This is a genomic window from Exiguobacterium undae DSM 14481 (genome assembly GCF_000620805.1).
GTDB classification, from domain to species: Bacteria; Bacillota; Bacilli; order Exiguobacteriales; family Exiguobacteriaceae; genus Exiguobacterium_A; species Exiguobacterium_A undae.
Window position 1 is genome coordinate 2481389 of sequence record NZ_KK211187.1, and the last position, 115343, is coordinate 2596731.

The window sequence follows — 115343 nt, forward strand, 5'->3', positions numbered from 1 at the left end:
CTTGCGCTTCATTCATTGTTTGTATCCGAAGATACGTTTTTTGCCTCATCGTTCAGTTTTCAAAGTTCGTCGTGTCGTTTTCAGCGACTTTAATAAGATATCACGGAATAACTTATGCGTCAATCCTTTTTTCAAATTAATTTATCGCGTCATCGGCGTGTGCCTGTCGACATGTATTAATATACTATCTCGAGATAATAACGTCAACACTTTTCCCTTAATTTTTATTGTGTTATTTTTTCCTTCTATAATATGCCGACGTTTTTTATTTTAACCAATTAAAAAAACCGGTCTATTAGACGACCGGTTCATACGTTACGAGTTCTACTCCCAAACCTTTTGTCCGTTGATAAGAAATACGAACCAATCCTTTACGGATAAAGAAATCAATCAGACTGCCTAAGTCCACTTTCAGCTCTTCCAAACGATCGTCTTCCATCAACTCATACATCGTCCACGGCCGATCGTGTTCCCGCATCACTTCAAATAAGTATTTCCCACCGGACAATACCTTGGACTGCAACAAGTGCTCGAGACCAATCAACGCTAAATGAATCCGTTGCTCCAATGTTTCTTCGCTTAATAATAATTGCTCATACAGCTTGTAGACGTCCGGATCGTCTAAACGTGCCTGTTCCCAAACGACGACTTCCGGGTGTGCCCCTTTTTCGAGAACCGACAACCGCGCCAAATGATGCAAGGCATGGTGGACATGCGTGTAGGCGTCATAGTAGTTTCCGCGACTGAACAGATTTCTTCCGTCCTGAAAACGGCGCAACAGTTTCGCGAACGACAGGGACATCTGCAAACATCGTTCCGTCTCCGGAAAATTAAGTAATTGTTTTTTTAAGTCCGTCAAATAATCATTTCGTTCAAAAATGATGGTCCCTTCTGATATCCAATGAACCGCTCGCCGATTCGCATTTAAGATCAGCCAACGCGATAAGACCTGTTCGTTTACAAGATGTAACGAAACGCGTAATGTATCCAAACGGTAATGTTTGACCGTCCATTCAATTGATGGATCACGTGTGATCACTAGAAGCAAGACATCAAATTGATCCGTCAGCGAGTCTCTTGGCTGTCTTTTTTCAACGGAGATGATTCCCTGCGTCTCCGGATAAGCTGCATATTCCGAATAAATCGTGCGTGTCACTTGTTCCATTTCCCTCTCACCCTTCTTTGCTCCGTACTCATCACTCTGATCATTCGTCCGTTACCATTTTCGACAAAAAATCAACCGTTCCTGCTTCAGACTCGATCCAACAATATGCTAGACTGACTACAGGGGGAATTCATGTGAAAAAACAACGTAAAAATAAAATAAACCGTGCCCGTAACTTGGCAATGTTCCTTGTTTTCGGCGGCATGCTTGTCATGTACGGCGGTCTTTTGTTAAAACAATTCGAAATCATCATGGTCATTTTAATGCTGGTCGGATTTGTCATGGTGCTTGCAAGTACAGCCCTTTATTTCCTCATCGGACTAACTTCGACGAAAGCCGCTGTTGTCACCTGTCCGAACTGCGGAAAGGAAACGAAGGTTCTGGGCCGGGTCGATTTATGTATGCACTGCGACGAACCGCTGACGATGGACCGAAATCTTGAAGGTAAAGAATTTGATGAAAAATACAATAAACACAGTAAACGAGCTCCCCGCTAAAGGAAGCTCGTTTTTTCATTGCACCTTCGATTGGCAGTCCGGACAAGTTCCGTATACTTCTAAACGATGACGATCCACTTTGAAACCTGTCAAGTGGGCAGCAACCGTCTCGACGTCGTCAAGAACAGGGTAATTGAAGTCCACGATTTTTCCGCAGCCTTCACAAATCATATGATAATGGCGAGTCGTGACAAAGTCGAAGCGACTCGACGCATCCCCATAATTCATCTCTTCTACGATTCCTTTTTCCCGGAAGACCCGTAAGTTATTATAAACCGTCGCCACACTCATATTTGGAAAACGATGTTCGAGCGCACGATAAATTTCATCTGCTGTCGGATGGGTATGTCCCGTCGTTAAATATTCCAAAATCGCATGACGTTGTGGTGTCATCCGAACGCCTGATTCACGTAAAGAGCGTACTGCATCATCTAGCATCTCGTTCGCCACGTCATCCCCTCATTTCTATCTTTCATTGATTATTAGATTGTAATCTTTATAATTAGTCTACCTACATTCTTTCTTTCCGTCAACGGCTCTGCTCCCCGTTTGACGGACATGATACAATCATATCGTGATATTTTTCACGTATCAATGATTGGAGGAATCATCATGTCAACTCACGCAAACCGCCCAACTTCCGAAGCATTATACGAAGTGGCACAAAAATGTATCGTCGGAGGCGTCAACAGTCCCTCCCGTTCTTATAAGGCAGTCGGAGGCGGTGCCCCCGTTTATATGGAACGCGGAGAAGGTGCTTATTTTTATGATGTCGACGGCAATCGTTATATTGATTACTTAGCAGCTTACGGACCGATCATCACAGGTCACGGTCACCCTCATATTACGGAAGCGATCACGAACGCTTCAAAAAACGGCTTATTGTACGGGACACCGCATCGTCTGGAAATCGATTTTGCCCACAAACTCCAACAAGCGATCCCGTCTTTGGAAAAGGTCCGCTTTACGAACTCTGGAACAGAGGCCGTCATGACGACGATTCGCGTCGCCCGCGCCTACACGGGACGTGAACTCGTCGTCAAGTTCAGCGGATGCTACCATGGTCACTCGGACTTGATGCTGATTGCAGCTGGTAGTGGTCCCGCGACCCTCGGTTCACCTGATTCAGCCGGTGTGACGAAAGCAACTGCCAAAGAAGTCATTACGACACCGTTCAACGATATTGAAGCATATCGTCAGATCATGCAGGAATGGGGCGACCAAGTCGCCTGTGTCCTCGTCGAACCCATCGTCGGAAACTTCGGGATTGTTGAACCACAACCCGGTTTCCTCGAAGCAATCAATGAAATCACTCACGAACATGGTGCACTCGTCATCTATGATGAAGTCATCACGGCTTTCCGTTTCATGTACGGCAGTGCCCAGGAACTGCTGAACATCCGTCCGGACATGACCGCACTCGGAAAAATCATCGGTGGCGGTTTGCCGATTGGTGCATATGGCGGTCGCCAGGACATTATGGAACACGTCGCACCACTCGGTCCGGCTTATCAGGCGGGAACGATGGCCGGTAACCCGGCTTCAATGGCTGCCGGAATCGCTTGCCTTGAGTTACTCGAACAGCCGGGTGTTTACGAAGAGTTCGATCGCCTTGGCGCAAAGCTCGAACAGGGTATTCTCGAAGCAGCAGACACACATGCTGTCACGATTACGATCAACCGCCTCAAAGGAGCCTTGACGGTCTACTTCACGGATGAGACGGTCGTTGATTATTTAGGAGCAGAGCGTGCAGACAGTGAAATGTTCGGCCGTTTCTTCAAGCTGATGCTTGAACAGGGCGTTAACCTTGCCCCTTCTAAATACGAAGCCTGGTTCTTGACGACCGCTCACACAGAAGCAGACATCGACGAGACGATTGCTGCCGTCAATCGTGCTTTCGCACAACTGTAAGCTGTTCACCTTTCATTACAAAAAAGCTATTCCGTTTTTACGGAATAGCTTTTTTTTCATTCGACGAGCTCTAGGTTTTGGATCGCATACAGTTCAAAGTAAGCACCACGTTTACGCATCAAGTCTTCATGACGTCCCATCTCCGTAATTTGACCGTTCTCGATGACAACGATTTTATCTGCATCGGTGATGGTCGAAAGACGGTGGGCGACGGTAAACGTCGTTCGTCCTTTGGCGAGACGCGCCAGTGAATCTTGAATCATCGCTTCACTTTCTAAATCCAACGCACTTGTCGCTTCATCTAAAATCAAGATTGGTGGATTTTTCAGGAAGACACGGGCAATCGCCAGACGCTGTTTTTGTCCGCCTGATAATTTAACACCTCGTTCGCCGACCGGTGTTTTGTATCCATCTTGCAGTCGTTCGATGAATTCATGGGCATTGGCGGCTTTCGCTGCAGCAATGACCTGTTCATCCGTCGCCTCCGGATTTCCCATCTTGATGTTCATCTCGACCGATTCACTGAACAGAATCGATTCTTGCATGACCATTCCGATTTGATCACGCAGACCACGCAACTTCAAATCGCGAATGTCGACGCCGTCAAGGGTAATCCGTCCGGAAGAGACGTCATAAAAACGCGGAATCAGACTGACGAGGGTTGATTTCCCTCCGCCAGACATGCCGACGAAAGCAATCCGTTCCCCGGCCTGAACGTCGAGCGTCAAACCGTTGATCGCCCGTTCGCCCCCTTCTTCATACGAGAAGCTGATATTTTCAAATTGAACGTTCCCTTTGACAGCAACCGGATTTTTAGCTGTCGCTTTCTCCGTGATGTCATACGGTTCATCCAAAAATTCGAACATCCGGTCCATCGAGGCAATCGACTGGGTCAATGTCGTCGATGAGTTGACGAGCCGTCCGAGCGGTGCGTATAGACGGTCGATATAGGCGATGAAGGCCACCATCGTCCCAAGTGATTCTTGACCGTTCAAGACAAGGAAGGCCGCAGCACCAAAAATCAAGATGGGTGCAAAATCAGTAATCGTCGAGACGACGACATATGTCCGGGCGTTCCAGTTGGTTTGGCGTAACGCAGCTGTCAAGAATCCGTCATTTTGCTTTTTAAAGGCACGGTTTTCATGGGGTTCGAGCGCAAAACTGCGGATGACGGCCATGCCATTGACCCGTTCCGTCAAGTGACCTTGCAGTTCAGCCAGTGCCGCGGACCGGTCACGTGTCAGACTGCGGAGCCGGCCGTAGAAAAATTTCACGGCAAGCGCATAAAACGGCAACGGGATGATGGCAACGAGTGTCAGCTTTGGATCAATGGTCCACATGATGGCAATCGCAATCAAAATCGTAATCATATCGAGCCACAAGTTCATCAGACCGGTCACGACAAAGTCTTTTGTTTGTTCGACGTCATTAATGATCCGTGAGATGACCTCACCTGTTTTCGAATTTGAATAAAACCGAAGTGATAATTTCTGTACATGATCAAACAGTCGATTCCGGACATCAAACAGAATTTTCGAAGCGGACCACTGGGCAAGGTATTGCCGGATGTACTCGAGCGGTGGTTTGACGACGAGGAAGACGAAGAAACCGGCTCCGATCAGATACGCCAACTCTTTACTGCGTTCCGCCAATGGCACAGTCGTCGTCTCAGATAATAAATTGTCGATAATGTATTTATAGAGTAACGGTAACCCTAACGGAATCGAGAATTTGATGATTCCGACAAACACGGTCAGGAGGATTTGTTTCTTGTATGGTTTGACGAATTCCATGTATCGCCGGATCGAACCTTTTTCTTTTAATCGTACTTGTTTTGTTCTAGCCATGTGTTTCCCTTCTTTCCACTAAAAAAAGACGATGGCGAACCATCATCTCCGATATCTTGTTTCGTATTCACGATACCACGTTTCAACGAATGCTGGATTAAACGGACCCTTCCGACTCCGAATCCATTGAATCAAAATTTGGACGTTGTCTTTTAGAATACGATCAATCGCTTTCGGATAATTCATCTCGCGGCGATGTTTTTCGTACTCGTCCTCATCCAAAATCATGTAAGACATGTCTGGATACACCTTGATGTCTAAATCATAATCAATGTACTTGACTGCTCGATCCTTTTCATCAAACGTCGAAGGTGACCCTAAGTTGCAGTAATAGTAGATTCCGTCTTCACGGATCATACAAATTACATTAAACCAGAGTTCTGTCGAAAAATAACAAATCGCGGGTTCGCGTGTCCGCCACTGACGACCATCCGATTCACTGACCATGATCCGGTCATTGAATCCAATCAATTCTTCATCCGTCGATTTAAGCACGAGCGTTTCTTCCCAAACTCTGTGTAAGCTGCCGTTATGTTTGAAACTTTGAATCTCAATCTTGCTACTTTCTTTTGGGAATCGACTCATGTGCTACTCCTTTCTGAAGCTTTTTATTCAGTTTTTTCTCTACTCTCGTGCTTATTATACCCATTTTCAGAACACATGAAAAACGAAAGGCTATTTTTTCAGGAAAATGACTGGTATTTATTTTGAAAAATGATGCAAGATGGCTTGTTTTCGTTGCTGAAACATCGGCCGAAGAATAAAGGCGTCGACAAACCATTTTGGAAAATAGGATTTATAGATTAAGTCGTCAATCATGTATAAGCCATCCTGACGTTCTTCGACACGGTGTGTATGACACCACGCAGCGAAAGGAAACGGCACCTTCACTCCGACGTCAACAAATGCATCTTTTCCGACCATCGGGATGATTGAATCCCACTGTACAAAAATCGGCGGTACCCCGACCTTCAGCTGGATCGTATTGCCGGCATATGTCCGGGTGTCACCGATGGTCTGAACTTTGGGAAAAGTCGTCATCCCGGTCAATGCTTTGGCATCACTTAAAAATAACCAAGCTTGTTCTTTTGTCGTCGGGACACGGGTTTCCGTCATAAAACGATTCATTAAAGTTCCTCCTTTAGTAGACGATCAATCTTCATCTGGGCGACTGAAATCGGTTGCTTGGCATATGTTTGTTCATCCATCAAGACGGTCCCTTCCGGTTGGGTCGTGACACGATAGACGGTAATGTCCCAAATCCGGTGGGAAAAGATATGTTTGACACTGCCGATACGCGTTCCCGGCTGCTCTTCTGACGTTTCGACCAGAGGGTATTGCCACATGCCCGCGAGGAGTCCTGTATCGGGACGTTGCATGACTGCCACTTGACCGTTTTCTTCATATACCAAGGCGTCATACTGAATCGTCTGCGTTTTCCCTTTTTTGGTTTTGACCGGAAGCTCTGCTTGAACAGACCGCTCGTAGGCGAAACAGACATCATTGACCGGACAAAGTCCACACATCGGTGATTTTGGCGTACAGACCATCGCGCCCAGTTCCATCAAGCCTTGATTGAAACTTGAAGGATCCGTGTGATCAATCAACTCATGGACAGCAGCTTCGAATACTTTTCGTGTTTTCGGAGCGGCGATGTCGTCATAAATCCCCAAGACCCGTGATAAGACACGCATGACGTTCCCGTCAACAGCCGGCTCCGGATGGCCGTAAGCGATAGAGAGCACGGCACCCGTCGTATAGGGACCGACCCCCCGCAAACTTTCGAACCGTTCCTTTTCATCCGGTACGATTCCGCCGTATTTTTCAACAACTTCCTGAACGGCGATTTGAAGGTTCTTAACACGGGAATAGTACCCTAAGCCTTCCCAGTATTTTAAGACTTCACTTTGTTCCGCCGAAGCCAAGTCGTGTGGTGTCGGAAAGCGTTCCGTGAAGCGGTGATAATAAGGAATCACCGTATCGACCCGTGTCTGTTGCAACATGATCTCACTGATCCAGATATGGTAAGGATTTTTCGTTTCACGCCATGGAAGTTGCCGTTGTTCCCGCAAGAACCATTGCACCAGTTCGGTTGTAAAATGTTGCTTATTAAAGTTTGTGAAATATTCTGTAACGAGAGTCAAAATTCTACCTCTTTTCTGTCTGATACGTTATAGTAAGTTCAATTAACCATGAAATCACTCTACGATTCTTTTTATTATCTTGAATACTTTATAGAGGAGCGAATTCGCATTGGATACTGGTACGCATATCGGAATGGGACTTTGTCTCGCCGCCATTTCAACACTTGAACCCGATGTCGCAGCAAGTGCTACACTGTTCGCTGCCGTCACCACTACAGCTTTGGTCGGTTCCCATGCTCCGGACTTTGATACTGTATTTAAATTTAAAGGCAACAGTGCCTATCTCAGACAACACCGTGGTAAATCACATGGCTTAATCGCTTTGATTGCTTGGCCGTTGTTGTTGGCGATCGTCATCGGCGCTTTATTTGGTGTTCCACCTACTTCATTATGGCTGATGGCACAGACCGCTGTCGCCCTTCATGTCTTCGTCGATCTGTTTAATGCTTACGGCACACAGGCTCTCCACCCCTTTAAAAGGACTTGGATCGGATGGGGTGTCATCAATACATTTGACCCGTATCTGTTCACGATGTATTACAGCGCGTTCGGCATCTGGCTGCTGACCCGGGCGACGATTGTCATCTTCCCGATTCTGATTGCAATCGTCATCATCTACTACGCCGTTCAGTTTAAGTTGCGAAACGACGCTTTGGCAACGGCAGCCCGTTACTATGGCGGAGCGCATAAGCTGTTTATTTCGCCCGGTATGAAATGGGATGAATGGCACGTCGCGGCCCGCTTGCGAAATGAATATGCTGTCGTCAAAATCAATGCCGGTACCGTCGTCGAATGCGGTAATTTCCGGATTAAGGACGAACCGCATGGAGACGAATTATACGAAATCGTCAAAGAAAATGCCGATTTGCAAGCTTTTCTCGAATTCTCAAAAATTCACACGTATACCGTTTCACGAAAAGACGGGATTGTCGAATACCGTTTCACAAACTTACGTTACTTTACGAAAGAAGTTTATCCGTTCGTCGCGGTTGTCCGGATCGATGCGACCTCCCGCCAGATCGTCAGCTCGTACACCGGCTGGGTCTTCAGTGAACGCACATTACAAAAAAAACTGGTTGTCCCTGCACTATGAATAAAGGACTCGTTACCCGAAACAACTTCCGGGTCAACGAGTCCTTTTTTTTGTTGCATCTGAATCACTGGGTGTCGCGCCCGATCATCAGATGTTTGAATTTCTCATTTGTCGTGTTGAAACGATGAAGCATCGCTCCATGCTGTTTGATCTGTTGCTGAACGAAACGGACGGCAACAGCCTCGCCTTGATACTTTTCGCCCGCACGTGCGAGCGTCGCCTCGAAATCCTCCCACAGCACTTCGACCCATGTCAACGCTTCAAGCGGTGTCAGCGTCTCATTGACAAGTTGCAGTTCATTTGCCAGTCCTTGTAATGCTTCTGAACGATTTTGATCCATCATCATTCCTCCTCTTCTTGAATCAATGCCAGTGGAATCGCCACTTCATTGACGGTCCCTTCGAAATGTCCCCATCCCATGACACCGTTGACGAAATGCAACTCGAATCGCGCTTCTTCCCCGTCGATCCGGTAAAAGCGTCCCGTCTCGAACCGGCTGGCATCAACAAGATAACTTTGGGCAATCGCAATCTTTCGAATGATGACTTCCACTTCACTCATATTGCCGTGTTGCTCCGCTTTTCGTTTTTGTTCATTCAATTTCGTCACGAGCATCTCTAATTCATACTTCGACAGTTGACTCATTCGTGTATCCATTAAAAAACTCCCCCTCTTCGTCATTAGTATATACGAAAAGAGGGAGGAGAATCATAGGGTTAGCTTGATTTCAGTTCGAGATTCCGTTTGCTTTGCAAGGCATACATTTTGGCGTAGATGTTTTGTTTTGCGAGCAATTCTTCGTGTGTACCACGTTCAGCAATCCGTCCTTGGTCAAGAACAATGATTTCATCCGCGTCTTTGATCGTCGACAAGCGGTGGGCGATGATGAACGTCGTCCGCCCTTTCGTCAACGTCAATAACGCTTCTTGAATCATCGCTTCCGTCTCGGAGTCGACACTCGCCGTTGCCTCATCGAGCACCAAGATGGCCGGATCAAAGGCCAATGCCCGGGCAAAACTGATTAACTGCCGTTCCCCGGCAGATAAGGTCGCCCCTTTTTCGATGACCGGTTCATCCAGTCCTTTCGGGAGCCGGTCAATGAATCGATCCGCGCCCACCGCAACGATGGCTTCGCGGATACGCTCCTCCGAAATGGCCGGATTTCCGAGCGTGATGTTCGACCGAATCGTTCCTGTGAATAAAAACGGATCTTGCAAGACGATCCCCATATGATCCCGAACCGCCTGCTTCGGGAGTTTCGTGACATCTTGTCCGTCAATCAACAACTGTCCGGAGGACGGATCATAAAAACGCATCAATAAGTTCATGATCGAACTTTTTCCGCTGCCCGTATGACCAACGAGGGCAACCGTCGCCCCCGGACGCGCATCAATTTCAATGTCTTGCAACACAGGATGACCCGGATCGTAACTAAATCCGACCTGCTTGAATTCGACACGTCCCGCAAAACGAGCAAGGCGTCCTTTTTCGACGTCTTCTCCTTGCTCATCCAGCAACTGGAACATCCGGTCCGCGGAAACGAGTGCCTGCTGCAATGGAGACAACTGGTTCATGATTTGAGTGACCGGTTCAAAGAGACGTGAGACATAGTCGATATAAGCGTATAAAATACCGAGCGATAAAAACGTCCCGTCAGTCAAACTCTTTCCGGCGACGACCCAAATCAACAAAGCGAGTGTCAGGTTTTTCAAGAAATACGACAAGTTGTGCGACATCAAGGCATCGAGCCGTAATAACTTCGAACGGGTCTGATAATTCTCTTCGTTTTTCTGTTCGAATTCTGCCAACACTTCTTTTTCCCGCGCATAGGCTTGAATGATCGGCATCGTTTGAATATTTTCATTCAACTGACCGTTCATGTCGGCGACAAGCGACCGGACCTTAAAGTTGTTTTCCGTCGCCAATTTTTGAAACAGCTGAATCCAGAAATAGACGATCGGGATGATCAGGAGCGAGACCAGTCCCAGACGAATATCGAGGAAAAACATCGCTACTAAAATTCCGGCCATCGTGATCAACCCGGAAAAGACCCGCGCCAACACCCCTAGATATAAATCACGAATCGTTTCCGTATCATTCGTCACCCGGCTGACGATTTTCCCGATCGGTGTTTGGTCAAAGTAGCGGACCGGCAACCGTTGTAAATGGGAAAAAACATCAAGACGCATCCGTTTGACGATTTTATGCGCCGACCGCTGAAGCAAGATTTGCTGAATCCAGTTCAGCCCCGCTGCAATCAACAGCAAGACGATATAAAGGAGCGACAACCAACCGACCGCTTTTAAGTCGGAGGCGTAAAAGTCATAGACTTGCCCTTGCGTCAGCTTTTCGACACCCGAATAACGGAATGTCTCGTCGCCGCGTGTGATGGTCAACGTCCCATCGGTCACGTTCCGTTCTCCGCCGCTGACGACTTGCTCCGGAACAAAATAGTATCCTTCTTTCGATTGAACGATTGAAATCGGTTGAATGATGGCAGACTCAGATACGTCTTTCGTCTTCGCGAACTCTCGTCCTGCGTATTCCACCGTTCCGCCCGACTCCACTTCGACCCAGTCCTTTTCAATCGCGACGATATGCTCGTCGATGATGACTTTTGCAATGTACGGACCGGTCAATTCTGCTCCAACCGCCAGAATCAATAAAAACAATCCCAGGAAAATGGCGCGTTTCTCATACATCGCATAGCGGACAAGCGAACGAATCGTCGTTTTCCGACGAACAGGATCCAGTAGATACAACTCTTCTTCATTCATGTTTGACACCTCCTACCTTACGTTTCTTCACTTTGACGTTCAAATTGCTCGGCATACCAGCCCTGGCGTTCCATCAACTCTTCATGCGTTCCGCGTTCCGTCACTTGACCGTCTTGGAGAACAAGGATTTCGTCCGCATGGGCAACAGCGGACAACCGGTGGGCGACGATCAACGTCGTGGACTGCTCACGATTGGTGCGGATCGCTTCGATGATATGTGATTCGGTTTTCGCATCTACAGCTGACAAGGAGTCGTCGAGCAATAACAATTTCGGTTTCTTCAACATCGCCCGAGCAATCGAGAGCCGTTGCTTTTGTCCACCGGATAACGTGACACCACGTTCGCCGACTAGCGTCTCAAGACCTTGATCGAGCATCGTGACATCTGTCGTAAACGAAGCGAGGCGAATTGCTTCTTGCAATTCCGCTTCCGTTGCCGTTCCGGCACCAAACAAGATGTTATCCCGGACAGTTTTCGAGAACAGTAAATGTTCCTGCGAGACATAACCCGTCCAGCCCCGGACCGTCTCAAGCGCCACATCTTCGTACGGCGTCCCGTTGACTTTCAACATGTCGCGTCCGACCGGATATTCGCGGAGGAACTGGCGTAGCAACGTCGTTTTCCCGGCCCCTGTCGGACCGACGATTCCAATCGTCTTCCCTTGTTCAATCGTTACGTTAACGCCGCGCAAGGCCGGTTGATCCGTTCCCGGATACGTAAATGTCAAATCCGATACTTCAATCGTTTCCGGAGTCGCTACGTCGACAGCCGGCGTTGAGGTGATCAGCGGCTTAACGCGCATCGTCGCCTGCAGACGGTCAAGACTTGCCGTTCCGCGCTGGATGACATTGATCAATTCCCCGAACGCATACATCGGCCAGATCAACATCCCGAGGTAAATATTGAAGGCAACGAGCTGTCCGAGCGTGATGTCGTTCGTAAAGACAAGGTACGTCCCGAACGATAAACCGATCAAATAACTGATGCCGACTAATAATTTAATGATGGGTTCAAACAAGACATCAATTTTGGCGACATGCATGTTTTTATCAAACACATCAGTCGTCACGTCATCAAACTTTTTGACATCGATGTCTTCTTGAACAAAGGAACGGATGACGCGCAGACCAGAAATCGATTCCACGACTTGGTCATTCATCGTGCCGAACGCATCCTGTGCCGTCATGAAACGTCCGTGAATCTGACTGCCCAGCTTGTTCATCGCATAAGCAAGAATCGGCATCGGCAACAGTGCCGCCAGTGTCAGCTTCCAATCAATGGCGACACCCATCACGACGAGCGTAATCGCCGTCATGTTCAACGAATCGACGAGTGTCAGGACACCAAATCCGGCTGTCCGTTCAACCGCCTTCAAGTCATTGGTCGCCAGCGCCATTAAATCGCCTGTTCGATTGCGCTGATAAAAGGTGGGTGTCAGTTTTAACAAGTGCGTAAAAAACTGACTGCGTAACGTGCGTTCCAGTAAAAAAGCCGTTCCGAATAATTTCGCAAGCCATAAATACGTCAAGATAAAGGACGCGATTGAAATTACGACAAGACCAACCACATACTGGATCAAGGTCGTCCGGTCCATTGAACCGGACCGTAATCCGTCAATGACTTTTCCAATCAGCCATGGTGGTGTCAGGTCGATGAAGCCGGTCACGATCAATAACAACACGGCAACTAAATACGATTTTTTATGTTCCTTCAGAAACCAACTGAGTTGGCGAAATAATCGCACGATGGTTCCCCCCTTTGTCGTTCATAATGGTGTTATCTGGTTTCCAAGCACGCAAAAAAGGCAGACTGATTTCCGGAGCAGTCCGGGAATCAATCTGCCTTTCTAAAGACGATTTGAATCGACAATATGGTCTGCGTGCTCGGGAAACGGATTCCCTGTCAATCGCACACTGAATGAGTGTTTATACGAGTTCGAGAGTCTCCGCCATATTCAACTGTTGGATGGATGTGATAACAATTGGCTGTTTCATGTGACGGTTCCTCCTTTTCTTAATCTGTGCGTAGGATAGCATAATTGTCGAACAATTGTCAATTTTGTGTCTAGTTTTAAAAAAATGGCTTACCTTTCGTCAAATCCCGTCTTCTTCTTCCTGTTTCACCTGCTCAATCGCTTCTGAGACAAGCGCATACGGGAAGCCTTTTCGGACAAGGGCCTGCTGTGTTTTTTGAACACGGGCGAACGGCTCCAGGTTCCGGTATTTCGGATAGTACTTCCGGGCTTGATACAATGCAGCCGACTCTTCCGTTTCCGCTTCGACCTCTTCAAAAACAAGTTGTAGCCCCTGTCTTGTGACTTCCGTTGAGAAGCCGCGTTGCATCAACGTTTGCTGCAATTTTTGTTTGAGTTCCCGAACCGATCTTCGCGCCAGTTCTTTTTGTTTTTGCCGCAGAAATTTCAGTACTTTTTCCAGTTCTTCTTCTTCCGTAAACTCCGCGAGTGCTTCGTCGATATACGACTTCGGAACCTTCAAGGCTTCGAGATCCCGGCGAATCTTTCCGGGACCTTGCGGCGTCGTCGCTTTTTTCGTTGCCGTATATGCCAAGGCAAACTGTTGGTCATTCAGGTATTTTTGATCGGTCAACCGTTTGATGGCATGTTTCACCGCGTGCTCCGGTGTTTCTTTTTCCATCAAGTAGGCTTCGACTTCACTCGTCGCCCGCATCCGGTAAGACAAATGATTGAGGGATAAACGATAGGCTTTTTGCTGTTCTTCCGCCGTCAGGACTTCCTTGACGAAATCATCGTCTAGCTCTTTGTCACGCTGTAGATTATATTTGATTAAAATATCGACATCGACGGCAAAGGCGTATTCTTCTTTGCCCTCCCGCTCAATGTAGATATTAAAACGTTCCGTATTTTTCTTTTGGGTGGAGATCCGTTTGATTTTCAAGTCTGTTCCTCCTTTTTCATTCTCTTTCTTCCACGATAACATGTTGAATGAGGTTTGAGTGAAATGGACAAACGGGAACATATGTACAAGTATTCATTTAGATAGAACGAGAGGATGACTTCAGCTATGAAAATCGCAATTACAGGCGGAACCGGAATGATCGGGCAGGCATTAACAAAACGTTTACTTAACGAAGGACATCAGATTAAAATTCTGACACGGTCACCGAAAGCCGCAACGGGATCCATTTCTTACGTGGAATGGTTGACCGACGGAGCAGCACCTGAACAGGAATTAAACGATGTCGATGCCTTCATCCACTTAGCCGGCGCTTCGATCAATGAAGGACGTTGGACGGAAGAGCGGAAACGCGTGATTCTTGAAAGTCGGATTGATTCGACGAAAGAACTTGTCCGGATCATTCAAGCACTCGATTCCAAACCCGCTGTCGTCTTATCGGCTTCTGCCGTCGGGATTTACGGTCAGGATCGCCACCAAACATTTTCAGAAGAAACCGTGTTACCTCCGACGGCAGACTTCCTCAGCCATGTCTGTGTCGCTTGGGAAAACCTTGCTGAACCGATTGCTGAACTCGGGATTCGTCTCGTCCATCCACGTATCGGCGTCGTCTTAAGTACGGACGGCGGTGCCTATCCGCTGATGCGACTGCCGTACAAACTGTTTGGCGGAGGAACGATGGGCGACGGTAAACAATGGGTTTCTTGGGTCCACATCGATGATCTCGTCGAACTGTTCCTGTTTGCCTTGACGACTGAATCCGTCAGCGGACCGGTGAACATCACGGCACCTCATCCGGAGACGATGCGTCGTTTTGGTCAAACGATTGGGCAGGTACTACATCGTCCCCACTGGTTACCTGCCCCACGCTTTGCGCTTGAGCTCGCTCTTGGAGAAAAAAGTGTCATCGTGCTCGAAGGTGCACGTGTCATTCCCAAAAAAGCACTCGAAAACGGCTTCAAGTTTCGGTATGCTGAATTAAAGGATGCGCTACAGAATCTTGAGCACACAAACTAATACAGGGGCTGACAAATGGTGGATGTTTTAATACGTAATGCACATATCTTCCCGATTACATCAGATAGTTTTTATGGGGATATCCGAATCAAAAACGGTAAAATTGATGAGATCAGTGAGTTGCTCGACGCTAAAGAAGATGAACGGGTCATTGAAGCTGAAGGACGGTTCTTGCTGCCTGGATTCATTGATGCCCATACACATCTTGGTTTATACGATGAGGGAACCGGGACAGTCGGAAATGATGCCAATGAAACGATTTTCGCGATGACGCCCCATTTACGGGCCATCGACGGTGTGTATCCGCTCGATGAAGGATTCAAGGAAGCGATCGAACACGGGATTACGACGGTTCAAGTCATGCCGGGCAGTATGAACATCATCGGCGGCGTGACGAGTGTCATCAAGACACACGGTCGATTCATCGACGATATGATCCTTCGGAAATATGCCGGACTGAAAGTAGCGCTCGGTGAAAATCCAAAACGTGTCCATAGTGCAGGCCGTGCCGGTGAATTGACTCGGATGGGCATCATGGGCATGTTGCGGGAAGCGTTTCTCGAAGTCAAGATGCAACGGACGGCAGATACGTTTGCCCACCGGATGATTGAACGGGTTCTCAAAAGAGAGATGCCGCTCCGTGTCCATGCACACCGTGCGGATGATATCTTATCGGCCATTCGCTTTGCGGAAGAGTTTGATCTGGATGTCCGGATCGAGCACTGTACAGAAGGTCATCTCGTCGCAGAAGAGTTGCAACAATTGCCGATCGAACATGTCACGGTTGGTCCGACGTTTACCCGAAAGTCAAAAATCGAACTGAAGAACAAAACCTGGGAAACATATCGGGTCCTTCATGAACACGGGTTGGAGATTTCGATCACGACGGATCATCCGTACACACCCGTTCAGTACTTAAACTTATGTGCAGGACTGGCAGCACGCGAGGGTTTGCCGGTCGACATCGCCCTTCGCGCCATTACAATCAATCCGGCCCGTTCCATTGGTGTCGATGATCGGGTCGGCTCAATCGAACCGGGAAAAGATGCCGACCTCGTTCTCTGGAGTCACTTCCCGCTCGATTATCTGGCGAAGCCGCTCATGACGATGATCGACGGAAAAGTCATTTTTGAACATCCACACCTGACGTCCATGTCTTAAAAAAAGCCTTTGATTTTAACGGAAATCCGTTGAAATGCAAAGGCTTTTTTCTTTGTGAAAACCGTCCCTTTTTGTTTGCAGGAAATGTCTTGTTTTTGTATGTTTTTTCACAAAAATTATTTACTTGCTTTTTTAAAAAAAGAAGGTAATATTATCTTATCCGACAACTGAAGAAGGCATACCATGCGCGGTTCAAACGAGTCAGACAGGTAGCTTTCGACAATCATTCTAGCGGTCTTAAGAAGGAGGAATGGAAGTATGCTCAAGCAACGGGAGCTGAGCGACTGCGCTGATTTGTTCGAACTGATGCAGCATCAAGACGTATATCCGTACGTCCGCCAAAAAACACGGTACTTTGATGAATTTCTGTTTACTACAAAGCAGGCAATCGAAGAGGAAGAGCGTGGAGAACTGGTCTCACGCACGATCCTAGACGAATTTGACCAACCAATCGGTACAATCAGTTTACTCGATATCGAAGGACAGTATGGGTTTCTCGGTACATGGTTAGGTAAACCGTATCATGGGAAAGGGTACAACAATCTCGCAAAGGAAGCTTTTTTTGCGGAATTATTTTTTGACCTCGAATTCGAAAGTGTCTTCATGAAAATCCGCAAGACTAACATCCGTTCTCAAAAAGCAGCGGAAAAGTTGCCGTACGCCTTTTGTGCGGATGAATTGCGCCCAACCTTACTCGAACAGTTGAACACGGGAGAAACCCAGTTCACGCTGTATGAAGTATCGAAATCAAGTTTTCAAATGTATATCCACGGACGCGAATTCGAAACCGTCTACGAACAACAACTCGAAGCATGAGAGGACCTGTCCTCTTGTGCTTTTTTACTGTTCGTTGATGCGGAACGAAACCTTCAAATGGTATGATGATAAGGAAAATTCATCTTTTGGAAGAGGATGCAACGTCTTCCTATATGAAATGGAGCGATTACTGATGCCGGAACAATCCTTTAAAATACTGGTTGTAGACGATGAAGCACAAATGCGTGACCTGCTTGTCTCAAACCTTCAAAAAGAAAACTACCACACGACGACCGCTTCAAACGGTCAAGAAGCCCTTGACCAAATGCAGCAAGATACGTTTCATCTTGTGTTACTCGATGTCATGATGCCGGAAATGGACGGATTAACCGCTTGTATGCGGATCCGTGAATTTTCGAATGTCCCGATCATCATGCTGACGGCACGTTCCGACGAGCTCGATCGGATTCACGGTTTAAAAATCGGAGCTGATGATTACATCACCAAACCGTTCAGTCCACGGGAACTATTAGCACGAATCGAAGCGACTCTGCGCCGTTCGCATCGTTTTACGGTCGATCAATCGGCCACGTTGACGATTGGAAAACTTGAGCTGGATACGGAAAGTCGGAGTGTCCATGTCAGCGGAAAACCCATCAGTTTGACACGGAAGGAATTTGATTTGCTCCACCTGTTTGTCCAAAACAACGACAAAGTTTTTTCGCGTGAACAACTGCTCGACCAAATCTGGGGTGCGGATTATATCGGAAATCTTCGGACAGTCGATACCCACATCAAAACACTCCGCCTCAAGCTCGGTGAGGCTGGTGGCTCGATTCAGACCGTCTGGGGTATCGGGTATAAGTTCGAGGAAGTATGATTAAACGGTATACCATCCGTCGCCGGATTTGGATTACGATTTGGTTTACAAGCGTGTTCTCAGCCATTTTGTTCGTGTTGCTGACATTTTACTTGTATGACCGCTTTTATTTACAAACGCAGGAAGATCTTCTGCTTAACCGCGGGGAAAAGTTGATTAACATCTATGAATCGGAAGGCTTGTCCGGCGCCTTTTACGATGGCATGACCTATACGAACGAATTGACCGAATCGAAAGTTTTTTTCATCGACTTTCTGAAGAAAAATCCGGCCGGTCTGCGCTTCTTGACGAATGCGGATATTGAACAGTTACGGAACGGCGAAACGGTCGTTTCAAGCCGGATGCACCCGATCGAAGGGTCGGACATTCTCATGACAGGTTTTCCGATCATCGAAAATAACCGTCTTGTCGGAACACTGATTCTGTACCTTGAACTGGGTCAAATCAGTGAACCGTTCCGTCCGCTCCGCTTGATGATTTTCTTCATGATTGGCTTGATTGTCCTCAATCTCGTCATCTTTGGACGCCAGATCATCGATACGATCATCCGCCCGCTGATTGATATGAAACGGGCTTCGACGGTGTATGCACAAGGTGACTTCGATTACCGGATTCCGATCCAATCCGACGATGAAATCGGCGAACTGGCGGAAACGTTAAACAAGATGGCGGAATCACTCGGTGAAGTGGATGAACAACGCAAAGAATTCTTGGCCAATGTCAGCCATGAATTACGGACCCCCCTCTCCTACATCCGGGGCTATACCGAAATGATGCAAGATCAAGCACTCGATGACAAAACGCGTGATCAGTATTATCAAATCATCGAACGGGAAACGGAACGCTTGCAACGGCTCGTCAATGATTTACTGGACCTGGCTCAACTGGAACGGGATTCTTATCCGATGACGAAACAGCCGCTCGTCTTCAGCCAAGTGCTTGAAGATGTCGTCTACCGCATGGAACCGATTGCTAAAACAAAAGGCGTATCGATCATCACGGATTTTGATCCAAGTCAGATTGTCCTCGGAGATAATGACCGACTGGAACAAGTCATCGGAAATATTTTGGATAATGCCTTACGATATACGCCGGCTTCCAAAAACATCTATCTCTCGACCAAAACGGAGGGTGAACGGACGGTCTGCACGATTCGGGACGAAGGGGAAGGCATTCCGCCCGAACATCTGGAACGGTTGACGAAACGGTTTTACCGGGTCGATAAATCACGGACCCGCAAAGACGGCGGAACCGGTCTCGGTCTCGCCATCACAAAACATATCATCGATCGGCATGACGGAACCATTTCCTTTGAATCGGCGCTCGGTGAAGGAACGACGGTCCAAATCATATTACCGTTGCTGCCGGACGAAGAAGATGGATTCGCTTGATCCACGTTGACCAAACCGGTTGATTGCCGCCGGTTTGGTTTTTTGAATTTCTCAGAAAGGACGTTTTACTATCGAAGCGACATTTCTTCATTGGCTGGAGCAAGCCGATACATTTGCTGTACCGATCAGTCTGTTGGTCAGCATACTCGTTAGTTTGTTTGGTGTGTTGCCCAGTGCATTCATCACTGCCGCCAATCTGCTTTATTTTGGCTTTTGGGAAGGGCTTCTGTTGTCCTTTCTCGGAGAGGCTCTAGGTGCCGGGATCGCGTTTTACGTTTACCGTCGGGGTTTCCGGCAGATCGAGCCGCTGATTCGGTCACCCCTTGTCTTGAAATGGCTCGATAAATTGACGAAACAGACGGGATGGGACGCCTTTTGGTCAATCCTCTTTTTACGGCTGCTGCCGTTTGCCCCGTCCGGACTGGTCACCTTCTTGAGTGCGACCAGCGGTGTCTCGGCGCTCGTGTTTTTGAGCGCCAGTACAATCGGGAAAGTACCCGCCCTCCTACTCGAGGCGTTTGCCGTCAATGAATTGATTCAGCGTGACTCGCTCATTCCTTGGCTGATTGCCGGTCTGTTCCTGATCTGCTACCTGTTCTATTGGTGGAAGAAGCGACGGCAACAATCAGGGGTTAACGATTGATGCAACCGTTTTCTTCGTTTAGTGTAGAGAAGTACACAAAGGAGGAAAGAGCATGGAATTACGTTCACTTGGTCAGACCGATATTCAAGTCTCCCCGCTCGGCTTTGGTGCCGGTCACATCGGTTCCGACGCTTTATCGGATCAGGAAGCAAGCCGGGTCTTGCACCAAGCCTTGGACTTAGGCATCCGCCTGTTTGATACGGCGCGCGGCTACGGCTTATCCGAGAAACGACTCGGTCACTTCTTAAAACAACGTCGCCATGACGTCGTCCTGTCGACGAAGGTCGGATATGATGTACCGGGTGCAAAGGATTGGACCTTTCAAGCTGTCGCCGGCGGCATCGATCAAGCACTCTTGACGATGCAGACGGACTTCATCGATATTGTCCACCTTCACTCTTGCAGCAAGGAGATACTCGCGCAAGATGACGTCATCGAGGCGCTGGAACGGGCGAAACAGGCGGGAAAAGTCCGGCTGATTGCTTATTCAGGCGATCGAGATGACTTGGATTATGCCGTCAAAACCGGACGCTTCGACAGTTTTCAAACGTCGGTCAACCTTTACGATCAACGGGTATTGGCTGATTCCGTACCGGAGATTCACCGGCAACAAAAAGGAATCATCGCCAAACGACCGATTGCCAACGCCCCTTGGCGGTTTGACACACGACCGGTCGGACAATATGTCGAGCCTTACTGGGAGCGGGCAGAGCAGCTTGACTTCCCGCTTGAGGAATCGTCCTGGCTTGAGACGGCTCTTCGTTTTACAGTCTTTGAGCCCGGAATCACGAGTGCCATCATCGGCACGGCGAACCCGGAACATTTAATCCGTAACGTCCGTTTGCTCGAACAGGGTCCCTTGTCGCCGGCACGTGTCGCGGATCTAAAACACCGTTTTCAGGAACAAGATCAAAATTGGCTCCAGCAAACCTAAAAAAATGCCTCGTTCCTTTTAAAGAGGAATGAGGCATTTTCATTAAAACTTCTTCTTTTTCTTTTTTTCCAAGACGACGATTGCTTCGACATGCGCCGTTTGGGGGAACATATCATACGGTTGAATGTAGCTGACTTTGTAGTCGGCTTTCATCAAATGATCACAATCCCGTGCCAGTGATTGTGGATTACACGAGACATAGATGATTTTTTTCGCTTTAGAAGAAATCATTGCATTTAATAACTGTGTATCACATCCGGCACGTGGTGGATCGACGATGAAGACATCAGGTACCCATCCCTCTTTTACCCAACGTGGAATCCAGGCTTCTGCTTTCCCGACCACATAATGGGCATGATTAAAACCATACTGCTTCATGTGGGCTGTCGCATCTTCAACGGCTTCTTCGACGATTTCCATTCCACGGACTTCTTTTGCTCCGCTCGCCACCCAAAGACCAATCGATCCAACACCCGCGTATGCATCAACAACACGTTCTTCACCCGTCAAGGCAGCTGCTTTTACGACTTCTCCATACATCCGCTCCGCTTGTTCCGGGTTTAACTGGAAGAACGCCCGTGGTGACAGTTGATATGTGAATTCACCCATCTGTTCCTCAATCCGTTCCACGCCGCGGAGGATTTCCGTTTGTTCTCCAAACACGCGTGATGTTAATTTATCGTTGATGTTCAAGGCGACTGAGATGACACCGGGAATGTCATAGATATCACGGGACAATCCTTCAAGATCCTTGAATCCGTCCTTGAACGCCACTAAGACCACTTGAATTTCACCTGTTTTGATTCCCGTCCGCACGACGATGTTACGGATGACACCATCTTGTTTGGATGAACTGTAAACCGGCACATTGTAGTCGTTTAACAATTGCGTGACCGCATTGTTGACACGTAACGTCTCTTTGTTTTGCACTACACACTCATCAATCGCCACTAAACGGTTTGAGTTTGCGGAGTACAGACCACTGACGATTTGGTTGCCTTCTTTTCCGACGGCGAATTGTGACTTGTTGCGGTATTCCCATTCTGTCGTACCAATCGTCTTACGGATATCCGCCTTTTCAACATTGAGTTTCGTTGATTTGGTAAAGGCGTTCCGTAACATCTCTTCTTTATACCGGAGCTGTCCTTCGTAGCTCATGTGCTGAAGCTGACATCCCCCGCATTGGCTGTAGATCGGACATAACGGCGTCACACGATCCGGTGAACGGACATCCCGCTTGAGGATTTTAGCATTGGCAAAGTTATTATGAATTTCTGTAATTTCGATTTGAGCGGTTTCGCCGACAAGCAGACCTGGTATAAAGACGATTTGTCGTTCCAGTGTTGCGATCCCTTCACCGTTAATCCCCATGCGTAAGCAAGTCACGGAACGTGTTTCGCCTACCTGTAATTTAATTTTTGTTGTCATCTGATCCATCCTTTCCATGATCCAAATCAAAAAGCGGTCTTTACGAACCGCTTTCTGATTCCTCATGTTCCTTCATATCTTTTGCATAACGAAGCACCTTGGCTTTCAACTGATCCAAGGAAGCGGCTAAACGTTCCAAATCCTCAATATCTGATGTTTCATCCAATGAATCAATCGTATGGCATAAAAGCTGCATTCTTGATTTTAGCACATTCATCTGCCCAAGTTTATCAGTTCTTGCTTTTCCCATTATTCTGACTTCCCTTCTTCTTCTTTCTTCCATCGTTCATTTAGCATACGATACATAATGGAGCACTAAAAGGAGGAATATGATCATGTCATTAAAATCACCCATCACCATCGAGAACGATCCGTGGGAAGCATACCGCGATATCGAACAGTACGGGCACTCCAGACTGACGAATATCGAAGTCACGACCACGACCCTTTGTAATATGCGCTGTGAACACTGCGCCGTCGGATACATGTTGTCGAACAGCGAAACACCTACCATTCCCGTCGAACTTCTCATCAAAAGACTGGACGAGATCGAACATCTCCGCGCCTTCTCGATTACAGGCGGGGAACCGATGCTGTCGATGAAATCGGTTAAGGAATACGTTGTCCCTCTACTTAAGTATGCCCACGAACGCGGGGCTAAAACCCAAATCAACTCAAATTTAACACTTCCCCTCTCACGATATGAGTTGATCATCCCTTATCTGGATGTTTTGCATATCTCACATAACTGGGGAACAGCCGATGACTTCATCGATGGTGGTTTCGCCATGATGGAGCGTAAACCCTCTCGTGAAGCCCGGACAAAACTGTTTGAACAGATGAAAGAAAATGCACGGATCCTGAATGCACGTGGTGTCCTCGTCTCCGCCGAAACGATGATCAACAAGCGGACGTTACCGCACCTCGAAGCCATCCATCAGGAAATCGTCGACATGGGTTGTGTCCGGCATGAAGTGCATCCGATGTACCCGGCAGACTTCGCGTCGATGATCGAAGCGGCCAGTCTCGATGAAATCCGTGACGGCATCCACCGTCTACTGGATGCCCGTGACAAAAACGTCTGGATGCTGTTTGGAACACTGCCGTTTTATGCCTGCTCCATGAAAGAAGAAGATTTAACGCTCCATCGCCGCCTTCAAAGCGAAACGAACGTCTCTGTCCGAAACGATCCCGACGGTCGTTCGCGGCTTAATGTCAACATCTTCGACGGAGAAATCATCGTCACGGACTTTGGAGACGAACTCGCCTCACTCGGAACGATTCATGAGACATCCTTTAATGATGCCTACGCGATGTGGCGCCAAACGGAACTGAATCAAAGCTTGTCCTGTCACTGTCCGGCCGTTCAATGCCTCGGTCCAAACGCTCTTGTCAAAAATGCGTATTATCCGGAAGTAGACTTCCTCAAACAATCCAGCCGCCTCTGATCAGGTTTGAGTCTCTTTGAAAACGGGAAAAGTCTGTCACAAAGTTGACACACTTTCCTTGTTCGAAGGGGGTTTCAAAAATGGAATGGCTCGTTGGGATTGTTGCGATTATTGGAATGTTCAGCATGGTACTCGGAATCATGATGATCGGCATTCGTGCGTCTCACAGTATTGAACACGACGAAGTGTTTGATCAAACGGATTGGGACGAACATCTCTTGCATATGCCACGTCCGACACGGTTCGAACAAAAAGATCAATAAAATGAACATGCCCCGGTGTACAGATGTACATCCGGGGCATGTTATGCTTAATAAAAAAGAAAGGCAGTTGTTTGTTGTGTCACGTCGTTTTGCTCTGATTCTTTCAATCGTCTTCATTTCCGGTTTTACCCAAGGACTACTCATCCCGTTGCTTTCAATTTTGCTTGAACGTCAAGGAACACCTGCTTACATAAATGGATTAAGTGCTGCTGTTCTCTACATCGGTGTCATCGTCGCCGCGCCATTGATGGAAAAGCCGTTGCGTCGTCACGGTTACGTCCCGGTCATTTCCTTCGGACTGGTGCTGGTCGCTGTCGCTGTCTTCGCCTTTCCCCTGATTCCAAGTGTCCTTGCTTGGATGGTGTTACGGTTCGTCGTTGGTTTTGGTGACCAGACGCTTCATTACGGATCACAGGTCTGGATCACTTCAATCACACCAAATGACAGACTCGGACGCACGATGTCCTTGTACGGGATGGCATTCGGACTCGGTTTCGCCCTTGGTCCGCTCGCTGCACCGTTTGTTGATGTCATCGACTGGCTTCCTTTCGTCTTGACAGGGACATTGACTGTGCTCGTTTTGATTTTCTTGCGGCAAATGCCGAATGAGAAACCATCTGATATCATGCCGGAAGAGCTCCAATCTGCCGCCTCTCGCTACCGGCTCGTCTTGACGAGTGCCTGGTTTACATTATTGCCGGGATTCACGTACGGTTTTTTGGAAGCAACGTTAAACGCAAGTTTTCCTGTTTTTGCGACACGAAACGGCTACGAACTATCCCAGACGAGTACGTTAATTACAACTTTTGTCGTCAGCTCTTTATTGATGCAGCTGCCGCTCGGTCGATTGGCGGATCACTTCGGAAAACGGAACACGCTGATCACCGTCCTCAGTATTGGGAGCGTCGCTTTTTTAATTGCCTGTTTTCTGTTTCAAAGTTACGGCGCCTTGTTCACGATTTTTGCGATTAGCGGGATGGCCCTCGGATCGACCTATTCGCTTGGCGTCGCTTATATGACGGAACAACTTCCGAATCATTTACTGCCGACCGGGAACTTGCTTGCCGGCATCTCCTTCAGTCTCGGATCGATACTTGGACCGATTTCGGGGAGTCTGTTCGTCGCGTTACCCCCAAGTTTTTATTTCAGCTTGTTTGTACTGGTTCTCGCGACACTTGCTTACCTTCTGTTTCGTTCTAAGCCGGTGTCACCTTAACTACAGACAAAGACGGTCGTTCCTTATCGTGGAACGACCGTCTTTGTCTTTTTCCGTCTACGGATCACGTTGAAACCGTACGTTTATTTTACGATTCCCACCTGCCGAAAACTATGCCAGAGCTTATCGTCGATTGCATAGGGTTGTTCTTTTGCACGCTTCAACTCTTCTGTTTCCAGCAAGACGACGACCTCTCGACCGTTGATTGACCAAACTGAATCGTACCCTCTTTCTGCCTCAACGATTTCCACATCGACGTCCCCATGTGTTTCCTTTAATTGTTGACTGACACAGGTAACGACGAACCGAGCAAACTCATCGCGTGGACGACGATTGGCAATGATCTTTCGAACGATCTCATTCCGTTCCACTTCTCTCATCTCCTCTCGTTTTTTGGTTGCACTAGCCTTTTTGGCAAGGCCGAATCGGTGGTTTATGACCGTACAGAAAAAGCCGAACAAGTCGGCTTAAGCAACAAACGATTAAAAATAACAGATTGATTGAGACTATTTTTGCACGATTCAGAATCTTCGTCAACTCCGCTTTTGAAACCAAACCGGAAGATAGGTCGAAACCAAAATACCGGCGACGACAAACAATAAACCGATAAACGCCTGGGGTGGAATCGATTCGCCGAGAATCAGCGCCGACAACGTCACACCGAAAATCGGGACAAAAAACATGAACAAAGAAACACGACTGACTGGATTATATTTCATCAGCAAGTTCCATAATGTGAAACCGGTCGCTGACAAAAATGCCAAATACAGCAGCATCCATGCCGACGTACTCGTGAAGGTAAACGGGAACCACTCCCCGTTCATTACCGCACCGACGATGAATAAGCCAATTGATCCAATGACCATCGCCCAACCGGTCATCGGCGCGACCGGATAACTCGCTGAATATTCCTTTGCAACCAAATTCCCGAAAGCACCGGAAATCATCGCTAAAATCAGTAAAATCTCTCCGACGCCAAACGTTACACCAGCTGACCCTTGCGGCCAGTTCGCCAGGATGACCCCTGTGAACCCTAAAAACAAAGCCAGGCCCTTAAATCGATTCAACCGGTCATCTTCATAACGGAAATGTGCGAGCAACATTTGAAAGAAGGAAGTAGATCCTGCGATGATCGATCCCTGCACCCCGGTCGACAATGAAAGGCCGATATAGAAGAAGACATATTGAAGAAAGGTCAGGAAGAAACCCAGACGGCTGTAAGCAAGCGTCCGATTTTTTAACGTGATGGGTTGTTTAAACACCAACACACTGACAATCAGCAATAAGACACCAGCTAAAAAGAAGCGGTAACTCGCAAACAAGAGTTGCTCCCCGTATTCTGTCGAGGCGATTGCGAGCAAATCATAACTTTTTTTGATGAAGGGAAAGGCACTTCCCCAGAGGAAGGTCGTCACTAATGCGAGGGCAACCATACCAAATCGATCGGTCAATATTTTTTTCATTTTTGCTGTTTCCTTTCCTGTTCCTTTTTGCTTGGGCATGGTATAGTTAGTCTACAGATAATAATTATTATAATCTAGCGACAATGAAACTCATTATCATTGATGAGGAAACGTTGGTAATAAACATTCTCATTGTTTTGATATAGTGATTTCATTTCTCATTTAGAACTTGAAAGGAGTTTTTATATGACTACCTCTACTACTACCGATATCCAGCAACGATCTGCTGTTCGTCATGCTTGGGAAGAACATCACGAATTGATTTTAGCACTCTTTAGCGGAATATTGATTTTAATTGCTTACACCCTCGAAAAAGTAAGTGTACCCGCTGCGGCGTATGTCACGCTTTATCTTTCTGCTTACGTCATCGGCGGATATGCGAAAGCAAAAGAGGGATTAACCGAAACCTATCAGGATAAAACGCTGAACGTCGAATTGTTGATGATTTTAGCCGCGATTGGGGCAGCCGCCATCGGTTACTGGATGGAAGGCGCAATCTTAATTTTCATCTTCGCCCTGTCCGGCGCCCTCGAGACTTACACAATGAACAAAAATGAACGTGCTCTTCAAAGTTTAATGTCATTGCAACCGGAAGAAGCAACCCGGTTAAATGCCGACGGTAAACTCGAAGTGGTTGGTCTTGAACAATTGTCGGTCGGAAATATCGTCTATGTCCGCCCGGGTGAACGCATCCCGGTCGACGGCACGATCATCCGCGGTCAAGCCGCGATTGAAGAAGCCTCGATCACCGGCGAATCCATTCCGGTGGAAAAACAAACCGGTGATACGGTCTACAATTCAACGGTCAATATGAACGGTGTCTTGACGATTGAGATGACAAAAGCGGCAGATGAATCGTTGTTCCAAAAAATCATCCATATGGTACAAAATGCACAAAGCGAACAGTCACCCTCCGCCCAGTTCATTGAACGGTTTGAAAGTCGTTACGTCAAAATTGTCTTACTCGTCGTCGCGTTGATGATGGTCGTTCCCCCCTATGTCGTCGGGTGGTCGTTTGAGACAAGCATCTACCGGGCAATGATTTTACTTGTCGTAGCTTCGCCTTGTGCCCTTGTCGCTTCCATCACTCCAGCCGCCTTATCTGCCATCGCTGCTTCTGCCCGTAACGGTGTCTTGTTCAAAGGTGGGGCGCACATCGAGACGCTTGGTCAAGTCGATACGATCGTCTTTGATAAAACGGGGACACTTACGACAGGCAAACCGATCGTGACAGAAAGCCATTACGCTGACGGAATCGATTCCGTCACTTTAAAACAAGCCGTCGCATCGATTGAAGCCCAATCCAACCATCCGTTGGCACAAGCGATCGTGACCCATTTAAAAGCCGATGTCATCGAACCTTCCGCCTTCAAGGACGTTACAGGGTTCGGGATTGAAGCGACTGTATCCGGCACCACCTACCGAATCGGTAAATATGCTTTCCACGAAGGATTACATGATCCGTTTGCTTCCATGGAACAGTCTTTAAAAGAGCAAGGCAACACGATGGTCTACGTCAGCAACGGGGAATCGATCATCGCCCTGTATGCCTTACGGGATACGATTCGTCCGGAAGCGAAGGCAGCCATCTCTTCCCTCAATTCACTCGGCATCACGACGATCATGTTGACGGGAGACAATCCGGTCACTGCTGCTGCCATCGCCAAAGAAGCCGGATTAAGCGATTACGTCGCAGAATGTCTGCCGGAAGATAAAGTCCGTTACATCAAGCAATATCAAACAGACGGAAAAACAGTCGCGATGGTTGGGGACGGCATCAATGATGCCCCTGCCTTGGCACTTGCTCACGTCGGAATTGCAATGGGTGAAGGAACAGATGCAGCACTCGAGACGGCAGACGTCGTGCTGATGAAAAACGATTTAGGTCGTTTAGCATACGCTGTCAACAAAGCACGTAAGATGAACCGTGTCGTCAAACAGAACATCACGCTTGCCATCAGTGTCATCCTGCTGTTGATCATCTCGAATTTTTCACAGTTCCTGATCATGCCGTTTGCTGTCGTAGGTCATGAAGGATCGACGATTTTAGTCATCCTCAACGGATTACGACTTTTACAAAAAGATACACCGCTTCAACACGCCCCTGCTTCGTTTTCCAAACAAGCAGCGGCTTAATACAAAAAAGCATCCGCCATCGATAAACCGATGGCGGATGCTTTTTTGTGAGCAGTCGTTGAAGCGTCTCTTAACCAAACGTATTGGTCGGAATCGAATCCAGATCCGCTTGTTCTTTTAGACGTTTTTCTTCCATCTTTTTCGGATCCGCCTTTTTCATGAAACGTTCCCACGAAGCATTCAGCTCCGAACCCAGTAAGATGATCAATCCGGTAAAGTATAACCACAATAAGACGATGACGACACTACCAAGTGATCCGTACGTCTGATTGTAATTGGAGAAGTTCGATACGTAAAAACCAAAACCGACTGATAAGAGCTGCCAGACGATAACGCCAAACACGGCACCAGGAATCGCTTGTTTAAAGGTAATCGGTCGTTTAGGTGCGACCCGGTAAAAGATTGAGAGGATAAAAATCAACAAGATGGTTGAAATCGTATACCGTAACACGGTCAACAGGATTTTCTGTCCCATATCGATCGGGAGAACAAAATTCGCCAGATAACTGATGATTGGTCCGCCCAAAACGTTTAACACGATCAGTAACAACATCCCGATTCCGAGAATGATCGTTAACACCAAAGCAATTCCTCGCGCTGCGACAAATCCACGTGGTGAAAAATCTCCGTAAGCATGGTTTGCTGTCGTAATCAGACGATCTACCCCTTTAGAAGCCGACCAGATGGCAAGGATTGCCCCGATTGACAAGAGACCTCCCTGCGGCTCTTTGATCGCTTGGAAGATGACATCCGTAAAGGTGTTGACCGATCCACCCGGTGCCAGATCACGAATTTGTGATTCAAGCGTCTGTTGATCAATGTCAAAGAAAGATAATACCGAAATAACAAAAATGATACCTGGAAAAATGGATAAGAACCAGTAGTATGCCAACGTACCTGCATAATCCGTAATGTTGTGATCAGACATGCGTTGCTTTAAATTAAGTACCAAACCTTTAGTGTCCCGCGTATGCGCCATCGTCATCTCTCCTTCATAAAAAAGAGGCAGTCCAGGACCACCTCATTGTCTTAATATACTTTTTCCCTGTTTGTTTTAACTAAAACCTCAATTATCCTCCAGCTGGATGTCGTAAAACCGTTCCGTCATAGCCGTCAATTCCCGGACGAGTGTTGCCGGTCGAACCGGTAAATCCGACAATTCCTGCCGGCTGATCCAGAGCGGTGTATAACCGGAAGAATCATCCTCAAACTCTTCACCTGTTCCGGTCCCGAATACGCCGCCTGTCATCGTCGCCCAGTAATACGGATTATCGAGTCCGTTAAACTTTACGACCGCCGCGATTCCTTCGAGTTGGACATCCACTCCCAACTCTTCATGCGCTTCCCGAATCGCGGTTTCTTCGAGCGTCGCGCCCGTCTCTACCCCGCCACCGGGAAACACGTAGTAGGTTTGACCGGGTTTATCGCGGCGAATCAAGGCGACTTCATCCGCTTCATTGATTAAGATAATGGCACTTCGTTGAATTGGCATTGCGTTGTCTCCCCTCACCTGATGATTTGAGGACTCAACGAATCGTCTCCAGCATTTCAGGAATCAATCCATTTTCCGTCGATGCAATGACTTGTGCGGCAACCTTCATACCGAGCTTTAAGGCGTCCTCTGCTTGTTTCGAGTCCGTCAGTTCGGAGAGTACAGCGGAAAAGAACGAATCCCCCGCACCTGTTGAGTCCACTACTTTCACTTTTTTTGTTCCGACATGTCCCGACGTCGCCGTGCGGCGATCGACGTAAACGGCACCGAGTTCGCTCATCGTGACGACCGTAAACGGAGCTCCTTTTTTCGCCAGTTCGTTTGCAACATGAATCGCATCCTCGACCGTCACAATCGACAAGTCAGATAAGATTTCGGCTTCTTCCCGGCTGCAGATGAATCCTGTGAATCCTTGCAGCAAATGCCGGTTTCGTTCGATGACGCTGAGGTGACCACATACGCCGTACAGCGGTAATTCCATTTTGCGACAGAGATGAATCAAACGTTCGAGGACTGTAACGGATAAGTCCAAATCGATTGCCACCGCGTCTACCCCGTCCAAGGCATAGACCGATTGACGAAGAATCGCTTCTTCCAACAACTTGGCATCTGGTTGCTTCGAAATCGATGTTTGCAGATCTCCTTCGTTATCCATTACCGCAAGCCACATGCCCATACCATGGTCTTCCAGCATTTCTACATGATCAACGTTTGCTCCGTATGATTTCAGTTCTTCGAGAACTCCTACACCAATCTGGTCGTTCGTAACCGTCGAGATAAAGCGAACATCATTTCCAAGGACAGCAAGATTCTGCGCCACATTCCGACCCGTACCACCGTTCGAAAAGCTGATGTCCCCGACGTTTTTGGCATCCTTATGCAAGGGAGCGAACGAAGTTCCTTTTATGTCGACGAATACTTTCCCGATTACCGCAATTTTATTCATTTCTGTTCCACCTCTAAAAAAATTTCATGAACCCTGATGCTACATGAACGTTTCAGGCACATTGCTTCAATTATAGTAAAATTTCAAATGCGTTACAACCAATCGAATCAGACGATGAGCACGAAAAAAACCTCTTTCCGTTTCAGGAAAAAGGTTTTCGGAGTTTTCATTATAAGTTGGAAATGGTTAAGCTGATTGCAAGCAACAGACCAAAAATCGTGTTGACCTTGCCCGTTTGCGCCATTCCCGGCATCAGTTCCTGCGGCGGTAAATCCCGCCAGAACAATTTTACGGCTTTGATCATCAACGGAATGCTTAAGAGAGCAAGCAATGCCCACCAGGTGACATTAAAGATCATCACTGCAGCCATCAAGGACAGAACCGCAGCAGCGAAAAAGCCAATCAAGACGTAAACAGCTTTTTGGTGACCGACCAGACACGCAATCGTTTTTCTTCCATTCACCTTGTCGTTATCCAAATCGCGGATGTTGTTTGCGAGTAAGATGGAACCGATCAAGATGGCGACCGGAATCGAGATGGCGACTGCTTCTGTCGGGACATAACCGATTTGCAGATAGGCGGAAATCGCAATGATGACATATCCCATAAAGAAACCGGCGACGATTTCCCCAAACGGTGTATAGGCAATCGGTAACGGTCCTCCCGTATAAATATAGCCGACGAACATCGAAATGATGCCGATCAAGAGCAACCACCACGTGGTTTCCAGACAAAGATAAATCCCGAGTAAGGCGGAGATGGCATACAGCGACAACGCGAATGCTAAAATCGTTCCCGGCTTAAATCCGTCCCGAACGATGGATCCTCCAATCCCGACTGACTCTTCCGTGTCGAGTCCACGTTTATAGTCATAATATTCATTAAATAAGTTCGTGGCAATCTGAATCAGCATCGACGCGATCAACATCGCAAAAAACAGATCCATGCGCAACGACTCGATTCGTGGTGCGACGATGGCTGTTCCGACAACGACGGGTACAAAACTCGCTGTCAGTGTATGCGGTCGTGTCATTCGCCAATATACAGCGATTGATTTATTCATATAATAAACCCCTTTCCTGTCTAAGTGTATCGGGTTTCGTTTTTTACTGTCAATGCTCAATCGGAGATAGCTTATTCCTTCTTTTTTTCGGGTAAAAAGTTTACACTTAGAATAAGTGAAACGTATCACAGTATCTATAGACTAGGGGGCAATGAGCGGTATGGCTTACGCTCAACAAGAGCTTAAACAATGTATTGAACAAGCCGTCGGTCATGCCAATGCATACCAACGAGCTATAATCGCCTCATATTCATGGCAAGTCGAGGCACAAGACGTCAGCACACTGACATTTGGGACACAAGAACGTTTTTATTTTACGACACCGGATCGGTCCATGCGTGCAATTGGTTTTGGCATCGCACAACAGTTAAAGACTTCTGGACATGATCGTTTTTTACGGATGCAATCGAAGTGGGCGACCTTGAACCGGGATCATGTCGGGAACGATTTATTTGCCTTTTGCGGATTTTCGTTCGCTGAACTGAAGCAACCGGACTATCGTTGGTCTGCTTTCGGGGAAGCGTCGATGACGATTCCGAAATTTTTATATCTGGAACAAGACGGGCATACGACCGTAACGATTTTCGCGTTTGTCGAACCGCAGTCTAACGCGGAAAAGATTCTGAATCAATTGGCCGTCGAATATGCGGAGTTGCATACACCGAAATCTAGCCAGTTTGTTACACGCATTCGTTTGACCCGTGACGGAAACGATGCGTTCGAAGCGTCTTTCCATCAAGCGACACAACTGTTAAAAACGACCTTAAAAAAGATCGTGTTAGCCCGGGAAGTCGTTTATGAATTAGATCAACCCGTCGATCTGGCCGGACTTGTTCAAGAGCTTGAATCATCACAGCCCGGCAGCTATATCTTTTTCTTTCAGCCGACACTGGAAGAAGCCTTCCTTGGAGCCACGCCGGAACGTTTGATTCTAAAAACCGGTCAGGAAATCCAAACGGCGGCTGTTGCCGGTTCAGCTCCGCGCCACGAGTTGGAACAGACGGATTACGCGCTTGGACAAACGCTCTTACAGGACGATAAAAACCGCGTCGAACATGCGATTGTCGTTGATTCCATCGAACAGACGCTGCGCGGACTTTCGACGCGATTCGAAAAACCCGAGCAACCGATGTTGTTGAAAAACCGCCATATCCAACATCTGTATACGCCGATTACTGCCACCCTTTCACCTGAAGTCAGTCTGTTTCAGCTGATTGAAAAACTTCATCCGACTCCTGCCTTGGGCGGCGAGCCGAAAGAAGCAGCTGTTGCGGCAATCCGGGACATCGAGACGTTTGAGCGCGGATGGTACGGTTCACCGGTTGGTTGGATGGACGGTGCGGAAAACGGTGAGTTCATCGTTGCGATTCGGTCGGGTCTGTTTACGGACCGCTCTGCTGTTTTGTACGCCGGTTGCGGCCTTGTCGAAGGGTCACGCCTGCAGAGTGAACTCGAAGAAACCGGAACAAAATTATCCCCAATGCTGCAAGCACTTTCGCAACTCTGTACCATAGAAAAGGATGATGTTTATGTTGACTAAATGGGTGCATACATTAATCGATAATCTAGTCCGCAGCGGAGTCCGCGATTTCGTCATCAGTCCGGGATCACGTTCGACGCCGCTTGCGATCGCTGCTTTTCTTCACCCGTCTAGCCGCACCCACGTCCTCGTTGACGAACGGTCGGCTAGTTTTTTTGCTTTGGGATTGACGCGAACTGACGACGCGTTGCGTCCTGTCGCCTTGATTTGTACGAGCGGTACCGCGGCAACCAACTATTATTCTGCCGTGACGGAAGCCAATATCTTTGAGTTGCCCTTAATCGTCCTCACGGCCGATCGCCCCCACGAATTACGCGGGGTCGGCGCTCCTCAAGCCATCGATCAGGTTGGTTTATACGGCAAACAGGTCCGTCACGCTTTTGATCTACCCTTGCCGGAAGAAACAGGACTCACGTATGTCCAACACGTCGCGCGACGCGCTGCGTTGCTTGCGATGACAGAACCGGCTGGTCCTGTTCAGATCAACGTCCCTCTTCGCGAACCGTTGATTCCGGAATTGGACCTGTTACAGACTGGTCAATCCGTCGGGCGTCCATTACGTGCTATCGCTCCGTCACTCTCAGAGGAATTGAGTGAAATTTTATCAATTCCACGTCTTTTGATTGTCATCGGACCTCAACTTTCAGCAACGGATACACAATTCATTCTGGATTACGCGGAACGTTCGCATATTCCCGTCCTCGCTGACCCGCTCAGTCAAGGTCGTCAGTCTTCGTATGCGACCGTTTTCGGGTATTATGACACGTGGTTAAAAGATGAAACCGTTCAACAGAAAGTCCGCCCGGAACATATTTTGCGTTTTGGAGCGATGCCGACGTCAAAACCATACCTGCTTTGGTCAAAGGACATCCCGACGACCGTTGTCGGGCATCCGGGAAATTGGCGTGATCCCCAGTTGCATGCTGAATTTTTAAGTGGTCACCCGAGTCAGCTTCAAGCGATGCCGGAGACGGCGCATGATGTCTCGTATCTGCACACACTGCAAGCAGCAGAACAGACTGTCGCAGTCGTCTTTGAGACACTGGATACCGAACAATTGACGGAGTACAATGTCGTGCGTGCCCTTGATGTATTGACGCAAGGCAGTCTGTTCGTCTCGAACAGCATGCCGATTCGTGATTTGGACACCTTCTTACCGACGGGCACTCCACTCCGGATTCTTGCGAATCGAGGAGCGAATGGCATTGACGGTATCGTGTCGAGTGCACTTGGTGCGACGTATGACGCCGACCATCGCTACTTATTAGTCGGGGATCTGGCGTTCATCCATGACATCAACGGCTTGATGATGGCACGGACGCGGCCGATGACGATTTTGTTGATCAACAACACAGGTGGCGGGATTTTTAACTTCCTGCCGCAGCAAACGTTGGATCCAGCCGTCTTTGAACCGCTTTTCGGAACGGCACAAGAACTGGATTTCCGTCATCTGGCTTCAGGCTATGGTGTCGACTATGAACTGATTTCCTCAATTCCGGATTTAAAGACTGCCTTGCAGACTACTCCGGTCGCGACACGCATTCTTGAAATCCGAACCGACCGTCCGAAAAACGTCCGCTTACACCGTCGCATTTGGGAGCTGACGAACCAAGCCTTGCAGGAGCGCTTCCGATGAAGCTTCGCCACCACGAGTATCATGTAGAGATCACAGGCGCAGGACCACCGCTTTTATTGCTGCACGGTTTCACGGGAAGCAGCGCGACCTGGTCCGACTTGAGCATCCGTTTGGCGTCGCACTACACGGTCTACCGAATCGATCTACTTGGACACGGTCGAACCGCACCTGCTTCTTATCAACGCATGCGTCTGACCGAGCAGGTGAAGGATTTAGACGCTTTGCTCGCTACACGGACCGAACCGTGGACCGTCTTGGGCTATTCGATGGGCGGACGAATCGCTTTGATGCTCGCCGTCACGTCACATCGTGTCCGGCAAACGATTGCCGTCAGCACGACTCCCGGTCTTCGTTCTGCCGCTGAACGCCAACTCCGGCGCCAAGGTGACCGGATGCTTGCTCAACGGTTGATGACGGATGGGCTTGTCGCCTTCATCGACTACTGGGAATCGATCCCGCTTTTTGCAAGTCAGCAGCATCTGCCGATCGAGACACGACGACGCATTCGTAACGGACGTCTGACCCAGTCCGCTGAAGGTCTGGCCGCTTCGCTTATCGCACAAGGTACCGGAAATATGCCTTCCGTCTGGCAGTGGGTCAACCATCCGTCAATTGAATGGATTGTCGGTGCGGAAGACGAAAAATTTAAAAGGATCGCGTTTGAAGCTGCTTCACCCGAAAAAATTCATGTAATTCCCGGAGCATCACACGCCCCACATATCGACCAACCGGAAAAGTTTGTTACAATGGTAGAGAAACTACTCTTAATTAATTAAATGGGGGAATTGAAATGAGATACGTTCCAGAATGGGCAGCTGCCCGTAGTTACGAAGACATCAAGTATGAAAAATGGAATGGGATCGCCAAGATCACGATCAACCGTCCTGAAGTACGGAATGCGTTCCGTCCACAAACCGTCCATGAATTAATCGACGCTTTTTCACGGGCACGCGACGATCAAAATGTCGGTGTCATCGTCTTGACTGGTGAAGGTGACCTGGCGTTCTGTTCAGGCGGCGACCAAAAGGTCCGCGGTCATGGCGGATACGTCGGCGAAGATGAAATCCCGCGTCTGAACGTTCTTGATTTACAACGTCTGATTCGTGTCATCCCGAAACCGGTCATCGCAATGGTTGCAGGATATGCCATCGGTGGCGGACATGTTCTTCACCTTGTATGTGATTTGACGATTGCAGCAGACAACGCTAAATTTGGACAAACTGGTCCTAAAGTTGGTTCGTTTGATGCTGGATACGGTTCTGGTTACCTCGCCCGCGTCGTTGGTCATAAAAAAGCGCGTGAAATCTGGTACCTCTGCCGTCAATACGATGCACAACAAGCACTCGACATGGGGCTCGTCAACACGGTCGTGCCACTCGCTGACCTCGAGCAAGAAACCATCCAATGGTGTTCTGAAATCCTTCAGCATTCACCAACGGCACTCCGTTTCTTAAAAGCGGCATTCAATGCCGATTCAGATGGTCTTGCGGGTATCCAGCAATTAGCAGGTGATGCGACATTGTTGTACTACACGACAGATGAAGCAAAAGAAGGACGCGATGCGTTTAAAGAAAAACGTGATCCTGACTTCGGACAGTTTCCACGATTCCCATAATACAAAAAAGGTTCAATGTCGAAAGACTTGAACCTTTTTCGTATCATCATCCAGAAAGGACGTGACGTTTTTTGTACCCTTGGATTTATACCCGTGCCAAAGAACAGCCGGATGATCTGGCACTGATCACCGACACCGAACGTTTGACCTGGTCCGCGCTTTACACGAAAGCCCATCAATTGGCCAGCTCCTGGGCACTTCTCCTCTCAAGAGGTGACCGGATTGCCTTGTACGGACCCTCAAGCACCGCCTATATCATCGCCATCCATGCGGCGCAGTTACTTGAATTAACAATCGTTCCGATCAACATTCGGCTCAGTCAGACGGAAGTGAATGCCCAGTTGAAACGCGCGGACGTTAAATACGTCATCTCGGATCGTCTCCTCGATTCGACGGTCAAACGTCTGCCGTTTCAAGCGACGCGTCAAGCGCCTGATATTCTGGTGCGTCACATGCCGAAACATTACATTCAATCCATGTTGTTTACGAGCGGAACGACGGGACAACCAAAAGCCGTCGAACAGACGATGCTCAATCATTTTTCGAGTGCGATGAACGCTGCCCGTCATATCGGTTCGTTGCCTGACGATCGTTTTCTCGTCGTCACGCCGCTTTTCCATATGAGCGGCTTAGCCGTCGTCTACCGGTCCGTGATTTATGGTGCTCCGCTCATCCTGGAACCCCACTTTTCACCGAACAAGACCATTCACTGGATCAAAACGGAAGCCGTCACCCACATCTCGCTTGTCTCCGTCATGTTGGACCGGTTACTCGAAGCGGGATTACGCCGTTACGATTTACGCGTCGTCTTGACCGGGGGTGGTCCTGTTCCGTTACCGATTCTGACCCGCGCACTAGACCGCGGTATTCCTGTCATGCAGACATACGGGATGACCGAAACGGCTTCACAAATCGCTACGCTTTTGCCGGAAGATGCGATTCGAAAAATCGGCTCTGCCGGTAAAGCCATTGCCCCGACAGAAATCCGCATCACCCGTTATCAGGAAATCGAAGTCAAGGGACCGACTGTCATGAACGGCTATTTCGCAAATTCAGATGCGACTGCGGCTGCCTTTACGCCTGACGGTTATCTAAAAACAGGAGACCTTGGACGGATTGATCCAGAAGGTTACTTGTATGTACTCGACAGACGGAGTGATTTAATCATTTCCGGTGGCGAAAATGTTTATCCGGCAGAAGTCGAAGCTGCGTTACTGTCGATTTCAGGCGTCACGGAAGCTGGGGTCGTCGGCCGCTTTGATCCGACATGGGGGCAGGTGCCGGTCGCCTTCATCGTCAGCACGTTGGAAGAAACATCCGTCCGGCAACAGATGGAACGCTTAGTCGCCAAATACAAATGTCCGGTCGCCTATATTTACCGTGATACATTACCGCGCAATGCGAACGGTAAGCTGATCCGCCGTCAGTTAAAGGAGTCGTTATGAAGATCGAACTCCGACGCGCTGAACTATTTGATGTCCGTTTGACGTTCCGGCAACCGATGCACACCGCGATTTCGACCTTGGCGGAACGGCAGACGACGATTCTCCGTCTGACCGACCAGGAAGGACGGATCGGCTACGGGGAAGGTGTCGCATTCGATACACCTTGGTATACAGCCGAAACACAAGCCTCATTGCGTGCTTTGTCACCGTTGCTGTATCGTCTGCTCAGCGCACAGCCTCTCTCTGCCCCGGCAGATGTCACGGAACGTTTCCGGTCCATTCAAGGCAATCAAATGGCAAAAGCAATGTTTGACGGGGCCGTCTACGAATTATTTGCGCAAGCGCAAGAACAATCACTCGCCTCCTATCTCGGCGGTGATGAGAAAACGGCGATCCCGTGTGGAAAAGCACTCGGCCGCTCTTCTGCCGTCGCAATGGTCGAAGCAGTCGGACAGGCGCTTGCAGACGGTTTCGGACGCATCAAGCTGAAGCTTGCCCCGACAGATACGCATATTTTGGAGCACGTCCGAGCGGCGTTTCCGCAGGCACCGTTGATGTTTGATGCGAATGGAAGTTTTCAATCAGCCGACCTCCCTGTCCTTCAAACATGGGACACGTTTTCGTTGGTCATGATGGAGCAACTGTTTCCGGCAAATGACTGGTTACGCCATCAACAGGCGGCTTCCTTGCTGAAGACACCCCTTTGTCTGGATGAATCGATTCAAACGACACAAGATGCTGCATTGATGCAGACCTTACAAGCAGGTCACATCGTCAACATTAAACCGGCTCGCCTCGGTGGTTTGACGACGGCACTAGAAGTCCGACAGATGTCCCCCTACTGGTTAGGCGGCATGTTCGAGAGTGGCATCGGACGACGACAAACGCTGGCATTCGCCACTTTACCCGGGCTCGCTTATCCGATTGATATGGCTGGCACGGATCAGTATTTCGTCGAGGATCTGCTTGAACACGACTACGTCGTCGAAAACGGAAGCATCCGCTATCAAGAGCATCCCGTTTCGCTCGAACGCCTCCATCGTCTGAGTCAATCCCGTCTCATTTTGTAACGAAAAAGAGCAACGGATCCGTCTTCACCGGACTCCGTTGCTCTTGTTTATCCTGATGAAAAGCTTGTACTTAATCGACTTTCGTCAAGATTTCATAGCCGTCTTTTAGAACGATGACACTATGCTCAAACTGAGACACGAGGCTTTTGTTTGGTGTATATAATGTCCATCCGTCCTTTTCATCTTCCATACAGAATTCGTCTCCTGTCGAGATGAATGTTTCGACCGCGATGACTTGCCCTTCTTTGAGCAGGTCATTTTCTTCGCGGCTGAAATAGTTCGAAATCGATTCCGGTTCCCCGTGCAAGGTTTTGCCTAATCCGTGACCTGCCAGATTACGAATGACGGTAAATCCACTTTTCCGTGTTTCTGCATAAATCGCTTTACCGATCTGGTTGACCTTTGTTCCGGCCTTGACCTTCTCCAACCCTTTTTCGAGCGCCGACAGGGAGACTTCGACTAAGCGAACGTCTTCCGGACGGCGTGCTTGCCCCGCAATGACCGTTTTTCCCGTATCGGAATAATAGCCATTCTTGACGGCTGAGACATCGACATTGACGATATCGCCTTCTTGAATGACATACGCGCCAGGGATTCCGTGCGCCGCCACTTCGTTGACGCTGATACATGTCGCACCCGGAAAGTCGTACATGACGATTGGCGCCGATTCGGCACCATGTTCTTTAAGTATGCGCGCACCAATCTCATCTAATTCTTTTGTCGTGATTCCCGGTGTGACTGCCTTTGCCATCTCATCGCGTGCAATCGCAACGATCCGTCCAATTTCGCGTAAGGCTTCATAATCATAATCTAACATCATTCATTTCCTCCTCATTCACTTAGTCGTGCTTGATATAGGTATTCGGCTGAAATATCAGCAAATAGAAACATACCGTTATTCAGCGGCATACTGAACGTCCGTGTTTGTTCGCCCGAACTAAAATCGACATATCGATCAGACAGGTAACCGGTATGACGTCGTTCCATCGCCACTGTCGTCCGGATGAAATACGGTCGGAAACTCCAGTTGTATCCTCGATAGAAGGAATACCGTTTCCAGTCCCCGCTCTTTTTACTGATATTCGACGATTGTTGGAAGCCATTGGCATCCGTAATATAAAACCGGATGAATTCAGGTTCCATTTTCTTCGCCAACATCAACAGCCAATCATCAAGTGCTTCATCTGGTTTGACCGTCTGGCAATATTCATTAAAGCGAACCGTCCAGTCTTGCTCGAGTTGAAACAACCGGTTCATCTGTTCCCGGTCATATTTGTAAAACATCGGTACCTCATGCAGAAGAATCTCCATCCCGGGACATGTCGTCACCCAGTCCGGCGTCGTTTCGCCTAACAGATTGCCCATGTAGTACCGTCCACCATGCTGCCAGGCATACCGCAATTGACCGAGGTGACTGATGTTTTTGTAAAGTAACGGTGCCCCGAGCTGATCACAGAGATGTTCCATCGTCTGTAACAGGTGGGGATAACTGGCGGAAACCGTTTTTTTCTCAATCATCGATGCTAAATCAACAATCAGCATGTCCGGTGACATCGAAAACACCCGTTCGAGACTTGTCGCTTCCGCCCGGTCGAGCGCCACTTTCAGACCGGAATTCTGATAGTAGGCGACGATTCGACCAAGACGGTCAAAATCATCCACTTGCACATCGGTTAATGTGACATACAACCGTTCTTCCGGAAAATCAATTTGCGCATCACGTAAGATACTCAAGAAATCTTCGCCACCGTTTTCAAACAACCAAGCCGGTCGGCAACGAATCAGGACAAAGGAATGCGCATCGGCCGGCACTTTTTGAAACGCGTGCCGGATGACGTGACTCATCACTTCCAATTGGTACTCAATCGGAACGTCATCTTCTTGAAAAAATGGTTTTAACGGTTCTCCACGGAAATGTGACTGAATTTCATACCCTTCTACTTTAAAAGGCGCCGCACCAACGATTGGTTGGAACCAGGCCTCAATCTGTTCGGGATGAACAATGACATCTAATGCATCCATTCTGCTCCCCCCTCTTCTCTTGTTCCATCTTATCAAAAAAAGAACCTCTCTGTAATCAGAGAGGTCCTGTCTTTAAAATAAGGTCGTATCTTTTCTGATTGCGATGTACAGATAAACACCAAATGTTGCCGTGAGATAGATGATGCTGAGGACACCGTATTGAATGCCGGTCGCCCCGCCTTTCCCAATCGCAAGGACAAGGAAAATAATCCCTCCGAATAGCAGGCTCGCCAACGGAATATAACGGAAATGCCCTTTCGTCGTCCGCTCACTAATTCGTTTCGTCGCGACGACAAGCACAATCAGACAAATGAATGCTACAGCGTAGATTGTATACACGAACGATTCCGCCCTCTCTATATCTTTCATTGCTCATTTTATCATGACAGTTCATAAAAAAGAACCGACTTGTCTGTGACAAATCGGTTCAAACTTCTTATTTTTCAAAACGTGGTTTACGTCCACCACGGTTGCGATCACTTTCACTGCGGTTACGGCCAGCGTATCCACCTTCACGACGATCTGATGACGATGAAGAAGAACTACGGTTTCCTTCAGATGGGCGACCGCCTTCACGACGTTCTCCACCACGCGGGTTGCTGCCGCGGTATCCGCCACTGCTACGGTTAGAAGAAGAACCAGAACCTGATCCACCTTTGTTGCCGTAAGGACGACGGTTTCCACCGCCACCGTTGCTACCAAAACGTTTGACACGGATTGGCTCGATTGAAGAAATTTGAACTGGCGTTGCATCCGGCTCTTTCGTCAATCCTTTAAGTGCTGCTGCGATTAATTCAACTGCTTCATACTCTTCAAGAAGTTCTTGAGCGAGTGTTGTATACTCTTGCGAGTTTTTCGCTTCTACACGTTTGATTAATTCTTGTGCAGCAAGCTTCAAGTTACCTTCCAAGATTTCGTCAAGTGTCGGTGCGTGACGACGTGACATTTTCTTGTTTGTTACACGTTCGATTGTTTTGATTTGACCAAATTCACGTGGTGTAACAAATGTGATCGCTGATCCTGTTTTACCAGCACGACCTGTACGACCGATACGGTGAACATAGCTCTCCGGATCTTGTGGTACATCGAAGTTGTAGACGTGAGTGACGCCTGAAATATCAAGTCCACGTGCCGCAACGTCTGTCGCGACAAGGATATCGATTGTTCCTTTTTTGAAACGACGGATGACTTGGTCACGTTTCGCCTGTGTTAAGTCACCGTGTAAACCGTCAGCCGTGTATCCGCGTTGGATAAGACCTTCTGTCATTTCATCAACACGTTTTTTCGTACGACCGAAGATGATCGAGAGTTCCGGAGAATCCGTATCAATCAAGCGGCAAAGGACGTCGAATTTTTGGCTTTCTTTTAATTCGATGAATGATTGGTCGATGTTTTCGACTGTCATTTCTTTTGCTTTTACTTTGATGTGAGTCGGAGTCGTCATGAAACGATCTGCGATTTTACGAATCTGTGGTGGCATTGTCGCAGAGAATAAAAGTGTTTGACGAGTTGGTGGAAGTGTACCCAAGATTTTTTCGATATCTTCCACGAAGCCCATGTTCAACATTTCATCTGCTTCATCCAAGATGACGGTTTGAACGTGATCAAGGTTTAATGTTTTGCGGTTCATGTGGTCCATTAGACGACCAGGTGTCGCGACGACGATTTGCGGGTTCTTACGAAGCGCACGAATCTGACGGTCGATTTGCTGACCACCGTATACTGGCAAGGCATGAACACGTTTCACTTCACCAATGCGGTTAAGTTCTTCTGCTACTTGAATCGCAAGTTCACGAGTTGGAGCAAGGATCAACGCTTGGATATGACGCGATTTTGCATCAAGACGCTCGATCGTTGGAATACCGAATGCCGCTGTTTTCCCTGTTCCTGTTTGTGCTTGACCGATTAAGTCAACGCCGCTAAGACCGACTGGAATTGTTTCTGCTTGGATTGGAGTTGCTTCTTCAAAGCCCATTTTTAGGACACCTTTGATAAGTGCCTCACTAAGATTTAATTCACGAAATGTTGTCAATGCTAAATACTCTCCTTTGTCATATGAAAAGCGTCTGCCACTAAACAGACGCTACCGTAACGAATACAATCGACTACCTATTATAGCAGAAGCTCATCCTTAAAGATAGAGGCTATTTCTGCATATAATAATGTTTAGGGAAGTCACCATCATAATCGTTGCCATAAGGGCGAGGGAAAGGCATGATGCCCGGACCGTTCAACGCTTGAATTCGCGCCGCTTGCCCCCACTAGTGATGGGGTTTTATTTGGAAATGGTCGCCGGTAAATACCAGCCGCAACCACCAAAATGATGAATTCCTAACTATTTATTCGAAACGTAGGTTCAATGGGCTAACTTATTTCGTTAACCGGATACCCGTTTCATGTTTTTCTATTTTTTTGTCTTTCAACAATCGACCTAAAGCACGTTTGAAGGCAGCCTTACTTAGGCCGAATACCTCATCAATCGTCTCAGGAGGTGTCTTATCACCATACGTCATCTGACCACCATGTTCAAGCAGGTGAGTCATAATTAAATCCGCATCGATGTCGATTGCCTCGTGAGCACGTGGTCTTGCTGAAAGTAATACTGTACCATCTGGCTTCACATTTGTCACCCGTAATTTCATAACTTCTCCAAGACGCGGCCACCGCTCCATCTCTTGTTCATGCAGAAAACCAATCGTTTGTTCGTTGACCCAGACGTTTACACCCGGATCACGTTGAGCGAATACAAGCCCTTCAACATCCATGTTATTCCACTCTTCCGGTGCTGGTGTCGCACGTAAGTTGAAATAAGCATAAGGAGCGGGATCTCCGAGCAAACGAAGTTTTTGATCGTGTTTCAGACGGATGTATAATTGATCTCCTTCTTCCGGCCAAAATGTCCGGCGTTGCGGTAAATCGTCAAGCGAGACTAAAACATCTTTCTGAATACCGATGTTTGCGAAGACACCTGTATTGTAACGTGTCCCGTTGATCGTCGTTTTGACATAGTCCTCAAACGATGCTTCCGGAATCGTCATCGACGAAGCGAGACGCCCTTCGTTGTCCTGATAAAGAAAGACCTCTACTTCTTCATCGAGCTCTAACTTTCTAGTTTGTTCATTATTATGAAGTAAGATGTCTTCTTCCCCGTCACTCAAGAAAACACCGAATTCTGCTTCTCGTTCTACTTTTAATGTGACAACCTGCCCTGCGCGTAATGCCATTTGTGGTCATCTCCCTTCTATGAGTTCCATTGATTTCTCCCGGTTTCTGCGTATCACCTACCATACTATACTCTTTTTTCTCCCCTCTCTGACATGAAGCAAGCCGGATCAAATATGACATTTCTGTGAACGGTTCTGATTTGAGTGATTTTTTTGACAAAAAGAGCTATGATAAAACAATAGGAAAAAGAAGGTTTAGTTTAGGTAAATATGGGGGAAAAACATGTTTCATAACATTCAATCGCGTTCTTTCGCAAGACGCTTTACAAAAACATTGGTATTTGCATTTTTTGCATTCCTTGCAACGATCGGAATTGTTTTCGCAGAAGGTTCGAACAGTACTGATCTGTCTCCGAAGACACCAGCACTCCAACATATCGATACACCCTAAAATCTACACCTTCCGTGTGGATTTTTTTATTTTTTCCGAAGTTTTACTGGGCGATACAGGAAATCGGTTGTTCATCACGAATTCTTTAAAAGGTGTCATTACCATTTAACTAAGGAGGGCAAGTCATGTGGTTTTATCTTTTTACGACGCTAACGGGTCTCATCAGTACATATTTAAGCTATACGTCCGGTTATTACACGGATTCAATCGGTGTTTTCGTCTTCACACTCGCCATTTGTTTGTCGCTCTCTTCGTTCAGACAGCTCCTTCGGACGTCTCATCAGTCCTATCATGAATATGTGCAGCATCGTCGTGTCAAAAAACAGTATGAACGCATGAAAAAGCGGGAACAATCGTACCAATTGTCTTACGATCAACGCGAATCGATTCCACCACTTGCATTATCCGCGACAGAACAGCATGATAAATAAAGAATCTGATTTAACTTCTTATTAGGAGGAACCGAGTCACTATGAATGAAATACCTTTATCAAACGGTTGGACCCTTCGTTATTCACCTGTCATTGATCTTTGGCTGAAAGAAGACGGTGTGCTGCTTGTCGATCATGAGGACAAGGTCCGCTTGACACTGATCCTTGACGAAGAGTCGATGGAGATCAAACAGATTGATAATACCAATGCTTCTTTTTCGATTGACCCAACGACACGACGCTTGACGTTTGAGCTTGGCGAAACCGAAGAGGAATCAGAACCGCGTTATTGGGAATGATGAGGAAGACTGGGTGCGATACCCGGTCTTTTTTTGTACAATAATAAGGAATGAGGAAAAGGAGTCTGATGCCACTATGTTACGCACTATCATCTGGTTCATTTTTTTTGGACTGGTTCTACCCCTTACATTACCGTTTCTTCCGGGGGCAAAACGTCGAACGCACGCTGCGCGGTATGCTTATACGCAAAAAGTTGCACAAACTTGGGCCAATTCACTGTTGCGTCTTGCGGGCGTCAAAGTTCGCATGACGGGACAAGAACACATTCCCGCTGATCAACCGGTTGTTTTCATCGCCAATCACCAAGGGAATTTTGACGTACCGATTTTACTTGGTAAGATCGACAAGCCGAAAGCCTTCATCTCAAAAATCGAAGTCAATAAGATTCCCATCGTCAATGTCTGGATGAATCTGATGGGGTGTGTCATGATTGATCGCAAAGATCGTCGGCAATCCCTCAAGGCTATCCGTGCCGGAATCGAAACGATCAAAGACGGACAATCCATGATCATCTTTCCGGAAGGGACACGTTCAAAAGGAGGACCGGTTGCCGAATTCAAAGCAGGCAGCTTTACACTTGCGACGTCAAGCGGTGCGCTCGTCATCCCGATCGCGATTTCCGGCAGCTATCGTGTCATGGAGGAAACGGGACGTATTCGCCCGGCCACTGTCGACGTGACGATTTTAAAACCCATCGATCCTGCGACGATGACTCAAAAAGAGTTAGTCCAAACGGTCGAACAACAAATCAAGGAAATTGTAGAAGGAGTCTGACATGTTACTTAAAGTCGATCAACTAAAAAAAGAATTCGCCGATAAGATTGTTTTCGAAGATGTCACGTTTTCCGTAAGTCCCGGTGATCGCATCGGAATCATCGGTGTCAACGGTACTGGAAAATCGACATTACTTCATATACTAGCCGGACAAGAAACGGCTGACTTTGGTGAACTCCATCACCCAAATGATTACCGGATCCGCCTGCTGTCGCAGTCAACGGATTATCCGGAAGATCAAACGGTCATGCAAGTCTTATTGTCCGGAAACACACCAACGATCAATGCCCTGCGCCATTATGAAATCGCCCGCCTCGCCCTTGAGCAGGATCCCGCAAATGAAACGTTATTGACGCGATTCATCAGTGCGCAAACGGAAATCGATGCTGCGAATGCATGGGACACCGAATCACGCTTGAAAATGATTTTAAATAAGCTGGGCATCACGAATCTCGAGGCAACGATCGGTTCGCTGTCCGGCGGCCAGCGCAAACGTGTCGGATTGGCGGAAGCCTTGTTAGACGAGGCCGATTTATTGTTGCTCGATGAGCCGACAAACGAATTGGACGCCGAGACCATCACTTGGCTTGAATCACAGATCAAAGAGTACCGGGGCGCCATCTTACTCATCACCCACGACCGGTATTTTTTAAACCGTGTCACGAACCATATGATGGAGATTGCCAACGGAACAGCTTATTTTTATGTCGGCAACTACGAATCGTTTCTTGAGAAACGGGCCGAACGCCGTGAACGGACTGCTTCGATGGAAGAAAAACGCCAAAACATCCTGCGCCGTGAACTGGCGTGGTTACGGCGCGGGGCAAAAGCGCGGACGACGAAACAAAAGGCACGGATTCAACGGGTCGATGCCTTGCAAGAGTTATCGTACGAGGAAGATGAAGCCGCACTCGAAGTTCAAGTCGGTTCGACACGGCTCGGCAAAAAAGTCATCGAGGCCGTCGCTGTCCATCAGCAGTTTGGTGACCGGACATTGTTCAGTGACTTTAACTGGTTGTTTGGTCGCAAAGAACGGTACGGGATCGTCGGTCGAAACGGCAGCGGGAAATCAACGTTGTTATCGATTCTTGCCAAACGTTTAGAACCGACGAGCGGCGAGATCATTCATGGTGAGACAGTGAAGGTCGGCTTTTATGGTCAGTTTGCCGAATTCAGTCACCCTGAGCGCCGTGTCATCGAGGAAGTCGAACGGATTGCCCAAGTCATCACGACGCTGGACGGGCAGGAAATCACGGCAAGTCAGATGCTCGAACAGTTTCTGTTTAAGCCGGAGGCACAGTATAAACCGATCGGCAAATTATCCGGCGGCGAAAAAAGACGTTTGAAGCTGTTGACGATTTTGATGGATGAGCCGAACGTACTGTTTCTCGATGAACCGACCAATGACTTGGATACAGAAACCCTTTCTGTTCTCGAAGACTATTTGGAATCGTTCCCGGGAACGGTCATTACCGTCAGTCACGACCGCTATTTCCTTGATCGCGTCGTCGATCGGTTACTCGCCTTTGAGAACGGAGAAGTCGTGTCTTATTACGGACAATATACCGATTACTTGGAGCAACGGGAACCCGCTCCTGCCAACGCACCGGTCACGAAAGAAGCTGTTCCTGTCGAAAAAACAGTCGTTGAAGTACCGAAAAAATTAAGTTATCAAGAGCAGCTCGACTGGAAAACGATTGAAGCTCAAATTGAAGAAGCTGAACTTCATGCTGAGTCACTTGAACAGCAACTCGCTTCGTCCGGAAGTGACCTTGGTCAGGTCAATGATATCTACCAACAGATCGAACAAGCAAAAGCGAAGATCGATCAATTGATGGAATACTGGACCTACCTCTCTGAAAAAATTGAGGCGTACGAAAATTATAAAAAGTAAGTCCCTCCTCCTTTTCTGAATCGTATCCCTTCGTCCACGAGACGTTCGGATACGATTTATTTTTTTGAATTGAATGAACTGGGAAAAAGCAGTGTATGATAGAAAAAAGACGGGAAAAGTTGGTTAATCCAGTCACGTCATCGCAGGTCATCTTTAGGAGGCGGTTTAATGCAGCAATCTCCCTATTTCATAAAATGGTTCCCACCACTGCTACTCATTTCAGTGACGTTAATGCTGATTGCGTCTACGCAGGAATCGATTTCAAACATCATCGTCGAGCAGGTGTTACAGTATCTTTCACTTTTTTTGATTGCCTTTTTTATCATCGTTGCTTATCGAAAAGAACAGCAACTGATTGTTCCACGCCGGAATTTTTGGTTGCTCGCTCTCGGATCGCTGACCTTGTCGGTTATCGGTTCCATTTTGCAGACCATTCATTTGTTCAGTTTTTCGGACAACTTTTCCGGACTTTATAGCTTAGTGTTGTTTTCGTTATCGCATTACTTATTCCTGTACGCTATTTTTTACCGCGTGGCCTCTAAAAAAAGTTTTGGTCAACATGTCCTGGCGTTTATGGATGCGATGATCCTGGTCATCTTTTTGGCCCTCGTCGCGTTTCATGGTCTTAACGAATGGGTCAATCCTGCAATCAATCCGTTTCCCTATTCGTTAGTCGTCATCATCAATACATCACTTGGTCTGTTCGTATTTTTTTACTTTTTCTTCATTCAAGAGACCCATTGGGTCTCACGGACGACTTTATTTTTACTGTTTTTATCGATTTTTATTCGAGGCATTTACGAAATTTCATCTGTCTATTTCCCGGAATTCACGGCCCAATATTTGATTTTTTCACCGATATTGATTCGTCTGGCTCAAAGCGCAGCAATCCTTTGGCACATCGACCATATTTATGAGGGTTCGGATACGTCATCGATCGTCCAAAGAGTTTGGCTTCCCTTTTTGTCATTGCCTTTATTTGTTCACTACCTGATCGAGCAAGAAGGTGAGAAACGGGACATCTTCATCATTTTATTTTTATTGATCATCCGACAGATTTTGATTACGAGACAACATACGTCGATCGTCAAACAGCTGGATACACGAAATGAACAATTGGCGACACGCATTCAACACCGGACAGAACAAATCAGGGAAAGTGAACAGCAGGTCATCCCGCTTTTTTTAGGTCACCCTGACCCGATCATCCGGTTGAATCAAACACAACAAATCATCTATGCGAATCGTTCTGCTCAACAGATCTTCAAGTTATCCGCCATGACGATTGATACGCCGACACATGAACTCCAACACTTGCAAGCGGCACTGGCTAAAGGAATTACCCGTTATCACAACGAAGCGCATCAACAATTTGAATTGATTCCGATCCCGATCAAAATCGCCACAGTACCTGTTGGTCATTTTTTGATTCTTCACGACATTACAGAGCGGATGAAACGAACACAACGGATTGAATACCATGCTTATCATGATGGATTAACGGATATCGGGAATCGCCGTTCACTCGAACGAACGTTTCATCAAAAATCGTCCTCCCTCAACTATCTGGCACTCATCGATTTGGACGGCTTTAAGCTCGTCAACGATACGCACGGCCATGAAGCCGGTGACTTCATCCTGATCGAAGTCGCACAACGCCTTTCCGCTGAACTGCACGGGGAGGAATCCGTTTATCGTCTTGGCGGAGATGAATTCGCCTTGTTGACGGCCGCTGAAGATGAGCTGTCGTTACGCCGGCGTTGTAAACACTTCTTGACGTTGCTGTGTCAACCGTACGTTTATCACGATCAGGCTTTATCTGTCACCGCTAGTATCGGCATCGCCCGTCAAGAGGACGGGGCTGATTTGGAACAATGGATCAAACAAGCTGATCTTGCCATGTATCGGGTCAAAAACCACGATAAAAACGGGATTGGCGTATACCGATCCGACGAAAAAAACGAGTAACTTCGTCTGAACGAGAATGGGGGGCCGATTTTTACATCGGCCCCCATTCTGTATAACGACCAACTTTTGCGTCAGCCTTTTCTTCTTATGCTTCCGGACGTGGTGCGATATTGCCTTCTTCGATGTCGAGCAACAAATCAATCAGCTCGGCGCAAAATTCAGGGTATTGCCGTAACAGTGCATCTTCTCCGACCTCATCCACAAAATCAGCTAACAGAATCCGGACTTCCGGAACAAGTGCTTTAGCGACTTTCATATAGGCAATCGCAAAACGCCACTTGCCCGAGATATACAGCAACTTCCCAATCAGTAAGTCTCCTGTTTCGACCTCAATCTCCGCTAAGTCAGTCTGATACGTCTGTTTTGACATGATGTCGACGACGCCTTCTTCTTCGACGAGAAACAGCGACGGAACCGGATCCGCCAATCCTCTCAGCGCCCGATACAAACTCGGTGACATGTCTTCCTTGACTTGCTCCAAGAAACGACCGTGTGATGTTTTTCCCTGTTCATCGGTTTCATAAAAAATCGCCCAATCGACAAACAGATCACGGAATAATTCAGCATCTTTTAGATACCAACGGCCTTCCGTTGCAATTTCTTCGATGAAGGCGACCCAGTCCGTACTTCGGGCAGTCGCCGCTTCTTGATACATCGTTTTAAGCGCTGTATTCATCTCTGCTTCCGATACAGTCGTCGGAAAAGGGATTATCTTTCGCTCACTTTTCATCGTGTAGGTCCTTTCCGGTGTGGGTTCGCCGGTCGTTTGATTGTTTCCGGTTCAGTGACTTCCCGTTTCGGAATCACTTCTCCCCGATAGATCTCCATCTCTTCCATCTCCACACCCATTTGTTTCGCCAATGTTTTCAGGTGTCTTAAATCGTGATCCGTGACAAGAGCTAACACCATTCCGGAAGCATTCCCACGTCCCGTACGTCCCGAACGGTGAACAAAGTCATCAAATGATTCAGGTAAATCATAATGCACGACATGTGTGACGGCTTCGATATCGAGTCCACGTGCGGCTAATCCCGTTGTCACAAGTAACGGGAACTCTCCCCGTTTGTAAGAACGCAGTGTCTCCATCCGTTCCCGCTTTCCTTTTTCAGCATCTAAAATCCGATACTTCAATGAGAACTTGCTTAATTCTCCATTGAGCGGTCCCAAGAAAGAACGGTTATTGATGAAGGTCAGTACTTTTGCTCCCTGCATGTTCGCCAACCGGCGTAAATATTCAGGCTTGAGACGGCGTGACATTTCGATATAACCAAATTTCACTTGTGTGCTGACGGCACGTTCGACGCGAATGCGTTCCGGCTCGTTCGCAAACAATGTTTTCCCCCACTCGGCCGTCCGCTCCGGTAATGTTGCCGAAACAAAAGCCAACTGCCGGTCACGGAGTGCACTGTTGGCAATCCGCGTTGCCGATGCACTCATGCCGCTCTCATAAATTTGATCCGCTTCATCTAAAACAATCAGCTTTACTTTGTGCATCTTGAGTTTTTTAGAATCAATCAATTCCACCAGACGTCCTGGTGTCCCGACAATGATTTGAGGTTTTTTCTTCAACCGTTCGTGTTGACGTTTTAATTCGACGCCACCGATGAAGGCTCCTGATTTAATCCCGCTGCCTTGTGCAAACAGTTGAATGACTTGGTGAATCTGCATGACGAGTTCACGTGTCGGTGCTGTGATGACGACTTGAATATGCGGCTCCGCTGCGTCAATCAATTCTAAGGCCGGAATGACATAAGCCAATGTTTTTCCGGTTCCGGTCGGTGCTTCGACCAACACATCTTTTCTGTCCCGTAACAACGGAATCGCCTGTTCTTGGACCGGCATCATCGTCTCGAAACGTGCACGCTCCCATGCTTCTGTAATAAAAGGTTTCATAAAGTCCATAACGTGTATTCTCCTACTCTCTTCTGCATCATTCTGTGACATATTCAAATTGATCGGTCGTTTCGTCACGCAGACCACGTAACGTTTGTGTGTATTCGTTTCCGGCGTCGATGAGCCGGATGTGATATACCACTTCCTGGTCATTCTTTATTTCTTCCGTCAAAATATCAAACCCTTGAATGACCCGGTCTTGCAGTTCATCCGCCAGTTTCGGAAACTGACCGAGCACCGGGTAATCGGATCGGACATCACTCGGGCGACGAATCAGCTTCGCCAAGTATTTTTCTTTATATCCGATGAAATCTTCAAAATCAAAATCATCTTCAAAACGAATCCAAAAGCCGTCTTCCTCAAACTCCGTAATCATTCCCGTTCGCGGTGTTCCTTCAGTCGATACTTTTAACGTCACCCAATCACCTGTTCTATAATCGGCACGGTCTTCCAACAGCAAAAAATCCATTTTATGCACCTCCACGGTCTATATTCCCTTTTTCATTGTCAACGATACTTCATAAAATTACAAGACAACCTGATGTGACTTTTATCACAACACAAACTGTCCCTGTGCTTTTCAGAAAAAAAGAATGATACAGATTCAAAATTCCTGTGTCTTTCCGCCAATCGTCTGTTTTTCCGCTGCTCGTCGTTGAATGATACAGAACACGCCGAATCCAGGCATACCAACACTTTTCACATTCACTGAGCTTTCACAGGGATGTAAAACTCTCGCATACGAATGTTTGTTACACTATTCACATAAGGGATATGTGTTGAACTGTCTACCTTACAAACGAAGGAGTGTTCATGATGTTACTCGAAAAAACGCAAGCATGGCAACAATTTGAAGCAGGACAATGGTCCAATCAAATCGATGTAGCCGACTTCATTCGACGGAATCGGACGGAATACCGCGGCGACGATCAATTCTTGGCCGGTCCGACGGTCGCGACAGAAACACTGTGGCAACAAATCATGAGTTTGACAAGCGAAGAGCGGACACGCGGTGGTGTATATGCCGTTGACGCTGCAACACCCTCAACGATCCTGTCACATGGTCCCGGATACCTCGATCGTGACTTAGAAAAAGTCGTCGGTCTCCAAACCGATGAACCGTTCAAACGCTCGATTCATCCGAACGGCGGCATCCGGATGGTTAACGATGCGCTCGAAGCCTATGGTTTTAAGGCGGACCCTGTCGTCACCCGGACGTTCAGTGAATACCGGAAAACACATAATCAAGGCGTGTTCGATGCCTATACTCCCGAAATGCGTGCCGCCCGAAAAGCAGGTATCATCACCGGACTTCCAGATGCTTACGGACGCGGTCGGATCATCGGTGATTACCGTCGCGTTGCGTTGTACGGAACAGCGTACTTGATTGAGCAACGGAAACAAGACTTACAGAACCGCGGTGGCTTTTTGTCCGAATCGATGATTCGCGACCGTGAGGAAATGAATGAGCAAATTCGCGCGTTGCAGGAACTGACCGAGCTCGGCAATCGTTATGATTGTGATCTGTCCCGTCCTGCGGAAACGGCACAAGAGGCGTTCCAGTGGGTCTACCTCGCTTACCTCGCTGCCATCAAGGAACAAAACGGTGCCGCGATGTCGCTTGGCCGCGTCTCAACGTTCCTCGATATTTATATCGAACGTGATTTGCAGACCGGACGCTTGACGGAACAAACTGCTCAGGAGCTCGTCGATCATTTTGTCATGAAACTGCGGATCGTCAAATTCCTTCGGACACCGGACTACAATGATTTGTTCTCCGGCGATCCAACCTGGGTCACGGAATCGATCGGCGGGATGAGTGAAGACGGCCGCTCAAACGTCACGAAAAGTTCGTTCCGCTTCTTACAAACACTCGTCAATCTCGGTCCGGCCCCTGAACCCAACTTGACCGTCCTTTGGTCGACGCAATTGCCGCGCGGCTTCAAGGAATTTTGTGCGAAAATGTCGATTCTGTCCAGTTCGATCCAGTATGAGAACGATGATTTGATGTTGCCGGTTTATGGCGATGATTACGGCATCGCGTGTTGTGTCTCTGCCATGAAAATCGGAAAACAGATGCAATTTTTCGGAGCACGCGCGAACTTAGCAAAAGCACTCCTCTATACGTTAAATGGCGGCATCGATGAAAAACTCAAAATCCAAGTTGCGCCGAAAACCGATTTGATTCTCGACGATGTCTTGGATTATGAAACGGTCATGGCGGCTTACGACCGTCAGCTCGACTGGTTGGCCGAACTGTACGTCAACACATTAAACGTCATCCACTTCATGCACGATAAATACAGTTACGAACGCATCGAGATGGCATTGCATGATCCGGAAATCCTCCGGACGATGGCATGCGGGATTGCCGGGCTGTCCGTCGTCGCTGACAGTCTGTCCGCCATCCGCTATGCCAAAGTCTCACCGGTTCGCGACGAGAACGGACTCGCCGTTGACTTCAAGATCGAAGGAGACTTCCCGAAATTCGGAAACAATGATGCCCGTGTCGATCAGATGGCGGTTGATCTCGTCAAACTCTTCATGGAAAAAATCCGGAAACATCCGACTTACCGCGATGCGTTACCGACTCAATCCGTCTTGACGATTACCTCAAATGTCGTCTACGGCAAAAAGACCGGGAATACACCAGACGGTCGTCGTGCCGGCGAGCCGTTCGCACCCGGGGCCAATCCGATGCACGGACGAGATACGAATGGGGCCGTTGCTGCACTGACATCCGTCGGGAAATTACCGTATGAGCATGCACTCGACGGCATCTCCTATACGTTCTCGATTGTTCCAAAAGCACTCGGTAAGGATGAACCGACACGGATTCAAAACACCGTCGGATTGCTCGACGGCTATATGGGCGGAACCACCTCGAAAGGACACCATTTAAACGTCAATGTCTTTGACCGCGAAACCCTGCTCGATGCGATGGAACATCCGGAACTCTATCCACAACTGACAATCCGTGTTTCCGGTTACGCCGTCAACTTCATCAAATTGACGCGTGAACAACAGATCGATGTCATCAACCGGACATTCCACGGAGCACTTTAACGAAGAAAGGACTGAAGGATTATGACATACGGAACGATTCATTCTGTTGAATCTTGCGGGACAGTGGACGGACCCGGTATTCGCTTCATCGTCTTTACGCAAGGTTGCCCCTTACGTTGCCAATATTGCCATAACGCGGATACGTGGGAATTCGGATGTGGTCGTTCCGTTTCCGCGACAGCGATTGTCGAAGAAGCGGAAAGTTATCGGTCCTTCTTTGATGCGACAGGCGGCGGTATCACGTTTTCCGGCGGAGAGCCGCTTGCCCAACCGGAGTTTCTTGAAGCTGCCCTGCGAGAAGCGAAACAAAAAGGATTGCACACGGTCATTGATACAGCCGGCTCGGTCGTTCCTAAAAATCTCGATCGCATCCTCGACTACACGGATCTGGTTTTACTCGATATCAAACATATCGATGACGCGACCTGCCGGCTGCTGACCGGTCGGAGTAATACCAATACGCTCGCCTTTGCGAAACGGTTAGCCGAACGAAATATTCCGGTCTGGATCCGCCACGTGCTGGTCCCGGGTTTGACGATGACGGAAACTTTCCTCCGTCAGACCGGTGAATTCATCCGAACGCTCGGCAATGTCGAACGGATCGAAGTCCTTCCCTATCATCAACTCGGCGTCTACAAGTGGGAAGCACTTGGTCTTGACTATCCGTTAAAAGACGTCCTTCCCCCAAGCATGGAAGAAGCAACGGCTGCTCAAGCATTACTCGATTCTTACTTGTCTTGCTGACCACAAGTTGCTACACTGAACACATAGTCTATGAATAGGAGGTACAATACCGAAATGAAGCATTCACTCGCTACTGTCTAATGATGAAAGAATTCATTACTTTCGCAATGAGTTGCGGATGACTGACGCTACGAGTCTGCTCATTTTCGGTATTTCCCTCATCAGGAAGATACCTTCTTTGATTTGCACTCCTGCACACCATCCGCTCGCTTTCGGATGGTGTGTTTTCATTTCATCTGTATCGAAATGAACTCCTAAGGAGCTGAGAATATGCCTACTGAAATCTTATCAATTCACGATTTACACGTTGAGCTTCCGCAACAGACGTTGTTCCAACACATCTCGTTTTCCGTTCATCCAGGTGAGCATGTCGCCTTGGTCGGTGCCAATGGCGTCGGGAAGACCACGTTATTACAAATCATCCTCCAGCAGATCAAGCCGACGTCCGGCGAGATCTTCCGTGCCTATACAAACGCCGGTCATGTCGCCCAACACCTCTCTTCTGATGAACCGGCACTCCGCCTGGTCGAACAAGCCGATCAAGTTCGTTATCAGGCACGGGAACAAACACTTCACTCGACATCCATCGAAGCGTACCAAGTCGCGCTGGATGTTGATGCTTTTTCACTCGAAGCGGACGCAGCACGTGCGTTAAAAGAAGTTCAACTGCCTGAACACGTCTGGTCTCACCACTTTGATACACTCAGCGGCGGCGAACAGACCCGGATCCAACTCGCCTGTCTGTTGGTCCAACAACCCGATTTCATTCTGCTAGACGAGCCGACCAATCACTTGGATGCCGACACATTGGATTGGTTGATTGACTGGATGCACCAGACACCCATCGCGATTCTTTACGTGTCACATGAGCGTGCCTTCATCGATGCGACGGCCGATGCCGTCATTGAGCTGACACCGAGTCTCGCAACACGTTACAAAGGCAACTACCAAACGTATCGCCAGCAAAAAGAACAGGAACGCCTGACCCAAGAACGCGAATATGAAAAACAGGAAAAAACACGCAAGGAACTGAAGCGGATGATCCATCAATACCAAAACTGGCATCAACAAGCTGTCGCCCACGCAAGCGAACGAGATCCATATGCCAAGAAAAAGGCAGCCAAACAAGCGAAAAAGTTCAAAGCAAAAGAAAAACAGCTCGAACAGGTGCTGGATCAACGGGTTGCCAAACCAGAAGCAGCACCATCCGTTCATGTCGCGTTTGAAGCCGCATCCTTTGCAGCCAAGCAGTTGCTTTCATTGGACGCCGTTTCCTTTTCTTACGCGAGTCTCCCACTATTGAAACAGCTGACCTTCTCCATCCAGCAAGGAGACCGGATTGCCGTCATCGGTCGGAACGGTTCCGGAAAAACGACGCTGCTCCGGCTGATTCAAGGTGAACTGAATCCGACTCACGGAACCATCACACGTCATCCGTCCCTGACGACCGGCTATTTTTCTCAGGCACTTTCGAATTTGCCGACTTCCGGTTCCCTGTTGGACGCTTTGATGGAAGAGACAACGATTTCCGAGACCGATGCGCGGACGCTTCTCGCTTGTTTTTTATTTCGGCGTGACCGGGTCTATCAACCCATTAACGCAGCGAGCATGGGCGAGCGATGCCGAATCGCCTTCTTACGGCTCTATTTTTCCGGTGCCCGTCTGTTGATTTTGGATGAACCGACCAACTACTTGGATTTAACGACCCGCGAACAAATCGAAGCGGCTCTCGATGTCTTTCCGGGTGAACTGTTGTTCGTTTCGCACGATCGTTACTTCAATGACCGACTCTCGAACCGGACGATCCTGTTAGATCAAGAAGCTACCGTCCATCCTGTCGGAACGAAACTACTCCGGGAACAACAACCAAGTGATATTCAAGCGATTCAGAACGATTTAAGACGTCTCGATGAATTGACGGGAACGATTCATTTTGATCAGGATTAAATCCTTTATCTATTTTTACAAAACGAACGACGCCTCTCTGTTTAATCAGAAAGGCGTCGTTCGTTTGTGATGTTAACTCACATCAGCGTTTTTGATATTTTAGTTTCGTTCGGGCCTGTGCCTGCTTGTGGATCTTCTTCCACTTCTCTTTTTCCGCTGCCTGCAAAGCGACATTTTGTTTTCGTTCCGCATATGCCACCTCGCGTTGCAGCTTCAGAAAACTTTCCCATCGTTCGTGCGACAAGCTTCCGTTCGCCAAAGCGACGTGAACCGCACAGCCTGGTTCTTCGCCGTGCTGACAGTCACGGAAACGGCACGACTCCGCCAGTGTCTCGATGTCTGAAAACGTTGATGCCAATCCCTCGGTTCCATCCCATAGTCCGAGTTCACGCATTCCCGGCGTATCGACGAGTAACAAGCCACTCGACAACCGTTTTAATTCCCGGTGTGTCGTCGTATGCCGTCCGCGCTCATCGTCCTCCCGAACGCCACCCGTTTCCATCAGCTGTTCTCCTGCCAAGGCATTCACGAGTGTTGATTTTCCAACACCGGACGATCCGACCAACACAATCGTCTCATTGGGTTGCAATACTTCCTGTAACGCACCCAGCCCGTCTCCCGTCAGCGAGTCAACGGCAAAACACGGTGTTCCGAAGGCGATGGCTTCAATCTCGGAAAGTGAATCGTCCACTGAATCGATTAAACTTTTTTTCGTTAAAACGATGAGTGGTGTGACCCCCGCCTCCCAGGCAAGCGTCAAATACCGTTCCAGGCGGCGGACGTTGAAATCATGTCCAAACGCCATGACGAGTAATGCCACATCAACGTTCGCACAAATGATTTGTTCTTCGGTCTCCGTCCCGGCTGCCTTTCGGGAAAATTGTGAGGTCCGCGGAAGGACACGTTCGATTCGTCCTTTGAAAGCTTCTCGCTCAGTCTGAATCACCCAATCGCCGACTGCCGGCAATTCGGCTTTCGTCAATGCGTCAAAACGTATCTTTCCCGACAATTCGCTTAATGTTTCCCCATCAGCCGTCATCACACGGTACTGCTTTTGGAAGACCGCCGTGACACGTCCTAGTTGTTCAGTTGTTCCGACCTTGTCTGTCGGTACTTTACCCCATTCGTTCAAATGGTTTCCTCCTCTGATTTTAAGGGAGGGAAACCCCTCCCTGTACTCCGGTAATGTGATCTGTTACGTGGCTAGTTGCACTCATCAAACACCACTCCTCTCGTTTCTGTTAGTCGAATTTTACCATATTATACGGACCGGACCTAGCGAAGCCATGGAAGTCAGACCTTCACACTCCGCCTCAAGTCGGAGACAAGTACGGTCCGAAGGGCGTCGTGCCTTCCTGCTTCTTCCCTTAAGATAAGAGTATCAAGAAAAAGGAGGCTTCATCATGAAGCAATCAAAAGGAAAACAGGTCTTGATGGCACTTGCCGGTCTCGCCCTTCTCGCTGTCGTCATCGGTACATTACCGCACATGATCGGACTCGGGCTCGGTGCGCTCCTCGCATTTTATGCCATCAGTAAGTTTGTCCAAACATCAAAAGTTTTTGCGAAAATCGGATTCGGATTACTCGCTGCACTCGGAATCGGTCTTGCCTTGTCGAACATTTGGGCTGTCGTCGGAATCGCCGCTGCACTCGGACTTTACATCGGATACATGCGCATGAAAATGCAACGCGTCGATTTAAATCAATTGTTTGCCCGCCGTCGTCCAACCACTTCGACCCACTTTGAAGCCGATTGGAAAGACCTCGATCAAAAACGCTGATACGCAGACAGTACATCACTGCCAAACAATTTGCTGACCTAACATCCAAGGAGGAATTTTTCATGAAAAATGTATTTGATCAATTAAACGAGTTTGCGAACCAAATGATGACGGAAGTTAAAAAAGCAGCCGATCAAGGGGAAGCGCCGGCTAAGAAGCTGGTCCGCCACATTCGGACGACTGAGTCGGATTTAAAAGAAATTGATCGTTTACTTGAACGTCAGCGGACGTTGCTTGTCGAACTGACGCATAAACAAGATGAAGCCAAAGAGTTAGCAGACAAACGCTTTACGCAGGTCGAAATCGCCAAAGAAGCAGGCGAACAAGAGCTTGCCGAACGGGCTGCCATCGAGTCGAAGCACTACGGCGAACAATTCCGCTTCTTCGAAGAACTGATCGAAGAGACGAAACGTGAATTAAACGAACTTGAGCGGGAAGCACTTGAATTAAAACTGAAACTCGAAGATTTACAAAACAAACGGTATGAATGGATGATGCGTGAAAACGTCTCGAATTTAAAATCGAAGATGAACCAGGTGCTAGAACGCGAACCAAATGCTACTATTAAACAAGAAGCACATCCATTCACAACAGAGGAAACTGAAACGAAGGTAGAGGAAGCTCCTATCGCAGAAGATGATATCGATGCCCGGATTGCCGATCTCGAACGTCGTTTCCAAAAATAAGTATTCGGACGAAGGAGGCATTGATGCCTCCCTTTGTCATGTCAGGAAGGAGATTGCCCGTGCGACGATTAAGTACAAAACAATTAGTCGGCTACGTGTCGATCCTGTTCGCCCTCGGACTCTTTTATGATTTGATGACAGGTGCAGGAAATGTGTTATTCGGGGTTCTGTTCCCGTTCTTGCTGTATTATGTCGGCATTCATTTCCGAAAAAGAAATCATGAAAAACTGGCTATCTTGTTTTATGTCGTGGGTACCATCATCTTAGCCGGTGTCGTCCTCAGTTCAGCAGCAATCGGATTCGTCATCGCCGGAATCCTGCTGTATCTCGGAATCATTCTCGTGACCCGCCACTCCGTCCGGGAATTTTTCTTCTCTAAGATTTCACCGAGTCTCTATGAAGAAGAAGGCATTAAGATTCAACCCGCCTATTCATTTGCGACACAACAAGAACTTCCGTATGTCTTAAAAGATTTGAGCGAACAGTTCATCGTCCGCGATTTGGAAATCGACTTGACGCACGCCTATGTCCCGGAAGGCGAAACGTTAATCGTCGTCAGTGGTGTCGTCGGAGACGTCCGGATTTTATTGCCGTCCGGCTACGACTATACACTCGATACGTCAATCGGGTTCGGCAGTGTCAAAACAGATGTCCGACGTATTCCGACGTTCTTTAACCGGCGAATCCAGTACCGGGCGCCTGAATATGATGAAGCGACCCGAAAAGTCCGGATTCACGTCATGCTTGGTATCGGAAATGTCGAGGTGACTTCCATATGAAACGTGATCAATTCCCGCTTGGTGTCATCGCGCTCCAAGTCATGACCGGTTTTTTGACTGCCGTGATGACGACGTTATTGTTTTTAAGTACACGCCAAGTGGATTGGCATGTACTTTTCGTCCGTCAACAGGACTTTCCCGTTTTTCTGCTGGTCGTCGGCTTATCGCTCTTATTGCCGCTAGCAATCGGGAGTATCCACTACTTCTTTTTGCGCCGTGATTTCAAGAAAGTCACGACTGCCATCATCGAACTAGAGCAAGGAAAAGAAGTCACGATCGTGAATGGTCCTTACTTCCATACGTTGACACGTCTGTCCCGCATCGGCAAACGGATTGACGAGCAGGTCGAAACCGTTCAAAAAATCAGCACCCGCCCGCAACACATTGAGCAAGTCCGCGTTCAGGCCATTACGGAAGAACGAAAACGGCTTGCCCGTGATTTGCACGACTCCGTCTCCCAGCAGCTGTATGCGATTTCGATGATGACGACAGCCGCGAAACAAACGATTCTGACCCAACCTGAAACTGCTGCGAAACAAATCGATTTGGTCGAAACGATGGCCCAGACCGCTCAGTCCGAAATGCGTTCCCTGTTGTTACAGTTACGCCCGGTCGAACTGGAAGGCATGACCCTCCAACAAGGATTAACGCAACTGTTAGAAGAATTATCTAGAAAGCAGTCCACTGAGTTGAGTTGGAAGCTCGAAGCCATCGAACTCCCCCGTCCGATTGAGAATGAACTGTTCCGGATCGTCCAAGAAGGGTTGACCAACGCGTTACGTCATGCGAAAGCGTCACATATGGATATCGAGCTGCGTCAATTTAATGATACGGTCATCTTAAGCATGAATGATGACGGTGTCGGCTTCATCGTCGATGAGAAAAAACTCGCTTCTTACGGAATCAATTCGATGCGGGAACGGACAGCTGAGATGGGTGGAACGATTCGCCTCGTCAGTGTTCCGGGACAAGGGACTCAAATTGAAGTAAAATTAAGAAAAGATCGGATGGTGCAAGTATGATACGTGTGTTATTAGTCGATGATCATGAGATGGTCCGTGCAGGTGTATCCGCTTTTTTATCGACGCAACCAGATATCGAGGTCGTTGCAGAAGCATCGGACGGGCAAGTCGGAGCGGAACTTGCCTTGGCACATCGCCCTGATGTGATTTTAATGGATTTAGTCATGGAACCGGTCGACGGTGTTGAGGGAACACGCTTGATCCGCAAAGAGTGGCCGGACGCAAAAATTCTTGTCGTTACAAGCTTTTTGGATGATGAGAAAGTGTATCCGGTCATCGAGGCCGGCGCAATGAGTTACGTCTTAAAAACAGCCAGCGCCTTCGAGATTGCGGAAGCCATCCGCAAAACGGCAAGTGGTCAATCCGTCATGGCTGCTCAGGTGACCGGTAAAATGATGGAACGATTACGAAAACCGACCAGCCATCTTCATGATGATCTGACAGAGCGCGAACAGGAAGTCCTGCAACTGATGGCCCGTGGTATGGCGAATCAGGAAATCGCCGATGAACTCTTCATTTCATTAAAGACGGTCAAAACACACGTTTCGAACATTTTATCGAAGCTTGATGTCGTGGACCGGACGCAGGCCGTCGTCTATGCTTTTAAACACGGGATCGTCAAATAATCTTCAGCATTTTTCTTATACTTATAATTGCTCTTATACTCAACGAAAACGACCGGATTCCCCTGTATGCCAGAGGAACCCGGTCGTTTGTCGTTTGAAGCGGCTTACCATAATTTCCATCCGGGTGCTCCCGGCGGTGCATTTTCAATCATATGCCAAATCGGAACGGTGTAAGCAAACGCAATCAAAGCAAAGGTCACAAAAATCCACAACTTCCAATTCTCAAAGAAAAGTGGCGTCTGCATCGCTGCTTCTTCTGTTTCCGCAACCGGAAACGCTTCGACACCTTTCGGGGCACGGAAAGCGAGCTGGAACATGGCGAACAGGAACAACAGAATCGAGATGAACAAAATTGTTCCGCCAATCGCCATCGCAACGTGATACGGAATCCAGTCGGCAACCAGTGAATCTTTAAAATACGCGGCCGGACCGGTCCGTCTCGGGTTACCAAGCAGACCCGAAATATGCATCGCGGTCGACATGAAGAGCATACCGATCGTCCACGTCGCCGTCTGGATCAGTCCGATGCGATTGATTCGTTTCGTCAACGTCCGTCCTCGCAGTAATGGTACGAGCCAATAGGCTGTTCCAAAAAACGTTAAAGCAACGGCCGCTCCGACCGTAATATGAAAGTGACCGGTGACCCAAAGTGTATTGTGGACGACGATGTTTAATTGATGCGACGCATTGATGACTCCCCCCGCTCCAGCCGGGATGAAAAATAACATTCCGACAAAAGGAGCCAAGAACCGGACGTCTCGGTACGGCATCTTCTTGATCCAACCGAACAGTCCGGTTGAGCCTTGACGCCGCCCTGCCAGTTCAAAAGTCGCAAACATCGAAAACGCCGTCATCAAGGACGGAATGATGACAAGAAACGTCAACACGACTTGGATGTATTTCCAAAAAGCCGATATCCCCGGTTCCAGCAATTGATGGTGAAAACCGACCGGGAAGGAAAACAGTAAAAACAGTAAAAAGGACATCCGGGCCAACGCATCTGAAAAAATCTTTCCGCCGACGATTTTGGGGATCACGGTATACCAAACGATGTACGCCGGAAGCAACCAAAAATACACAAGTGGATGTCCAAAGTACCAAAAGAGCGTCCGCGATAACTCAATCCCGACCTTATCCGTCCAACCAAGCGACAACGGCAAGAGTTGGAATAAAATCGTCGCGGCAACACCAAGCGTCGCGACCACCCACAGTAATACCGTCATGATGCTCATGTATGCCTGCAGCGGCGGATGAACACCTGTATGCTCCCGCTTATAATCCGCATACATCCGGAACATCGCTGCCGAAGAGATCCATGTTCCGACGACGAAGATGACAAGTCCGATATAAAAGACCGGATGAGCTTTTAACGGTGCATAGAACGTATACAACACGGATGCCTCACCCGCCAGCACCATCCATGTAACGAGTACGACACCAAGCATCATGAACCAAAAACCGACCCAACCGAGCCGTCTCGGAAACTCTTCAAAACGACCAAACGACTGTCCTAAAAATGAAAACAATAATCCAAAAATAAATAAGGTCGTAAACACAATCGCTAACATCAATCCGTGGGCTGTCAGTAATTCATAATACCCGACTCCTGCAATTTCCGGAATGACCCCTGTCCGGACAAGCGTTTGTAACAATCCGCATAATCCCCCGATCAGCAAGGCGACAAGAGAAAAGCTGACGTGTGCAAAGGCCAGTTTCGCTTCCTTTAGACCGATTTCTGTCGCCGGCAGTCCGCGCTCCATCTCAAATTCTTTTAGTTTTTGGGAAATGGCATTCATTTAGTCCACCACCTTAATTTTTGTCGACATCATATGGTGTGCCGTACCGCAATATTCGTTACAGACAATCAAATAATCGCCTGCCTTTTTAAAGGTGTACTCGATCGAATTGATATGACCGGGTACCACCATCATGTTGACGTTGGTCTTCACAATCTCAAACCCGTGCACGACGTCTTTTGAGGTCACCAGAAAATTAACGGTTGCCCCTTTTTTGATCACCATATCTTGCGGGGTGAATTGAAAGGCTTGCGAAACCATGACCGCTTCATATTTGTTGTCGTCAATCTTTTTCAGACCCGGTTGATCAAACGGTTTTGTTTGATCAACTTGCGTCGGATCGATCAGTGTCGCATCAGATGGCGGTTGATTTCCGGATGCGAACGCTGAAACACCGATGATGCCTAAAAAGACGGCCAACATGACGCAACCAAACCCCAGCCAAATTTTCTCTAAGCGATGAATATGCATCGTCTTTCCTCCTTATCTGGAACTGAATAATAGAAAAATGGATCCCCACATCCCGATGATGACTCCGGCGATGATAAAAACGGCGACGAGTGTCCCATGTAAGTTTGATTCTGGTTTTATGTTCATTTTGCTGTCTCCCTTCTTTTTTAACTTGATGTCGTATCTTCATTTTAGAAAAGCCACACGGTCCGAGACCGTGATAAAGATCACATCATTTGTGACAATTTCGCTGTTTCGCTTTGAAAAACACACACAAAGTTCACATACGGGATCTGTATGCACAAAAAAATCCCCTTGTCTTAAAGACAAGGGGATTGGTTGCATCTTTAGATCCGGCAAACACCGACCGGGCATCCTTCACAATGGCATAAATCTCTCAGATATTTGGCATCATGAACGATAATTTTAGTTGTCGTGGATGAAATGACCTTCTCTTTTTTCCATTGGGAAAACATCCGGTTGACGGTTTCACGCGGTGCTCCAATCAATTGACCCAGTTCACTGTCGGATGGACGTTTTGACAGGACATAGTCTTCTCCAACTTGTTTTCCGTTCATTGCAATCAACCGAAGTAAGGTCGAGGCGAGTGCCCCTTGTTTTCCGAACAGCAGCAAGTCCCGTAACTTCGTTTCGGACTGCTTGCGCATCAATGCCTGCCAACGCATGATTTCCAGCGCGAACACACCGTCCTGCTTCATTAATTCCTCCAGTTTACTCTTTTCGATCACACCGAGTACACTGTCTTCCATCGTTTCCACGCTGTAGGAGCTGGGGAATGCTTCTCCGACATCAAACTCGCCAAACAAGTCACCTTTGAAATATAAAAACATCATCAAAGGACTGCCTTTTTTCGTCAGCTTCGACAGTTTGACGCCTCCTTGCTTCACGTAAAACAGTTTATCGTTTAACTCCCCTTCCCAACAAACGATGGAATCTTTTTTGAAAGTCACTTCTGTCATGAAGTCCTCCAGTATCATCCGGGTCTCTGTCGATAAGACAAACGTGTTCGCTTCTGTCGTTCCGCAAGCAAGCATTCCGCATTCTCCTTTCCTTGATTCCTTCTGACCTTAGTATAGAACATCACACGTCAGAAAGGCGTTTTTTCAAAAGATTGTCAAACATTGTTCACCTTTTCACAATTCATTTTAAATAAAAACCGATTGAAGGTCTCAGCGAGAACACTTAAATCGGTTTGTGATAGTAGTGATGGATAATTCGACTTGTCGCCTGTCCCGGTTGTTCCGTATACCAGAGCGTCTTGAATTGTTCCATCGCCCTCCGGCTTTCCTGTAGAGCTGTATCGGAATCAATCCAGTTCAGCACACCGTCAAATTGTGTCGTAGACATGACAGGTAACGGATCCGGATACGAATCAACGATCCCCGGAATTTGCCGATACGTATCGAGATCGGGTGTATAGAGGATTGTCGGGATGCCGAGAAGGCAACTTTCAAACGGAATCGAAGAATAATCAGTGACAAGGACGTCTGTAATCAATAGATAATCATTGATGGAAAACTCATCGGTGACGAAATGAACATGTGTTTTTTGGTGTGTAAACATCGTTCGGACCGTCGGATGTAACTTCACGAGAATCGTCCACCCCCGGTCAGTCAGCTGTTCGAGCTGACGAACCGTCTGCCCTTCCATCCCGTTATACTCCCGGTAGGTCGGAGCATATAATAAAATGCGACGATTCTCTCTTGCATAGGCACTTTGGAGCTCTTCTTTAATGGATTCGTGCTGCTCATTAAACCAATAATCCGTCCGCGGGACACCAAATGATTTAAATACGCTTTTCGGTAAATCATGTGGTGCCATGAACTGCTCGGCACACGACTCTCCCGGGACGATGAAGTCCCCGTACCGCTGATAAACACGTTTAAAGCGTTGAAGAATCGGTTTGGATACGATCAAGCTCCGGGCAGACGTCAATCCGAATTTCTTCAACGTACCCGCTGCGTGCCAAAGTTGTACCCGTTGTGTTCCTTTTCGAATCGGTGCGACGCTGAACTCACCGATGTAATTATCGATGAAGACATGTTTAGACGTCGCCAGTAAATAAGCCAATCGAATGAAACGAAGTCTGCGGTACGGCAAAATCCGTTCCGTCGACCAGCTTTCTGGATACTTCACGAACTTTCTATCGTAAATCAAATAACGTTTTTCTTTCGGAAATCCCGTCAGGAGTGCATCATTAATCGGTTTTACATTATCACCGTATGTGACCCAAAAGAGCGTTACCGGCTTCACGGGTAACAAACAGAAGATACGATAGAAGATCCGAAAAAGTAGCAAATAGATTTGCACGATACTCTCTCTCACGTTAATCCCGTCCTTCCAAGAAGAAAGACCGCACATATCGTGTGGTCTTGTTGTTTCTTAACCGTTCCCTAATTCAGTTTTAATTTGGCTTGTCGAAATGCCTTCCGTCCGACTGAGATACACGACTTCACAATACTCTTTCAGGAAGTCAAATTCACCCTTCCAGTCGTCCCCCATGACAAACGTATCGATTTGGTGTTCTTGTACATCACTGATTTTTTGATCCCAATTGTTTTCAGCAATGACTTCGTCCACATACCGAATCGATTCCAAAATCAATTTACGGTTTTCAAAGCTGTGGTACGATTCCTTATGCTTTAAGCGGTTAAACTCATCCGTAGAAATCGCCACGACTAAATAATCGCCCATCTCTTTTGCCCGTTTGAGGATATTGATGTGTCCCCAGTGTAATAAATCAAATGTTCCGTACGTGATGACTTTTTTCATGATGATTCTCCTTTATGCTGATTGCTGGCGAGTTGCAGGATTCGGTTGCATGCTTGCCGAGAAGCTGTTCCGTCATCCCATTGACAAAACTTTTTATCGAATGTCGCAAAACGGACGCCGTATCGGCTGTTCCATTCGGACAACCGGTTCATTTCTTCAAATAATCGTTCTTCTTCTAATACAAGTGGTCCCGGTGCTTCTTGCTCGAAATCGAAATAAAATCCGCGCAATCGATCCCGGTAATGTTCTAGATCATACGTGTAAAAGATCATCGGACGTTTCAAGTGCGCATAATCAAACATAACAGAAGAATAATCGGTAATCATCGCATCCGCCGCGATGTATAAATCGGAAATATCCGGATAATCCGATGCATTATGGACAGACGGATAAGCTGACGTATCAACCTGATCCGCCACCAAATAATGCATCCGAATCAACAGCGTGTACTCCGCCCCAAACCGTTGTTCAAACTGTTCGAGCGAAAACGGGAGCGTAAAGGAATAGGAGCCTTGTGCCGCGTACTCATTATCCCGCCAAGTCGGCGCGTACAGAATAATTTTTTTACTCCGGTCGATTTGGTAACGGGAGTAGACACGTTCAAGGATTTCCGGATGCCGATCCGTCTGGTAAAACAGATCATTCCGCGGATAACCGATTTCAAGTAACTCTCCTGTAAAATCAAACGCCCGTCTGAAGATGTCACTTGAATACGCATTCGGCGAAATCAACAGGTCCCACTTCGCCGCCTCGCGCGCAAAGTCACGTTTGTATCGTTCTGTCGTCGTATTCGCCATCTGAACATCATCCATGTCGAGCGCCAACCTCTTCAACGGTGTGCCGTGCCACGTCTGTAAATAGATTGTCCCGCTTCGTTTATATAACCAAGATGGCAACCGACTGTTCGAAACCCAGACCCGTGATGTCGCGAGCAGATAAATCCAACGCATCGTCATCCGATCCACCGTTTGAACCGCGGGATCATCAAACGTACTCCGGCGGTCTTTACTGAACAGCAATTCGAATTCCGGATGTTCCTGTTGGAAGGCTTCATAAATCGCACGTGGGTTATCACTGTACTGTTTCCCCAAAAAACTTTCGAACAGTATTCGATTTTTCCGAACCGGCAGACAGGCAAACAACCGCATCACGAGATGCAACACCGCTTCAATTAGTTTGATTTTTCTAATCCACTGACGTAGTTGACGTTTCAAAACGCATACTCCTTATTTCAACAAAATTTACTTTTTTTAGAACTTCTTATTTAACAAACCTCAATCATCATAACAAAAAGCGCATCCATTTGGAATCAGTATTTGAACGCATGTAGCGGAAAGGTAAGTCGAACTTCGTCGTATTATGGACAAGCCCTTTGCGGTGACTGAACGTTTCAAAACTGTACTTGCCATGATAACCGCCGATCCCGCTTGCTCCGACTCCACCAAACGGTAAATTGTGCTGAGCGACATGCATCAACGTATCGTTCACACAACCTCCTCCGAAGGAGACCCGGCTCAAGACACGCTCTTTGACGAATTCATTTTCAGTGAATAAGTAAAGCGCAAGCGGCTTGTCACGTTCGGTGACGAATGTGATGACGTCTTCGATTTCTTCATAGACAAGAACCGGTAAGATTGGACCAAAAATTTCTTCCTGCATCAGTTTTGAATCGGCAGAAACATTTGTCATGACCGTCGGAGCCATCTTTCTTGTTTCCGGGTCGACTTGTCCACCAAATTGAATATCCCCTTGCTCCAAGTAACCCGTCAACCGTTCGAGGTGACTATCCGAGACGATCTTGACATACGACCCGACACCGACGCCGTTTCCGAATTGGGAGAAGGCTTCTTCTTCAATGAGACGTAAAAAAGTTTCCTGAACGTCTTGATGAACCAATACGTAGTCCGGTGCGATACACGTTTGCCCGGCGTTCAACCATTTTCCCCAAGCAATTCGTTTTGCCGCAAGGCGTAAATCCGCGTCTTTATGGACGATTGTCGGTGACTTTCCACCCAGTTCAAGGGTAACCGGTGTGAGGTGTTTGGCAGCCGCTTGGTGCACGATTTTCCCGACGCGTGTCGAACCGGTAAAGAAGATATAATCAAACTTTTCTTCCAACACGGCCGCGCTGACGTCGGCATCACCTTCGATGACCAAACCAAAACGTTGATGGAATGCCGTTTCAAACACTTCCCGTAATACCCGCGAGACGTTTGGCGTCAACTCGGACGGTTTTAGAACGATCGTATTTCCGGCCGCGATTGCTCCAACGACCGGGGCAAGCGCGAGTTGGAACGGATAGTTCCACGGTGCGATGACGAGGACATTCCCGTAAGGCTCAAACCGGATTTCACTTTTTGATCCGAAGTGCAACAATGGTGTTCCGACACGACGCGGCTTCGCAAGACGACGCAACTGTTTCTCCATCCGATTGATTTCACCGTAAACGAATCCGATTTCCGTCGTGAATGCATCTTGGCGTCCTTTATTCAAATCGATTTTCAGCGCTTCATAGATGGCTTCTTCATGTGTTTCAATCGCTTGCTTCAAGAAGGTCAACATACTTAATCTGAAGGCGATACTCCGCGTTGCGCCTGTCTTGAAAAACGTTCGTTGTGTTCCAATATGGCTTGCTAAATCTGATGCCGTTGCCGTCAATTCCATCAACTGTTCCCCCTTATTTTCTCACTCATTTCTTCTTTTCCATTCTACCATAGCTGTTCGAGCAAATAAAAAAAGCGGAGAGTTCTACCTCCGCTTTCCGTTTACAGTTGAATCGCTGTTTCGAGTGCTACTTTCATCATATCGTTGAATGTCGTTTGACGCTCTTCCGATGTTGTTTCTTCTCCTGTCAACAGGTGATCCGAAATCGTCAAGATCGTCAACGCATTGACTTTATGTTTTGCCGCAAGCGTATAAAGACCTGCTGCTTCCATCTCGATCGCGAGGCAACCGAAGTCCGCCCATTTTTTGAAGTGATGGAAATCATCTTGGTAAAATTGATCCGTCGTGAAGATCTGACCGACTTTCGCGTCGATGCCGTGTTCTTTTGCTGTCGTATAAGCCTTATGCAGTAAATCAAACGATGCTGTCGGCGCATAGTCGAGTCCGTTAAAACGGACACGGTTTTGTGCCATGTCGTGTGAAGCACTCATCGCGATGACGACGTCACGAACTTTGACGTCCGGTGTGATACCACCGGCTGTTCCGACACGAATGAGGTTTTTCGCGCCGTACGATTGGATCAATTCATTGGCATAAATCGACATGGACGGTACACCCATCCCTGTTCCTTGAACCGATACTTTTTTACCTTTGTATGTTCCCGTAAAACCGTACATTCCACGGACTTCGTTATACAGAACGACGTCCTCTAAAAACGTCTCCGCAATATATTTGGCACGTAGGGGATCTCCCGGAAGTAAAACTGTTTCTGCAATCTGACCTTCTGTTGCGTTAATGTGTACGCTCATGTACGATTCCTCCTTGAAATATCGACTAAACAGACAACAACTCTCTGAATTCGTTTGGGGTCATCCCAAACTGCTTCTTAAATACTTTTCGAAAATATTTATCATCGTGATAACCGACTTCGAGCGCAATCTCATAAATCCGGGCATCCGTGTCGCTTAACAATTCCTTTGCACGGTTTAAACGAATCGTTTGGATGTAGTCGGACAAATTGACAGAGAAACGTTGTTTGAATCGTCTCGAAATGTATTCCCGACTGAGATAAAAGCGTTCACTCATGAGTTGAAGCGTTAGTTCTTCCGCATAATGTGTCGCAATGTACTTTGCAATCTGATCAATCGCCTCACCCTGTTCTTGAACGGGACAAATCAATTCCATCGCCCGTGCAAGTGCATCGTTCAAGATATCCGGGTCGATCGGCTTCAGTAAGTAATCAAAAGATTGATGTAAAATCGCACGACGCATATACGTATAATCATCATACCCTGTCAGTACGATCGTGACGACCTTTGGATGATGATTTTTTGTCCATTCCAGTAAACTTAATCCGTCCAGACCGGGCATTTCAACATCGGTCAACATCAAATCGATTTTTTCCTGGTCCAAGAAACGTTTGGCCATCGTCCCGTCATCCGCTTCAAAGATGTTGTCAACCTGCCACGTATCCCATTCGCCGAGCAACTTCACTGCATCCCGCACATGTTTTTCATCGTCTACAATCAATACATTCATCATAGTTCCTCCTGTTCAACCGGAATTCGAATGACGATTCTAAATCCACCTTCTGGCGGAGATTGGAGCACCATACTCGCTTGATCCCCGTAAAAGATGAGTAAACGTTCATAAATATTGTGCAGCCCGATGCCGGACGTCTGTTGGTCCTCGGGTCTCCTGTGCATCCGCATCGTTTGATCAATCGTTTCAAGAACGTTCGGTTCCATCAGGGGACCGCTGTTTTCGACTTGAATGATCAGCTGATCCCCGTCACTTCTGACTTTATAAGCCAAATAGTTTTCCGTCGCATCGGTTTGTTGATTAAAAGCGTGCTTGAAATAGTTTTCGGCAAAGGGTTGTAAAATCATTTTCGGAACCTCGATTGGATTCATATGCCACGGAACATCGACGATATACCGAAAACGATCCGGAAACCGTTGTTGTTGCAGACGCATATACGACTGCAGATGGTCGACTTCTTGTTTTAAAGTCACGATCGTTTGCTCGTTGTTCATCGAATAGCGCATCATCTGGGACAGTCCCGTGATGGAACGGTAGGCGATTTTTCGATCACCTTGTAATGTCGTCGTCCCAATCGATTGCAACGCATTAAATAAAAAATGCGGGTTGAGCTGGGATTGCAGGGCACGCAACTCGTTTGTCCGATTCTCAAGCGCAAGACGGTACTCCCGCTTAATCAATCGATCGATCCGTTGAATCATCCGCTGGAATTGCCGGTTCAGCAATCCAATCTCATCATTCGTCGTCGCAACGAATCGGGCGGACAGATCCCCTTGTTCAACACGCCAGACGTTCGCTGTCAGTTGTTTGATCGGTTTCGTAATCTCAAGAGCCACGAGACTGGCCGCAATGATCATTAGAATCAACGATACCCCACCGATCAACATCAGGATGAGCGCTGTTTCATTTGCACCTTTAATAACTGTAGCATACGGTGTCGTCTTCACTAACGTGATCGGGACACCTTGTGTTTTCGTCTTGGCATAGACGACAAAGGAATCTCCGACCCGCATACTTCCACTGTCGCCTGTAAACCGTTCACTCGTGACCGGGAGCGTGTTCCCCGTTTTCGCAATCAACTGGTCACCGCTCATCAGCCAAAGTGATTCTCCCGGAAAACTTTCAAACAACTGCAGTTGCCGCTCAAATACACTGGTCGGAATATCGACCGACAAAAAGCCAAGCGGTTCATCCGTCTCCACCCGGTCAATCCGATAACGAAAACTGACGATTTCCTGCTCGTCCAGAATCATCGTATGCGTATTATAGGCCGCAATACGGTGAGCAGGATCAATCAGCCACCCGTTTCGTTGTTTCATCAACCGAAAATAATCGGTTTCCTGTAACCAATCAAATTTTCCGCGACTGGATGTCTTCATGTTGTAGACCGAGTATTCCGAATTCCCTTTTAAAATCACGAAATGAAGTTGTTCAATGTCTTGTTTGGATAAAAACAATCCGAGCAACGCCCGTGAAATCACACCTTCCGATTCGCTCAATTCCGCATCGGCGCCGACATTCATGATGTTGATCAAAGACCGGTTGGCGTACAAACTTGTCGGTAACCGACGAACATCTTCCATATAATGACTGATTTGGTTGCTCCCTCTTTTTAAGGTGTTCAGACTCGAACGTTCAGCCTGGGCAACGTTTTGATGGCGGACGTAAAGGTAAGAAGCTGACGTAGCAAGCGTTGTGGGGATCAGAATCGCTAAAACGACTAGTCGAATCAAACGTGTCCGGATGCTTTTCACCATCGTCCCTCCCATCCTTTTTCTTCTAATAAGTAGTATAGCACAGCTGTATCCGCTTACATGTATGTCTTTTATTTGTTTATCCCTGTTCTCATTCTTCTTAAATTACCTTTTCTGAAAAACAACACTTGATTCCGAATGAATATTGCTATAACATCGTTAATGTTCGTTTTTAACAAACTTTTTGAGATTAAGGTGGTTTCTGACTCATGTTCAAACTTTCCGAACACAATACAACAGCCAAACGCGAAATCCAAGCTGGTTTCATTACGTTCATCACCATGGCTTATATTCTTTTCGTCAATCCGACGATCCTGTCGGAAGCAGGCATTCCGCAAGATCAAGCGTTCTCGGCGACCATCATCGCGACACTCGTCGGGACATTACTGATGGGATTTTATGCGAATCTGCCGATCGCCGTCGCCCCGGGCATGGGGTTGAATGCCTATTTCACGTATACACTGGTCATCGGAGAAAAGATTCCGTATCAAACTGCATTGTCTGTCGTGTTTGTTGCCGGAATCATCTTTCTGTTGCTGTCCTTGTCCCCGTTGCGGACTAAACTCATCGAGGTCATTCCAGCAACCTTGAAGTTAGCAATCACCGGCGGAATTGGTTTATTCATCGCCTCGCTCGGCTTAAAGATGTCTGGTATTCTTGTCGCAGATCCGGCAACGTTGATGACGATCGGTTCCCTGACTTCGCCGGAAGCCATGATTACCTTGATTGGTCTGCTTGTAGCTGCTGTCTTAACACTCAAACGAGTTCCGGGTGGTTTGCTGTACGCCATGTTATTGGCTGGACTGCTTGCGTTTTTGAGCGGCGAATTGACGTTCTCGAAGACGCTGATTGCCTTACCGACGTTGCCGGAAGGTATTCTTGTCGCCAATCCTTTCTCTGCTGTGCAAGACGTCATTCAATATGGATTGTTCGGCGGTGTCCTTTCCTTTGTTCTCGTCACGATGTTTGATACAACCGGAACAATGGTTGCCGTCGGCGAACAAGCCGGCTTGATCGAAAAAGACGGCTCTTTAAAAAACAGTGAGCGTGCCCTGTTATCCGACTCGACTGCCATGGTCGTCGGATCAATGTTCGGGACAAGTCCTACTACGGCTTATGTTGAATCAGCTTCCGGCGTCGCAGCCGGTGGACGGACTGGATTAACATCCGTTACGGTGGGTCTCTTATTCTCTCTTGCTGCGGTCTTCGGTCCAATCGTTCAGTCGATTTCAGCTGTTCCTGCCATCACGGCACCTGCATTGCTGCTTGTAGGCGCATTGATGCTTCAAAACATCAAACAAATCGATTGGGATGATTTCGGCGAAGCCTTTACAGCGTTCATGATCATCGTCATCATGCCGCTGTCCGGAAGCATCGCAACGGGAATTGCCTTTGGATTTATCATCTATCCCATCATGAAGGCTGTTCAAAAACAGCGTGTCCATGCTTTGATTTATTTGTTCGCCGTTCTATTTTTCATTCAATTGTTCTTCTTGCACTAAGAAAAAACGTGTTGCTCCCGGAGTCGGGAACAGCACGTTTTTGTTTTACTTCTTCATTTTCTCCCACGTCTTCGTAAAGTCTTGCAACATTTCTTCCGACGTCTTCTGCTTACCGACATATGCCTGCATGATTGCACCCATTTCGTTTACAGCACCGTCCGGATATTTGAACCAGTTCCATGAAATTGTTTTATCTTCTTTTGAATACTTGATGATATCATCTGCCAACGGTCCAAGATCAGCGGCTTCAATCGATTTGAAGGCAGGAATGAACTTGAATTTGTTGACCATATAATCTTTTCCTGTTTCAGATGTCGCCATCCACTCCAAGAATTTTTTACCTTCTTCTTTATTTTTCGAGTTTTTATTGACGACCCAGTTGTTTGGAACACCAACAGGAAGACGGTCCATTTTTTCTTTGTCATCATTGATCGGCATCGGAATGAAGCCCATCTCGATATCCGGATTAACATCCGTAATCAGTTGTTGTGCCCAGTTCCCTTGTTGAATCATCGCTGTTTTTCCTTCAGCAAATTGCGAAACCTGTGTATTGTAATCCGTTGTCAGTGGATTTTTATTGCCGTATTTAATCGTCAAGTCAAACAAGTTCATGAATTCCTTGAACTGTTTGTTGTCTTCGAATTTTCCTTTTCCAGCATTCAGATCGGCAATGAATTGATCCGGATCATCTTGTTGCGCCACCGGAATGTTCAGCAAATGGTTTCCAAGGATCCACCACTCTCCATATCCGATTGAGAACGGTGTGACACCGTCTGCTTTAAGTTTTTCCGATGCTTCCGTGAGTTCCGTCAATGTTTTCGGTAACTCTGTAATTCCGGCTTTTTTGAAGATTTCTTTATTGTAAATGAAACCGTATCCTTCCAGGTTCATCGGCATACCGTACAGCTTCCCGTCAATCGTCATCGGCTCTTTTGATAAATCCGTCAAATCACTGACCCATTTTTCGTCGGATAAATCTTCTAATTTATCTTGCCAGGTTTTAGCTTCCGTGAATCCACCGTTGTTGAAGACGTCCGGTTCGTTACCTGAAGCGAACTGCGATTTTAACGCTGCTCCATAGTCTGATCCGCCGCCGACCGTTTGAACTACGACTTTTACGCCGGTTTCTTTTTCGTAATCCTTCGCCATCTTTTCCATGTCTTTTGCGATTTCAGCTTTAAATTGGAATACGTTGAGGGTCTTGCCATCTTTGGAAGAGCCACTGTCCTTTGAGTCATCACTATTGAGTGTTCCACCGCCACACGCTGCAAGTGCTACGACCATCGCCGTCGTCACAACTGGTAGTGCTGCCCATTTACTTTTACGCATTCGGATACCTCCCTGATTTCGAGTTGATAATCGTGCTACGCTTTTACATTAAATGAAAACGCTTGCAATAAAAATAGATAATTTTGTCCGGTGAGGTGGAAAATATTGAACAATCGTTATCCGACAGAAAAACTCGGGATTAGTGTATGATAAAGGAAAGAATGTTATTTAATGAAGGAGTTTGATGCAATGTCCTTACAATTCACGATTTTATTGATTGGTTTACTGCTGTTTACTGCCGTCTGGACGACTAAGCTCTCGAGTCGCCTCAACATCCCGGCCCTGTTGATTTTCATCGCACTCGGCATGATCGCCGGCAGTGACATTACCGGATTCATCCGTTTTGACGATGCCGAGTTGGCACAATTGCTTGGTACTGTCGCTTTAATCATCATTTTATTTGAGGGGGGACTGCAGACGGTCTGGAAAGAGGTAAAAACCGAACTCGCTCCGTCTCTCTCCCTGGCGACATTCGGTGTCTTCATCGCTACGACGATCGTAGCTGTCGCCTCTCACTATATTCTTGGCTTCAGTTGGGCAAATGCCTTTTTACTAGGGGCCATCGTCGGCTCCACCGATGCCGCCGCTATTTTTTCCGTGCTCAGCGGACAATCCGTTCGGCGGAAAGTCGGTTCGACACTCGAAGTCGAATCCGGTACCAATGACCCGATGGCTGTTTTTCTCACAGTCCTGTTCCTCGAGTTCGTGACGAATCCGAAGGAAGCTTCGCTTCTTTCCGGCTTATCTTCACTTATTTGGGAAATGGTGATTGGTCTACTGCTCGGATTATTGATCGGCTGGGTCGCATCGACGTTGCTGAACCGGATTGATTTAAGTTCATCCAGCTTTTATCCGATTCTCTTGATGTCCTTTGCCTTTCTTTCCTTTGGTCTTGCCGATACGATTCATGCCAGTGGTTTCTTGGCGGTCTATGTGACAGCCATCTACATCAGCAATCATGAACTGGTTTATCGCCAGACACTTGTCCGCTTCACGATGAGTATGGCGCATCTTGCCCAAATCGGCATGTTCATCGTGCTCGGGTTACTCGTCTTCCCGAAACAGTTGCTTGATCCTCAGGTCATCCTGTCATCCATCGCGTTGGCCCTGATTCTGATTTTCATTGCACGTCCGGTCTCAGTCTGGCTCAGCCTGCTACCTTTTAAATACTCGTGGCAGGAAAAAGTGTTTATCTCCTTTGCCGGTTTAAAAGGGGCGGTTCCGATCATCCTGGCGACGTATCCACTGGTTGCCGGAATCGAGAACGCCGGTATGATTTTCAACATCGTCTTCTTCACCGTTCTTCTGTCAACATTGATCCAAGGGAGTATGCTTACCTTCTTGGCAGATCGTCTTCAGTTAAATGAGACCGGTTCTTCGACCATTCAAACCGTCATTGAGTTCATGTCGATTGGTAAACCGAATGCTGAAATCATTGAACTGACGATTCCGAACTCGCATCCGTTTGTCGGACAAGCCATCTCAGACATTGATCTGCCGCAGGAATTTCTGATCACCGCCATCATTCGTAATGATCAAATCATCACGCCGCGGGGAGATACGGTTTTTGAAGGACGCGATCAATTGCTTCTATTAACACCGAAACACCGGATCAAAACGCTGAAACGCTTTTTATTCCCGAAAACCCCATGACAAAAAGGACGAATCGGTCGACGATTCGTCCTTTTTTTTCTGATCCACACTCACCGTTTTGCTTTTAATCGACGATACAAAATGTATCCCACAATCCCGATGACGATGATTCCAAGGATCCACCATAACTCTTGCTCTAATCCCTTGAGCATCGATTCCGCCCGTTCGACGCCAAACTTTTCGCCCAACCAGACATAGAAAAACGACACGGGAAACAACCCTAGACTCGATGCAAGTAAGTACCGTTTAAAAGACAGGTTGAACAAGCCGCACGGAATGGAGACGACGGAACGCACAACAGGGAAAAAGCGGCCAAATAACGCTGACCAGGAACCATACTTCGAGACAATCCGTTCCCCCTGAACAATTTCCCGTTCTTTAATCATCAACCATTTTCCGTAACGGATTAAGATTGGACGTCCGGCGTAGCGACCAAGAAAATAAAACAATGTGGCGCCCATCAAACTGCCGACAAATCCAATCAGGACGGCTGCTGTCCATCCTAGTGTCCCGTTTGAGACATAGAGGCCAAGTAACGGTAATCCCACTTCCGCCGGGATCAACTCGGTTCCGAGCCCGATAATCATGATTCCTAAAAACAGCCAGAGATTCGACTCTCCGGCTGAGAATAACCATTCTAACATCCAACCACTCCTCTAAATCAGCCTCGTGCAGGACGAAGAAGATAATAAATAATGACGACAAGGGTCGTCCAGACACCTGTGAAGATTCCGATGATTCCGACGATAAAGAATCCAAGCGCCATCATCGATCCTGTTCGTTTGTAATCACGCCACATCGTTCGAAGTCCTTTGATGTTGAACCAAAGAAAAACTACAAAAAGTAAGGCAAACACTAATCCCGTAATGAGTATCGCTGACATGTCTTCACCTCTTTCTTATTAGTTGTTATCCCCATTATACCTTACTTTTACACGTCTTCCCTCCGTCTGAGGTCTCATGAACCTACTTTCATCATGAAAAAAAGCGATGTTCGTCACCATGATCGGCGCGAACATCGCTTGTTTCTATGATTTATGTGTGAATCACTCGTTTTTACAACAGGTGTACGCCTTGCTCACGATAAGCAGTCCGTGTCTCTTCTGACCAGACCGACGCTTGAACTTCACCGATATGACGTTTCTTCAACAAGAACATCGCCATACGTGATTGTCCGATGCCTCCACCAATCGTTAACGGGAGCTTTTCTTCCAACACGCCTTGATGGAACGGGAAATCAAGTTTCGCATGTTCTCCAGTCGTCTCGATTTGTGCCAGTAACGTTTCACGGTCGACACGAATACCCATTGATGAAAGTTCAAATGCTCCGATTTCCGGGTGGTGGACTAAAATATCACCGTTGAGTGTCCAGTCATCGTAGTCAGCTGCTCGGCCATCATGTTTTTCTCCAGATGCCAGCGCACCGCCGATTTGCATCAAGAAGACCGCTCCATGTTCTTTCGTCACTTCCGTCTCCCGCTCTTTTGTAGAAAGGGTCGGGTATGCATCTTCGAGCTCTTGTGTCGTCATGAAGTGGATCGTCTCCGGCAAGATGGCCTCGATTCCGAACTGTTCTTCGACTTCACGCTCTACTTGATGAATCGCTTGATAGATGGCACGTACTGTCGTCTGCAAGTAATCGATCGTCCGTTCTTCCTTCGAGATGATCCGCTCCCAATCCCATTGGTCGACATGAATCGAGTGGGTCGCGTCCAAGACTTCATCGCGACGAATCGCATGCATCAGCGTGTATAATCCTTCGCCTTTTGCGAATCCGTACGTATGGAGTGCTTGACGTTTCCACTTCGCGAGAGATTGAACGATTTCGAGTTCAGCCTGATGATCAAGCGCATCAAAACGAATGATACGTTCGATTCCGTTGAGGTGATCGTTGACTCCGAGTGTGCTTTCGACGAATAAAGGCGCTTCGACGCGTGTTAATCCGAGTTGTGTTGAGAATTGCTCCTCAAAGCGTTTTTTTACGAGTGTGATTGCTTCCTGTGTCTGTTTCATCGATACGAGTGTTGTCATGGTATTCTTCCTCCTCAATTGTGTGTTTGAAAAAGAAGCCATAAAAAAGAGCCCTTCTCTCCCAAGAATATGGGACGAAAGACTCGGTTCCGCGGTACCACCCATGTTAACAGCTCAGCTGCTCACTCAAAAGACTGATGATCAATTATCATCTCAATCTTCGGCCATATGATAACGGACAGGCAACTCCGGCTACGCCTACTGACTCGTGTGTTCGGGTAGCGACTCCGGGATGTTCTTCGCAACTTGTTTCCGACTGGGCTCTCACCGTCCCCAGCTCGCTAATCCGGTTTTACAAGATGTTACTCTTCCCTTCAACGTCGTTGTTACAATTGAATTGAGAACATCGTACACCATGCAACAAGTGTTTGAAAAGCCCTTTTTTCAAAAAAAAATAAAATAATCTGACTAATCAGATTAGCTAATTCGAAGAAAAACGTTCCCGCAGAAGCGAGAACGCGCTTACAATTTATTTGATTGAACCACTCGTAATTCCCTGAATAATTTGCTTTTGCATCGCGAAGAAGAATAATAACAGCGGAATGATACCGAGGATCAGTCCCGCCAAGGCCAAATCCCATTGTTTTGTATATTGCCCGAAGAAGTAGAACGTGGCGAGCGGAATCGTCCGCAGTTCGACGTCACGCAACATCAGCGACGGCAAGAGGAAATCATTCCAAATCCATAGTGTGTTTAAGATGACGATTGTCACCGTGATCGGTTTGAGCAACGGGAACACGATGCGCCAAAACACGCCCCACTGGGAACAGCCGTCAATGATTGCCGCCTCTTCGATCTCTTCCGGAATCGATTTCATGAAACCGTGGTACAAGAAAATCGACAACCCGGATCCAAACCCAAGATACATGAGGATCAAGCCCCAATAACTGTTTTGTAATCCCAAGTCACCAGACAGCTTCGATAACGGAATCATGATCGACTGGAACGGAATGATCATCGCGGCGACAAACAGGAAAAAGATGATTGTCGATAACCGGGTTTTCGTCCGAACCAGCTTCCAGGCAGCCATCGAACAAAAAATGACGATGACGGCATTCGCCCCGACAGTAATGATGACAGAGTTCAAGAACACTTTTCCAAAATTCATCGCTTCCCAGGCATCGGTATAGTTCGAGGTGATCCATTCTTTCGGAAGTCCTGACGTATTCGTAAAAATATCACCCTGCGTCTTAAACGAGTTCGAAATGACATAATAAAACGGAATCATATACAGTAAGCCCATCAGCAAGGCGGCGATTTCGACAGTTCCGAGTCGCACCGAGTAACGGCCCCGTTTTTTCGGTGCCGGTTGTTCCGGCTTCAGTTCTGGTTTCGGTAAAGGTTGCGCGGTACTCATGCTTCCACCTCCCGTTTTTTCGTCAAGTAGACCTGAGTTACGGTAATCGCTGCAACGACCACAAAGAAGATGATCGCTTTGGCCGAACCAAGACCAAGGTTGTTGTTCGTAAACGATTCTTTATAGATATTCAGTGCGAGCATCTCGGTTGATTTAAACGGTCCACCGTTCGTCAGCGATAAGTTCGTATCAAATAATTTGAACGACCATGAAATCGTCAGGAACAGACAGATCGTCACCGATGGCATGATCAGCGGAATCGTGATGTTACGTAACGTCGATAGGCGGTTCGCGCCATCGATTTTTGCAGCCTCAATCAGTTCCTGCGGGACATTTTGAAGGGCGGCAATGTAGATGACCATGATATAACCGCCACCTTGCCAAATCGAAACGATGACAATGCCCCAAAATCCGGTCTGGGCGTCACCAAGCCAAGGAAGTTCAAATAAACTCCAACCTGTCAGCTCTCCGATCGATGCAAATCCTTTAACATAAATGAACTGCCAAACGAATCCTAAAATCAAGCCGCCGATCAAGTTCGGCATGAAGAAAATTGTCCGTAAAAAGTTACGAGTCCGAATGTTTTGTGTGAGTAAAAACGCTAACAGGAAGCCGACTAGATTCGTCAGAATCACGGCAACAACTGTATATTTCGTCGTCAACCAAAATGACTGCTGGAACTGGTCATCGACCGTAAAGAGGCGTACATAATTGTCGAATCCAATCCAATTCAATTCACCTGTAATTCCGTTCCAATCCGTGAACGAATACATGACACCGTTAAAAAAAGGTACGAGAACAATTACCGCGAAAACCAGAAAGACGGGTCCGACGAACATCCAAAACTCGAGTCCGCGTTTTACTTTTTTCTTATTGCTTACTGCCATTGCTCATCCCTCCTCTGTCCTAAGCGTACGGAATTTTCCACAAAATGAAAACGCAACCATTTGACACATTGGGTGGAAAATATTGAACGATTATTTGGCGCGACCCTTTCGAATGAGCTACTATAAAGAAATATAAAGAATTTCATCTTGAGAGGAAGATTATGCCATGGAGAAAACCATTCGTTCTGATCTAGAGATTGCCCAACAAACGACTTTACAACCTATTTCTGAAATCGCCCGTCAAATCGGGCTGACGGACGCAGATTATGACTCGTACGGAAAGTACAAGGCGAAGTTGACGGATGGGCTAGCCGAACGGTTGGCAACGAATGCCGACGGAAAATTGATTCTCGTCACAGCCATCAATCCAACGGCTGCCGGTGAAGGAAAATCAACGGTGACGGTCGGACTTGGTCAGGCATTGCACCGGCTCAAGCACAAAACGATGATTTGTCTGCGGGAACCGTCGCTCGGACCCACGATGGGATTAAAGGGCGGCGCTTGCGGCGGCGGCTACAGCCAAGTGTTGCCGATGGAAGAAATCAACCTGCATTTCACAGGTGACATGCATGCCATTACCTCGGCCCACAACACAATCAGCGCTCTGCTCGACAATCATCTTCATCAAGGCAATGATTTGCGGATCGATCCGCGTCGCATCACATGGAAACGTGTCCTCGACCTGAATGACCGGGCGTTACGCAACATCACAATCGGACTCGGTGGAGCGGCTCATGGTATTCCGCGTCAAGACGGCTTCGACATCACCGTTGCATCAGAAATCATGGCGGTCCTTTGTCTCGCTGACTCGATTGCTGATCTGGAGGACCGAATCAGCCGGATTGTCGTCGCTCACTCGTACGAGCAACAGCCGGTGACAGTCAAGGATATCCAGGCCTCCGGTGCTGCGACATTGCTCTTAAAAGAGGCATTCCGTCCAAATTTGGTACAGACCGTCGAAGGGACGCCGGCCTTGATTCACGGCGGACCGTTCGCAAACATCGCCCATGGTTGTAATTCGCTGATTGCAACGCGAACGGCTCTCAAGCTGAGCGATTATGTCGTGACAGAAGCCGGCTTCGGCGCTGATCTTGGCGCTGAAAAATTCTTTAACATCAAGTCACGGATCGGCAATTTACATCCTGATGCCGTCGTTCTCGTTGCCACCGTCCGTGCGTTAAAAATGCATGGTGGTGTCGCAAAAGACCAGTTGGCTGAAGAAAACCTATCTGCCTTGGTCGAAGGACTCGCTTTGCTCGAAAAACACGTCGAGACAATGGATTTGTTTGGTGTTCCGGCGGTCGTAGCCTTAAATCGTTTTTCAAGCGATACAGAAACGGAACGTCAGACCGTACTCGACTGGTGTCGCGAACGAAAAATCCGCGTTGCGGAAAGTGAAGTATTCAGTCAAGGTGGAGCCGGTGGAGAAACGTTGGTCGAACAGGTTTTCGAAGCACTGGAAGAAGACAGCCAGTTCACGCCTCTTTATCCAACCGATTTGCCACTCACTCAAAAAATCGAGCGGATTGCGATGCGTGTCTATGGTGCAGCCGGAGTCCATTTCGAGGAAAAAGCATTGCGTGAACTGGAACGTTGCACGGATCAAGGACTTGGCCATTTACCGATTTGTATGGCAAAAACGCCGTTTTCATTGACGGATGATCCGACTAAGTACGGACGAGTCGAAGGGTTTATGATTACGGTCCGCGAAATCAGACCGGCGATCGGGGCGGGATTCATCGTCGCCTTGACCGGGAATGTATTAACCATGCCGGGTTTACCGAAAAAACCGGCGGCTAATACGATGGGAATTTCTGAAGATGGAACGATATTCGGGCTTTCTTAATCAAGGAAGGATGATATACATGACAATCGATCATACACACTGGATTGCATCTGACGGTCATACGACGAACATGCATCTTTTGGAAGCAAGTGCGCCTAAAGGTGTCGTCATCGTTTTTCACGGCATGATGGAACACGGGGAACGTTACCAGGAATTTGCCGAGTTTCTGTATGCCCATCACTATCACACCGTCATCCCGGATCTACGCTGCTTTGGTGCTCAGGCTCCTCAGTTGGGTCACTTAGAACCGAATCAAGGGTTTGATCAGTTGGTTCAAGATGCGGAAGAATTGGTTTACGACATTAAAGACCGCTATCCGGACTTACCGATTTTTGCATTTGGTCACAGCTTCGGTTCGCTGATTTCAAGACGTCTTGGACAAACACTCGGTCACGAACTGGCTGGCGTCATTGCCAGCGGTCCCCCGACCGACAGCGGAATACTCGGAAATATCAGTAAAAAAATCGTTCGGCAATTGATCGAGCAAACATCGGCGCAGCACCCAGCAGAAGGCATGAGTAAATTGGTTTTTGGCCGCTACAACTTACGCTTTTTCCCGGCCTTGTCGCCAAATGCTTGGTTATCGTCCGACCCGCAGTCGGTCATGCGTTATGATGAAGACGTATTGTCTGGTCAAACTGTGACACTTGGATTCTTTCATGAATTGCTTTCTGCAACAAAAGCCGTGAACTCCCTGTCTTATCTTTATCAGCATCCGCGGCATCTTCCGTTGTTACTGATTGCCGGTGAAGATGATCCCGTCGCCTTTGACGGAAAAGGGATTCATACCTTGTTCGACGACTATAACCGGGTTCGTGTTGAAGGTGTTCAACTCACCGTCTATCGCGGATTGCGCCATGAACTGTTTCACGAATTTGAGCGGATTCGTGTCTTCGCGGATATTGCGGGCTGGCTGAATAAACAGGTTGGATCCCGTCTTCCTTCTTCTGTCCGGAGACAAGGACACCCATAATCAAAAAAAGGAGTCATCCTCTATCGCTTAGAGGGTGACTCCTTTTTGATCAATGGATCCAGCTCAATGAACGGATCATCGTTTCGATTTCTTCTAATTCCAATGACTCTCGATCAGCAGAATAAGTCAACAGCACAAGACGTTCGCCGTCGGAGTAGGCAAAGATGCGGATAAACACATCTTCTTCTTTTCCATCAACAGCAAGCAAGGCTTCTTTTGGTGTATTCCGACGCGCTTCAAGAGGTCCCGTCAATTCAATGCCAAACTCTTCTACCAACAAATTGATTTCTTGTTCAGCCGCTTCAAACGGTGTCAGTTCTTCTGCATCCGACTCATAAATCGACAACTGTAAGGTGCCCATCGCATTTTCTTCCGTCGAATAAAAACTAACGAACGTTTCCTCTTCCTGGTATTCAAACGTCTGTGGATATTCAAGAGTAATCCAATTATCGACCGTGTAATGTTTCATATAATTTCCTCCATTCGATTTATCTCGCCAAAATGTACTCCTGTCACGGTCAGTTGTTCCAAATACCGTGCTAGCGTGTCCGAAAGGAAAATACGATCCGTCCGTTCATCTCGCAAGATGTGGTGGGGACCAAGCGACTCACTGATGATCCGCTCCGTCATGAAATAGACCTGTCTCTTCCGAATGGTGCGGAAAATATTTGTCTTATGTAAATGCTCCACCCGTCTTACCGCTAGTATATTGATGAGATAGTAATTGCTTAATCCCGACCGCGTCTTCAACTGGACCCGAAGACATTGTACAGAAAACGGAGTCAACCGTTCCAATGTCTGTTTCATCCGTTCCGATACCAGCGGGATATTCAATTCGTTCGGAAGCACGTCCGGTAACATATCCGCATCCTGTTCGATTGAAAAGGCAAGTAAGCTTGTGTTCAGAAACCACTCTCCTGTCATGAAGCGATAACGATCGATTTGATGATGACAGGTCGCCCTCCATCCTTTTCCCATCGCCTGTTCGCTCCAAACTCGAACTTTGTTCACCAGTCATTCGCTCCTCTTTCCATCCTCGGGCATTCATGCTCGTCGCAGGAAGCTCATGTAAACGATTTAGCTATTGTTATTGTACACTTTAACTGCGCACGATTGGAATCACAAGATTCGGGTGTCGTCCGTTTCAAACGGTGAAATCTTCGAACGAGATCGATGACAGGCAGCACCTCGTGTCGATTGTGGTTGGCGTACCCAAAGAACAGCCGCTCTTTAATGCTCGACGGGTGTTTTTTGAGCTACAAGAGCCCTGTTCAATCCGTCTGGAAAAATCAAAACTATTGACTTTTTTTCTAAAAGTTATGGATATCTGTTCTTTGCTATGCTACTATATCTCATGTAGCAACTTTATTGAGCAACTTTTGCGGGTGTAGTTTAGTGGTAAAACCTCAGCCTTCCAAGCTGATGATGAGAGTTCGATTCTCTTCACCCGCTCCAATTTATGACATAACATAGGTCAACGACACATAGGTCAACGACTTTTATAACCCTCTCGAGGGGAAGACGATTCGCGCGATGCGAATCGTCTTTTTTTGTCCTTCGCGATACAGGGCGCATCTTTTTGGGTATAGTCCGGTATAAAAGTTTCTACTTAGGAATGAGGAGGAGTCTTATGATTCAGATGAAGATGCCCGGTGTAACGGTCTATCAAAGCACGTTAATGAAAACGACTTCGACGTTGATTGAAACACCCGACTGTCTGATTGTCGTTGATCCAGGCTGGCTACCGGACGAAATCGCCACGATTCGCCGGGACGTCGAAATCATCCGGCACGACCGTCCTCTTTATATCGTTTATACGCACGCCCATTTCGATCACATATTAGGTGCTTACGCTTTCAAAGATGCGATTGCGATTGCCTCTCGTCGGTTCATCGATGTCGATCAAGCCGCCGCGCTGGAAGAAGTCCAGAATTTTAATGATGAATATTACATCGAATCCCCGGTCTTGTTTCCGAACATCACCCATGTCATCGATGAATCAGAAACCACTTTGACAATCGGTAAAACCAAGCTGATTTTTTTCCTGACACCGGGTCACGAAGCGACACACCTGTCCTTTGTCGTCATGCCGCTCCACCTTCTGGTCTGCGGCGATTATGCGTCCGATGTTGAAATTCCATTGATTGAACATGATTCCAACGAATATTTGACGACGCTCGAACTGCTCGAATCGTTTATCTATGAATATGAAATCAAGTTACTGATTCCCGGTCATGGCCATATTTGTGACGTCCGGACTGAAATGATTGAACGGCTCCACCTCAGCTATGACTATATCTTAGCCTTACGTGCCGGAAAGGAATCGAACTGGTCTCCGTCTTGGCAACGGACATCTTTCATGAGCCGCTTACACGAAAAAAACAAGCGCCAAGTCAAGAAAGAACAATCCGAACAACTCGCTCGACGACAGTATGACTAAAAAAGAGACAGTGTCCACCGCTTCTGAAGCAATGGACACTGTCTCTTTTTGTCACGGTGTGGTCCCGATTAATTCCAACATCAAGGCTTTTTGGGCATGCAGACGATTTTCTGCTTGATCAAATACAACAGAATGTGGACCATCAATAACTTCTGCTGTCACTTCTTCTCCCCGGTGTGCCGGGAGACAATGGAGGAAGATGACGTCGGCAGCGGCCACATCCAGCAACGGTTGATTGACTTGATAGCCTGAGAACGCCGCCAGTCGTTGCGCTGTCTCCTCTTCTTGCCCCATACTCGCAAAGACATCACTGTAGATGATATCCGCTCCCGTTGCGGCTTGAACCGGATCCGTGTACTGTTCGATTTTCCCGCCTGTTGCTTGCGCCAAGCGGTTCGCCTCGGCGACAATCGTTGCGTCCGGTGCATACGCGGCTGGACTGCAAATCCGGACTGTCATTCCACTTAAAGCCCCGCCAATCAACAACGAGTGAGCCATGTTGTTTCCGTCCCCGATATAGGTCAGTACTTTCCCGGCTCGTTTTCCGAAATGTTCTTCAATCGTGAGTAAATCGGCTAAAACTTGGCACGGGTGATGTAAATCCGTCAATCCATTGATGATTGGAATCGTTCCGTGCTCCGCTAACGTTTTCACCGTCTCATGTGAAAACGTCCGAATCATCAGCGCATCGACATACCGACTCATCACTTGTATCGTGTCGCTTAACGACTCTCCTCGTCCGATTTGCATATCTGATCCGTTCAAGACGATGGGATGCCCCCCTAACTCGATGACCCCGACTTCAAACGAAATCCGTGTCCGGGTAGAGGCCTTTTCGAACAACAACGCCACTTTTTTTCCACTCAGTGCCTCTTTATATGTCGCCGGCGTCTGTTTGACCGCTTTCGCCAACTCCAATAACTCGGTTAATCCCTCCGCCGTCAATTCTTCGAGCGTCAATAGATGCTGTAACTGCTGTTTTGTGTTCGTCATTGGATTAACTCCTTTCGTGTCGTCCATTCTGCTAATGGTTTGACAGGCAACATGTCGATTTCCTCCACACTGTCGAAATACTGCGCAAGGTGTTGTTCGGTAATGACGACGGCTCCCTTCGTCAGAGCCAGGGCACGTTGTGCTTGTTCGTCCTCACTGATCGAGAAGAAAACACGACACTGGTCAAAATCAGTTCCATCGTCTAGCGGTACGGCCTCCGTCCATCCTTCCGTCCCTTTACCGGCGATATGCAACGTTCGTGTCGTCAGCAACGTTTTTGTTGTCTCATCATGCGCAAAACGTTCTTTCGCCAATCCGTTTGGCGTCCACTGCAACGTTTCCCCGGTAGACCGCATGACGGGTCCTGTCATCGGGTCCACATGACGTAACTTCAACGTCGAGAAAACCGGAGTCTTCACCGCATGAAACGGTAAGCTCGTCCGTTTGGCCGGTAACGCATGAACACGTTGTCCGCTCGCTGCCTGGACTGCCCATTCGAGTAACGGTTGACCCGTGACTTTAGCGACAATCGGTAATGTCCGGGAAGCACGGGGGTTGATTTCTAAGACATACAGGCTTTGATCTTTGACGACGAACTGAATGTTAAAGGCTCCTTTATACGCCAGCTGTTGTCCGATGGCCTGCGCAATCGCTTCGATCTCATCCTGCAATGCCTGCGTCGCTGAAACCGGCGGCAGGATCATCGTCGAATCTCCGGAATGGACACCTGCAGCTTCAATCTGTTCCATGATGATCGGAACATATGTCATTGTCCCGTCAGAGATGCAGTCCACTTCGAACTCTTTCCCCTCGATATAGGCATCGACTAAAATCGGAAATGCCAGTTCAGGTAACAATGCCTCTAAATCAGTGGCTGTTTTCAAGCGATGCATGCCTTTCCCGCCGATGACATACGACGGACGGATCATCAACGGATAACCGAGTTGCATGATGACCGCGTTCAATTCTTCCTCGTTCGTGACCTCTTGACCGGGAATGTGTGCGATGTCCAGTCGGTCTAAAAATTGATAAAACCGCTCACGGTTTTCCATTTCATCAATCGTATCTGCCGTCGTGCCGAGCAGATGATAGCCGCGTTGTTCCAGTTCGGCGGCCAAGGCAATCGCTGTTTGTCCGCCAAACTGCACCAAGACGTCTTGACAGTTCTCCGCTTCGAGCACATGAACGACGTCTTCAATCGTCAACGGTTCCACATAGAGCCGGTCGGCGACTTCAAAATCCGTCGAAACCGTTTCCGGATTGTTGTTGATCATAATCGTTTCATATCCGCTGTGTTGAAGCGCCCGAACGGCATGCACCGAACAATAATCAAACTCGATCCCTTGTCCGATGCGAATCGGACCCGCCCCAAGGACGGCGACCTTTTTATGATTGGATGGCGTGACCTCTGTCCGTCCTGACCAACTGCCGTAAAAATAAGGTGTCGGACTTGAAAATTCAGCAGCACACGTATCAATCATTTGAAATGCCGGTGCGATCCCGAATCCTTGACGCTGACCTTGCACCGATTCCACCGAGACACCCAATACGCCAGCGATTTGTTGGTCGGTAAACCCATGCCGTTTTGCTGTTAAAAGCGACTCTTCCGACGTCAGATCCAATGTATCTTGAATCGTTAACAATCGTTCGAGGATCGTAATGAACAGCGGTTGAATCTGCGTCAATTCGACAATCTGTTGCGAGGTCGTTTCTTTTCGATCCAATAACGCAAGCAACGCAAGCAGACGGCGATCCGTGATCTGTTCCACTTCCTCCCAGAGTACCGTCGTGTCGGCTTGCTTCATCCAAGTCGGATAAAGCGGAGCCTGTTCAACGCCTGCACCGCGCCATGCTTTTTGTAAAGCTTCTTCGAGCGTCTTCCCCATCGCCATACTTTCCCCGGTCGCCTTCATCTGGGTTCCGAGACTGCGGTCGCTTTCCGGGAAGAGATCAAACGGAAAACAGGGGACTTTGGCTGTTACGTAGTCCATTGTAGGTTCAAAACTTGCCATCGTCTCCTTCGTCACAGGATTGATGCAGTCATCCAAACGTTCACCGAGAGCAAGACGGGTCGCAAGTTTCGCAATCGGATAACCCGTTGCTTTCGAGGCGAGAGCCGAAGAACGGCTGACCCGTGGATTTACCTCGATGACATAATACGTTTGTTCGGTCGGATGAATCGCAAATTGGATGTTACACCCTCCGACGACCCCGAGGGCGGAGACGATTTCTCGTGCTGCCGTTCGGAGCTGTTGATTCATCTGGTCGGAAATCGATTGAATGGGCGCAAATACAACCGAATCGCCGGTATGCACACCCACTGGATCAATATTTTCCATGTTACAGACGATAATCGTCGTATCAAACGCATCACGCATCACTTCGTACTCAACTTCTTTATAACCGGCGATGCTGGCTTCGACGAGACATTGTGAAATCGGACTCGCCTGTAAGCCGTTTGCCGCAAGCAGACGGGCTTCTGCTTTTGTCTTGGCGATTCCGCCGCCCGTTCCCCCTAACGTAAAGGCCGGACGAATGACAAGCGGAACACCACACGTTTCCATGAACTCCTCCAGTTCAGCCAATGTTTCGATTGTCTGACTCGTCGGGAGCGGTTGATTCAGTTCAAGCATCCGCTGTTTAAAACGTTCGCGGTCTTCGCCATCACGAATCGTTTCGAGTGATGTGCCGAGCAGTTCCACTTGATACTGATCGAGCACACCGGCTTCTTCGAGCGATAGTGCCAGATTCAGGGCCGTTTGTCCGCCGACCGTCGCGAGCAGGTGGGTGGGACGTTCACGCTGGATGATGGCCGTGGCCTTCTCGAGGGTCATCGCTTCGATATAGATATGGTCCGCCGTCGACGGATCCGTCATGATCGTAGCCGGATTCGAATTCATCAGCATGACCTCGCATCCCGCTTCCCGAAGTGTCTGACATGCCTGTGTCCCTGAATAGTCAAATTCCGCTGCTTGTCCGATCACGATCGGACCCGATCCGATGACCAGCACTTTTTTATGATCTTGCATACGCTACCTCCTGTTTCAAAATATTTGCTACGAATTGATCAAAAATCACCATCGCTTCGACAGGTCCGGGATGAGCTTCCGGATGGAACTGGACGGTCAAAATCGGATAAGCCGGATGGAGCAGACCTTCGATTGAACCATCATTGATATGTTGATAAGCAGGAACAAGTTCAGACGCTTCGACACTTCTCGTTTGAACGACATAGCCATGATTTTGTGAAGTCATGAAAACACGTCCTGTCGCGAGTTCCCGGACCGGATGATTCGCCCCGCGGTGACCGTGATGTTGCTTTTCGATTTGACAACCAAAGGCTTTGGCAATGATTTGATGCCCCATACATATGCCGAGCGTCGGATACGATAATGCCAGTTGTTTGATGTCAGCAGTCAGGTGATCGAGTTGCACCGGGTCTCCCGGTCCATTGGAGAAGAGTAATCCGTCCGGTTTTAATTCCTCAATCACGGATTTCGGGGTATCAAACGGAACGACCGTCACTTTCATCCGACGCGCATTGAGCGCGTCAATCATCGATTTTTTCACACCGTAGTCTAGACAGACCACGTGTCCGTCCGCTTGATCCGTCTCATGAACCTGATGCGTTTTTGTCGAAACCATCGCAATCAAATTCGACGGTTGTGAAGACGATTGCTCGTTCAGCCCGATCGAGCCGACTTGATCACCGTGAGTACGCAGGTGATGGACGAGAGCACGGGTGTCGACTTGACTGAGGACAGGAATGTCGGATGCTGCCAGCCAGTCGGCCAAATCCGATTTGGTTCCGTTATTCGCAAGCGTCTGAACGACGACACCCGCCACTTGAATCTGCTGACTTTCTGAATCCGTCGCAGAAACACCGTATTGTCCGATCAACGGATAGGTAAAGACAATAATCTGTCCACGATAGGAAGGATCGGTCAACACTTCCTGGTAACCGGTCATGCCGGTAAAAAAGACAACCTCTCCTTGAACCGATGCCGTTCCGGCCAGTTCCCCCGTATACACCTGTCCATCTGCCAGTTGTAATGCTCCTGTTGTTTTCACATCATGACCTCCTGTTGGCATACTGATTTGATTTTTTCGATCGCCAGATCCAGTTCTGACTCCGTGACGAATAGTGACGGTAATAATCGAATGACATTCGGACCTGCACTGACAACGAGCAGTCCGGTTTGCTGAAGCGCTTGAATCAACGGTGCGACGGCTTGATGACATTCAATTCCGATCATCAGTCCACGACCACGCACTTCCCGAACCATCGTTCCTGGCAATTCACTTAACTGTGCCATCAGATATTTCCCTTTGTTCTGCACCTGTTGCATTTGCTCGTCCGGCAACAGCAATTCAAGCGTCGCTTCTGCCGCTGTCATGGCGAGCGGATTTCCGCCAAATGTTGAACCGTGTGTTCCCGGTGTGAACACCGTTGCCGCCTCAGCTGTCGTGATGAGTGCTCCGACCGGAAAGCCGCTTCCGAGTCCTTTGGCGACGGTGATGATATCCGGCTTCAGCGGTGTTTGTTCAAAGGCATATCGTGATCCCGTTCGTCCGATTCCGGTCTGAACTTCATCGACGACCACTTTGACGTCATATTTTTTCGTTTGTTCCATCAAAGCCTGTAACCATTCATGTTCGGCCGGGATGACACCGCCTTCTCCTTGGATGACCTCGAGCCACACGGCAGCCGTCTGCTCACTGATCATGTCAAGGCTCTCAAAATCATTGAAGGTGAGATGCTTAAAATCCGGAACCATCGATCCAAAACCGTCTTTGATCTTCTCTTGCCCCGTCGCTCCCATCATCGCGAATGTTCGACCGTGGAATGATTGACTGAATGTCAGAATCTCCGTTTTTTGTGTCCATTTTCGAATCAGCTTAAAGGCTCCTTCGTTCGCCTCTGTCCCGCTGTTACAGAAGAAGACGTGACTGAGGTGACTATCTTTTGTCAACAGCTCAGCGACACGTTCCTGCTTACTGCTGATGAACAGGTTCGATGTATGCCACAGTTTCCCGAGTTGTTCCGTTACTCGTTGTTGAACAAACGGATGGCGGTGTCCTGTGTTACAGACCGCAATACCCATCGTGAAATCGAGATAGCTTTGCCCTTTCGTATCCGTCACAAACGATCCTGAACCCTCAATCAACTCAATGTCATGACGCTGATACGTCGGTAGTAATGCGCTCATTGTTCTCCTCCTTCACTTGAGTTCCGGGACTGGTCACGTCTTGTCCGAATCGAATCCGGACATGCTTGATTCCCTGTTTTGCCGCTTCGATGACAGCCATCGACTTCGGAATCATTCCTCCGTTAATTTCGTTTGATGCGAGTCCCGCTTCCAAATCGGCGACGGTCACTTCTGATTGCATCCGACCGTTCAGCTTGATGCCGGTCACATCGGTCAACAATTCAAACTCATCCACTTGCAGAGCGGTGGCTAAGGCAACGGCACACGTATCTCCGTTACAGTTTAACGTCCCTTCAGAACCGGTGATCAATGATGTAACGACTGGAATGAACCCCGTTTGCATCAGAGTCTGAAACAGCTTTTCTTCGACGTGTACGACGTGTCCGACCGCACCGACGTCCGGCTGCCGTTCTCCCCGAATGCTCGCGCCGTCGATGCCTGTCAATCCGACGGCAGGTAACGCCTGTTGATTCAACTGGTAGACGATTTTAGACTGCACTTCGCCTCCGAGTACACGTTCCGCCCCGAGCAAAACGTCATCTGTCGTGACCCGGACCCCTTGTTCGAAGACGGATTCAATCTGTAACTGTTGGCAGTAGGCAGATAAGGCCGGTCCACCACCATGCATGAAAATCAATTCGTTGTTCGCTTTCAACCATTCGGACCACTCCTCGTAATAACGGGGATCCAGTTGCTCCAATACACTGCCACCGAGTTTGATTAACTTTCGTTTCGTCATGTCCGGTAACTCGCATTGATTTTAATGTAGTCGTACGTTAAGTCACATCCGAAAGCGTGTCCGCTTTTTGTCCCCTGATTCAAATCCACTTCGATTTGAACGACATCTGCCGCAAGCTCAGCCGACGCTACCGTCTCGTCAAACCAGACCGGCATGCTTTGGCGGAGGACGGTTTGGGAGCCGATCCGGATATCAATCTGACTGACATCAATCGGTTCATCGATACTGCCGATTGCAGCAACGATACGTCCCCAGTTTGCATCTTCTCCAAAAATCGCTGTTTTCACGAGCGAAGAACCTACGATTTGTTTGGCAATCTTTCGGGCAAGCAGCTCCTCGTTTGTGCCATTGACCTTGACTTCAATCAGTTTCGTCGCCCCTTCACCGTCCCGTGCAATTTGTTTCGCCAGGTCCTGACAGACGCCCTCGACGGCCTGCTGGAACTGTTCGGCTTCTGTTGAATCCCGTTCGATTGATTGGGTTTGTGCCGCTCCGCTCGCGAGAATCATCACCATGTCATTCGTCGAACTGTCTCCGTCCACCGTGATGCAGTTGAACGTCCGGTTGACGGCTGTTTTTAAGACCTCTTGGAGAAACACGCTGTCAATCGAAGCATCTGTCGTCAAAAATCCAAGCATTGTCGCCATGTTCGGATGAATCATACCGGACCCTTTAGCGACACCGCATACCGATACGACATCCCCGTTCAGCAGGATTTGTCGTCCGGCCGTTTTGGTCCCCGTGTCCGTCGTCAGAATGGCAGTCGCAAAGTCCTCCGCCTCGGTCTCTTTCGTATCAGGTTTCAGTTGTTCGATGCCTTGAAGTAGCGTGTCAATTGGAAGCGGTTGACCGATGATGCCGGTCGAGGCTATGACGACATGTTCCGGTGCCAGTTGAAATTGCTCGGCAACAGCTTGTTGTGAAGCATAGGCATGGGTTAATCCCAGTTCGCCTGTACAGGCATTGGCATTTCCACTGTTGACCAAAACCGCATGCACTTTTCCGCCTGACGCCGCCATCGCTTCTTTCGTCACGGTGATCGGAGCCGCTTGGATTTGATTCGTCGTGTAGACAGCCGCCGCAGCCGCACCGCCTTCACACAACAGAAGTGCCAAATCCTTTCGTTTGCGTCTCAACCCGACATGGATCCCCGTTGCCTTGAATCCTTTTGGTGTCGTTACCGTCAATACTGGTGTCACTTGTACATTTAACATATTCATGGTCCCTTCTATATAAAGAATGGCTGTTGCGTCAGTCCGAGTGTTTCGTCATACCCACTCATGACATTGGCATTTTGAATCGCCTGTCCCGCAGCACCTTTTTGCATATTATCGAGTACAGATACGACCGTCAGCCGTCCTGTCCTCGTGTCCAGATACACGGATAGATCACAATAGTTACTGCCGGCAGCCGATCTGATTTCCGGATCGGCCTGATTGATTCGAATAAACGACTCCTGTTGGTATCGCTCGCTGAACCATGCTTGCCATTCATGCTCTGTCTTCTCGACAAGCGGTTGTAACGTCATCGTTGCCATGATTCCTCGATTCAGCGGGACCAGATAGGTCGCAAGGGATACGACGACCTTTTGACCGGTGATTTCTTCGACGACGGACTCGACTTCCGGAATGTGCTGATGACGATTCTGTTTGTACATCCGAACATTTTCATTCGATCGCACATGGTGTGTCTGCTCCGTCAATGTTTTTCCGGCACCGGATAGTCCGGAGCTGGCGTGGATGATAATCTGATTCGGATCAATCATCTGTTGCTCAAGCAGGGGCAGTAAACCTAACAAGATTGCTGTGGCGTAACATCCCGGGTTCGCCACCAACCGACTGTTTTTGATGTCTTCCCGCTTCCACTCGGTCAATCCATATGTGGCTTGTGCCTGAATGGATGAATCGATGGCGTCGTGTGCATACCATGCCTCATACAATGTTTTCTCAAGACGCAGGTCTCCGCTCAAATCGATTGTCTTCCCGTCCCACTCGGTCAATTGTTTGAGGTATTCTGTCGATATACCGCTTGGTGTTGCGAGAAACAGAAGATCCGTTTCGACCTCCTTAATATGGGCCATCGAAAATTCCGTTAAGACGGGATACTGATTTTTATTCATGAAGCTGTATAATCGTTCTATCTTCTCATCTGTTTTCGAATCACTGATCAGCGAAACGATTTCCAGCTGAGGATGAAGCTCAATCAACCGTATAAGTTCAATCGCAGCATATCCTGTTGCGCCAACAATCGTACATCTCATCTGAGGAACTCCTTTGAAATAAATGATAAACCGATTTAAACATATGTATAATTATACTGTCAACTGTATTTTTATTTATATATTATGCAGAACGACAAAAAAGGCTTTGATCAATGACATCAAAACTGATGTGACTGATCAAAGCCTTTTTTTAAATGATTATCGTTTTTCTGCACGCTGTGCGACGAGATGATCGATTCCAAAAACACTTGCTCCCATTAACGCGATGACCACTACAAAAATTGCAGTAAACATATGTATTCTCCCCCTGTTCACAAAATAGACATCTCTTATTTCCTATTGTGCAAGATTTCCGGCAAAAAAGAAAGCGTTTACGACAAAAAATCGTCACATTTTGTTTTATTTTTTATTTTAAATTAAAATCCAAACAGTTGACGAACCTGCGCATCTTCGATAACATAGCAACTGTTCCATATTTTACTTTCACACGTAAAAGCAAACAAGCATAAACGCATTATAGAAACAAGGAGGTGGAAGCATGCGCATGTCCTTTCGTGAATCCGCAGCTATCCTAGGAATCAGTATCATTATTTTATTATCCGTTTTATTCGGTGCCAAAGCCGAACCGCATCTTGCCATTTTATCCAGTTTAATTTTTGTGACGGTTTACGCTGCCTTTCGCGGCTTCGGTTATGAAACACTCGAACAACATATGATTAACGGCATTCGTGAAGCCATCAAACCGATTTTGATCATGTTGCTCGTCGGAATGACGATTGCTGTCTGGATGATGAGCGGGGCCGTCCCGACACTGCTTCATTTCGGACTCGAGACCTTATCCGCCACCTGGTTCGCACCAAGTGCTTTGATCATCACGATGATTGTCTCAACGTTTACCGGAAGTTCGTTTACGACGATTGGAACCGTCGGCGTTGCCTTAATGGGAATCGCCGTCGCGCTTGGTGTCAATCCGGCGCTCGCCGCAGGTGCCATCATCAGCGGTGCTTGTTTCGGAGATAAGATGTCTCCTTTATCGGATACGACAAATTTTGCACCCGGCATCGTCAATGTTTCCGTGTTTGATCACATCCGGTTCATGATGGGGACAACGGTTCCCGCCATTACCATCACCTTCATCCTGTTCTTTATTTTCGGACGCGGGAACGGTTCAATCGATGCAGAAACGATTGGATCGACCCAACAAGAGTTGGCACGGTTGTTCCAATTATCACCTTGGACACTGCTTTCCCCGCTCCTTGTCATGATTCTTGCTTTGCGTAAAACGCCTGTCGTCCCAACGTTGATCGCCGGTGTTTTGAGCGGACTCCTTTTGACAGGAATCACGCAAGGAAACTGGAATATCGGTCAATGGATGAGTGTCATCCAAAACGGATTGAAGTTAGAAACAGAAAATCAAACCGTCGCCAGCATCATCAGTAAAGGTGGTCTGCAATCGATGATGTGGTCTGTTTCCCTCGTCATGCTTGCATTGGCTTTTGGGGGTGTCCTCCGAGGCATCGGCGTCATCGATGTCATCATCGAGAAAACTGTTTCGAAACTGAAACGGGATGGCAGCATCATCTCATCTGCTGCCCTTGCTTCGATCGGTGTCAACATCATGGCCGGCGAACAATACTTGTCCATTTTGTTGCCCGGACAAGCGTTCAAAAAGATTTTTGAGGATCGTTCGATTGATCTTCGCTTCTTGTCTCGTGCACTGGAGGATGGCGGTACACTCGTCAATCCGCTAATTCCGTGGGGCGTCTCAGGTGCCTTTTTCGCATCAACACTTGGTGTTCCCGTGACAGCGTACGTTCCATTCGCGTTCTTCTTGTTGCTGTCGCCGTTCTTTACGTTCCTGCTCGCCTTTATCCGCCCCACTAAAAAACCGGCACAGGATCTAGTAGCTTAATCTGTATTCCGGTCGTATTTTTTCGAGTAAAACTGTGTATTCAGTTTTACTCTTTTTTTAATTGCTTTTACAAAAACTCTACAGAATGCAATGATTGTCGAGAAAGATGTGTAAATCTAAAGTGAAATGGGAATATACCAAACATAAGATAAAAAAATTACAGCGAATCGAGAGAGAGAAACGTGCACCCTGCTTCAGGAGATGCTTTCGGTGTAATTTGTAGGAGGAGTTCGATTATGATCAAACGTGGCACATTAGAACGGCTTGATGGCAAATATGCTGTTCTTCTCTGGGAGAATGGATCTAGTTTTATTCCCCGTCGTTATTTGCCGACTGAAGCACGACTTGGTGATACAATTTTATTTGATGGTACAAGTTACTCGATTGACGCATCCAACTCTAGTCAATCTTCCTTTCAAACGTTTTCGTTTCGGCAAATGGGTTGATACGTAAAAAAGCCTTCTGGTGATAAGAATTGACTAGTAGACACATTCGTCTTCTTCAGTCCTTCCTTATCTACAGATGGCTTTTTTGGTGTTTAACGGATTCGAAGTTCCCTGTTGGAACATTGTGGACACTGAATTTGATGGATATCCGATAACGAAAGTCGTCTTAGTTTCGAACCGTCGTGTTCACATTGATGCACCGGTTCGATGATTTCCGTTTTCAAAAACAGGGCACACCAGAAGTGCGTCGAGATACGAAGACAACACGGGCATTGAAACAAATCATATTGATGCGGCACCCATCCCTCTTCGATTTCATCGATGTGTGCATGATAGGTCTTGATGATATAAGCGCGCATGGAATCCGTGATCTTTTGGCGGCTCACAAGCGGTTCCTGATACGGTGGTACGAATAAAAACGGCAACGCTGACGTGTAGTTTCCCATGCCGTATGTCAGCATGGACGGGAATGCCTTCCATTCTTCTTGCTGTCCGACTTCAATGATTTGGTGATACGTACAGGCCCCACAAGACAGCTCCATGTTTTATCCTCCGATCTTCTGCACCATCTCTTTCAACATTTCTTCCGTGACCGGTCCGACATGTTTCCCGACAATCGTGCCTGTTTCGTCAATCAGATAGGTCGCAGGCATCGCGAGGAGACGGTACGCTTTCTCCGACTGCCCTTTCGTATCGTAAAGTACCGGATAGTCCACGGGGGTTTTCTTTAAAAACTCTTCGACATCCGTCAATCGTCTTTCGGATGTCGTCACGTTGATGCCGTATACCGGAATGGACGTCGACTCAGAAAAGGCGTTCAATTCCGGAATTTCCTGCCGGCAAGGCGGACACCAGGTCGCCCAAAAATTAATGACGATGAGCTGATCCGTCAAGTCAGATAAACGAATCGGTTGACCGTCTTGTTCTATTTCGAGGTCCGGCGCTTTCATTCCTGTTTCGAGTCCGCCTTCCGCCTGTTGTTTTGCTTGAATCTGTTGTTGGTCTTGTTTGGTTTGATAGGCGTTGTAGCTGGTGTAGGCAATGCCTGAAAGGACGACTGCTATCACTAGATAAAAAACATATTTTTTCACTGATATCTTCACTCCTCTATGTATTCAGTGTAGCAGAATCTTTCGTTTCATTTGTGACAAAAAAAGTGTCCGAATCCCTGAATCGGAATCGGACACTTGCCTTGCCATCTATATTTTATGAGATTTTGTTCCAATCATTTGTTTAATTGTATCGTGGCAATTGTTTTTTGACTTGGCGGTTATCTTTGACGCTTCCAACCGCTTCATCTCCGCCAAGCGCTTCATTCAATGCCGTCTTCCCCTGCTTGACTTCGAGACGGCGGTTGAACACGGCTCGGTTGTCGACAGCTGCGACTAGAATCGACGCGACGTCCGTTTCAGAGATCGTAGCTTCTTTGACATCTTTTAAATCTTCGTCCGCTTCAATCAATCCGCGTCCTTCTCCATCGACGATATTCACGGGACAGATGATGGTATAGGTGAGTCCGCTATGCTCGATCTGTTCTTCCGCCGCATTTTTTGCCGCGTAGAAAGGATACATGTCTTTTTTAAATTGATTCGGGCGGTCAGCGCCGTATGCACTGAGGAGGACGAAATGACGAACACGCGCCTTTTTCGCAGCATCAATCGTTTTCAGAGCAACGGTCCGGTCGAGCAACTCGATTTCGGTTGCTTCTCCGTCAACACCGGCTGTCGCTGCACAAATGACGGCGTCCTGCCCCGAAACTCCATGTTCGATGACCTTTTCGAGTTCTGTTTCGATGTCGACGTAATGCGCCTTGACACCCAGTTTCTCAAATCGTTCGACTAAGTGTTGATGCCGGACGATGACAGTGACTTGATGACCTTTGGCTAGCGACTTGACGACACGAGCTCCGATTGTACCTGATGCACCTACAACTAATACTTTCATATGATAGGTCCCTCCTCGATAGATTAGTCACCTTTAGTAAATTCCACTGTTCGAGAAAGAACAAACCCTTTTTGAAGAATTAATCGTTTTTTAGTGTCCCGTAAAACGTCGTCTCCAGTTTGGCACGGAGTTCCGCCAATTCTTTTTCCTTCGGGAAATCATAGAAAATCCCGTTCAGCCGCTCACTGACACCCTCAACTTCCAGGTGCTCCCGTTTGGAAAGTAACGCCAGCGACAGACCTGCTGTCATCATTTGTCGGACGCTGACATCCAGATTCATTTCTTCTTTCATATAACGGTTCGCAGCAGGAATGCTCGACCAGCCGGTTGGTTTCATCAAGTCTGTCGCGACAGCTTGAATGACTTCCGATTGACGGTTCGCCCGGGCCACGTCGGTATCCGTTTTCCGGTGGCGTGAATAGGCTAACGCCATCGCACCATCCATGTGGTATTCCTTCCCTTTTTGGAAAGCATACTGATTGGCTTTTCCACTCGCATCTTGTTCACTGAACGTACCGGTCGACACGAGATCAATCCCGCCAATTTCGTCAATCAAGCCGATGAAGCTGTCGAACGAGATGACAATCTTACTGTCGATGTCTTGTTCCAGCAATCCGCCGACGGCACTGCTGGTGCAGTCTTCTCCCCCGTAAGCGAAGGCATGCGTGATCTTATCTTTTTTCCCGTCTTCACAAGCAATCGGCGTGTACGTGTCACGGGGAATCGACGTCAATTGGATCGTCCGGGAGAGCGGAACAAACTGCATGACGGACAAGGAATCTGATCTGGAACCACGCAACGATTCACCCGGTCGCGCATCACTTCCGATCAATAAAAACGTAAACGGTTGCGAGGCAAATACGATGAGACCGATTAAAACAATCAGCAGCAAACCGATCAGCTTGGATTTGAAACGGCGCTTCTTTTTTTGAACCGGTTGTTTTTTCAAGCGTTGGTCTGATGTTTTTTCGCGAACCGGTTGCTCGGTCCGCCGGCTCCGTGACGAACGGCGTTGACTCAAGCGATGTTGGACAAGCCCCGCCATTTTGCTTCCTGAACGCATGATGCTTCCAAAACCGGATGAAAGACGCCGCTTATTTGACGTTTTTTTCGAAGAGGATGGCCGCTTTTGCTCCGCTTCCGACGGTTCATCTAAATAACGTTGACGGGCGGACATCTTTTCTTCCGGTTGTTCCGGTTGTTGATGAACCTCTTGATTTTTTTCTTCTTGTTCACGTAACTCTTCCTGACGTTTTCGCTCTAACCGTGAACGCCCTGAATGAAACTCTTCCATAGGTTACCTCCGTTTTAATCGCGCGATAAGTGCTTTTCCTGTAAAAAGTGACGCAAATACGTCCGTTTCGGATCCTTCATCGAAGCAGCCATCTGGTTTACCCAGCCTTCTGTCCGACGTCCGTCTGTCCGTTCGCCGTAATAAGACGATGTTTCTTTTTCGTATTGGGACAGCAACTGACGCATCGTGTCGTCATCAGTATACGTATTTCGGTGGAAGACCGCATCCATCGGAAGGCGGGGTTTTTTCCCGGGCTGTTGATCCGGAATGCCGACGGCAACGCCAAACAGCGGCACGACATGACTTGGCAATTCGAGTAATTCACTCACTTTAGCAGCGTCATTTCGTAATGAACCGATATAAACCGTTCCGTATCCTAACGATTCTGCCGCAACTACAAGATTTTGAGCCGCCAGTCCGGCATCGACGGCACCTACAATCAAGGCCTCTGTCGTTTCGACGGTTTGATCAACGGATCCGGATGCGAGTTCGGCCGCAAGCACATGCTTATGGTAATCGATGCAAAAGACGAAAAAGTAACTGTTGTCAGCGACGTAGGTCTGTCCGCTCGCGACTTCGACCAGTTGTTGTTTAAGATTTTCTTCTTCCACACCAACGATTGCATAGGCTTGTTGGTAAGAGGAAGTAGACGCCGCCTGTGCGGAACGGACCAGGATTTCAATCGTTTCCTGATCAAGTTGATGCGGCTTGAATTTACGGATGGACCGGTGATTAAGTAGATGCTGAATGGTTTCGTTCATGAATAATCGCTCCCTTGAATTAATGATTCTCTTAACGATAGGCAAACATCTCCTGAAAGTGCAAATGAAAGACGTTCGGTTTTTACACTTAAAATCGCTTTCGTTCTTCATCCTATCGATTAACTTCTAAAAAAAGCGGGAAAGGGATAAGAGAAGTATTGTGTCTTTTTTGTCGAAGGAGGGCGATTATGAGAATTCGTAAACTACGTCTTTTACTCGAACAATATGGCGATACGACCCTTCGCGACATCATCGTAGAAATCTATCGCCAACTCCCCAAACAAGTCATCGAAGAAAAAGAATTGGATTTAATGTTGGCTCAATTCGCTAAATACAAAAATCTTCAAAAAGAGCAGGAACAACCAACGATCGAACAAACGATCGAACAGACGGATCAGTTCATTCAACTCGCTTACGATCTTCAGTATCTAGAACCCAATAAACTGGTTTCGGTCCGTGAACAAAAAAACTGGTACATCACCGCTAAACGTTTGCTCAAACATTTACGGCATTACATCGGTCGTAAAAACGGCACGCGTGTTGCGTTTGAGGAATTCTTTTTCCTCCTCTCTTCAGCTGCAGGCGAGGAACCTCTCTTTTTGAGCAATGACCCCTTTCGACTCATCAAAGTCACTCAGGTTGAATTATTTGAAGAACTGGTCGGCTATTATAAACTCGAGTCCAAGGACCAAACATGGATGCAACGGGCGATCTACACTGCCGTCAAGGTACCGATTGATGTCGATACGGAACGGAGTGATCTTTTCCTTGCCGTGCTCACACATTGTACAAACGCTTCAGAACGTGAAGCCTACGTCGCATTGCTGAATGCACACGCTAAAAAACTCCAGATGAAAGTTCGAATCGATGCCGATGTCCTGTTACTGTACCAAGAAATCCGATTTGCCGAGCTTCATGCCTTGATCGCATTACGCGAACTCGAACGGGCGGAAGCGATGTTATTCACAGAATATATTCCTTATTTTTCACATCGTTCGACGCCGTTCCGCTATTATCTCGATTTACTCGAGCAAGCCGGATTAAACGAAGAACATGACCGGATTGAACGGGTCGGCCGGAGAAAACACATCCATTTTTAATCCTTCCGCATCAAAACAGGCGCGTTTCCTCTAAGTTATTTAGAGAGAACGCGCCTTTTTGTTTAGTCCGTCGCATTAACGATTCCGAGACCCACCGTCGCAAGCAATGCGATGCAGGCAAACAGGAAGGCCATGTCATTTGGCGAATCAAATCCGTCATAGGTCGGCTCTTTTTGATCGGTAATGATTTCATCGACTGTCCCGTAGTTCCCATATGTTGGCGACTCACGGACACTTATTTCATTTTTCTCTAACTCTTGTGCGTGAACCGGTGGAATGCCGATCAAGAAAAACAAGAATCCTAACGCCATTAAACTTTTTTTCACGATGTGATTACCACCTTATATTTTTCCTTATATTTCAAAATAAAACCATATTACATCTATGTTTTTTTGTATACTGAATTTGCTTTGCACCATTTTATGAAAGGACGTGTCTGTTGTGCACATCTTACCCTATGGGCAGTTGTCCCATTACCAACGTCGTCTCGTTCATCAATTATTGCAAAACAACCGCTTTTTCCCTCCGGTCATCACACCCCCACCGGCTGAACATCAGCAATGGACCATCTGGGAAGGAAATACGGTCTGTGCGACAATCGGGCTCCATGTTTTTGAACACTCCGTCCAAATACTCAATGCAGCTTACACCAACCTGCAGGCATTTCGTGCTCTTGCACACGATGTTCATTACAGGGCACTTTCTTATTCCCCCAAACATATCGATGTACAAATCATCCCACCACACGATTTCGGACTTGTATCAACCTGGACGACGCTTGGTTATGTGCTGTCCAGTGAACAGTTCCGCTTAATCGGTCTGACGCATGAACGTGTCCCCTCTGTTCAGTTCAAACCCCTTACCCTGCGGAACCGTCATCTTTTTTTGAACATCCGAAATGATGCGGTGCGCACTTCCGATTTTCTTTTTTCCTACGAGCTCGAACACTTGAATTACTTAATCGATCAGGGTGCTCTGCCTTATCTCGTCTATGATCAAAAAACAGTCATCGGAACCATCGTCATTCAAACACATAAACAAACGGTTCGCCTTCTTGAAATGGCATGTCTTCCCCAACTCAAGAATCAAGGATATGGTCGACGTATTTTAGATACGTTTCAGGCCAAGCTCCGGAAAAAGAACATTCTCTCTTTTGAAGTCTATTGTTTTTCAGCGCATCAGGAGGCGCTTCGCCTTTATCAGCCTGCACTCTTTTGTGATCTTCAAATCTTTTCCCACTGGCATCGTTACTGTTGTGACACGGTGTCCTTAACGACGTAACTGTTCGACAAGTTCTCGGTACTCCGGCAATACATATTGATCATCCAGCTGATTAAAATCTACCTTCGCATGCGTCTTCAATTGATGCCCTATCTCGAATAGACTTTCTTGATAGACCTCACCGAGACTTGTTGCCAGTCCCGGCTGATAATTATGAAAAGCAAGCAAAGCATCCTTGATCATCGCTTCATGATGCGGTTGTTTTAATGCATCTTGGAGCATTTGTTCGAACAGATCCGTTTGACGGCCAACGATTGCGTAAAACAGCGGATAGTGTTTCGCGTATTGAAAAGACACATCATAGTTTGTTTGGTCGACGATATACTTGAGACTCTTTGCATTCGAGCGGTGCAAGCGTTCGACTAACCCGACGGTCGTCGGTCTGTCGAATGCAACGAGACTCCGTTCATCCAGTTCCTCTGTATGGGTAAGCAACAGAACGATGTCGAGCGTGTTGATTTCATGCGTTTCCAAAAAACGATCACTCCGTTGTAATGTCGTCGTGTACGCAAGATCTAGACCGTTTTTGACAGCCAAATCAAATAAGTCGTGATCATAAACGCCGTATAGTCCGACCGGGAATGCCAACGGTTGCCGGACGAGTGAACGGTGACCGTCAATCACGACTAACTGATTTGGATCTACGCCGGACGTGAACAAGTTTTCCAGCAAGACTTTTCCTGTTTTCGTGTTTGCTAACCCCAGGAAAATCCGATCCAGCTCCACGACCGGTTGATCGGTTTCAAGTGCCAATGATAAATGTTCGACCGACTGAAGAGCAACCGCTCGGTTGATGAAATTGAGTGCAAGACGTTCTTCCGGCGTCAACTGCTGATTGTATGTATAAAAACTCTCCCGATCCATCGTTCGAAAGGCTTCTATTGCAAGACCCACTGCTTCATTTTTAACAAATCGTTTCATAAGTACGCCTACCTCCTGAATAGTATCTCTCCTAGTAGTGTACGCAATATCGGTTCTTCTTGAAAGGCTCAAAAAAATCCTGATGGTTCTCTGCTTCAAGAACACACCAGGATTTTTAGTTTTCACTCACCTTTAAGTGTGAATTTCGAAAGGCTTCATCTTGCTTGCCAGTCTTTTCGACACTTGTTCCGACCGAACCGATATACTCGATTTGTTGTTTAGGTTGAATGAATTCATACGTAACAGCAGGTTCTCCACGTAAACGAACTGTGATGACTTGTCGATGCTTCAATGAAAAAGACGCCTTAACTTCGAGAAGTGACGTTTTACTAATATCGTGTCGTGTTTGAAGCACCTTAGCTAACTGTTCTTCCGAACGGCGTTGGCTGCTTTGGAGTTCGGCGTACGAAATACCGACTGCAAACGATAAGACGCCGATCAGACTTAGTGCGAGAATGACCAGTACTTTTTTCAATGACTGACTCACCTCCGAATAGACTTCTTCCTGCTATCATCATCGGTTTGTCTCCTCTATTCCTGAAGTCTTTTCGAAACTTCTTCTATCCGCATTTGCATATCGAGATGCGGAATTCCGTCTTCCAAATAGACTTCTGACTTTTCTTCGAATCCGAACGAAGCATAAAATTCCTTTAAATGGGCTTGTGCCTGCAAGTCAATCAAGATTTCACCCTGCTCTTGAATCGATTCAATCGCTTCGTTGAGCAGCTTTCTTGCTATGCCGTTCGAACGGTAATCAGCATGTACGGCAACCCGTCCAATGGCCACTGCTCCGGCTTGATTTCTCGGAAGGATACGCAGGCAACCGATCAATGTGTCATTTTCATACGCCAGACCATGCAACGATGCTTGATCCCGGTTATCCAGTTCCGGATATGGACAGTTTTGTTCGACGACAAAAATGTCTGTTCTCAGCTTTAACAATTGGTATAGGCTCGCACCATCCAATTCATCAAATGAAACCAACTTGGTTTGATACATAAATGACTCGCTCCTTTAACTTTTAATCTGTCATCCTCTAAACAGACGGGAGAGTCGACAGGAATAGATGACGACAGGAACCCCTTTAAACACTGTTTCTTTTTCCCATTGTAACCCGTTCGCCCGGGCTACATTTTGGGAAGACGTATTTTCCGGATGAATGATGGAAATCAACCGGTCATTCCCTCGCTCAAAGGCTTCTTGCATCAAGCGGTTGGCGGCTTCGCGACCATACCCGACTTTCCAGTGGATCGGTGTTAACCAGTATCCGACTTCTAACTCCTCCACTCCATCCACTTCTTGAAGCACAAGACCGGCAAACCCGACAGCTTCTCGCGTTTCCTTTTTCTCTAACAGTAAAAAACCGGTTTGCCGTTCATCCTCATATCGTTCGAATTGCCGCTCAAACCAAATCTGAGCTTCTGCGTCATCCAACGCAATTCCACCATTGATATAACGCATGACGAGTTCATTTTGGACAAGCGTTTTGTAAAATGGGTAGTCTGCCTCTGAGAATGGCCGCATTCTTAACCGTTCACTTTCCATGTTAAATCCCCCTTTTCTCATTTGAGCTGGTTCTTTATTTTTTCCCCTTTTTTCTTTTATTCATGCTTCATCCCGTTGTGTTCTTTCGGAGAATACCGCAATGGCTGGATGACTATTCGATGACATTCTTCTAGAACGACTTGCTTTTTACCTGTCAACTCTGTATTTTGGGAACTGTATGTTGAACATCAAACACTGAATTAGTGTAAAATATATTTTGAGCGCTTTTTAGCTGAATGGAATTTATGAAAAAGGACTGAGAAATGATGACTGAGCAATTATTGGCTGGATTATATGAAGGTATTGCAAAAGAAGCTGTTTTGATCAATGAACCATTAAAGTATCATACGTACACAAAGATGGGTGGATTAGCGGACCTGTTCCTCATTCCGTCGACATACGAAGAAACAGCATTCGCTGTCCGATACGCGTATGAAAATGACCTCCCCTTGACGATGCTCGGAAACGGCTCGAATCTTGTCGTCCGCGACGGTGGGATTCGCGGGATCGTTCTGTCGTTCGAGAAATTAACCGATATTTCAGTCGAAGGACACGAGCTCGTCGCCCAGAGTGGAGCCGCGATTATTCAAGCTTCACGCGTGGCTTACGATCATGCCCTGAGTGGTCTGGAATTTGCGTGCGGTATCCCAGGCACGATCGGCGGAGCGCTCATCATGAATGCAGGTGCTTACGGCGGGGAAGTAAAAGATTGCCTCCACAGTGCAACCGTCTTGACACGTAAAGGCGAACTGTTGAACATCTCACACGAAGAGCTTGAACTCGGATATCGGACAAGCTGTTTCTCGAAAAAAGAGTACATCATTTTAGAAGGCCGGTTTTCGCTTACAGAAGGTGATCCGACATTAATCAAAGAGATGATGGATGATTTGACGCATAAACGTGAAACGAAACAACCGCTCGAATATCCATCTTGTGGCAGCGTCTTTAAACGTCCCGAGGGTTATTTTGCCGGGAAATTAATCCAAGACAGTGGTCTGCAAGGGGCCCGGATCGGCGGCGCCGAAGTCTCTCAAAAACATGCCGGCTTCATCGTCAATATTAAAGATGCGACGGCAACGGACTATATTTCACTCATTCGCCACGTGCAAGAAACCGTCCAAGAAAAGTTCGGCATCCTGCTCGAACCTGAAGTGAAAATCATCGGCGAAGAATTATAACCAACAACTCAAAAACAGGGAGCAGACAGATCGTGTGATCGTCTACTCCCTGTTTTCTTATGCATCGCGATCTTTAAATCGCCCAGTTTCCTTCACGCATGACGGGTTCACGTGTTCCGTCCGCCAGTTCGCCGTCAATCGACAAACCTGCTGAACCGATCATGAAGTCGACATGTGTCATCGAATCGTTGGCACCTTGCTCAGCCAATTCTTCGTTTGATAAACTTGGTCCATTTTCAAGACACGTCGAGTACGCGCGACCAATGGCCAAGTGACAAGAAGCATTTTCATCAAACAACGTATTGTAGAATAAAATACCCGAGTCTGAAATTGGTGAATGATGTGGAACGAGGGCTACTTCACCGAGATAACGTGCGCCTTCATCCAGTGAAATCAACTCATCCAGCGCTGCCTGCCCTTGTTTCGCCTCGGCTTTGACAATCTTCCCGTCTTCAAACCATAACGTGAACTCATCAATCAAGTTTCCGCTGTAGCTGAGCGGTTTCGTACTCGAAACATGACCGTTGACACCCGTCTTGTTCGGTAACGTGAAGACTTCTTCCGTCGGCAGGTTCGCGATGAAGTCGACTCCGTCTGCGTTTGGACCACCGCCACCGAGCCACACATGACGTTCCGGTAATTCGATCGTCAATTCTGTTCCAGGTGAAGTGTAGTGTAATTTTTTATATTTCTTCTCTGTCAGGAAGGTTGCTTTTGTCCGCAAGTTGGCATCATGTTGTTCCCAAGCAGCGACTGGATTGTCTTGGTCGACACGTGTCGCCTTCAAGATAGCATCCCACAGGTCTTCTACTGCTCGTTCGGAGTCCGGGAATACCTTAGCCGCCCAAGCTTCTGACGGCGCAGCAATGACACACCAGCTGACGTTATCACTCATGACGAATTTACGCCAGTTGGCTAACGCGACACCTGCTGCTTTGTTCGCTCTTGCAATCCGGCTCGATTCGACTCCATTCAATAAATCCGGATCTTCGCTGACGACGGATAAAAAGGCTGTTTTTTCTTCAGCCAACTGATCAAAACGGGCAGTCAGCCATTGTGGGAATACATCAAATGAATCTTCCGGTGCATCGAAGTAACGAATCTTCGTCATTTCGTCATCAGACCATTGGACGTAAACGTTTGACGCACCTACTTCGTAGGCAACACGTGTGATTTCACGGACGAGTGGTGCATTTTCGATTCCGGCACGAATTTCGAGTTGTTGGCCTGCTTGCAGGTTGACGCCTGTTCGTACCGCAAGTGCGGCATATTTTTTTAACTGTTCTTGAGTCGGCATTATGTAATCCCCTTTCAACTATTACTCTTATTTTCACGAAATAGTTGCAATTTTGCAAGAAATAAGGTGAAACTAGAGATATAGAAGGAGTGTTGATGATGGAATTTACACCAGGCGATTTTAAATCCGCGTATACCTATTTTCACCGGCAAGCATTAGCAGCTGTCGGTAATACACAAGCACAGGAAGATTTATTGATTCAAGGCGAACTCGGATTGGCACGATTGACGACTGATCTCGCATCAGAAGACGGGTCGGATATCGAACGTGAAGCTGAACTCGTGCTCTATTTCCAACTCAAACAGTTGCTGGACATGTTACGCGCTTTATCTCACAAACGTTTCGAGATGCAACCTGAACAAGAACAACTCTTATTGACGGCAGTTCTCTATTTCACGTCTCCCGTTGATGCCTTACCGGATGAAAACATCTTAGGTTTGTTTGACGATGCTCAAATCGTCGAAGCCATCTACGAGGAACTGGCGGCGGACGTCGATCGTTTTCAACACCTCGAATAAAGACAGCAGATTTTGGTCACTAAAGAACATGACTGCATACACACAGCAAAAAATGGACCCGACGGCTAACCGTCAGGTCCATTTTTGTATAGGCTTCATCGTCTGTACGATATTATGCTTTTTGTTTTGAAGCGATATTAATCGTTGCTGCTTGTTGATTTGATTGATCCACTTCTAATTTCGATTTGTTCAACCATGTGTAGACCATCCCCATGAAGACAGCTCCACCAACGATGTTACCGAGCAAGGCCGGAACTAGATTGTGGATTGCACCAGCGAATGAGATCGCTTCAGGGTGTGGTACGACTAAAGCAAGTGAGAACAGAGCCATATTGGCAATAACGTGATCAAATCCAGAAGCAAAGAATACAGCTACCAAAATCATCATCATCATGATCTGAGCCAACTCATTTTTCATGTTTTTCGGAATGAAAATCGCTAGACAGACCATCCAGTTACAAAAGATGGCACGTGTGAAGATTTCCCATGTCGTATGGTGAATCTTCGTTTCGGACACTGCAAACAACCAGTTATTCATACCAAGTTCTTGGATGATGCCGGTTTGTGAAAACAGTAAGGCGAATGCCAGACCACCAAGACCGTTTCCGATGAAACAAAGTGTCCATACTTTAAACGTATCCATTTTTGAAGTGAACCCACGCATCGTCGCTGTCGTAAAATACATCGTATTCCCCGTAAACAGCTCAGCTCCACCGTAAACAATTAAAACGAGGGCAACACCAAACGTCAATCCGCCAACAAGTGTCGTGACCGGTGATTCGTTTAAATATAAACCGTTGATTGCTTTAAGTGTAAATATGATTGCAAAACCAATGAAAACGCCTGCCAGCATCGCACGAACCAAATATTCGAGTGGACGCATCTGTAACATTTGCGTCGATTTGACGGCTTTTTTTCTTAATCCTTCTAATGCTTCTACCTCGTTCATCGTAGAAACCTCGCTTTCTCTTGTTCAACACTTCACAATGTCTGTTCATTTATTATCATACTTCCATCTTATAAGATGTTCAAGTGATGAATAGACCTTATTTACTGTTTTATTGAAAGAACGAGATGAAAACGATACCATTGTGTCAAGTTTGTGAAAAATGCTTTTTCTTGCTAGATACAACTACTTTTCAGGAATGATTTTTAAGGAATCCGCGAACTTTTCTAAAAATACCAACCGTCTTGAATCCACGAGAATGTAGTCTTCGACGACGACCCGATTGAAGCGGTCCGAGGACGAAGTCGCTCGATCAATGTCTTGCGGTGTGTAGGCTTCAATCCTTGGGCGATCTACGCTGAACACGATACGCGTGAACGGATCACTGTATTGAATCTCTAACTCCACCAGATCTGAAATGCTTAAAAAAAGAGCCAACGTATGATGCATGATCAACTTGGACAGTCGACTTTCCGAAAAAGATTGGCTGTCACGTGTGATATTCTCCGTATTCGCGCCTGTCCAATCGATGCGTTCCTGTCCGGTCACACGATAAGACATCTGTACGGAGGATCCGTCAATCGACACGTTGTCAAGCGCGTCTGAGAACGGAAGTTGTTTAATCAATTCCTGAATGGCAGCTGTATTCGATACCGATGTTCCGACATGTCGCACGACTACGCGACCATCTTTCCACCCCTCTTCTTCCGGAGGTTTTTCCTGTTTCAGGACAAACAAAGAACCACTCGACAGTCCAATCCCGATACAAAGGAGGACAAGGATGATTTTTTTCAAGATGACCGTCTCCTTTCTCGAAATTCCAAACGTTCTGCTGATTTTTTTCAAATCAGGGGTTGAATTTATCCGAATATCAGCGTACTCTTGCAGGCAGATACTTTTTTAGAGGAGGAGCATGAGATTTCTCATCAATCACAATGAAAACTAAACAACCCGCAAAGAAAAAACGGACGGAAAAAATTGGCTTCCTCTTGATTGGAACGCTGTTGTACTCTTTATACATCAGCTTACTGTTATCACCAAACGATATCGGTTCGGGTGGTATCATGGGAATTACACTGATTGCACAAGAACTGTTTCACACACCAATCGGATTAACCCAGCTCGTATTAAACATCCCTCTCTTTTTACTCGGTTTTCGTTTCTTAAGAAAACGATTCATGTTTTTGTCCGGAATCATTGTCCTTGTATCCTCTTTTTTAATCGATTGGATTCCGACACAAATTGTCCCTGAATCTCTAAATGACCCTCTTGTCGCCTCGATTTTTGCAGGACTCGTTTCCGGCCTTGCGATGGCCTTGATTTTCTTTGGTGGTGCCTCGACAGGCGGGCTTGATATCCTCGGGAAATTTTTCTATGCTCGTTTTCATAACTGGCCGCTTCCCCGTATATTTTTGATGCAAGACTTGGTGATTTATATTCTGGTCTGGTTCGTATTCGACTTGAAACACGTCATGTACGCTTTAATCATGAGCTTCGTTCGTGCCAAAGCACTCCAAACCGTCTACAGTTTCTATTCAGCCTCAAAACAGTGCATCATCATATGTGAAAAAGCAGATGAAATCAATGAAGTCATCACGAAAGAACTCGGTCGGGGCGTAACGATTCTTGATGCCCGTGGCGGGTACTCGAAACGGACAAAAAAGATGGTTTATGTCGTCGTACAAAACAACGAGATTCTCAAGCTCCAAGAGATCGTCTCTTCTGTTGAATCCAACGCTTTTGTGACTTTCTCAGAAATTCATACCGTTTTTGGAAACTACAAGGAACATTCGTATTCATTTTAATAATCCTTATGTACTTCTATCGTCGCAACTATGGGTTGCGACGGTTTTTTGTGTATAATACGCAAGTCAGCAGAAAATGTTCCATATTTTTTGAAGAACTCTTCACTTTTTGGGAAATAGTGGTTAAGCTAATGACATGACGTTTTACTGAAAAAGGACGGATTACATGAATCAGCTTTGGCGCCAACGTATTGTTCTCATTCTTATTATCAGTCTGTTTGCTTCCATTCCATTAATCTATGCATTAGGCGGATACCAAACCATTTCGAAAATGACTGAAGGTATGCACACGCAAGATATTCCGACAATTCAACAAGTCGACCAATTAATTGAACATAACCGGGATCGGGCTAACGCTGTCCGAGGCCTCCTGCTGTATGAAGACGACCGGTACATCGAACAGTATTATTTTTCCACTTCAAAAGCTCATGATTTACGCCGATTGCTCAACGCTTCGAATCAAACGCCGGGAGCCGTCAAGGATTTACTGATGCGAAATGATGCGTGGGAAGCGGACATCGAAAAAGTCTTTACCGTCTATGAACAAGATAATCCGCAGGCCGCCAAAAGATTGGCGAAGCAAACGACGCAAACGACCCAAACAATACTCGAGGATCTTTCGCAAATAAAAGACAAGTTATATGGTGAACTGGAGCAAAAACTGGAATTGACGACGGAGATGACGACAGAATACAAACGAATGTGCTTTAGTTTATCAATCTTGGCCTTTTTACTTGTTGCGACGACTATCATCGTC

Annotated in this window: 114 protein-coding genes, 1 tRNA gene and 1 other annotated feature (1 of these 116 cut by a window edge); of the genes, 48 read left to right on the plus strand and 67 right to left on the minus strand. The window is 47.5% G+C overall.

Annotation, left to right across the window (positions count from 1 at the left end; all coding sequences use genetic code 11):
- Positions 1-295 precede the first annotated feature (295 nt).
- A complete protein-coding gene (locus P397_RS0113650) occupies positions 296-1165 on the minus strand; it encodes a nucleotidyltransferase-like protein (RefSeq protein WP_026833774.1) in 870 nt (289 codons plus the stop codon).
- Positions 1166-1299: 134 nt separating this feature from the next.
- Here P397_RS0113650 and P397_RS0113655 point away from each other — a divergent pair, with 134 nt between their 5' ends.
- Positions 1300-1662 (plus strand): DUF2614 family zinc ribbon-containing protein, encoded by a 363-nt coding sequence (locus P397_RS0113655; RefSeq protein ID WP_012369565.1) that lies wholly within the window; start codon positions 1300-1302, stop codon positions 1660-1662.
- A gap of 15 nt (positions 1663-1677) precedes the next feature.
- Here P397_RS0113655 and perR read toward each other — a convergent pair whose 3' ends face one another.
- A complete protein-coding gene (gene perR / locus P397_RS0113660) occupies positions 1678-2100 on the minus strand; it encodes a peroxide-responsive transcriptional repressor PerR (RefSeq protein ID WP_251135550.1) in 423 nt (140 codons plus the stop codon).
- Positions 2101-2274: 174 nt separating this feature from the next.
- On the opposite strand from perR, the gene P397_RS0113665 reads away from it, so the two are divergent.
- Positions 2275-3573 carry a glutamate-1-semialdehyde 2,1-aminomutase gene (locus P397_RS0113665; RefSeq protein ID WP_028106877.1) on the plus strand — a complete coding sequence of 433 codons (1299 nt, stop codon included), beginning with the start codon at positions 2275-2277 and terminating at the stop codon, positions 3571-3573.
- A gap of 56 nt (positions 3574-3629) precedes the next feature.
- On the opposite strand, the gene P397_RS0113670 is transcribed toward P397_RS0113665, so the two are convergent.
- The 4 genes from P397_RS0113670 to mutY form a co-directional block, all read right to left on the minus strand.
- Entirely contained in the window at positions 3630-5420 is a 1791-nt protein-coding gene (locus P397_RS0113670; protein WP_051524038.1) for an ABC transporter ATP-binding protein, read from the minus strand.
- A 42-nt stretch (positions 5421-5462) separates the two neighbouring features.
- Positions 5463-6005, minus strand: coding sequence for a nucleoside tri-diphosphate phosphatase (ntdP, locus tag P397_RS0113675; RefSeq protein WP_026833778.1), 543 nt, complete (start codon positions 6003-6005; stop codon positions 5463-5465).
- 117 nt (positions 6006-6122) lie between these two features.
- Positions 6123-6548, minus strand: a complete 426-nt coding sequence (locus tag P397_RS0113680; RefSeq protein ID WP_028106878.1) for an SRPBCC family protein — start codon at positions 6546-6548, stop codon at positions 6123-6125.
- Positions 6548-7564, minus strand: coding sequence for an A/G-specific adenine glycosylase (gene mutY / locus P397_RS0113685; protein ID WP_026833780.1), 1017 nt, complete (start codon positions 7562-7564; stop codon positions 6548-6550). Before mutY ends, P397_RS0113680 begins: the two co-directional genes overlap by 1 nt.
- 109 nt (positions 7565-7673) lie before the next feature.
- Between mutY and P397_RS0113690 the strand changes: the two genes are divergently transcribed.
- Complete coding sequence (locus tag P397_RS0113690; protein ID WP_028106879.1) at positions 7674-8657, plus strand: metal-dependent hydrolase; 984 nt, start codon at positions 7674-7676, stop codon at positions 8655-8657.
- A 64-nt stretch (positions 8658-8721) separates the two neighbouring features.
- Here P397_RS0113690 and P397_RS0113695 read toward each other — a convergent pair whose 3' ends face one another.
- From P397_RS0113695 to P397_RS0113715, 5 genes are all read right to left on the minus strand, one after another.
- Positions 8722-8997: a YfhJ family protein gene (locus P397_RS0113695; protein WP_026833782.1), complete on the minus strand. Its 276-nt coding sequence runs from the start codon at positions 8995-8997 to the stop codon at positions 8722-8724.
- A 2-nt stretch (positions 8998-8999) separates the two neighbouring features.
- Positions 9000-9314, minus strand: coding sequence for a DUF1811 family protein (locus P397_RS0113700; RefSeq protein ID WP_028106880.1), 315 nt, complete (start codon positions 9312-9314; stop codon positions 9000-9002).
- 59 nt (positions 9315-9373) lie between these two features.
- On the minus strand, positions 9374-11434 hold the full coding sequence (locus P397_RS0113705; RefSeq protein WP_028106881.1) for an ABC transporter ATP-binding protein: 2061 nt from the start codon (positions 11432-11434) through the stop codon (positions 9374-9376).
- A 17-nt stretch (positions 11435-11451) separates the two neighbouring features.
- On the minus strand, positions 11452-13179 hold the full coding sequence (locus P397_RS0113710) for an ABC transporter ATP-binding protein (RefSeq protein WP_028106882.1): 1728 nt from the start codon (positions 13177-13179) through the stop codon (positions 11452-11454).
- 349 nt (positions 13180-13528) lie between these two features.
- On the minus strand, positions 13529-14350 hold the full coding sequence (locus P397_RS0113715; protein ID WP_028106883.1) for a RecX family transcriptional regulator: 822 nt from the start codon (positions 14348-14350) through the stop codon (positions 13529-13531).
- 126 nt (positions 14351-14476) lie between these two features.
- On the opposite strand from P397_RS0113715, the gene P397_RS0113720 reads away from it, so the two are divergent.
- The 7 genes from P397_RS0113720 to P397_RS17425 all read left to right on the plus strand — a co-directional run bounded on the left by P397_RS0113720 (position 14477) and on the right by P397_RS17425 (position 21150).
- Entirely contained in the window at positions 14477-15385 is a 909-nt protein-coding gene (locus tag P397_RS0113720) for a TIGR01777 family oxidoreductase (protein ID WP_028106884.1), read from the plus strand.
- 15 nt (positions 15386-15400) lie between these two features.
- The gene (locus P397_RS0113725; protein WP_028106885.1) at positions 15401-16546 is read left to right on the plus strand and encodes an amidohydrolase; all 1146 of its coding nucleotides are present in this window, start codon (positions 15401-15403) and stop codon (positions 16544-16546) included.
- Positions 16547-16804: 258 nt separating this feature from the next.
- Positions 16805-17362, plus strand: coding sequence for a GNAT family N-acetyltransferase (locus P397_RS0113730; protein ID WP_026829132.1), 558 nt, complete (start codon positions 16805-16807; stop codon positions 17360-17362).
- A 133-nt stretch (positions 17363-17495) separates the two neighbouring features.
- Positions 17496-18182, plus strand: coding sequence for a response regulator transcription factor (locus tag P397_RS0113735; RefSeq protein WP_026833789.1), 687 nt, complete (start codon positions 17496-17498; stop codon positions 18180-18182).
- Complete coding sequence (locus P397_RS0113740; protein WP_051524040.1) at positions 18179-19573, plus strand: sensor histidine kinase; 1395 nt, start codon at positions 18179-18181, stop codon at positions 19571-19573. The genes P397_RS0113735 and P397_RS0113740 overlap by 4 nt, the downstream gene beginning before the upstream one ends.
- Before the next feature lie 163 nt (positions 19574-19736).
- Entirely contained in the window at positions 19737-20216 is a 480-nt protein-coding gene (locus P397_RS0113745; RefSeq protein WP_235184000.1) for a TVP38/TMEM64 family protein, read from the plus strand.
- Between the two features lie 52 nt (positions 20217-20268).
- Entirely contained in the window at positions 20269-21150 is an 882-nt protein-coding gene (locus tag P397_RS17425; protein ID WP_035414232.1) for an aldo/keto reductase, read from the plus strand.
- A 42-nt stretch (positions 21151-21192) separates the two neighbouring features.
- Here the strand turns inward: P397_RS17425 and rlmD are convergent, their stop codons facing one another.
- A complete protein-coding gene (gene rlmD / locus P397_RS0113755; RefSeq protein ID WP_026833792.1) occupies positions 21193-22578 on the minus strand; it encodes a 23S rRNA (uracil(1939)-C(5))-methyltransferase RlmD in 1386 nt (461 codons plus the stop codon).
- A gap of 40 nt (positions 22579-22618) precedes the next feature.
- Positions 22619-22828: an SE1561 family protein gene (locus P397_RS0113760; RefSeq protein ID WP_026833793.1), complete on the minus strand. Its 210-nt coding sequence runs from the start codon at positions 22826-22828 to the stop codon at positions 22619-22621.
- An 85-nt stretch (positions 22829-22913) separates the two neighbouring features.
- Here P397_RS0113760 and yfkAB point away from each other — a divergent pair, with 85 nt between their 5' ends.
- The 3 genes from yfkAB to P397_RS0113775 all read left to right on the plus strand — a co-directional run bounded on the left by yfkAB (position 22914) and on the right by P397_RS0113775 (position 25505).
- Positions 22914-24026, plus strand: coding sequence for a radical SAM/CxCxxxxC motif protein YfkAB (gene yfkAB, locus P397_RS0113765; RefSeq protein ID WP_026833794.1), 1113 nt, complete (start codon positions 22914-22916; stop codon positions 24024-24026).
- A gap of 80 nt (positions 24027-24106) precedes the next feature.
- Entirely contained in the window at positions 24107-24289 is a 183-nt protein-coding gene (locus tag P397_RS0113770) for a hypothetical protein (RefSeq protein ID WP_026833795.1), read from the plus strand.
- 43 nt (positions 24290-24332) lie between these two features.
- A complete protein-coding gene (locus P397_RS0113775; RefSeq protein ID WP_051524044.1) occupies positions 24333-25505 on the plus strand; it encodes an MFS transporter in 1173 nt (390 codons plus the stop codon).
- An 83-nt stretch (positions 25506-25588) separates the two neighbouring features.
- On the opposite strand, the gene P397_RS0113780 is transcribed toward P397_RS0113775, so the two are convergent.
- The gene (locus tag P397_RS0113780; RefSeq protein WP_026833797.1) at positions 25589-25876 is read right to left on the minus strand and encodes a hypothetical protein; all 288 of its coding nucleotides are present in this window, start codon (positions 25874-25876) and stop codon (positions 25589-25591) included.
- Positions 25877-26038: 162 nt separating this feature from the next.
- Complete coding sequence (locus P397_RS0113785) at positions 26039-26968, minus strand: DMT family transporter (RefSeq protein ID WP_026833798.1); 930 nt, start codon at positions 26966-26968, stop codon at positions 26039-26041.
- A 186-nt stretch (positions 26969-27154) separates the two neighbouring features.
- Here P397_RS0113785 and P397_RS0113790 point away from each other — a divergent pair, with 186 nt between their 5' ends.
- A complete protein-coding gene (locus P397_RS0113790; RefSeq protein ID WP_028106889.1) occupies positions 27155-29104 on the plus strand; it encodes a heavy metal translocating P-type ATPase in 1950 nt (649 codons plus the stop codon).
- Positions 29105-29174: 70 nt separating this feature from the next.
- Here the strand turns inward: P397_RS0113790 and P397_RS0113795 are convergent, their stop codons facing one another.
- The 4 genes from P397_RS0113795 to P397_RS0113810 form a co-directional block, all read right to left on the minus strand.
- The gene (locus tag P397_RS0113795; RefSeq protein WP_028106890.1) at positions 29175-30083 is read right to left on the minus strand and encodes a YihY/virulence factor BrkB family protein; all 909 of its coding nucleotides are present in this window, start codon (positions 30081-30083) and stop codon (positions 29175-29177) included.
- Positions 30084-30170: 87 nt separating this feature from the next.
- Positions 30171-30596 carry an NUDIX hydrolase gene (locus P397_RS0113800; protein ID WP_028106891.1) on the minus strand — a complete coding sequence of 142 codons (426 nt, stop codon included), beginning with the start codon at positions 30594-30596 and terminating at the stop codon, positions 30171-30173.
- Between the two features lie 34 nt (positions 30597-30630).
- A complete protein-coding gene (locus tag P397_RS0113805; protein WP_026833802.1) occupies positions 30631-31542 on the minus strand; it encodes a PfkB family carbohydrate kinase in 912 nt (303 codons plus the stop codon).
- Between the two features lie 169 nt (positions 31543-31711).
- Positions 31712-32605, minus strand: coding sequence for a 1,4-dihydroxy-2-naphthoate polyprenyltransferase (locus tag P397_RS0113810; protein WP_026833803.1), 894 nt, complete (start codon positions 32603-32605; stop codon positions 31712-31714).
- A gap of 160 nt (positions 32606-32765) precedes the next feature.
- On the opposite strand from P397_RS0113810, the gene P397_RS0113815 reads away from it, so the two are divergent.
- The 6 genes from P397_RS0113815 (at position 32766) to menC (ending at position 39911) form a co-directional block, all read left to right on the plus strand.
- Positions 32766-34145: an isochorismate synthase gene (locus P397_RS0113815; RefSeq protein WP_028106892.1), complete on the plus strand. Its 1380-nt coding sequence runs from the start codon at positions 32766-32768 to the stop codon at positions 34143-34145.
- The gene (gene menD / locus P397_RS0113820; protein WP_035414234.1) at positions 34135-35781 is read left to right on the plus strand and encodes a 2-succinyl-5-enolpyruvyl-6-hydroxy-3-cyclohexene-1-carboxylic-acid synthase; all 1647 of its coding nucleotides are present in this window, start codon (positions 34135-34137) and stop codon (positions 35779-35781) included. The genes P397_RS0113815 and menD overlap by 11 nt, the downstream gene beginning before the upstream one ends.
- Positions 35778-36557 (plus strand): 2-succinyl-6-hydroxy-2,4-cyclohexadiene-1-carboxylate synthase, encoded by a 780-nt coding sequence (gene menH, locus P397_RS0113825; protein ID WP_028106894.1) that lies wholly within the window; start codon positions 35778-35780, stop codon positions 36555-36557. Before menD ends, menH begins: the two co-directional genes overlap by 4 nt.
- Before the next feature lie 14 nt (positions 36558-36571).
- On the plus strand, positions 36572-37396 hold the full coding sequence (gene menB, locus P397_RS0113830; RefSeq protein ID WP_026833807.1) for a 1,4-dihydroxy-2-naphthoyl-CoA synthase: 825 nt from the start codon (positions 36572-36574) through the stop codon (positions 37394-37396).
- A gap of 71 nt (positions 37397-37467) precedes the next feature.
- Complete coding sequence (gene menE, locus P397_RS0113835; protein ID WP_028106895.1) at positions 37468-38841, plus strand: o-succinylbenzoate--CoA ligase; 1374 nt, start codon at positions 37468-37470, stop codon at positions 38839-38841.
- The gene (menC, locus tag P397_RS0113840; protein WP_028106896.1) at positions 38838-39911 is read left to right on the plus strand and encodes an o-succinylbenzoate synthase; all 1074 of its coding nucleotides are present in this window, start codon (positions 38838-38840) and stop codon (positions 39909-39911) included. Before menE ends, menC begins: the two co-directional genes overlap by 4 nt.
- Positions 39912-39981: 70 nt before the next feature.
- Here the strand turns inward: menC and map are convergent, their stop codons facing one another.
- The 5 genes from map to P397_RS0113865 form a co-directional block, all read right to left on the minus strand.
- Positions 39982-40728 carry a type I methionyl aminopeptidase gene (gene map / locus P397_RS0113845; protein ID WP_369877630.1) on the minus strand — a complete coding sequence of 249 codons (747 nt, stop codon included), beginning with the start codon at positions 40726-40728 and terminating at the stop codon, positions 39982-39984.
- A 14-nt stretch (positions 40729-40742) separates the two neighbouring features.
- A complete protein-coding gene (locus P397_RS0113850; protein WP_026833811.1) occupies positions 40743-41933 on the minus strand; it encodes an EAL-associated domain-containing protein in 1191 nt (396 codons plus the stop codon).
- 72 nt (positions 41934-42005) lie between these two features.
- Entirely contained in the window at positions 42006-42272 is a 267-nt protein-coding gene (locus P397_RS0113855) for a hypothetical protein (RefSeq protein ID WP_026833812.1), read from the minus strand.
- A 97-nt stretch (positions 42273-42369) separates the two neighbouring features.
- The gene (locus P397_RS0113860; protein WP_026833813.1) at positions 42370-43965 is read right to left on the minus strand and encodes a DEAD/DEAH box helicase; all 1596 of its coding nucleotides are present in this window, start codon (positions 43963-43965) and stop codon (positions 42370-42372) included.
- Between the two features lie 337 nt (positions 43966-44302).
- Entirely contained in the window at positions 44303-45157 is an 855-nt protein-coding gene (locus P397_RS0113865) for a S1-like domain-containing RNA-binding protein (RefSeq protein WP_026833814.1), read from the minus strand.
- A 223-nt stretch (positions 45158-45380) separates the two neighbouring features.
- Here P397_RS0113865 and P397_RS18020 point away from each other — a divergent pair, with 223 nt between their 5' ends.
- The 6 genes from P397_RS18020 to P397_RS0113895 all read left to right on the plus strand — a co-directional run bounded on the left by P397_RS18020 (position 45381) and on the right by P397_RS0113895 (position 50915).
- Positions 45381-45548, plus strand: a complete 168-nt coding sequence (locus P397_RS18020; RefSeq protein ID WP_012369521.1) for a hypothetical protein — start codon at positions 45381-45383, stop codon at positions 45546-45548.
- 125 nt (positions 45549-45673) lie between these two features.
- Positions 45674-45979, plus strand: a complete 306-nt coding sequence (locus tag P397_RS0113875) for a hypothetical protein (RefSeq protein ID WP_026833815.1) — start codon at positions 45674-45676, stop codon at positions 45977-45979.
- 41 nt (positions 45980-46020) lie between these two features.
- The gene (locus P397_RS0113880; RefSeq protein ID WP_012369519.1) at positions 46021-46278 is read left to right on the plus strand and encodes a hypothetical protein; all 258 of its coding nucleotides are present in this window, start codon (positions 46021-46023) and stop codon (positions 46276-46278) included.
- 76 nt (positions 46279-46354) lie between these two features.
- Positions 46355-47053: a lysophospholipid acyltransferase family protein gene (locus P397_RS0113885; protein ID WP_026833816.1), complete on the plus strand. Its 699-nt coding sequence runs from the start codon at positions 46355-46357 to the stop codon at positions 47051-47053.
- A gap of 1 nt (position 47054) precedes the next feature.
- Positions 47055-48947, plus strand: a complete 1893-nt coding sequence (locus P397_RS0113890) for an ABC-F family ATP-binding cassette domain-containing protein (protein ID WP_028106897.1) — start codon at positions 47055-47057, stop codon at positions 48945-48947.
- A gap of 168 nt (positions 48948-49115) precedes the next feature.
- Positions 49116-50915 (plus strand): sensor domain-containing diguanylate cyclase, encoded by a 1800-nt coding sequence (locus tag P397_RS0113895; protein WP_028106898.1) that lies wholly within the window; start codon positions 49116-49118, stop codon positions 50913-50915.
- Between the two features lie 85 nt (positions 50916-51000).
- On the opposite strand, the gene P397_RS0113900 is transcribed toward P397_RS0113895, so the two are convergent.
- Genes P397_RS0113900 through P397_RS0113910 form a run of 3 tightly spaced genes read right to left on the minus strand, consistent with a single transcriptional unit; the run spans position 51001 to position 53277 of the window.
- Positions 51001-51645 carry a hypothetical protein gene (locus P397_RS0113900; RefSeq protein ID WP_028106899.1) on the minus strand — a complete coding sequence of 215 codons (645 nt, stop codon included), beginning with the start codon at positions 51643-51645 and terminating at the stop codon, positions 51001-51003.
- Positions 51642-52817: a DEAD/DEAH box helicase gene (locus P397_RS0113905; RefSeq protein ID WP_026833820.1), complete on the minus strand. Its 1176-nt coding sequence runs from the start codon at positions 52815-52817 to the stop codon at positions 51642-51644. Before P397_RS0113905 ends, P397_RS0113900 begins: the two co-directional genes overlap by 4 nt.
- A 28-nt stretch (positions 52818-52845) precedes the next feature.
- Positions 52846-53277 (minus strand): hypothetical protein, encoded by a 432-nt coding sequence (locus tag P397_RS0113910; protein ID WP_028106900.1) that lies wholly within the window; start codon positions 53275-53277, stop codon positions 52846-52848.
- Positions 53278-53624: 347 nt separating this feature from the next.
- On the opposite strand from P397_RS0113910, the gene pflB reads away from it, so the two are divergent.
- The 3 genes from pflB (at position 53625) to abc-f (ending at position 58565) form a co-directional block, all read left to right on the plus strand.
- Complete coding sequence (gene pflB / locus P397_RS0113915) at positions 53625-55874, plus strand: formate C-acetyltransferase (RefSeq protein WP_035414236.1); 2250 nt, start codon at positions 53625-53627, stop codon at positions 55872-55874.
- A gap of 21 nt (positions 55875-55895) precedes the next feature.
- Complete coding sequence (pflA, locus tag P397_RS0113920) at positions 55896-56618, plus strand: pyruvate formate-lyase-activating protein (protein WP_028106902.1); 723 nt, start codon at positions 55896-55898, stop codon at positions 56616-56618.
- A 270-nt stretch (positions 56619-56888) separates the two neighbouring features.
- Positions 56889-58565: a ribosomal protection-like ABC-F family protein gene (gene abc-f, locus P397_RS0113925; protein ID WP_028106903.1), complete on the plus strand. Its 1677-nt coding sequence runs from the start codon at positions 56889-56891 to the stop codon at positions 58563-58565.
- An 82-nt stretch (positions 58566-58647) separates the two neighbouring features.
- Here the strand turns inward: abc-f and rsgA are convergent, their stop codons facing one another.
- Positions 58648-59697 carry a ribosome small subunit-dependent GTPase A gene (rsgA, locus tag P397_RS0113930; RefSeq protein ID WP_028106904.1) on the minus strand — a complete coding sequence of 350 codons (1050 nt, stop codon included), beginning with the start codon at positions 59695-59697 and terminating at the stop codon, positions 58648-58650.
- Positions 59698-59968: 271 nt separating this feature from the next.
- Between rsgA and P397_RS0113935 the strand changes: the two genes are divergently transcribed.
- From P397_RS0113935 to P397_RS0113955, 5 genes are all read left to right on the plus strand, one after another.
- Positions 59969-60346: a lmo0954 family membrane protein gene (locus P397_RS0113935; protein WP_026833826.1), complete on the plus strand. Its 378-nt coding sequence runs from the start codon at positions 59969-59971 to the stop codon at positions 60344-60346.
- A gap of 62 nt (positions 60347-60408) precedes the next feature.
- Complete coding sequence (locus tag P397_RS0113940) at positions 60409-61032, plus strand: PspA/IM30 family protein (protein WP_026833827.1); 624 nt, start codon at positions 60409-60411, stop codon at positions 61030-61032.
- Positions 61033-61091: 59 nt separating this feature from the next.
- Positions 61092-61811, plus strand: a complete 720-nt coding sequence (gene liaF, locus P397_RS0113945; RefSeq protein ID WP_026833828.1) for a cell wall-active antibiotics response protein LiaF — start codon at positions 61092-61094, stop codon at positions 61809-61811.
- On the plus strand, positions 61808-62833 hold the full coding sequence (locus P397_RS0113950; RefSeq protein ID WP_035414238.1) for a sensor histidine kinase: 1026 nt from the start codon (positions 61808-61810) through the stop codon (positions 62831-62833). The genes liaF and P397_RS0113950 overlap by 4 nt, the downstream gene beginning before the upstream one ends.
- Entirely contained in the window at positions 62830-63459 is a 630-nt protein-coding gene (locus P397_RS0113955) for a response regulator (RefSeq protein ID WP_026833830.1), read from the plus strand. The genes P397_RS0113950 and P397_RS0113955 overlap by 4 nt, the downstream gene beginning before the upstream one ends.
- A gap of 104 nt (positions 63460-63563) precedes the next feature.
- Here P397_RS0113955 and P397_RS0113960 read toward each other — a convergent pair whose 3' ends face one another.
- From P397_RS0113960 to P397_RS0114010, 11 genes are all read right to left on the minus strand, one after another.
- A complete protein-coding gene (locus P397_RS0113960; RefSeq protein ID WP_035414240.1) occupies positions 63564-65255 on the minus strand; it encodes a b(o/a)3-type cytochrome-c oxidase subunit 1 in 1692 nt (563 codons plus the stop codon).
- Complete coding sequence (locus P397_RS0113965) at positions 65256-65726, minus strand: cytochrome c oxidase subunit II (RefSeq protein ID WP_028106907.1); 471 nt, start codon at positions 65724-65726, stop codon at positions 65256-65258.
- A 12-nt stretch (positions 65727-65738) separates the two neighbouring features.
- Positions 65739-65852: a cytochrome C oxidase subunit II gene (locus tag P397_RS17865; RefSeq protein WP_152539597.1), complete on the minus strand. Its 114-nt coding sequence runs from the start codon at positions 65850-65852 to the stop codon at positions 65739-65741.
- A 200-nt stretch (positions 65853-66052) separates the two neighbouring features.
- Positions 66053-66760 carry a Crp/Fnr family transcriptional regulator gene (locus tag P397_RS0113975; RefSeq protein WP_028106908.1) on the minus strand — a complete coding sequence of 236 codons (708 nt, stop codon included), beginning with the start codon at positions 66758-66760 and terminating at the stop codon, positions 66053-66055.
- 148 nt (positions 66761-66908) lie between these two features.
- Positions 66909-68051, minus strand: coding sequence for a CDP-glycerol glycerophosphotransferase family protein (locus tag P397_RS0113980; protein ID WP_028106909.1), 1143 nt, complete (start codon positions 68049-68051; stop codon positions 66909-66911).
- 57 nt (positions 68052-68108) lie between these two features.
- Positions 68109-68498: a glycerol-3-phosphate cytidylyltransferase gene (tagD, locus tag P397_RS0113985; protein WP_028106910.1), complete on the minus strand. Its 390-nt coding sequence runs from the start codon at positions 68496-68498 to the stop codon at positions 68109-68111.
- Positions 68495-69712, minus strand: coding sequence for a CDP-glycerol glycerophosphotransferase family protein (locus tag P397_RS0113990; RefSeq protein ID WP_028106911.1), 1218 nt, complete (start codon positions 69710-69712; stop codon positions 68495-68497). The genes tagD and P397_RS0113990 overlap by 4 nt, the downstream gene beginning before the upstream one ends.
- A 67-nt stretch (positions 69713-69779) precedes the next feature.
- Positions 69780-71162: an aldehyde dehydrogenase gene (locus P397_RS0113995; RefSeq protein ID WP_028106912.1), complete on the minus strand. Its 1383-nt coding sequence runs from the start codon at positions 71160-71162 to the stop codon at positions 69780-69782.
- Between the two features lie 101 nt (positions 71163-71263).
- A complete protein-coding gene (gene deoD / locus P397_RS0114000) occupies positions 71264-71971 on the minus strand; it encodes a purine-nucleoside phosphorylase (RefSeq protein ID WP_028106913.1) in 708 nt (235 codons plus the stop codon).
- 25 nt (positions 71972-71996) lie between these two features.
- Entirely contained in the window at positions 71997-72701 is a 705-nt protein-coding gene (locus tag P397_RS0114005; protein ID WP_035414242.1) for a response regulator transcription factor, read from the minus strand.
- Entirely contained in the window at positions 72701-74461 is a 1761-nt protein-coding gene (locus P397_RS0114010; protein ID WP_235184003.1) for a sensor histidine kinase, read from the minus strand. Before P397_RS0114010 ends, P397_RS0114005 begins: the two co-directional genes overlap by 1 nt.
- A gap of 206 nt (positions 74462-74667) precedes the next feature.
- On the opposite strand from P397_RS0114010, the gene P397_RS0114015 reads away from it, so the two are divergent.
- Positions 74668-75960, plus strand: a complete 1293-nt coding sequence (locus P397_RS0114015; RefSeq protein ID WP_028106916.1) for an NCS2 family permease — start codon at positions 74668-74670, stop codon at positions 75958-75960.
- A gap of 45 nt (positions 75961-76005) precedes the next feature.
- On the opposite strand, the gene P397_RS0114020 is transcribed toward P397_RS0114015, so the two are convergent.
- The gene (locus P397_RS0114020) at positions 76006-77289 is read right to left on the minus strand and encodes an ABC transporter substrate-binding protein (protein WP_028106917.1); all 1284 of its coding nucleotides are present in this window, start codon (positions 77287-77289) and stop codon (positions 76006-76008) included.
- 189 nt (positions 77290-77478) lie between these two features.
- Here P397_RS0114020 and P397_RS0114025 point away from each other — a divergent pair, with 189 nt between their 5' ends.
- Positions 77479-78942 carry a potassium/proton antiporter gene (locus P397_RS0114025; protein WP_028106918.1) on the plus strand — a complete coding sequence of 488 codons (1464 nt, stop codon included), beginning with the start codon at positions 77479-77481 and terminating at the stop codon, positions 78940-78942.
- 50 nt (positions 78943-78992) lie between these two features.
- Here P397_RS0114025 and P397_RS0114030 read toward each other — a convergent pair whose 3' ends face one another.
- From P397_RS0114030 to P397_RS0114050, 5 genes are all read right to left on the minus strand, one after another.
- Complete coding sequence (locus tag P397_RS0114030; RefSeq protein WP_026833844.1) at positions 78993-79586, minus strand: DedA family protein; 594 nt, start codon at positions 79584-79586, stop codon at positions 78993-78995.
- A gap of 17 nt (positions 79587-79603) precedes the next feature.
- The gene (locus P397_RS0114035; protein ID WP_014969583.1) at positions 79604-79825 is read right to left on the minus strand and encodes a hypothetical protein; all 222 of its coding nucleotides are present in this window, start codon (positions 79823-79825) and stop codon (positions 79604-79606) included.
- A gap of 172 nt (positions 79826-79997) precedes the next feature.
- Positions 79998-80972, minus strand: coding sequence for an aspartate--ammonia ligase (asnA, locus tag P397_RS0114040; RefSeq protein WP_035414244.1), 975 nt, complete (start codon positions 80970-80972; stop codon positions 79998-80000).
- A 67-nt stretch (positions 80973-81039) separates the two neighbouring features.
- Positions 81040-81299, minus strand: a binding site (T-box leader).
- 142 nt (positions 81300-81441) lie between these two features.
- The gene (locus tag P397_RS0114045) at positions 81442-82329 is read right to left on the minus strand and encodes a carbohydrate ABC transporter permease (RefSeq protein ID WP_035387674.1); all 888 of its coding nucleotides are present in this window, start codon (positions 82327-82329) and stop codon (positions 81442-81444) included.
- Positions 82326-83216 (minus strand): carbohydrate ABC transporter permease, encoded by an 891-nt coding sequence (locus P397_RS0114050; RefSeq protein WP_026833847.1) that lies wholly within the window; start codon positions 83214-83216, stop codon positions 82326-82328. Before P397_RS0114050 ends, P397_RS0114045 begins: the two co-directional genes overlap by 4 nt.
- Before the next feature lie 166 nt (positions 83217-83382).
- Here P397_RS0114050 and P397_RS0114055 point away from each other — a divergent pair, with 166 nt between their 5' ends.
- Complete coding sequence (locus P397_RS0114055) at positions 83383-85062, plus strand: formate--tetrahydrofolate ligase (protein ID WP_028106920.1); 1680 nt, start codon at positions 83383-83385, stop codon at positions 85060-85062.
- Positions 85063-85081: 19 nt separating this feature from the next.
- Positions 85082-86035, plus strand: a complete 954-nt coding sequence (locus P397_RS0114060) for an alpha/beta fold hydrolase (protein ID WP_081776995.1) — start codon at positions 85082-85084, stop codon at positions 86033-86035.
- 49 nt (positions 86036-86084) lie between these two features.
- Here the strand turns inward: P397_RS0114060 and P397_RS0114065 are convergent, their stop codons facing one another.
- Positions 86085-86504, minus strand: a complete 420-nt coding sequence (locus P397_RS0114065) for a hypothetical protein (RefSeq protein ID WP_026833850.1) — start codon at positions 86502-86504, stop codon at positions 86085-86087.
- Positions 86501-87046 (minus strand): imm11 family protein, encoded by a 546-nt coding sequence (locus P397_RS0114070; RefSeq protein ID WP_233550700.1) that lies wholly within the window; start codon positions 87044-87046, stop codon positions 86501-86503. The genes P397_RS0114065 and P397_RS0114070 overlap by 4 nt, the downstream gene beginning before the upstream one ends.
- A 370-nt stretch (positions 87047-87416) precedes the next feature.
- Here P397_RS0114070 and P397_RS0114075 point away from each other — a divergent pair.
- A tRNA-Gly gene (locus P397_RS0114075) sits at positions 87417-87490 on the plus strand.
- Positions 87491-87665: 175 nt separating this feature from the next.
- Entirely contained in the window at positions 87666-88475 is an 810-nt protein-coding gene (locus P397_RS0114080) for an MBL fold metallo-hydrolase (RefSeq protein WP_026833852.1), read from the plus strand.
- Positions 88476-88526: 51 nt separating this feature from the next.
- On the opposite strand, the gene argF is transcribed toward P397_RS0114080, so the two are convergent.
- The 7 genes from argF to argC are packed head-to-tail and all read right to left on the minus strand — an operon-like array spanning position 88527 to position 97677.
- Positions 88527-89468, minus strand: coding sequence for an ornithine carbamoyltransferase (argF, locus tag P397_RS0114085; RefSeq protein ID WP_026833853.1), 942 nt, complete (start codon positions 89466-89468; stop codon positions 88527-88529).
- Complete coding sequence (carB, locus tag P397_RS0114090; RefSeq protein WP_028106922.1) at positions 89465-92497, minus strand: carbamoyl-phosphate synthase (glutamine-hydrolyzing) large subunit; 3033 nt, start codon at positions 92495-92497, stop codon at positions 89465-89467. Before carB ends, argF begins: the two co-directional genes overlap by 4 nt.
- Entirely contained in the window at positions 92484-93539 is a 1056-nt protein-coding gene (locus P397_RS0114095) for a carbamoyl phosphate synthase small subunit (RefSeq protein WP_028106923.1), read from the minus strand. The genes carB and P397_RS0114095 overlap by 14 nt, the downstream gene beginning before the upstream one ends.
- Positions 93536-94678, minus strand: coding sequence for an acetylornithine transaminase (locus P397_RS0114100; RefSeq protein WP_028106924.1), 1143 nt, complete (start codon positions 94676-94678; stop codon positions 93536-93538). The genes P397_RS0114095 and P397_RS0114100 overlap by 4 nt, the downstream gene beginning before the upstream one ends.
- Positions 94644-95417 carry an acetylglutamate kinase gene (gene argB / locus P397_RS0114105; RefSeq protein ID WP_028106925.1) on the minus strand — a complete coding sequence of 258 codons (774 nt, stop codon included), beginning with the start codon at positions 95415-95417 and terminating at the stop codon, positions 94644-94646. The genes P397_RS0114100 and argB overlap by 35 nt, the downstream gene beginning before the upstream one ends.
- Positions 95414-96631: a bifunctional glutamate N-acetyltransferase/amino-acid acetyltransferase ArgJ gene (gene argJ / locus P397_RS0114110; protein ID WP_028106926.1), complete on the minus strand. Its 1218-nt coding sequence runs from the start codon at positions 96629-96631 to the stop codon at positions 95414-95416. The genes argB and argJ overlap by 4 nt, the downstream gene beginning before the upstream one ends.
- A gap of 14 nt (positions 96632-96645) precedes the next feature.
- The gene (gene argC, locus P397_RS0114115) at positions 96646-97677 is read right to left on the minus strand and encodes an N-acetyl-gamma-glutamyl-phosphate reductase (RefSeq protein ID WP_028106927.1); all 1032 of its coding nucleotides are present in this window, start codon (positions 97675-97677) and stop codon (positions 96646-96648) included.
- A 499-nt stretch (positions 97678-98176) separates the two neighbouring features.
- Between argC and nhaC the strand changes: the two genes are divergently transcribed.
- Together nhaC and P397_RS0114130 are read left to right on the plus strand one after the other, a co-directional pair.
- Positions 98177-99550 (plus strand): Na+/H+ antiporter NhaC, encoded by a 1374-nt coding sequence (nhaC, locus tag P397_RS0114125; protein WP_026833860.1) that lies wholly within the window; start codon positions 98177-98179, stop codon positions 99548-99550.
- A gap of 236 nt (positions 99551-99786) precedes the next feature.
- Complete coding sequence (locus tag P397_RS0114130) at positions 99787-99996, plus strand: DUF3006 domain-containing protein (RefSeq protein ID WP_026833861.1); 210 nt, start codon at positions 99787-99789, stop codon at positions 99994-99996.
- 92 nt (positions 99997-100088) lie between these two features.
- Here P397_RS0114130 and P397_RS0114135 read toward each other — a convergent pair whose 3' ends face one another.
- From P397_RS0114135 to nfsA, 5 genes are all read right to left on the minus strand, one after another.
- Positions 100089-100538, minus strand: coding sequence for a hypothetical protein (locus tag P397_RS0114135; RefSeq protein ID WP_028106928.1), 450 nt, complete (start codon positions 100536-100538; stop codon positions 100089-100091).
- Between the two features lie 3 nt (positions 100539-100541).
- Complete coding sequence (locus P397_RS0114140; RefSeq protein WP_026833863.1) at positions 100542-101087, minus strand: TlpA family protein disulfide reductase; 546 nt, start codon at positions 101085-101087, stop codon at positions 100542-100544.
- A 142-nt stretch (positions 101088-101229) separates the two neighbouring features.
- Positions 101230-101940, minus strand: a complete 711-nt coding sequence (locus P397_RS0114145; protein WP_026833864.1) for an NAD(P)-binding oxidoreductase — start codon at positions 101938-101940, stop codon at positions 101230-101232.
- A 79-nt stretch (positions 101941-102019) separates the two neighbouring features.
- A complete protein-coding gene (locus P397_RS0114150; RefSeq protein ID WP_028106929.1) occupies positions 102020-103234 on the minus strand; it encodes an LCP family protein in 1215 nt (404 codons plus the stop codon).
- Positions 103235-103248: 14 nt separating this feature from the next.
- Positions 103249-103995 carry an oxygen-insensitive NADPH nitroreductase gene (gene nfsA / locus P397_RS0114155; protein ID WP_026833866.1) on the minus strand — a complete coding sequence of 249 codons (747 nt, stop codon included), beginning with the start codon at positions 103993-103995 and terminating at the stop codon, positions 103249-103251.
- A gap of 188 nt (positions 103996-104183) precedes the next feature.
- On the opposite strand from nfsA, the gene P397_RS0114160 reads away from it, so the two are divergent.
- A complete protein-coding gene (locus P397_RS0114160; protein WP_028106930.1) occupies positions 104184-105095 on the plus strand; it encodes a hypothetical protein in 912 nt (303 codons plus the stop codon).
- 62 nt (positions 105096-105157) lie between these two features.
- Here the strand turns inward: P397_RS0114160 and P397_RS0114165 are convergent, their stop codons facing one another.
- The gene (locus P397_RS0114165) at positions 105158-105421 is read right to left on the minus strand and encodes a hypothetical protein (RefSeq protein WP_028106931.1); all 264 of its coding nucleotides are present in this window, start codon (positions 105419-105421) and stop codon (positions 105158-105160) included.
- Positions 105422-105536: 115 nt separating this feature from the next.
- Here P397_RS0114165 and P397_RS0114170 point away from each other — a divergent pair, with 115 nt between their 5' ends.
- The gene (locus P397_RS0114170) at positions 105537-106376 is read left to right on the plus strand and encodes a GNAT family N-acetyltransferase (RefSeq protein ID WP_028106932.1); all 840 of its coding nucleotides are present in this window, start codon (positions 105537-105539) and stop codon (positions 106374-106376) included.
- Here the strand turns inward: P397_RS0114170 and P397_RS0114175 are convergent.
- The 4 genes from P397_RS0114175 to P397_RS0114190 all read right to left on the minus strand — a co-directional run bounded on the left by P397_RS0114175 (position 106365) and on the right by P397_RS0114190 (position 108842).
- The gene (locus P397_RS0114175; RefSeq protein WP_028106933.1) at positions 106365-107297 is read right to left on the minus strand and encodes a hypothetical protein; all 933 of its coding nucleotides are present in this window, start codon (positions 107295-107297) and stop codon (positions 106365-106367) included. The two genes, P397_RS0114170 and P397_RS0114175, sit on opposite strands and share 12 nt — an antisense overlap.
- Before the next feature lie 115 nt (positions 107298-107412).
- Positions 107413-107772: a hypothetical protein gene (locus P397_RS0114180; RefSeq protein WP_026833871.1), complete on the minus strand. Its 360-nt coding sequence runs from the start codon at positions 107770-107772 to the stop codon at positions 107413-107415.
- Between the two features lie 56 nt (positions 107773-107828).
- Positions 107829-108296 (minus strand): GNAT family N-acetyltransferase, encoded by a 468-nt coding sequence (locus P397_RS0114185; protein ID WP_026833872.1) that lies wholly within the window; start codon positions 108294-108296, stop codon positions 107829-107831.
- Between the two features lie 30 nt (positions 108297-108326).
- Entirely contained in the window at positions 108327-108842 is a 516-nt protein-coding gene (locus tag P397_RS0114190; RefSeq protein WP_026833873.1) for a GNAT family N-acetyltransferase, read from the minus strand.
- A 263-nt stretch (positions 108843-109105) separates the two neighbouring features.
- Here P397_RS0114190 and murB point away from each other — a divergent pair, with 263 nt between their 5' ends.
- Positions 109106-110020, plus strand: a complete 915-nt coding sequence (murB, locus tag P397_RS0114195) for a UDP-N-acetylmuramate dehydrogenase (protein ID WP_026833874.1) — start codon at positions 109106-109108, stop codon at positions 110018-110020.
- A 73-nt stretch (positions 110021-110093) separates the two neighbouring features.
- On the opposite strand, the gene P397_RS0114200 is transcribed toward murB, so the two are convergent.
- Complete coding sequence (locus tag P397_RS0114200) at positions 110094-111317, minus strand: aminopeptidase (RefSeq protein ID WP_026833875.1); 1224 nt, start codon at positions 111315-111317, stop codon at positions 110094-110096.
- A gap of 98 nt (positions 111318-111415) precedes the next feature.
- Here P397_RS0114200 and P397_RS0114205 point away from each other — a divergent pair, with 98 nt between their 5' ends.
- A complete protein-coding gene (locus P397_RS0114205) occupies positions 111416-111835 on the plus strand; it encodes a YkvA family protein (protein WP_233550698.1) in 420 nt (139 codons plus the stop codon).
- Positions 111836-111947: 112 nt separating this feature from the next.
- Here P397_RS0114205 and P397_RS0114210 read toward each other — a convergent pair whose 3' ends face one another.
- Both P397_RS0114210 and P397_RS0114215 read right to left on the minus strand, forming a co-directional pair.
- Entirely contained in the window at positions 111948-112784 is an 837-nt protein-coding gene (locus tag P397_RS0114210) for a formate/nitrite transporter family protein (protein WP_026833877.1), read from the minus strand.
- A gap of 183 nt (positions 112785-112967) precedes the next feature.
- A complete protein-coding gene (locus P397_RS0114215) occupies positions 112968-113576 on the minus strand; it encodes a hypothetical protein (protein WP_026833878.1) in 609 nt (202 codons plus the stop codon).
- Positions 113577-113716: 140 nt separating this feature from the next.
- On the opposite strand from P397_RS0114215, the gene P397_RS0114220 reads away from it, so the two are divergent.
- A complete protein-coding gene (locus P397_RS0114220) occupies positions 113717-114586 on the plus strand; it encodes a YitT family protein (protein ID WP_026833879.1) in 870 nt (289 codons plus the stop codon).
- Between the two features lie 166 nt (positions 114587-114752).
- Positions 114753-115343, plus strand: partial view of a CHASE3 domain-containing protein gene (locus P397_RS0114225; protein WP_026833880.1) — the 5' portion only. The gene runs 27 nt beyond the window's last position; 591 of the gene's 618 nt are visible here — the first part of the coding sequence; the start codon lies at positions 114753-114755; its stop codon lies beyond the right edge, outside the window.

What these genes read in the sequence shown, in the direction of transcription:
- P397_RS17425 (WP_035414232.1), top strand. Translation starts at nt 20,269, where the DNA reads ATGGAATTACGTTCACTTGGTCAGACCGATATTCAAGTCTCCCCGCTC.
- argF (WP_026833853.1), bottom strand. Translation starts at nt 89,468, where the DNA reads ATGACGAACACAAAACAGCAGTTACAGCATCTATTGACGCTCGAAGAA.
- P397_RS0113995 (WP_028106912.1), bottom strand. Translation starts at nt 71,162, where the DNA reads ATGGAATTGACGGCAACGGCATCAGATTTAGCAAGCCATATTGGAACA.
- P397_RS0113705 (WP_028106881.1), bottom strand. Translation starts at nt 11,434, where the DNA reads ATGAATGAAGAAGAGTTGTATCTACTGGATCCTGTTCGTCGGAAAACG.
- P397_RS0114135 (WP_028106928.1), bottom strand. Translation starts at nt 100,538, where the DNA reads ATGGAGCTGTCTTGTGGGGCCTGTACGTATCACCAAATCATTGAAGTC.
- P397_RS0113680 (WP_028106878.1), bottom strand. Translation starts at nt 6,548, where the DNA reads ATGAATCGTTTTATGACGGAAACCCGTGTCCCGACGACAAAAGAACAA.
- P397_RS0113905 (WP_026833820.1), bottom strand. Translation starts at nt 52,817, where the DNA reads ATGGACTTTATGAAACCTTTTATTACAGAAGCATGGGAGCGTGCACGT.
- menB (WP_026833807.1), top strand. Translation starts at nt 36,572, where the DNA reads ATGAGATACGTTCCAGAATGGGCAGCTGCCCGTAGTTACGAAGACATC.
- ntdP (WP_026833778.1), bottom strand. Translation starts at nt 6,005, where the DNA reads ATGAGTCGATTCCCAAAAGAAAGTAGCAAGATTGAGATTCAAAGTTTC.
- P397_RS0113790 (WP_028106889.1), top strand. Translation starts at nt 27,155, where the DNA reads ATGACTACCTCTACTACTACCGATATCCAGCAACGATCTGCTGTTCGT.
- P397_RS0113885 (WP_026833816.1), top strand. Translation starts at nt 46,355, where the DNA reads ATGTTACGCACTATCATCTGGTTCATTTTTTTTGGACTGGTTCTACCC.
- P397_RS0114005 (WP_035414242.1), bottom strand. Translation starts at nt 72,701, where the DNA reads ATGAATGTATTGATTGTAGACGATGAAAAACATGTGCGGGATGCAGTG.
- P397_RS0113965 (WP_028106907.1), bottom strand. Translation starts at nt 65,726, where the DNA reads ATGCATATTCATCGCTTAGAGAAAATTTGGCTGGGGTTTGGTTGCGTC.
- argC (WP_028106927.1), bottom strand. Translation starts at nt 97,677, where the DNA reads ATGAGATGTACGATTGTTGGCGCAACAGGATATGCTGCGATTGAACTT.
- P397_RS0113725 (WP_028106885.1), top strand. Translation starts at nt 15,401, where the DNA reads ATGGTGGATGTTTTAATACGTAATGCACATATCTTCCCGATTACATCA.
- P397_RS0113695 (WP_026833782.1), bottom strand. Translation starts at nt 8,997, where the DNA reads ATGGATCAAAATCGTTCAGAAGCATTACAAGGACTGGCAAATGAACTG.
- P397_RS0113880 (WP_012369519.1), top strand. Translation starts at nt 46,021, where the DNA reads ATGAATGAAATACCTTTATCAAACGGTTGGACCCTTCGTTATTCACCT.
- P397_RS0113850 (WP_026833811.1), bottom strand. Translation starts at nt 41,933, where the DNA reads ATGGATGCATTAGATGTCATTGTTCATCCCGAACAGATTGAGGCCTGG.
- P397_RS17865 (WP_152539597.1), bottom strand. Translation starts at nt 65,852, where the DNA reads ATGAACATAAAACCAGAATCAAACTTACATGGGACACTCGTCGCCGTT.
- perR (WP_251135550.1), bottom strand. Translation starts at nt 2,100, where the DNA reads ATGCTAGATGATGCAGTACGCTCTTTACGTGAATCAGGCGTTCGGATG.
- P397_RS0113935 (WP_026833826.1), top strand. Translation starts at nt 59,969, where the DNA reads ATGAAGCAATCAAAAGGAAAACAGGTCTTGATGGCACTTGCCGGTCTC.
- yfkAB (WP_026833794.1), top strand. Translation starts at nt 22,914, where the DNA reads ATGTCATTAAAATCACCCATCACCATCGAGAACGATCCGTGGGAAGCA.
- P397_RS0114010 (WP_235184003.1), bottom strand. Translation starts at nt 74,461, where the DNA reads ATGGTGAAAAGCATCCGGACACGTTTGATTCGACTAGTCGTTTTAGCG.
- P397_RS0114220 (WP_026833879.1), top strand. Translation starts at nt 113,717, where the DNA reads ATGAAAACTAAACAACCCGCAAAGAAAAAACGGACGGAAAAAATTGGC.
- P397_RS0113975 (WP_028106908.1), bottom strand. Translation starts at nt 66,760, where the DNA reads ATGCTTGCTTGCGGAACGACAGAAGCGAACACGTTTGTCTTATCGACA.
- P397_RS0114080 (WP_026833852.1), top strand. Translation starts at nt 87,666, where the DNA reads ATGATTCAGATGAAGATGCCCGGTGTAACGGTCTATCAAAGCACGTTA.
- P397_RS0113735 (WP_026833789.1), top strand. Translation starts at nt 17,496, where the DNA reads ATGCCGGAACAATCCTTTAAAATACTGGTTGTAGACGATGAAGCACAA.
- P397_RS0114100 (WP_028106924.1), bottom strand. Translation starts at nt 94,678, where the DNA reads ATGAGCGCATTACTACCGACGTATCAGCGTCATGACATTGAGTTGATT.
- P397_RS0114060 (WP_081776995.1), top strand. Translation starts at nt 85,082, where the DNA reads ATGACAATCGATCATACACACTGGATTGCATCTGACGGTCATACGACG.
- P397_RS0113740 (WP_051524040.1), top strand. Translation starts at nt 18,179, where the DNA reads ATGATTAAACGGTATACCATCCGTCGCCGGATTTGGATTACGATTTGG.
- P397_RS0113950 (WP_035414238.1), top strand. Translation starts at nt 61,808, where the DNA reads ATGAAACGTGATCAATTCCCGCTTGGTGTCATCGCGCTCCAAGTCATG.
- P397_RS0114050 (WP_026833847.1), bottom strand. Translation starts at nt 83,216, where the DNA reads ATGGCAGTAAGCAATAAGAAAAAAGTAAAACGCGGACTCGAGTTTTGG.
- P397_RS0114065 (WP_026833850.1), bottom strand. Translation starts at nt 86,504, where the DNA reads ATGAAACATTACACGGTCGATAATTGGATTACTCTTGAATATCCACAG.
- P397_RS0113665 (WP_028106877.1), top strand. Translation starts at nt 2,275, where the DNA reads ATGTCAACTCACGCAAACCGCCCAACTTCCGAAGCATTATACGAAGTG.
- map (WP_369877630.1), bottom strand. Translation starts at nt 40,728, where the DNA reads ATGTTAGATTATGATTATGAAGCCTTACGCGAAATTGGACGGATCGTT.
- P397_RS0114035 (WP_014969583.1), bottom strand. Translation starts at nt 79,825, where the DNA reads ATGTCAGCGATACTCATTACGGGATTAGTGTTTGCCTTACTTTTTGTA.
- P397_RS0113900 (WP_028106899.1), bottom strand. Translation starts at nt 51,645, where the DNA reads ATGAAAAGTGAGCGAAAGATAATCCCTTTTCCGACGACTGTATCGGAA.
- P397_RS0114200 (WP_026833875.1), bottom strand. Translation starts at nt 111,317, where the DNA reads ATGCCGACTCAAGAACAGTTAAAAAAATATGCCGCACTTGCGGTACGA.
- pflA (WP_028106902.1), top strand. Translation starts at nt 55,896, where the DNA reads ATGACATACGGAACGATTCATTCTGTTGAATCTTGCGGGACAGTGGAC.
- deoD (WP_028106913.1), bottom strand. Translation starts at nt 71,971, where the DNA reads ATGAGCGTACACATTAACGCAACAGAAGGTCAGATTGCAGAAACAGTT.
- argB (WP_028106925.1), bottom strand. Translation starts at nt 95,417, where the DNA reads ATGACGAAACGAAAGTTAATCAAACTCGGTGGCAGTGTATTGGAGCAA.
- P397_RS0113810 (WP_026833803.1), bottom strand. Translation starts at nt 32,605, where the DNA reads ATGAATAAATCAATCGCTGTATATTGGCGAATGACACGACCGCATACA.
- P397_RS0113775 (WP_051524044.1), top strand. Translation starts at nt 24,333, where the DNA reads ATGCTTAATAAAAAAGAAAGGCAGTTGTTTGTTGTGTCACGTCGTTTT.
- P397_RS18020 (WP_012369521.1), top strand. Translation starts at nt 45,381, where the DNA reads ATGTTTCATAACATTCAATCGCGTTCTTTCGCAAGACGCTTTACAAAA.
- P397_RS0114045 (WP_035387674.1), bottom strand. Translation starts at nt 82,329, where the DNA reads ATGAGTACCGCGCAACCTTTACCGAAACCAGAACTGAAGCCGGAACAA.
- P397_RS0113800 (WP_028106891.1), bottom strand. Translation starts at nt 30,596, where the DNA reads ATGCCAATTCAACGAAGTGCCATTATCTTAATCAATGAAGCGGATGAA.
- P397_RS0113760 (WP_026833793.1), bottom strand. Translation starts at nt 22,828, where the DNA reads ATGGGAAAAGCAAGAACTGATAAACTTGGGCAGATGAATGTGCTAAAA.
- P397_RS0113730 (WP_026829132.1), top strand. Translation starts at nt 16,805, where the DNA reads ATGCTCAAGCAACGGGAGCTGAGCGACTGCGCTGATTTGTTCGAACTG.
- P397_RS0114190 (WP_026833873.1), bottom strand. Translation starts at nt 108,842, where the DNA reads ATGGAAAGTGAACGGTTAAGAATGCGGCCATTCTCAGAGGCAGACTAC.
- nfsA (WP_026833866.1), bottom strand. Translation starts at nt 103,995, where the DNA reads ATGAACGAAACCATTCAGCATCTACTTAATCACCGGTCCATCCGTAAA.
- P397_RS0114130 (WP_026833861.1), top strand. Translation starts at nt 99,787, where the DNA reads ATGATCAAACGTGGCACATTAGAACGGCTTGATGGCAAATATGCTGTT.
- asnA (WP_035414244.1), bottom strand. Translation starts at nt 80,972, where the DNA reads ATGACAACACTCGTATCGATGAAACAGACACAGGAAGCAATCACACTC.
- P397_RS0114175 (WP_028106933.1), bottom strand. Translation starts at nt 107,297, where the DNA reads ATGAAACGATTTGTTAAAAATGAAGCAGTGGGTCTTGCAATAGAAGCC.
- murB (WP_026833874.1), top strand. Translation starts at nt 109,106, where the DNA reads ATGATGACTGAGCAATTATTGGCTGGATTATATGAAGGTATTGCAAAA.
- P397_RS0114185 (WP_026833872.1), bottom strand. Translation starts at nt 108,296, where the DNA reads ATGTATCAAACCAAGTTGGTTTCATTTGATGAATTGGATGGTGCGAGC.
- P397_RS0113720 (WP_028106884.1), top strand. Translation starts at nt 14,477, where the DNA reads ATGAAAATCGCAATTACAGGCGGAACCGGAATGATCGGGCAGGCATTA.
- P397_RS0113670 (WP_051524038.1), bottom strand. Translation starts at nt 5,420, where the DNA reads ATGGCTAGAACAAAACAAGTACGATTAAAAGAAAAAGGTTCGATCCGG.
- P397_RS0113960 (WP_035414240.1), bottom strand. Translation starts at nt 65,255, where the DNA reads ATGAATGCCATTTCCCAAAAACTAAAAGAATTTGAGATGGAGCGCGGA.
- P397_RS0114160 (WP_028106930.1), top strand. Translation starts at nt 104,184, where the DNA reads ATGAGAATTCGTAAACTACGTCTTTTACTCGAACAATATGGCGATACG.
- P397_RS0113875 (WP_026833815.1), top strand. Translation starts at nt 45,674, where the DNA reads ATGTGGTTTTATCTTTTTACGACGCTAACGGGTCTCATCAGTACATAT.
- P397_RS0113865 (WP_026833814.1), bottom strand. Translation starts at nt 45,157, where the DNA reads ATGGCATTACGCGCAGGGCAGGTTGTCACATTAAAAGTAGAACGAGAA.
- P397_RS0113910 (WP_028106900.1), bottom strand. Translation starts at nt 53,277, where the DNA reads ATGGATTTTTTGCTGTTGGAAGACCGTGCCGATTATAGAACAGGTGAT.
- P397_RS0114145 (WP_026833864.1), bottom strand. Translation starts at nt 101,940, where the DNA reads ATGAAAGTATTAGTTGTAGGTGCATCAGGTACAATCGGAGCTCGTGTC.
- P397_RS0114020 (WP_028106917.1), bottom strand. Translation starts at nt 77,289, where the DNA reads ATGCGTAAAAGTAAATGGGCAGCACTACCAGTTGTGACGACGGCGATG.
- P397_RS0114025 (WP_028106918.1), top strand. Translation starts at nt 77,479, where the DNA reads ATGTCCTTACAATTCACGATTTTATTGATTGGTTTACTGCTGTTTACT.
- pflB (WP_035414236.1), top strand. Translation starts at nt 53,625, where the DNA reads ATGTTACTCGAAAAAACGCAAGCATGGCAACAATTTGAAGCAGGACAA.
- rlmD (WP_026833792.1), bottom strand. Translation starts at nt 22,578, where the DNA reads ATGACAACAAAAATTAAATTACAGGTAGGCGAAACACGTTCCGTGACT.
- P397_RS0113650 (WP_026833774.1), bottom strand. Translation starts at nt 1,165, where the DNA reads ATGGAACAAGTGACACGCACGATTTATTCGGAATATGCAGCTTATCCG.
- carB (WP_028106922.1), bottom strand. Translation starts at nt 92,497, where the DNA reads ATGCAAGATCATAAAAAAGTGCTGGTCATCGGATCGGGTCCGATCGTG.
- P397_RS0113890 (WP_028106897.1), top strand. Translation starts at nt 47,055, where the DNA reads ATGTTACTTAAAGTCGATCAACTAAAAAAAGAATTCGCCGATAAGATT.
- P397_RS0114205 (WP_233550698.1), top strand. Translation starts at nt 111,416, where the DNA reads ATGGAATTTACACCAGGCGATTTTAAATCCGCGTATACCTATTTTCAC.
- menD (WP_035414234.1), top strand. Translation starts at nt 34,135, where the DNA reads ATGTTGACTAAATGGGTGCATACATTAATCGATAATCTAGTCCGCAGC.
- P397_RS0114055 (WP_028106920.1), top strand. Translation starts at nt 83,383, where the DNA reads ATGGAGAAAACCATTCGTTCTGATCTAGAGATTGCCCAACAAACGACT.
- P397_RS0113805 (WP_026833802.1), bottom strand. Translation starts at nt 31,542, where the DNA reads ATGAATAAAATTGCGGTAATCGGGAAAGTATTCGTCGACATAAAAGGA.
- P397_RS0113770 (WP_026833795.1), top strand. Translation starts at nt 24,107, where the DNA reads ATGGAATGGCTCGTTGGGATTGTTGCGATTATTGGAATGTTCAGCATG.
- tagD (WP_028106910.1), bottom strand. Translation starts at nt 68,498, where the DNA reads ATGAAAAAAGTCATCACGTACGGAACATTTGATTTATTACACTGGGGA.
- P397_RS0113700 (WP_028106880.1), bottom strand. Translation starts at nt 9,314, where the DNA reads ATGGATACACGAATGAGTCAACTGTCGAAGTATGAATTAGAGATGCTC.
- P397_RS0113940 (WP_026833827.1), top strand. Translation starts at nt 60,409, where the DNA reads ATGAAAAATGTATTTGATCAATTAAACGAGTTTGCGAACCAAATGATG.
- P397_RS0114030 (WP_026833844.1), bottom strand. Translation starts at nt 79,586, where the DNA reads ATGTTAGAATGGTTATTCTCAGCCGGAGAGTCGAATCTCTGGCTGTTT.
- P397_RS0113895 (WP_028106898.1), top strand. Translation starts at nt 49,116, where the DNA reads ATGCAGCAATCTCCCTATTTCATAAAATGGTTCCCACCACTGCTACTC.
- P397_RS0113815 (WP_028106892.1), top strand. Translation starts at nt 32,766, where the DNA reads ATGGCTTACGCTCAACAAGAGCTTAAACAATGTATTGAACAAGCCGTC.
- nhaC (WP_026833860.1), top strand. Translation starts at nt 98,177, where the DNA reads ATGCGCATGTCCTTTCGTGAATCCGCAGCTATCCTAGGAATCAGTATC.
- P397_RS0114150 (WP_028106929.1), bottom strand. Translation starts at nt 103,234, where the DNA reads ATGGAAGAGTTTCATTCAGGGCGTTCACGGTTAGAGCGAAAACGTCAG.
- P397_RS0113955 (WP_026833830.1), top strand. Translation starts at nt 62,830, where the DNA reads ATGATACGTGTGTTATTAGTCGATGATCATGAGATGGTCCGTGCAGGT.
- P397_RS0113785 (WP_026833798.1), bottom strand. Translation starts at nt 26,968, where the DNA reads ATGAAAAAAATATTGACCGATCGATTTGGTATGGTTGCCCTCGCATTA.
- P397_RS0114210 (WP_026833877.1), bottom strand. Translation starts at nt 112,784, where the DNA reads ATGAACGAGGTAGAAGCATTAGAAGGATTAAGAAAAAAAGCCGTCAAA.
- P397_RS0113795 (WP_028106890.1), bottom strand. Translation starts at nt 30,083, where the DNA reads ATGGCGCATACGCGGGACACTAAAGGTTTGGTACTTAATTTAAAGCAA.
- abc-f (WP_028106903.1), top strand. Translation starts at nt 56,889, where the DNA reads ATGCCTACTGAAATCTTATCAATTCACGATTTACACGTTGAGCTTCCG.
- menC (WP_028106896.1), top strand. Translation starts at nt 38,838, where the DNA reads ATGAAGATCGAACTCCGACGCGCTGAACTATTTGATGTCCGTTTGACG.
- argJ (WP_028106926.1), bottom strand. Translation starts at nt 96,631, where the DNA reads ATGTTAAATGTACAAGTGACACCAGTATTGACGGTAACGACACCAAAA.
- menH (WP_028106894.1), top strand. Translation starts at nt 35,778, where the DNA reads ATGAAGCTTCGCCACCACGAGTATCATGTAGAGATCACAGGCGCAGGA.
- P397_RS0114015 (WP_028106916.1), top strand. Translation starts at nt 74,668, where the DNA reads ATGTTCAAACTTTCCGAACACAATACAACAGCCAAACGCGAAATCCAA.